At 70.7% G+C, this 110,257-nt stretch carries 103 protein-coding genes, 2 tRNA genes and 1 riboswitch; of the genes, 58 read left to right on the plus strand and 47 right to left on the minus strand.

Annotated features, from left to right (window positions below; all coding sequences use genetic code 11):
• Positions 1-58: 58 nt before the first annotated feature.
• The 4 genes from chvE to ACW9TB_RS28880 all read left to right on the plus strand — a co-directional run bounded on the left by chvE (position 59) and on the right by ACW9TB_RS28880 (position 5,404).
• Positions 59-1,195, plus strand: coding sequence for a multiple monosaccharide ABC transporter substrate-binding protein (gene chvE, locus ACW9TB_RS28865; protein WP_472751222.1), 1,137 nt, complete (start codon positions 59-61; stop codon positions 1,193-1,195).
• A 77-nt stretch (positions 1,196-1,272) separates the two neighbouring features.
• A complete protein-coding gene (gene mmsA / locus ACW9TB_RS28870) occupies positions 1,273-2,802 on the plus strand; it encodes a multiple monosaccharide ABC transporter ATP-binding protein (RefSeq protein WP_472751321.1) in 1,530 nt (509 codons plus the stop codon).
• Positions 2,803-3,005: 203 nt separating this feature from the next.
• Positions 3,006-4,202: a multiple monosaccharide ABC transporter permease gene (gene mmsB / locus ACW9TB_RS28875; RefSeq protein ID WP_472751223.1), complete on the plus strand. Its 1,197-nt coding sequence runs from the start codon at positions 3,006-3,008 to the stop codon at positions 4,200-4,202.
• A 134-nt stretch (positions 4,203-4,336) separates the two neighbouring features.
• Positions 4,337-5,404, plus strand: a complete 1,068-nt coding sequence (locus ACW9TB_RS28880) for a TerC family protein (protein WP_472751224.1) — start codon at positions 4,337-4,339, stop codon at positions 5,402-5,404.
• A 216-nt stretch (positions 5,405-5,620) separates the two neighbouring features.
• Here ACW9TB_RS28880 and ACW9TB_RS28885 read toward each other — a convergent pair whose 3' ends face one another.
• Positions 5,621-6,337 carry a maleylpyruvate isomerase family mycothiol-dependent enzyme gene (locus tag ACW9TB_RS28885; RefSeq protein ID WP_472751225.1) on the minus strand — a complete coding sequence of 239 codons (717 nt, stop codon included), beginning with the start codon at positions 6,335-6,337 and terminating at the stop codon, positions 5,621-5,623.
• Positions 6,338-6,609: 272 nt separating this feature from the next.
• Between ACW9TB_RS28885 and ACW9TB_RS28890 the strand changes: the two genes are divergently transcribed.
• Complete coding sequence (locus tag ACW9TB_RS28890) at positions 6,610-7,047, plus strand: SRPBCC family protein (RefSeq protein WP_472751226.1); 438 nt, start codon at positions 6,610-6,612, stop codon at positions 7,045-7,047.
• A complete protein-coding gene (locus tag ACW9TB_RS28895; RefSeq protein WP_472751227.1) occupies positions 7,034-7,363 on the plus strand; it encodes an ArsR/SmtB family transcription factor in 330 nt (109 codons plus the stop codon). The genes ACW9TB_RS28890 and ACW9TB_RS28895 overlap by 14 nt, the downstream gene beginning before the upstream one ends.
• A gap of 67 nt (positions 7,364-7,430) precedes the next feature.
• Here ACW9TB_RS28895 and ACW9TB_RS28900 read toward each other — a convergent pair whose 3' ends face one another.
• The 3 genes from ACW9TB_RS28900 to ACW9TB_RS28910 all read right to left on the minus strand — a co-directional run bounded on the left by ACW9TB_RS28900 (position 7,431) and on the right by ACW9TB_RS28910 (position 10,536).
• Entirely contained in the window at positions 7,431-8,972 is a 1,542-nt protein-coding gene (locus ACW9TB_RS28900) for a serine/threonine-protein kinase (RefSeq protein WP_472751228.1), read from the minus strand.
• A 356-nt stretch (positions 8,973-9,328) separates the two neighbouring features.
• Entirely contained in the window at positions 9,329-9,898 is a 570-nt protein-coding gene (locus ACW9TB_RS28905) for a dihydrofolate reductase family protein (RefSeq protein ID WP_472751229.1), read from the minus strand.
• Positions 9,899-9,939: 41 nt separating this feature from the next.
• Positions 9,940-10,536, minus strand: a complete 597-nt coding sequence (locus ACW9TB_RS28910; protein ID WP_472751230.1) for an NADPH-dependent FMN reductase — start codon at positions 10,534-10,536, stop codon at positions 9,940-9,942.
• A 150-nt stretch (positions 10,537-10,686) separates the two neighbouring features.
• On the opposite strand from ACW9TB_RS28910, the gene ACW9TB_RS28915 reads away from it, so the two are divergent.
• The 3 genes from ACW9TB_RS28915 (at position 10,687) to ACW9TB_RS28925 (ending at position 17,165) form a co-directional block, all read left to right on the plus strand.
• Positions 10,687-14,064: an AfsR/SARP family transcriptional regulator gene (locus ACW9TB_RS28915; protein ID WP_472751231.1), complete on the plus strand. Its 3,378-nt coding sequence runs from the start codon at positions 10,687-10,689 to the stop codon at positions 14,062-14,064.
• Positions 14,065-14,139: 75 nt separating this feature from the next.
• Entirely contained in the window at positions 14,140-14,862 is a 723-nt protein-coding gene (locus tag ACW9TB_RS28920) for a TetR/AcrR family transcriptional regulator (RefSeq protein ID WP_472751232.1), read from the plus strand.
• Positions 14,863-14,948: 86 nt separating this feature from the next.
• Positions 14,949-17,165: an SDR family NAD(P)-dependent oxidoreductase gene (locus ACW9TB_RS28925; protein WP_472751233.1), complete on the plus strand. Its 2,217-nt coding sequence runs from the start codon at positions 14,949-14,951 to the stop codon at positions 17,163-17,165.
• Positions 17,166-17,424: 259 nt separating this feature from the next.
• Here ACW9TB_RS28925 and ACW9TB_RS28930 read toward each other — a convergent pair whose 3' ends face one another.
• The 4 genes from ACW9TB_RS28930 to ACW9TB_RS28945 form a co-directional block, all read right to left on the minus strand.
• Positions 17,425-18,312: a hypothetical protein gene (locus tag ACW9TB_RS28930; protein ID WP_472751234.1), complete on the minus strand. Its 888-nt coding sequence runs from the start codon at positions 18,310-18,312 to the stop codon at positions 17,425-17,427.
• A complete protein-coding gene (locus ACW9TB_RS28935) occupies positions 18,309-20,900 on the minus strand; it encodes a DUF7824 domain-containing protein (RefSeq protein ID WP_472751235.1) in 2,592 nt (863 codons plus the stop codon). The genes ACW9TB_RS28930 and ACW9TB_RS28935 overlap by 4 nt, the downstream gene beginning before the upstream one ends.
• Before the next feature lie 283 nt (positions 20,901-21,183).
• Positions 21,184-21,867, minus strand: coding sequence for an ArsR/SmtB family transcription factor (locus tag ACW9TB_RS28940; protein WP_472751236.1), 684 nt, complete (start codon positions 21,865-21,867; stop codon positions 21,184-21,186).
• Between the two features lie 5 nt (positions 21,868-21,872).
• A complete protein-coding gene (locus ACW9TB_RS28945; RefSeq protein WP_472751237.1) occupies positions 21,873-22,361 on the minus strand; it encodes a cupin domain-containing protein in 489 nt (162 codons plus the stop codon).
• 260 nt (positions 22,362-22,621) lie between these two features.
• Between ACW9TB_RS28945 and ACW9TB_RS28950 the strand changes: the two genes are divergently transcribed.
• Positions 22,622-24,934, plus strand: a complete 2,313-nt coding sequence (locus ACW9TB_RS28950; protein ID WP_472751238.1) for a M64 family metallopeptidase — start codon at positions 22,622-22,624, stop codon at positions 24,932-24,934.
• A gap of 141 nt (positions 24,935-25,075) precedes the next feature.
• On the opposite strand, the gene ACW9TB_RS28955 is transcribed toward ACW9TB_RS28950, so the two are convergent.
• The 4 genes from ACW9TB_RS28955 to ACW9TB_RS28970 form a co-directional block, all read right to left on the minus strand.
• On the minus strand, positions 25,076-26,047 hold the full coding sequence (locus tag ACW9TB_RS28955; protein WP_472751239.1) for a GNAT family N-acetyltransferase: 972 nt from the start codon (positions 26,045-26,047) through the stop codon (positions 25,076-25,078).
• Positions 26,048-26,134: 87 nt separating this feature from the next.
• Entirely contained in the window at positions 26,135-26,698 is a 564-nt protein-coding gene (locus ACW9TB_RS28960; RefSeq protein WP_472751240.1) for a TetR/AcrR family transcriptional regulator, read from the minus strand.
• The gene (locus tag ACW9TB_RS28965) at positions 26,691-27,527 is read right to left on the minus strand and encodes an alpha/beta fold hydrolase (protein WP_472751241.1); all 837 of its coding nucleotides are present in this window, start codon (positions 27,525-27,527) and stop codon (positions 26,691-26,693) included. The genes ACW9TB_RS28960 and ACW9TB_RS28965 overlap by 8 nt, the downstream gene beginning before the upstream one ends.
• A 583-nt stretch (positions 27,528-28,110) precedes the next feature.
• Positions 28,111-28,410, minus strand: a complete 300-nt coding sequence (locus tag ACW9TB_RS28970; protein ID WP_472751242.1) for a nucleoside triphosphate pyrophosphohydrolase — start codon at positions 28,408-28,410, stop codon at positions 28,111-28,113.
• Between the two features lie 138 nt (positions 28,411-28,548).
• On the opposite strand from ACW9TB_RS28970, the gene ACW9TB_RS28975 reads away from it, so the two are divergent.
• Positions 28,549-29,562, plus strand: a complete 1,014-nt coding sequence (locus ACW9TB_RS28975; protein WP_472751243.1) for an HNH endonuclease family protein — start codon at positions 28,549-28,551, stop codon at positions 29,560-29,562.
• A gap of 108 nt (positions 29,563-29,670) precedes the next feature.
• Here the strand turns inward: ACW9TB_RS28975 and ACW9TB_RS28980 are convergent, their stop codons facing one another.
• The 3 genes from ACW9TB_RS28980 to ACW9TB_RS28990 all read right to left on the minus strand — a co-directional run bounded on the left by ACW9TB_RS28980 (position 29,671) and on the right by ACW9TB_RS28990 (position 33,840).
• Entirely contained in the window at positions 29,671-30,813 is a 1,143-nt protein-coding gene (locus tag ACW9TB_RS28980) for an HNH endonuclease (RefSeq protein WP_472751244.1), read from the minus strand.
• Positions 30,814-31,013: 200 nt separating this feature from the next.
• Positions 31,014-31,298 (minus strand): putative quinol monooxygenase, encoded by a 285-nt coding sequence (locus ACW9TB_RS28985; RefSeq protein WP_472751245.1) that lies wholly within the window; start codon positions 31,296-31,298, stop codon positions 31,014-31,016.
• A 118-nt stretch (positions 31,299-31,416) separates the two neighbouring features.
• On the minus strand, positions 31,417-33,840 hold the full coding sequence (locus ACW9TB_RS28990; RefSeq protein ID WP_472751246.1) for a lamin tail domain-containing protein: 2,424 nt from the start codon (positions 33,838-33,840) through the stop codon (positions 31,417-31,419).
• 536 nt (positions 33,841-34,376) lie between these two features.
• Between ACW9TB_RS28990 and ACW9TB_RS28995 the strand changes: the two genes are divergently transcribed.
• Together ACW9TB_RS28995 and ACW9TB_RS29000 are read left to right on the plus strand one after the other, a co-directional pair.
• Positions 34,377-34,754, plus strand: coding sequence for a hypothetical protein (locus tag ACW9TB_RS28995; RefSeq protein ID WP_472751247.1), 378 nt, complete (start codon positions 34,377-34,379; stop codon positions 34,752-34,754).
• Between the two features lie 95 nt (positions 34,755-34,849).
• On the plus strand, positions 34,850-36,034 hold the full coding sequence (locus tag ACW9TB_RS29000; protein WP_472751248.1) for a serine hydrolase domain-containing protein: 1,185 nt from the start codon (positions 34,850-34,852) through the stop codon (positions 36,032-36,034).
• Positions 36,035-36,080: 46 nt separating this feature from the next.
• On the opposite strand, the gene ACW9TB_RS29005 is transcribed toward ACW9TB_RS29000, so the two are convergent.
• Complete coding sequence (locus tag ACW9TB_RS29005) at positions 36,081-36,491, minus strand: DUF6069 family protein (RefSeq protein WP_472751249.1); 411 nt, start codon at positions 36,489-36,491, stop codon at positions 36,081-36,083.
• 10 nt (positions 36,492-36,501) lie between these two features.
• Positions 36,502-37,407 (minus strand): NADP-dependent oxidoreductase, encoded by a 906-nt coding sequence (locus ACW9TB_RS29010; protein ID WP_472751322.1) that lies wholly within the window; start codon positions 37,405-37,407, stop codon positions 36,502-36,504.
• Positions 37,408-37,506: 99 nt separating this feature from the next.
• Between ACW9TB_RS29010 and ACW9TB_RS29015 the strand changes: the two genes are divergently transcribed.
• The gene (locus ACW9TB_RS29015; RefSeq protein WP_472751250.1) at positions 37,507-38,442 is read left to right on the plus strand and encodes an AraC family transcriptional regulator; all 936 of its coding nucleotides are present in this window, start codon (positions 37,507-37,509) and stop codon (positions 38,440-38,442) included.
• Positions 38,443-38,490: 48 nt separating this feature from the next.
• Here the strand turns inward: ACW9TB_RS29015 and ACW9TB_RS29020 are convergent, their stop codons facing one another.
• Entirely contained in the window at positions 38,491-41,895 is a 3,405-nt protein-coding gene (locus ACW9TB_RS29020; RefSeq protein ID WP_472751251.1) for a BTAD domain-containing putative transcriptional regulator, read from the minus strand.
• A 207-nt stretch (positions 41,896-42,102) separates the two neighbouring features.
• On the opposite strand from ACW9TB_RS29020, the gene ACW9TB_RS29025 reads away from it, so the two are divergent.
• Positions 42,103-44,253, plus strand: a complete 2,151-nt coding sequence (locus ACW9TB_RS29025) for a hypothetical protein (protein ID WP_472751252.1) — start codon at positions 42,103-42,105, stop codon at positions 44,251-44,253.
• Positions 44,254-44,436: 183 nt separating this feature from the next.
• On the plus strand, positions 44,437-44,742 hold the full coding sequence (locus tag ACW9TB_RS29030; protein ID WP_472751253.1) for a hypothetical protein: 306 nt from the start codon (positions 44,437-44,439) through the stop codon (positions 44,740-44,742).
• A gap of 127 nt (positions 44,743-44,869) precedes the next feature.
• On the opposite strand, the gene ACW9TB_RS29035 is transcribed toward ACW9TB_RS29030, so the two are convergent.
• From ACW9TB_RS29035 to ACW9TB_RS29045, 3 genes are all read right to left on the minus strand, one after another.
• Positions 44,870-45,304, minus strand: a complete 435-nt coding sequence (locus tag ACW9TB_RS29035) for a GNAT family N-acetyltransferase (protein ID WP_472751254.1) — start codon at positions 45,302-45,304, stop codon at positions 44,870-44,872.
• Positions 45,305-45,407: 103 nt separating this feature from the next.
• A complete protein-coding gene (locus tag ACW9TB_RS29040; protein ID WP_472751323.1) occupies positions 45,408-46,310 on the minus strand; it encodes a phosphotransferase enzyme family protein in 903 nt (300 codons plus the stop codon).
• A 2-nt stretch (positions 46,311-46,312) separates the two neighbouring features.
• Positions 46,313-47,620, minus strand: a complete 1,308-nt coding sequence (locus ACW9TB_RS29045) for a helix-turn-helix domain-containing protein (protein WP_472751255.1) — start codon at positions 47,618-47,620, stop codon at positions 46,313-46,315.
• Positions 47,621-47,866: 246 nt separating this feature from the next.
• Here ACW9TB_RS29045 and ACW9TB_RS29050 point away from each other — a divergent pair, with 246 nt between their 5' ends.
• On the plus strand, positions 47,867-48,445 hold the full coding sequence (locus ACW9TB_RS29050) for an ATP-binding protein (protein WP_472751256.1): 579 nt from the start codon (positions 47,867-47,869) through the stop codon (positions 48,443-48,445).
• A gap of 31 nt (positions 48,446-48,476) precedes the next feature.
• On the opposite strand, the gene ACW9TB_RS29055 is transcribed toward ACW9TB_RS29050, so the two are convergent.
• Together ACW9TB_RS29055 and ACW9TB_RS29060 are read right to left on the minus strand one after the other, a co-directional pair.
• The gene (locus ACW9TB_RS29055) at positions 48,477-49,538 is read right to left on the minus strand and encodes a PLP-dependent cysteine synthase family protein (protein ID WP_472751257.1); all 1,062 of its coding nucleotides are present in this window, start codon (positions 49,536-49,538) and stop codon (positions 48,477-48,479) included.
• A gap of 112 nt (positions 49,539-49,650) precedes the next feature.
• Positions 49,651-50,481, minus strand: coding sequence for an SDR family NAD(P)-dependent oxidoreductase (locus ACW9TB_RS29060; protein ID WP_472751258.1), 831 nt, complete (start codon positions 50,479-50,481; stop codon positions 49,651-49,653).
• Between the two features lie 145 nt (positions 50,482-50,626).
• Between ACW9TB_RS29060 and ACW9TB_RS29065 the strand changes: the two genes are divergently transcribed.
• From ACW9TB_RS29065 to ACW9TB_RS29075, 3 genes are all read left to right on the plus strand, one after another.
• On the plus strand, positions 50,627-51,100 hold the full coding sequence (locus tag ACW9TB_RS29065; protein WP_472751259.1) for a MarR family winged helix-turn-helix transcriptional regulator: 474 nt from the start codon (positions 50,627-50,629) through the stop codon (positions 51,098-51,100).
• Between the two features lie 433 nt (positions 51,101-51,533).
• Positions 51,534-52,316, plus strand: coding sequence for an SAM-dependent methyltransferase (locus ACW9TB_RS29070; protein WP_472751260.1), 783 nt, complete (start codon positions 51,534-51,536; stop codon positions 52,314-52,316).
• A gap of 328 nt (positions 52,317-52,644) precedes the next feature.
• Positions 52,645-53,163 (plus strand): O-acetyl-ADP-ribose deacetylase, encoded by a 519-nt coding sequence (locus ACW9TB_RS29075; RefSeq protein ID WP_472751261.1) that lies wholly within the window; start codon positions 52,645-52,647, stop codon positions 53,161-53,163.
• 103 nt (positions 53,164-53,266) lie between these two features.
• Here the strand turns inward: ACW9TB_RS29075 and ACW9TB_RS29080 are convergent, their stop codons facing one another.
• The 5 genes from ACW9TB_RS29080 to ACW9TB_RS29100 all read right to left on the minus strand — a co-directional run bounded on the left by ACW9TB_RS29080 (position 53,267) and on the right by ACW9TB_RS29100 (position 57,578).
• Entirely contained in the window at positions 53,267-54,019 is a 753-nt protein-coding gene (locus ACW9TB_RS29080) for a restriction endonuclease (protein WP_472751262.1), read from the minus strand.
• Between the two features lie 262 nt (positions 54,020-54,281).
• Complete coding sequence (locus tag ACW9TB_RS29085; RefSeq protein WP_472751263.1) at positions 54,282-55,097, minus strand: thioesterase II family protein; 816 nt, start codon at positions 55,095-55,097, stop codon at positions 54,282-54,284.
• Entirely contained in the window at positions 55,094-55,780 is a 687-nt protein-coding gene (locus tag ACW9TB_RS29090) for a hypothetical protein (protein WP_472751264.1), read from the minus strand. Before ACW9TB_RS29090 ends, ACW9TB_RS29085 begins: the two co-directional genes overlap by 4 nt.
• Positions 55,781-55,846: 66 nt before the next feature.
• The gene (locus ACW9TB_RS29095; protein WP_472751265.1) at positions 55,847-56,731 is read right to left on the minus strand and encodes an NAD(P)-dependent oxidoreductase; all 885 of its coding nucleotides are present in this window, start codon (positions 56,729-56,731) and stop codon (positions 55,847-55,849) included.
• Position 56,732: 1 nt separating this feature from the next.
• Complete coding sequence (locus tag ACW9TB_RS29100; protein WP_472751266.1) at positions 56,733-57,578, minus strand: methyltransferase domain-containing protein; 846 nt, start codon at positions 57,576-57,578, stop codon at positions 56,733-56,735.
• Positions 57,579-58,167: 589 nt separating this feature from the next.
• On the opposite strand from ACW9TB_RS29100, the gene ACW9TB_RS29105 reads away from it, so the two are divergent.
• The gene (locus ACW9TB_RS29105; protein WP_472751267.1) at positions 58,168-58,431 is read left to right on the plus strand and encodes an SAV_915 family protein; all 264 of its coding nucleotides are present in this window, start codon (positions 58,168-58,170) and stop codon (positions 58,429-58,431) included.
• Between the two features lie 169 nt (positions 58,432-58,600).
• Here the strand turns inward: ACW9TB_RS29105 and ACW9TB_RS29110 are convergent, their stop codons facing one another.
• Both ACW9TB_RS29110 and ACW9TB_RS29115 read right to left on the minus strand, forming a co-directional pair.
• Positions 58,601-59,470, minus strand: a complete 870-nt coding sequence (locus tag ACW9TB_RS29110; protein WP_472751268.1) for a class II glutamine amidotransferase — start codon at positions 59,468-59,470, stop codon at positions 58,601-58,603.
• A 254-nt stretch (positions 59,471-59,724) separates the two neighbouring features.
• Positions 59,725-60,591, minus strand: a complete 867-nt coding sequence (locus ACW9TB_RS29115) for a DUF4184 family protein (RefSeq protein ID WP_472751269.1) — start codon at positions 60,589-60,591, stop codon at positions 59,725-59,727.
• A gap of 116 nt (positions 60,592-60,707) precedes the next feature.
• Between ACW9TB_RS29115 and ACW9TB_RS29120 the strand changes: the two genes are divergently transcribed.
• The 9 genes from ACW9TB_RS29120 to ACW9TB_RS29160 all read left to right on the plus strand — a co-directional run bounded on the left by ACW9TB_RS29120 (position 60,708) and on the right by ACW9TB_RS29160 (position 72,291).
• Complete coding sequence (locus ACW9TB_RS29120) at positions 60,708-63,617, plus strand: hypothetical protein (protein ID WP_472751270.1); 2,910 nt, start codon at positions 60,708-60,710, stop codon at positions 63,615-63,617.
• 132 nt (positions 63,618-63,749) lie between these two features.
• Complete coding sequence (locus ACW9TB_RS29125; protein WP_472751271.1) at positions 63,750-64,343, plus strand: RNA polymerase sigma factor; 594 nt, start codon at positions 63,750-63,752, stop codon at positions 64,341-64,343.
• Complete coding sequence (locus ACW9TB_RS29130; protein ID WP_472751272.1) at positions 64,336-65,400, plus strand: CU044_5270 family protein; 1,065 nt, start codon at positions 64,336-64,338, stop codon at positions 65,398-65,400. Before ACW9TB_RS29125 ends, ACW9TB_RS29130 begins: the two co-directional genes overlap by 8 nt.
• Positions 65,401-65,455: 55 nt before the next feature.
• The gene (locus ACW9TB_RS29135) at positions 65,456-67,111 is read left to right on the plus strand and encodes a heparinase II/III family protein (protein ID WP_472751273.1); all 1,656 of its coding nucleotides are present in this window, start codon (positions 65,456-65,458) and stop codon (positions 67,109-67,111) included.
• Between the two features lie 74 nt (positions 67,112-67,185).
• Entirely contained in the window at positions 67,186-67,758 is a 573-nt protein-coding gene (locus ACW9TB_RS29140) for an NADAR family protein (protein ID WP_472751274.1), read from the plus strand.
• A 127-nt stretch (positions 67,759-67,885) separates the two neighbouring features.
• A complete protein-coding gene (locus ACW9TB_RS29145; protein ID WP_472751275.1) occupies positions 67,886-68,650 on the plus strand; it encodes a hypothetical protein in 765 nt (254 codons plus the stop codon).
• Between the two features lie 731 nt (positions 68,651-69,381).
• Positions 69,382-70,146 (plus strand): sulfite exporter TauE/SafE family protein, encoded by a 765-nt coding sequence (locus ACW9TB_RS29150; RefSeq protein ID WP_472751324.1) that lies wholly within the window; start codon positions 69,382-69,384, stop codon positions 70,144-70,146.
• Between the two features lie 508 nt (positions 70,147-70,654).
• On the plus strand, positions 70,655-71,386 hold the full coding sequence (locus ACW9TB_RS29155) for a GntR family transcriptional regulator (RefSeq protein ID WP_472751276.1): 732 nt from the start codon (positions 70,655-70,657) through the stop codon (positions 71,384-71,386).
• Entirely contained in the window at positions 71,383-72,291 is a 909-nt protein-coding gene (locus ACW9TB_RS29160; protein WP_472751277.1) for a phosphotransferase family protein, read from the plus strand. The genes ACW9TB_RS29155 and ACW9TB_RS29160 overlap by 4 nt, the downstream gene beginning before the upstream one ends.
• Here ACW9TB_RS29160 and ACW9TB_RS29165 read toward each other — a convergent pair.
• Positions 72,288-73,535: a hypothetical protein gene (locus ACW9TB_RS29165; protein WP_472751278.1), complete on the minus strand. Its 1,248-nt coding sequence runs from the start codon at positions 73,533-73,535 to the stop codon at positions 72,288-72,290. The genes ACW9TB_RS29160 and ACW9TB_RS29165 overlap by 4 nt on opposite strands.
• Positions 73,536-73,983: 448 nt before the next feature.
• Here ACW9TB_RS29165 and ACW9TB_RS29170 point away from each other — a divergent pair, with 448 nt between their 5' ends.
• The 23 genes from ACW9TB_RS29170 to ACW9TB_RS29280 all read left to right on the plus strand — a co-directional run bounded on the left by ACW9TB_RS29170 (position 73,984) and on the right by ACW9TB_RS29280 (position 88,176).
• On the plus strand, positions 73,984-74,154 hold the full coding sequence (locus tag ACW9TB_RS29170) for a hypothetical protein (protein WP_472751279.1): 171 nt from the start codon (positions 73,984-73,986) through the stop codon (positions 74,152-74,154).
• An 82-nt stretch (positions 74,155-74,236) separates the two neighbouring features.
• A complete protein-coding gene (locus ACW9TB_RS29175; RefSeq protein ID WP_472751280.1) occupies positions 74,237-74,377 on the plus strand; it encodes a hypothetical protein in 141 nt (46 codons plus the stop codon).
• A 154-nt stretch (positions 74,378-74,531) separates the two neighbouring features.
• Positions 74,532-74,768 (plus strand): hypothetical protein, encoded by a 237-nt coding sequence (locus tag ACW9TB_RS29180; protein ID WP_472751281.1) that lies wholly within the window; start codon positions 74,532-74,534, stop codon positions 74,766-74,768.
• Positions 74,753-74,920, plus strand: coding sequence for a hypothetical protein (locus ACW9TB_RS29185; RefSeq protein WP_472751282.1), 168 nt, complete (start codon positions 74,753-74,755; stop codon positions 74,918-74,920). The genes ACW9TB_RS29180 and ACW9TB_RS29185 overlap by 16 nt, the downstream gene beginning before the upstream one ends.
• Positions 74,921-75,029: 109 nt before the next feature.
• Positions 75,030-75,617, plus strand: a complete 588-nt coding sequence (locus ACW9TB_RS29190; RefSeq protein WP_472751283.1) for a WhiB family transcriptional regulator — start codon at positions 75,030-75,032, stop codon at positions 75,615-75,617.
• On the plus strand, positions 75,617-75,748 hold the full coding sequence (locus ACW9TB_RS29195) for a hypothetical protein (protein ID WP_472751284.1): 132 nt from the start codon (positions 75,617-75,619) through the stop codon (positions 75,746-75,748). The genes ACW9TB_RS29190 and ACW9TB_RS29195 overlap by 1 nt, the downstream gene beginning before the upstream one ends.
• A 335-nt stretch (positions 75,749-76,083) precedes the next feature.
• Positions 76,084-76,536, plus strand: coding sequence for a DUF3307 domain-containing protein (locus tag ACW9TB_RS29200; protein ID WP_472751285.1), 453 nt, complete (start codon positions 76,084-76,086; stop codon positions 76,534-76,536).
• A gap of 16 nt (positions 76,537-76,552) precedes the next feature.
• Entirely contained in the window at positions 76,553-76,693 is a 141-nt protein-coding gene (locus ACW9TB_RS29205) for a hypothetical protein (protein WP_472751286.1), read from the plus strand.
• Positions 76,690-77,085, plus strand: coding sequence for an RRQRL motif-containing zinc-binding protein (locus ACW9TB_RS29210; protein WP_472751287.1), 396 nt, complete (start codon positions 76,690-76,692; stop codon positions 77,083-77,085). Before ACW9TB_RS29205 ends, ACW9TB_RS29210 begins: the two co-directional genes overlap by 4 nt.
• Entirely contained in the window at positions 77,082-77,309 is a 228-nt protein-coding gene (locus ACW9TB_RS29215) for a hypothetical protein (protein WP_472751288.1), read from the plus strand. The genes ACW9TB_RS29210 and ACW9TB_RS29215 overlap by 4 nt, the downstream gene beginning before the upstream one ends.
• Positions 77,306-77,452, plus strand: coding sequence for a hypothetical protein (locus ACW9TB_RS29220; RefSeq protein WP_472751289.1), 147 nt, complete (start codon positions 77,306-77,308; stop codon positions 77,450-77,452). Before ACW9TB_RS29215 ends, ACW9TB_RS29220 begins: the two co-directional genes overlap by 4 nt.
• A complete protein-coding gene (locus tag ACW9TB_RS29225; protein WP_472751290.1) occupies positions 77,449-78,441 on the plus strand; it encodes a hypothetical protein in 993 nt (330 codons plus the stop codon). Before ACW9TB_RS29220 ends, ACW9TB_RS29225 begins: the two co-directional genes overlap by 4 nt.
• Positions 78,438-78,851, plus strand: coding sequence for a hypothetical protein (locus ACW9TB_RS29230; RefSeq protein WP_472751291.1), 414 nt, complete (start codon positions 78,438-78,440; stop codon positions 78,849-78,851). The genes ACW9TB_RS29225 and ACW9TB_RS29230 overlap by 4 nt, the downstream gene beginning before the upstream one ends.
• Positions 78,848-81,064 carry a hypothetical protein gene (locus tag ACW9TB_RS29235; protein WP_472751292.1) on the plus strand — a complete coding sequence of 739 codons (2,217 nt, stop codon included), beginning with the start codon at positions 78,848-78,850 and terminating at the stop codon, positions 81,062-81,064. The genes ACW9TB_RS29230 and ACW9TB_RS29235 overlap by 4 nt, the downstream gene beginning before the upstream one ends.
• A 275-nt stretch (positions 81,065-81,339) precedes the next feature.
• Positions 81,340-81,636 (plus strand): hypothetical protein, encoded by a 297-nt coding sequence (locus ACW9TB_RS29240; RefSeq protein WP_472751293.1) that lies wholly within the window; start codon positions 81,340-81,342, stop codon positions 81,634-81,636.
• 36 nt (positions 81,637-81,672) lie between these two features.
• Positions 81,673-81,897 carry a hypothetical protein gene (locus ACW9TB_RS29245; RefSeq protein ID WP_472751294.1) on the plus strand — a complete coding sequence of 75 codons (225 nt, stop codon included), beginning with the start codon at positions 81,673-81,675 and terminating at the stop codon, positions 81,895-81,897.
• 45 nt (positions 81,898-81,942) lie between these two features.
• Positions 81,943-82,668 carry a hypothetical protein gene (locus tag ACW9TB_RS29250; RefSeq protein WP_472751295.1) on the plus strand — a complete coding sequence of 242 codons (726 nt, stop codon included), beginning with the start codon at positions 81,943-81,945 and terminating at the stop codon, positions 82,666-82,668.
• Between the two features lie 13 nt (positions 82,669-82,681).
• Positions 82,682-83,386, plus strand: a complete 705-nt coding sequence (locus ACW9TB_RS29255) for a PP2C family protein-serine/threonine phosphatase (protein WP_472751296.1) — start codon at positions 82,682-82,684, stop codon at positions 83,384-83,386.
• Between the two features lie 123 nt (positions 83,387-83,509).
• Entirely contained in the window at positions 83,510-83,950 is a 441-nt protein-coding gene (locus ACW9TB_RS29260) for a hypothetical protein (RefSeq protein ID WP_472751297.1), read from the plus strand.
• Entirely contained in the window at positions 83,947-85,248 is a 1,302-nt protein-coding gene (locus ACW9TB_RS29265; protein WP_472751298.1) for a bifunctional DNA primase/polymerase, read from the plus strand. Before ACW9TB_RS29260 ends, ACW9TB_RS29265 begins: the two co-directional genes overlap by 4 nt.
• A gap of 32 nt (positions 85,249-85,280) precedes the next feature.
• Positions 85,281-86,468: a DUF3631 domain-containing protein gene (locus ACW9TB_RS29270; RefSeq protein ID WP_472751299.1), complete on the plus strand. Its 1,188-nt coding sequence runs from the start codon at positions 85,281-85,283 to the stop codon at positions 86,466-86,468.
• Between the two features lie 116 nt (positions 86,469-86,584).
• Positions 86,585-86,770 carry a helix-turn-helix transcriptional regulator gene (locus ACW9TB_RS29275; protein ID WP_472751300.1) on the plus strand — a complete coding sequence of 62 codons (186 nt, stop codon included), beginning with the start codon at positions 86,585-86,587 and terminating at the stop codon, positions 86,768-86,770.
• Positions 86,770-88,176 carry a tyrosine-type recombinase/integrase gene (locus tag ACW9TB_RS29280; protein ID WP_472751301.1) on the plus strand — a complete coding sequence of 469 codons (1,407 nt, stop codon included), beginning with the start codon at positions 86,770-86,772 and terminating at the stop codon, positions 88,174-88,176. Before ACW9TB_RS29275 ends, ACW9TB_RS29280 begins: the two co-directional genes overlap by 1 nt.
• Before the next feature lie 128 nt (positions 88,177-88,304).
• On the opposite strand, the gene ACW9TB_RS29285 is transcribed toward ACW9TB_RS29280, so the two are convergent.
• Positions 88,305-88,922: a hypothetical protein gene (locus ACW9TB_RS29285; RefSeq protein ID WP_472751302.1), complete on the minus strand. Its 618-nt coding sequence runs from the start codon at positions 88,920-88,922 to the stop codon at positions 88,305-88,307.
• A 600-nt stretch (positions 88,923-89,522) separates the two neighbouring features.
• A tRNA-Ile gene (locus ACW9TB_RS29290) sits at positions 89,523-89,596 on the minus strand.
• 162 nt (positions 89,597-89,758) lie between these two features.
• On the opposite strand from ACW9TB_RS29290, the gene galK reads away from it, so the two are divergent.
• Positions 89,759-90,931 carry a galactokinase gene (galK, locus tag ACW9TB_RS29295; RefSeq protein WP_472751303.1) on the plus strand — a complete coding sequence of 391 codons (1,173 nt, stop codon included), beginning with the start codon at positions 89,759-89,761 and terminating at the stop codon, positions 90,929-90,931.
• A 421-nt stretch (positions 90,932-91,352) separates the two neighbouring features.
• Here galK and ACW9TB_RS29300 read toward each other — a convergent pair whose 3' ends face one another.
• Positions 91,353-91,928, minus strand: coding sequence for a MarR family winged helix-turn-helix transcriptional regulator (locus tag ACW9TB_RS29300; protein ID WP_472751304.1), 576 nt, complete (start codon positions 91,926-91,928; stop codon positions 91,353-91,355).
• A 201-nt stretch (positions 91,929-92,129) separates the two neighbouring features.
• Here ACW9TB_RS29300 and ACW9TB_RS29305 point away from each other — a divergent pair, with 201 nt between their 5' ends.
• Positions 92,130-93,386 (plus strand): MFS transporter, encoded by a 1,257-nt coding sequence (locus ACW9TB_RS29305; protein ID WP_472751305.1) that lies wholly within the window; start codon positions 92,130-92,132, stop codon positions 93,384-93,386.
• On the opposite strand, the gene ACW9TB_RS29310 is transcribed toward ACW9TB_RS29305, so the two are convergent.
• From ACW9TB_RS29310 to ACW9TB_RS29335, 6 genes are all read right to left on the minus strand, one after another.
• Positions 93,332-94,945, minus strand: a complete 1,614-nt coding sequence (locus tag ACW9TB_RS29310; RefSeq protein ID WP_472751306.1) for a dipeptide ABC transporter ATP-binding protein — start codon at positions 94,943-94,945, stop codon at positions 93,332-93,334. The genes ACW9TB_RS29305 and ACW9TB_RS29310 overlap by 55 nt on opposite strands.
• Positions 94,942-95,811, minus strand: a complete 870-nt coding sequence (locus tag ACW9TB_RS29315) for an ABC transporter permease (RefSeq protein ID WP_472751307.1) — start codon at positions 95,809-95,811, stop codon at positions 94,942-94,944. Before ACW9TB_RS29315 ends, ACW9TB_RS29310 begins: the two co-directional genes overlap by 4 nt.
• 133 nt (positions 95,812-95,944) lie before the next feature.
• Positions 95,945-96,919 (minus strand): ABC transporter permease, encoded by a 975-nt coding sequence (locus ACW9TB_RS29320; protein ID WP_472751308.1) that lies wholly within the window; start codon positions 96,917-96,919, stop codon positions 95,945-95,947.
• Between the two features lie 4 nt (positions 96,920-96,923).
• The gene (locus tag ACW9TB_RS29325; RefSeq protein WP_472751309.1) at positions 96,924-98,564 is read right to left on the minus strand and encodes an ABC transporter substrate-binding protein; all 1,641 of its coding nucleotides are present in this window, start codon (positions 98,562-98,564) and stop codon (positions 96,924-96,926) included.
• 59 nt (positions 98,565-98,623) lie between these two features.
• Positions 98,624-100,381, minus strand: a complete 1,758-nt coding sequence (locus ACW9TB_RS29330) for an FAD/NAD(P)-binding protein (protein ID WP_472751310.1) — start codon at positions 100,379-100,381, stop codon at positions 98,624-98,626.
• The gene (locus ACW9TB_RS29335) at positions 100,378-101,313 is read right to left on the minus strand and encodes a glutathione S-transferase C-terminal domain-containing protein (RefSeq protein ID WP_472751311.1); all 936 of its coding nucleotides are present in this window, start codon (positions 101,311-101,313) and stop codon (positions 100,378-100,380) included. The genes ACW9TB_RS29330 and ACW9TB_RS29335 overlap by 4 nt, the downstream gene beginning before the upstream one ends.
• Before the next feature lie 41 nt (positions 101,314-101,354).
• A riboswitch (SAM riboswitch) is annotated at positions 101,355-101,467 on the minus strand.
• A 52-nt stretch (positions 101,468-101,519) separates the two neighbouring features.
• On the opposite strand from ACW9TB_RS29335, the gene ACW9TB_RS29340 reads away from it, so the two are divergent.
• The gene (locus ACW9TB_RS29340; protein ID WP_472751312.1) at positions 101,520-102,041 is read left to right on the plus strand and encodes a DUF402 domain-containing protein; all 522 of its coding nucleotides are present in this window, start codon (positions 101,520-101,522) and stop codon (positions 102,039-102,041) included.
• 103 nt (positions 102,042-102,144) lie between these two features.
• On the opposite strand, the gene ACW9TB_RS29345 is transcribed toward ACW9TB_RS29340, so the two are convergent.
• Positions 102,145-102,897 carry an ABC transporter permease gene (locus ACW9TB_RS29345; RefSeq protein WP_472751313.1) on the minus strand — a complete coding sequence of 251 codons (753 nt, stop codon included), beginning with the start codon at positions 102,895-102,897 and terminating at the stop codon, positions 102,145-102,147.
• Positions 102,890-103,828, minus strand: a complete 939-nt coding sequence (locus ACW9TB_RS29350; protein ID WP_472751314.1) for an ATP-binding cassette domain-containing protein — start codon at positions 103,826-103,828, stop codon at positions 102,890-102,892. The genes ACW9TB_RS29345 and ACW9TB_RS29350 overlap by 8 nt, the downstream gene beginning before the upstream one ends.
• A gap of 100 nt (positions 103,829-103,928) precedes the next feature.
• On the opposite strand from ACW9TB_RS29350, the gene ACW9TB_RS29355 reads away from it, so the two are divergent.
• The gene (locus ACW9TB_RS29355) at positions 103,929-104,666 is read left to right on the plus strand and encodes a TetR/AcrR family transcriptional regulator (RefSeq protein WP_472751315.1); all 738 of its coding nucleotides are present in this window, start codon (positions 103,929-103,931) and stop codon (positions 104,664-104,666) included.
• 24 nt (positions 104,667-104,690) lie between these two features.
• Here ACW9TB_RS29355 and ACW9TB_RS29360 read toward each other — a convergent pair whose 3' ends face one another.
• From ACW9TB_RS29360 to ACW9TB_RS29370, 3 genes are all read right to left on the minus strand, one after another.
• The gene (locus ACW9TB_RS29360) at positions 104,691-105,464 is read right to left on the minus strand and encodes an enoyl-CoA hydratase-related protein (RefSeq protein ID WP_472751316.1); all 774 of its coding nucleotides are present in this window, start codon (positions 105,462-105,464) and stop codon (positions 104,691-104,693) included.
• A gap of 214 nt (positions 105,465-105,678) precedes the next feature.
• Positions 105,679-106,899, minus strand: coding sequence for a nitric oxide synthase oxygenase (locus ACW9TB_RS29365; RefSeq protein WP_472751317.1), 1,221 nt, complete (start codon positions 106,897-106,899; stop codon positions 105,679-105,681).
• A 272-nt stretch (positions 106,900-107,171) separates the two neighbouring features.
• Positions 107,172-107,247, minus strand: a tRNA-Asn gene (locus ACW9TB_RS29370).
• Positions 107,248-107,416: 169 nt separating this feature from the next.
• Here ACW9TB_RS29370 and ACW9TB_RS29375 point away from each other — a divergent pair.
• Positions 107,417-107,728 (plus strand): YtxH domain-containing protein, encoded by a 312-nt coding sequence (locus ACW9TB_RS29375; protein WP_472751318.1) that lies wholly within the window; start codon positions 107,417-107,419, stop codon positions 107,726-107,728.
• A gap of 251 nt (positions 107,729-107,979) precedes the next feature.
• On the opposite strand, the gene ACW9TB_RS29380 is transcribed toward ACW9TB_RS29375, so the two are convergent.
• Both ACW9TB_RS29380 and ACW9TB_RS29385 read right to left on the minus strand, forming a co-directional pair.
• Complete coding sequence (locus tag ACW9TB_RS29380) at positions 107,980-108,441, minus strand: hypothetical protein (RefSeq protein ID WP_472751319.1); 462 nt, start codon at positions 108,439-108,441, stop codon at positions 107,980-107,982.
• Positions 108,438-109,739, minus strand: coding sequence for an MGH1-like glycoside hydrolase domain-containing protein (locus ACW9TB_RS29385; protein ID WP_472751320.1), 1,302 nt, complete (start codon positions 109,737-109,739; stop codon positions 108,438-108,440). The genes ACW9TB_RS29380 and ACW9TB_RS29385 overlap by 4 nt, the downstream gene beginning before the upstream one ends.
• Between the last annotated feature and the right edge of the window lie 518 nt (positions 109,740-110,257).

A 110,257-nucleotide genomic window follows, 5' to 3' on the forward strand; every position in this document is an offset into this window, starting at 1 on the left:
CCCCCCTCCCGCCCCGCCCCCGGGCCGGGACCCCGGGCCCCCACACTGGAGGTATTCGATGAAGTTCGCGAAGCTGGCCACCGCCGCGGTGAGCCTGGCTCTCGCCATGGGAGTGACGGCCTGTGGCTCCAGCGTCAAGACCGTCGACCAGGGCGCGTCGGGGGCGGCCTCCGCGGCGCCCGCCGACACCCTCGTCGGCGTCACCATGCCCACCAAGTCCTCCGAGCGCTGGATCCACGACGGCGACAACGTCAAGAGCGCCCTGGAGAAGCTGGGCTACAAGGTCGACCTGCAGTACGCGGAGAACGACATCCCCACGCAGGTCAACCAGATCGAGAACCAGATCACCAGGGGCGCCAAGCTGCTGATCGTCGCCTCGATCGACGGCACCGCCATCACCACGCAGCTCCAGCAGGCGGCCGACAAGAAGATCCCGGTGATCGCCTACGACCGGCTCATCCGCAACTCGCCGAACGTCGACTACTACGCCACCTTCGACAACTACAAGGTGGGCGTGCAGCAGGCGACCTCGCTGCTGGTCGGCCTGAAGCTGAAGAAGGAGGACGGCTCCGACGGCGACGCCAAGGGCCCGTTCAACATCGAGATCTTCGCCGGATCCCCGGACGACAACAACGCCACCTTCTTCTACAACGGCGCGATGGACACCCTGAAGCCGTACATCGACAAGGGCACCCTGGTCGTCAAGAGCGGCCAGACCGACTTCAAGACCGTCGCGATCCTGCGCTGGGACCCGGCCACCGCGCAGAAGCGCATGGAGGATCTGATCACCAAGTCCTACTCCGGCGGCACCGAGGTCCAGGGCGTGCTCTCCCCGTACGACGGCCTGTCCATCGGCATCCTGTCGGCGCTGAAGAGCAGCGGCTACGGCACCGCCGACCAGCCGTACCCGGTCGTGACCGGCCAGGACGGCGAGGTCGCCTCGGTGAAGTCGATCATCGCGGGCGAGCAGTACGCGACGATCTACAAGGACACCCGCGAGCTGGCCGCGATCACCGTCCAGATGGCCGACGCCGTGCTCAAGGGCGGCAAGCCCGAGGTGAACAACACCAAGGACTACGACAACGGCAACAAGGTCGTCCCGTCGAACCTGCTTGACCCCGTGATCGTCTACAAGGACAACTACAGGAAGGTCCTCGTCGACTCCGGCTACTACACCGAGGACCAGCTCAAGTAGGCGGCCGTATCGGTGCCATGACGACGGCACCCGGCCGGGTGCCCGCGGAGCGGGAAGGCAGTGCGGAGGCGGACGGCATGACCGACGACATACTTCGGATGCGCGGGATCACCAAGTCGTTCCCGGGCGTCAAAGCCCTGCGGGACGTCAACCTGGTGGTACGCAGGGGTGAGATACACGCGATCTGCGGGGAGAACGGCGCCGGGAAGTCGACGCTGATGAAGGTCCTGTCCGGCGTGTACCCCCACGGCTCGTACGACGGCGAGATCCTCTTCGACGGCGCGCCGTGCCGCTTCTCCGACATCAGGGACAGCGAGAAGCGCGGCATCGTGATCATTCACCAGGAGCTGGCGCTCAGCCCCCACCTGTCGATCGCCGAGAACATCTTCCTGGGCAACGAGCGGACCAGCCGTGGCCTGATCGACTGGAACCGGACGAACGCCGAGGCCGCCGAGCTGCTGGAGCGGGTCGGGCTGCGGGAGAACCCGGTGACGCTCTCGATGGACATCGGGGTGGGCAAGCAGCAGCTGGTGGAGATCGCGAAGGCGCTGTCCAAGCGGGTCAGGCTGCTCATCCTCGACGAGCCGACCGCGTCGCTCAACGACGAGGACTCGGCGCACCTGCTCGACCTGCTGCGCGGCCTGCGCGAGGAGGGCATCACCTCGGTGATCATCTCGCACAAGCTGAACGAGATCCAGGCCGTCGCCGACTCGACCACCATCCTGCGCGACGGCCGGACGATCGAGACCCTGGACATGAGGAACGACGAGGTCACCGAGGACCGCATCATCTCGGGCATGGTCGGCCGCGACCTCGAACACCGCTTCCCGCCACACGAGCCGAAGATCGGTGAGGAGGCGCTGCGGATCGAGGACTGGACCGTGCACAGTCCCACCCAGCACGGCCGCGTCGTCGTCTCCGGCGCCAACCTGACGCTGCGCCGAGGCGAGATCGTCGGCCTGGCCGGGCTGATGGGCGCCGGGCGTACCGAGCTGGCGATGAGCGTGTTCGGCCGCAGCTACGGGGTCGGCGTCTCGGGCCGCGTCTACAAGGACGGGCGGGAGATCCAGCTCCGCACGGTCGGCGAGGCGATCGGCCACGGGCTCGCGTACGCCACCGAGGACCGCAAGCGGTACGGGCTCAACCTGATCGAGGACATCAAGCGGAACGTCTCGGCGGCGGCGCTGACGAAGCTGGCCAGGCGGGGCTGGGTCGACGACAACAAGGAGTACCAGGTCGCCGACGGCTTCCGCGAGAGCATGAACATCAAGGCTCCCAGCGTGCTGTCGGTCACCGGGAAGCTCAGCGGCGGCAACCAGCAGAAGGTGGTGCTGTCGAAATGGATCTTCACCGACGCGGACGTGCTGATCCTCGACGAGCCCACCCGGGGCATCGACGTGGGCGCCAAGTACGAGATCTACTCGATCATCAACCGGCTCGCCGACCAGGGCAGGGCCATCCTGGTCATCTCCTCGGAGCTTCCCGAGCTGCTCGGCGTCTGCGACCGCATCTACGCCATGTCGGCCGGTCGCATCACCGGTGAGGTCTCCCGGGCGGAGGCCACCCCGGAGCGGCTCATGCAGTTCATGACCAAGGAAAAGGAGTAGGGAGCACGATGAGCAGCGGCCAGATCCCGGCACGTGAAGCCGCCGACCCCCCGGGAAACGCCGGAGCCCCGGAAAACACCGGAACTCCGGAAAACGCCGAACCCGAGGGAAAAACTGGGGTGCCGGGAAACACCGAACCCGGGGGAAAGCCTGGAGCACCGGGAAAGACCGGAGCACCGCCGCCGGACGGCGACCTCCTGGCGGTGCCCGCGACGTCGCCCGGCGGCCGTTTCTCCGTGAACCTGCGGCAGAGCGGCATCTACATCGCCTTCGCGCTGATCATCGTGCTGTTCTCCATCCTGACCGACGGTGAGCTGCTCAGCCCGCAGAACATCTCGAACATCATGGTGCAGAACTCCTACGTCCTGATCCTGGCGATCGGCATGATCCTGATCATCATCGCCGGGCACATCGACCTCTCGGTGGGCTCGGTGGTGGGGCTCACCGGAGCCATCGCGGCCGTACTGATGGTCGACATGGACGTGGCGTGGCCGCTGGCGATCCTCGTCACGCTGGTCACCGGCGCGCTGATCGGGGCCTGGCAGGGGTACTGGATCGCCTACTTCGGCATCCCGGCGTTCATCGTGACCCTGGCCGGAATGCTGATCTTCAGGGCGCTGACCCTGACCGTACTCGGCAACCAGGGCATCGGCCCCTTCCCCGACGAGGTGCGAACCCTCGCCAACGGCTTCGTGCCCGGCTTCCTCGGCAACATCGGCCTCGGCCCGCTCGGCGGTGCCGACCTTCTCACGCTGCTCGTCGGCCTCGCCACGGTGGCCGGGATCGCCGGTACGCAGTGGCGGGCCCGCCAGGCGCGGCTGGGTTACCGGCAGAAGGTCGACGCGCTGCCCCTGTTCCTCCTGAAGATCGGTGCCGCCTCCGCGGTGGTGATGGTCGTCGTCGTGCAGCTGGCCAGGTTCAAGAACCTGCCCTGGGTGCTGGTGCTCCTCGCGCTCCTCGTCCTGGGCTACACGCTCCTGACCAACCGCGCCGTCTTCGGCCGCCACATCTACGCCATCGGCGGCAACCTGAACGCGGCGAGCCTGTCGGGCATCAAGGTCAAGTCCGTCACGTTCTGGATCTTCGTCAACATGGGGGTGCTCGCCGCGCTCGCCGGGATCATCTTCGCCGGACGGCTGAACCAGGCGGGCCCGACGGCGGGCAACGGCTTCGAGCTGGACGCCATCGCGGCCGCGTTCATCGGCGGGGCCGCCGTCCAGGGCGGCGTGGGCAAGGTGGTCGGCGCGCTCACCGGCGGTCTCATCATGGCCGTGATCAACAACGGCATGTCCCTGATCGGCGCGCCCAGCGAGCGGGTGATGCTCTTCAAGGGCCTGGTCCTGCTCGCCGCCGTGGCCCTCGACGTATGGACCAAACGCCGCGCGGGCGCGACCCGCTGACCCGCCCTGTCGTTTCCTCCGCCCCCGTCCTGTTCCTCTCACCCTTGAGCGGGGCGGACCGGCTGGTGGTCACGGGTGTGGAGGTTCCCACCCGGGGTAAAGCGAGTGACCTCGACCGGTAAGAGGGGACACGGATGGCGATCGACTCGGTGGGCATGTGGATCGCGGTCATCGCGTTGGTGGTGGTGCTGCTCACCCTCGACTTCGTGGTGGCGGCACGCCGCCCGCACGCCGTGGGCATGCGCGAGGCCACCGCCTGGACGGTCTTCTACATCGGCGTGGCCATAGCCTTCGGCCTGGTCCTGTGGTGGCTGGCCGGGTCGGGGCTCGCGACGGAGTACTTCGCCGGATGGATGGTGGAGAAGAGCCTCTCCGTCGACAACCTCTTCGTCTTCGTCATCATCATGGCGCGCTTCTCGGTGCCCGAGGAGCACCAGCAGAAGGTGCTGCTCTTCGGCATCGCCACCGCCCTGGTACTGCGTGCCATCCTCATCGCGGTCGGCGCGGCGGCCATCGCCCTCTTCTCCTTCACGTTCCTGATCTTCGGCCTGCTCCTGATCTGGACGGCGATCCAGCTCGTACGGCACCGGAACCAGGACCCCGACGTCGAGAACAACCCCCTGATCCGCCGCGCGGGCAAGGTGCTGCCGGTCAGCGACGACATGCACGGCGGCAAGCTCGTCGCCCGCGAGGACGGCAAGCGGGTGGTCACGCCGCTGTTCGTGGTCTTCCTCGCCATCGGAAGCACCGACCTGCTGTTCGCCCTCGACTCCATTCCCGCGGTCTTCGGCGTCACCAAGCACCCGCTCATCGTCTTCGCGGCCAACGCCTTCGCGCTGCTGGGGCTGCGTGCCCTGTACTTCCTGATCGAGGGCCTGCTCGAACGCCTGGTCTACCTGTCGATCGGCCTGGCGGTCATCCTCGGCTTCATCGGCCTCAAGCTCATCCTGTCGTTCCTGCACGAGGACATCTCGAAGTCCTTCCCCGAGGTCCCCACCCCCGTCTCCCTGGGGGTGATCTTCCTGGTACTGCTGGTCACCGTCATCGCCAGCCTGCGGAGGGTACGCGCGCACCCGGAGGAGCGCGCGCACGCGGGCACCCTGCACCGGATGCGCCGCAAGGACGGCAAGAAGGGCCGGGACGGAAACGAAAGCCGTGGCCAGGAAGACCTCTCCGGCCACCGGGAATCCACCGACGACTGAGAGGCCCCCGGCGAACGGACACCCCGCCGACGAATCGCCGACAAGCGAACGCCTGACGAACGAATCCCCGGCAGACGGATCCCCGACGAGCCGATATCCCGCGAGCGGATGTCTGGTCGGCGAATCCCCGTCGAGCCGACGCCCGGCAGACGGGTCCCCGCGAAGCACCGCGCGGGTGGGGCGGCGGGGAGACGCGAGCAGCGGGCGGGCCGCCGATCAGGCCAGGCAGCGCAGCGCGGCCTTCAGCCTGCGGTCGAGGGGATGGTCGTCCGGCAGGCGGCCGACCGTCGCGTCCACGAACACCGGGACCGGCAGCAATTCGCTCACCCCGTCCGCGTCCACCCGGACCCCGTCGTCGAACAGCTCGACCCGAGCCTTCGAGTCCTGCTCGGCGAGCACGAACACTCCCACCCGCGCCCGCCACCGGGCCCGCTCCTCAGCCTCCCCCTCCGCGACGGGCACGCCGACGTCGTCGGCGTGGGTGGCGTACTCGGAGTCGTAGTGGAAGGTCTGCGGTCCCACCGGGTACGGCCCGGCGAAGGTCGATAGCGGGGCCTCGTAGCCGAGCGCGCGCATCCGTTCGCGCGTGTCCCCGTTCTCGCGCCGCCACTCCTGGAGCACCTCCTCGACCGGAAGGCCACGCCGTCTCTCCACGCACCACTCGTTGAAACCGTCGAAACCGCCGCCCACGCCCTCGCGCCGGAGCATCGCGCTGAAACCGCCGATGTCGTCGTCCAGGCAGGCGTGGTTGTACAGCTCCTCCCCCGCCAGGTGCCCGAGCACGTCCCGGACCGACCAACCGGCCGCCCGGGAGGGACGGTTCCAGCCCTCCGCGTCGAGTCCCGAGAAATAGCGGTCCAGGCGTTCCGCCTCGGCGTCGAAGATGTCGAACGGGTCGAGCCCCACCAGGGGATCCTTCGATTCGTTGGTCATGCCTCAGCCGTACCCGGAGAACGGCGGACCTCCCCTGCCGACCCCGCGCGTCGTCTCCCTGGTCCGGGCGCGGGCGAGATGGCATCGATCGGTTCGCTCTCTTGTCTCGTGCGCGGAGGCGGAGACGGGCGCGGACACGGAGGCGGAGACGGGTGAGGCCGCACCGGCCGTCCCCGAGCCGTGTGCCCACCGCGACGGACACCCGGGTTGACGCAACCATTTGATTGCCATATGTTGAGTAGCAACCAAACAGTTGCTACACGGAGGCGGACATGACATTCCCCGACCGGATCGAGCGCACACTCCAGCTGGCCCACCCCCCGGAGCGGGTCTGGGCGGCACTGACCACCGCCGAGGGCCTGGGCACCTGGTTCGGAAACCGCGCCGAGGTCGACCTGCGCGTCGGCGGCCAGGCCACGCTCAGCTGGGACAGCGGCGACACCGCCACCCTCACCATCGAGCGCCTCGAACCGCCGCGCGTCTTCGGCTACACCTGGCCGGTCTACGGCCTTCCCAGCGGGGATCCGCGACGCACCTACGTGGAGTTCACGCTGGAGCCCACCGGCACCGGCACCACGCTGACCATGGTCGAGAGCGGGTTCGCGCAGCTGCCGGACACCGGAGAGCACAAGGTGGCCTACTCGGGCAACACCGAGGGCTGGACGAACGAGCTGGACGAGCTGGGCGCGTACCTCGATGGACACGCCTGACCTGGAGGCGGTGGCGCAGGAGGTCTTCGCCGCCCTGGCCGACCCGAGCCGGCGAGAGATCCTCGCCGCGCTCGCGGCCCGGGGACCGGCCACCGCGACGGACCTCGCCGCCCAGCTGCCCATCACCCGGCAGGCCATCGCCAAGCACCTCGCCCTGCTGGCCGAGGCGGGGCTGGTGGTGGCCGAGCCGGGAGAACGGCGCCGGGTCCGCTACCGCCTGGACTCCGCACCCATGAAGGTGGCACAGCAGTTCCTCGCCGCACTCGCCCGCGACTGGGACGGCCCACTGGCCGCCCTGCGCGACCGGCTGAAGTAAGGACCGACACGACGCGACCGATTGAGGAAGAACCAGCGCGACCGGCTGAGGCAAGGAACCAGCGTAACTAGTCCTCGTTCTCGTCGTCGTTCTCGTCGTCCTCGTCGTCGTTCCCCCTGGAGTCGTGACGACGGGGTCCCGCGTCCCGGCCGTCCGGCTGGAAGACGAACCCGGAGTCGCGCAGGAAGTCGATGAGCGGCCCGTCGGAGGCGAGCCTGCCCCTGCGTCGCGCCTCGGACAGGTCCCGGCCGAGCCTGCGCAGTTCGTCGTTCGCCCTCTCGCCCTCGCCCCGCTGCAGGGCCTGGGCCGCCCTGGCGATCCTCTTGCGGATCTCGCGGGCCGCCCTGGAGTCGATCTTTCCCTGGCGTTCCTGGTCGGTGACCGCCCGGTGGAAGGCCGGTAGCAGTGTCTGCCATCCGGTCGCCGCCGGTGGCGACCGGATCGGTATCGGGGACGGTGCCACGGACGCGCTCCGCGAGACGGCCGGTGTGGGGGACGGCGACGCGGGCCGCTCCGGAGACCGCGTCTCGGACGGCGCCGCCTCCGCGATCGCGGACGGCACCCCCGTGGTGACCCGCCCGGCCGGGCCCGATGACACCAGCGCCCAGAGAACCGCCGCCACCACCAGGACGGCCACCGCGCCCAGCGCGACCGCGACGGGCCTCCCAAGCGCGGAGAGGACACCGGACCCGGGCGTGGAGGCCGCCCCCGGCGTGCCCACCGGCGGCACGGCACCGTACGTGGACGTGGACGTAAATGTGGACGTGGGCGCGGGCGCCTGCGCCGCGACGTCGCGAGCGGGCGGCGTGGGGCGGGCCGTCATACCGACCTGGCGGACCACCTCTCCCCCGGTCGGCCGCGCGGCGGGATCCTTCTCCAGCAGGGCGAGGACCAGTGCCTCCAGCTCCACCGGGACATCGGGCCGGTACCGCCGGAGCGGGTCCGGCCGGTCGCGGACGTGCCGGGAGATCACCTCCGTGGCCGGGCCGACGAACGGGGGCCGCCCGCACAGCAGCTCGTAGCAGACGCAGCCGAGCGCGTACAGGTCGGAGGCCGTGTCTCCCGGCTCGCCGAGGATCTGCTCGGGAGACAGGTAGGCGGCCGTGCCGATGACGCTTCCCGCCGAGGTCAGCCGCATCGCGGCCTCGGTCGCGACCCTCGCGGTACCGAAGTCGACGACCTTGAGCACGCCCCCCGCGCCCAGGTGCAGGTTCGCGGGCTTGACGTCGCGGTGCACGACCCCGGCCCGGTGCGCGGCGTCCAGCCCGAGCGCGGCCTGCCCGACCAGGTGGCACGTCTCGGACACGCTCAGCGGCCCCCGCCCGGCCAGCTCGGCGGCAAGGTCCCGGCCGGTCAGCAGCTCCATCACCAGGTACGGCCGATCCTCGTGCTCGCCCGTGTCGAGCACCGTCACCACGTTGGGATGAACGACGCGAGCGGCGGTCCTGGCCTCCCGGGCGAACCTCTCACGCGTCGCGGCGTCGGCCATCTCCGGTGACAGGATCTTGACCGCCACCGCCCAGCCCGGCCGCAGGTCGTAGGCGCGCCAGACCTCGCCCGTGCCGCCACGGCCGATCAGCTCGTCCAGCCGGTACCGGCCCGCGATCACGGCCGCTTTCCCCTCCCAAACGCCCACGATCCCCGCCATCAATTACGAGCCCGACAATTGGCACTCAACTATATGAGGGGACTTTCCGGCCGGTGGATATACGCCCCAAGTCCTCTCCCGGCCTTTCCCGTCCCGCCGATCCCACCGAGCCGCGCGTGCCTTCCGGCGAGGATTCTCGCTGATCAGGAGCGGCACGGGACCTCCCAGAAAAACAGGCCGTACACCGCGGTTCGCCCGAGGTGGTCCACGGGGAAGGCGGCTTCACCAGCCGGAAACCCTGGTCGGCATGACCGGGCAACCGGGAAAACACGGAGTCCCGGAGACGGGGTGCGCCTCCGGGACTTCGGTCGTGTCGCTCAGCCGGCGGTCGGCTGGCCGCCCGCCGCGTTCACCGGGCGGTAGGCGAGGGCGACGAGGCCGGTGTCGAACGTCGTGCTGTCGACGAGTTCCAGGCTCGCCGTGACGTTCTCCCCCCGGAACAGCCGCTGCCCCTGCCCGACGATGACGGGCGAGACCAGGAGCCGATACTCGTCGAGCAGGCCGTGCTCCATGAGCGTGTCGGTGAGCTGACCGCAGCCCCAGATCATGATGTTCCCGCCGGGCCGCTTCTTCAGCTCGGTCACCGTGGCGACGAGGTCGTCACCGTGGATGATGGTCGAGGGCTCCCACTCGGCCTTCTCCAGGGTGGAGGAGACCACGTACTTCTCGATGCTGTTCACGTGGTCGGCGTAGGGGTTGCTCCTGCCGGGCCAGGCCTGGGACATGCCCACGTAGGTGACCCGTCCCAGCAGCAGGGTGTCGCTGGTGAGCACGAGGTCCATGGAGTACTTCTGCACCTCCTCGTTCGCGTACGGCATGGACCACAGGTGGGGGTTGTCGATGAAGCCGTCGAGGCTGACGTGGGTCTTGGCGATGATCTTCCGCATGATTTCCTCCGTGTCGTTCACGTTAGACAGATTCAGATGGTTCAGGTGACGTACGGGCTCCTGGTCCGGGCGTCGCGCAGGGCGCGGGCCCACCAGGCCAGCCGGTCGAGCGTGGTCTTCACCGCGGTGTTGCACTCCGCGGTGGCCTTGGGCCAGGTGCCGTCGGTGGCGAACAGGTCCCAGTAGCGGGGAAGGGTGACGGCGTCGCGGATGGCCACGGCGTGCAGTTCGGTGAAGACCTGGCGGAGCTGGTCGACCGCGTGCAGGCCACCGGAGTCCCTGCCGTAGGCGACGAAGGCGACGGGCTTGGCCTGCCACTCCTCGTAGTACCAGTCGATGGCGGTCTTCAGCGGGGCGGGGAAGCTCCGGTTGTACTCGGGGGTGACCACGACGAAGGCGTCGGCCGCCGCCAGTCTCGGCGCCAGGGCCGCCACCTCGGCGGGGACGGGCCCGTCCTGGTCGTTGAGGGTCTGCGGCAGGCAGGTCTCGGCCAGGTCGATCAGGTCGACGTCCAGATCGCCGCGCCTGCGGGCCCTGGCGGTGAACCAGCCCGCCACGGTGGGCCCGAACCGGCCGTCGCGGGTGCTCCCGATGATGACCGCCAGCCGCAGCCGACCGTCCTCCGGCGTCTCCGTCATCCCCGTACCTCCCTCGTGTCCCGCTCCGTTCGGCGTGTCCTCAGCATGTCGCACCCCCTTTACGGAAAAGCTCCCGCCGTTTTACGGCCGGGCCGGGGAGCGCGAAAATCCGTCGAAAGACAGTTGGTACGCGGGACTATCGTGGCCTTCATGCGTTTTGGGGTGCTTGGGCCGCTGGCCGTGTGGACGACCGGTGGCGAGCCGGTGGCGATCCCCGGGCTGAAGGTCCGTACCCTGCTGGCCGACCTCCTGGCACACGAGGGACGCCCGGTGCCCGCCGACCGGCTGATCGACGACCTGTGGGGCGACGACCCGCCCGGCAACCCGGCCGGAGCCCTGTCGGCGAAGGTGTCGCAGCTGCGCAGGGTGCTGGAGGACGCCGAACCCGGCTGCCGGGACCTGGTCGTCCGCCATCCCGCGGGCTACGCGGTGCGGGCCGAGACCGACGCGGCCGGTTTCCTGCGGCTGCTCGGCGAGGCGGGCCTCGCCGCGGATCCACCGGCCAGGGCGGCGTTGCTGGCCGACGCGCTGGCGTCGTGGCGCGGTCCCGCGTTCGCCGACTTCGGCGACGAGCCGTTCGCGCGCCCCGCGATCACGCGGCTGGAGGAGCGGTGGCTGACCGCGCAGGAGGACCGCGCGGAGGTACGGCTGGAGCTGGGCGAGCACGTCCGGCTCGCGGGAGAGCTGGGCGACCTGCTCACCGCGCACCCCCTCAGGGAGCGGCTGCGCGCCGCGCACATGCTGGCCCTGTACCGGTCAGGGCGGCAGAGCGAGGCGCTGGACAGCTACGAGGAGCTGCGCGTCCTGCTCGCCGACGAGCTGGGCCTGGATCCGGGCGCCGACCTGGTCGCCCTGCACCGGGCCGTCCTCACCCAGGACCCGGCACTGGCCGCGCCCGGGTTTCCGCCGGACCGGCCCGGCACCAACCTTCCCGCGCCCCTCACCGACCTGATCGGCAGGGAGGAGGCCGTCACCGGGATCCGCGCCCTGCTGCGGGCGGAACGGCTGGTGACGCTCACCGGTCCCGGCGGCGTGGGCAAGACCCGCCTGGCGATCGAGACCGCCAGGCACCTGACCGGCGCGGAGGGGAGCCCCCCGGACCCCTCCGGCCTCGTACGCGACGGGGTGTGGCTGGTCGAGCTGGCCGCTCTCGACCGCCCAGGCGACGCGGACGCGGTCCACCGGCTGGCCGAGACGATCATGGCGGTGCTGGACGTCCAGGACACCGCGGGCGCCTCGGGACCGGTGACCGCCGCCGACCGGCTCACCGAGGCGCTGCGCCCCCGGCGGCTGCTGCTGGTGCTGGACAACTGCGAGCACGTCGTCGAACCGGTCGCCGAGCTGGCCGGGCCGCTGCTGCGCGCCGCCCCGGGACTGCGGATCCTCGCGACCAGCCAGGAGCCGCTCGCCCTGCCCGGCGAGGTGGTCTGGAGCGTCCCGCCGCTGGAGGTGCCCGGCCGGACCGCCGACGACATCCCCACGCTGGAGCGGACGGGTTCCGTACGGCTGTTCGTGGCACGCGCGTCCGCGGCGACCCGGGGTGCCCAGAGGTTCGTCCTCGACGCGGACACCGCCCCGGCGGTCGCGGCGCTGTGCCGCAGGCTGGACGGCATCCCGCTGGCGCTGGAGCTGGCCGCGACGCGGGTCCCCGCCCTCGGGGTGCACGGCCTCGTCGCCCGTCTCGACGACCGGTTCAGGCTGCTGGCCACCGGGCACCGAGGCGTCCCGCCGCGCCAGCAGACCCTGACGGCGATGATCGACTGGAGCTGGGAGCTGCTGACCGGTGCCGAGCGCGCCGTCCTGCGCCGCCTCGCCGTACACGCCGACGGCTGCTCCTTGGAGGCCGCCGAGGCCGTCTGCGCGGCGGACGACCTCCCGTCCGAGGACGTGCTCGACCTGGTGGCACGGCTGGTGAACCGGTCGCTGGTGGTGATGGTGGACGGCCCCGACGGGCCGAGGTACCGGTTGCTGGAGTCGGTGGCCGCGTACTGCGTCGAGCGCCTCCAGCGGTCCGGGGAGTACGAGCGGGTGCGGCGGCGGCACCTGCGCCACTACACCGGCCTCGCCGAGCGGGCCGAGCCCCACCTCTACGAGGCGGACCAGCGGCGCTGGCTGCGGCGCCTCGACTCCGACGCCGCGAACCTCCGCGCCGCGCTGAACGCGGCCGTCAGGGACGGCGACGCGGACGGCGCGCTGCGCCTCGTCGGCGCGATGGCCTGGTACTGGTTCCTGCGCGGCCGGTTGACCGAGGCCCACCGATCCCTGACCGCGGCACTGGCCGTCCCCTACGAATCCTCCGATGCCGTCTTCTCATCCGACGAATCCCCCGGCGCTGTCTCTCCGGTCGGCGGGTCCGGGGGCGTCCCGTTCGCGGCGCTCCGGGCCAAGGCTCTCACCTGGAGGGCCGCCATCGGGTTCCTCCGCGGTGACGTCGCCGTCGCCGACCGGGAGCGACTCCGCCGGGCCGCCCTGGAGGCGTACGAGGACGCGGGCGATCCCGGCGGGCGGGCCAGGGCCTGGTGGATCCTCGCCTACGCGGGAATCGACCTCGGCGACCTGTCCGCCGCCGGGGAGCTGCTGGACCGGGCGCTCCCCGCCTTCGAGGCACTCGGCGACCGGTGGGGAACGGCCGCGGCCCTCGCCCTCCGGGCCAAGCTCGCGCACGTACGCGGTGACCTGGACGGGCTCGCACGCGACGGCGAGCGCAGCGCGCGGATCTTCGGCGAGCTCGGCGAGCGCTGGGGGCAGCTGGAGTCCGGCGGCTGGCTCGGCGCGCTGGCCGAGATGACCGGCGACCTCGACCGGGCCGAACGGCTGCAGCGCGACGGCATGCGCCTGGCCGAGGAGCTCGGGCTGTGGACGGAGTTCGCCGGGCGGCTGGGCTGGCTGGGCTGGATCGCGCTGCAGCGCGGCGACTACGCGCGGGCGGCGGAGTCGAGCGAGAGGTCGCTGCGGCTCGCCGTGGAACAGGGCCACCAGGCCGGGCAGACCTTCGCCCGGATGGGGCTCGCCTTCGCCGCGCGCAGGGACGGCCGCCTCGACGTCGCGGAGACCCACCTGCGCGACGTGCTGGACCGTACCCCTCCCGACGCCGGGGAGCCGCCGCCGTACCTCCCGATGATCATGACCGAGCTGGGCTTCGTCGCCGAGCAGCGCGGTGACGCGGCGGCGGCCCTCGGCCTGCACCTCTCGGCCCTCGATCTCGTGGCCAGGCTCGACGGGACCCGGGAGATGACGGTCGCCGTGTACGGCCTGGCCGGGGCCCTGGCCGTCGCCGGGCACCACGACCGCGCCGCCCGCCTCCTGGGCGCGGGCGCCGTGGCCCTCGCGTCGGGCTCCCTGCCCCCGACCCCCATCGAGAGCGGCGACGTCGGCCGGATCACCGCGCGGGTCCGCGACGCGCTGGGCGAGGAGCGCTTCACCGCCGAGTCCGGGCGCGGCGCCGCGCTCACCCCCGAGCAGATCAGGTCCCTGGCCGTCCTGCCGGAGGCGGACCGGCGGTCACCGGAACCGAGGGCGGTCTCCTGAGGCGTTCCCGCCTTGGCGAATAAATCAACTTCGCGATGGATTACGGGGCCGGGCGGTCCTGGCAGACTGTCCGGCATGAGGAAGAGCACGGAAAACGAGGAGGGCGAGGAGGACGTCTCCGCACCCCGGACGCGCCGCAGGGGACGCCCGCCCAGGGACCGTTCGGCGCCGTCCACGCCCGACCGCATCCTCGACGAGGCGACCGGGCTCTTCGCCCGGCACGGGGCCGACGGCGTCTCGATGCGCGACATCGCCGCCCGGGTCGGGATCGACGTCTCCAGCGTGCACCACCACTTCCCGTCGAAGACGTCCCTGTACGACGCCTGCTTCGCCCGCGTCTTCGAGCTGGAGCAGGCGACGCTGACACCGCCGGTGCGCGCCTTCCTCGCCGCCGTACGCTCCGAGCCCGCGGGTGACGTCGTGGGCGCCATGCACGACCTGGTGGACGCGTTCGTCGACTTCCTCGACGAGCACCCCCAGACCACGTTCCTGTGGCTGCGGCGGTGGCTGGACCCCACCCTCCACCTGTCCCTGGACGAGGCGTACTCGCTGCCGATCTACGGCGAGATCGAGCGCGCCCTGCTGGAGGCGGCCACCCGCGGCCTCGTCGTCGAGCCGACACCGCACATCACCGTACGCAGCCTGGTCTGGGCGGCCCACGGCCACGTGACCGCCCTGAGCGCCCGGGGTGGCGACGCCGTGACCGCCGACCGCGAAAAGCGCGAGTTCCGCGCCTACGCCCACCGCTTCGTCGACCGGCTCTACGCGACCCCTGGCGCGGGCGGCTCCGGCGGCTAATATTCCATCATCCGATGGAATATGGGAGGCAACGGATGGACACAGGGCAGCCGGGCCGGGAAGCGACCACCGACCATAAACCGGAGGTGACCATCGACCATGAAGACGTACCGGGCAGGGACGTGACCACCGGTCGCGAAGACGCACCGAGCCGGAGGGGAACCGCCGGTCGTGAAGACGCGCCGGGCCCGGGGGTGACCGCCGTCGTCGGTGGCGGTGCGGCGGGCATAGCGGCGGCCAAGGCCCTCGTCGAAGCCGGTCTGCCCGTCCTCGGCGTCGAGCGCGCCGCGTCCCTCGGCGGCCTGTGGCGGCTGGACCGCGACACCGCGTCCTACGAGGGCCTCCGCCTCAACACGAGCAAGCCGCGCACGGAGTTCTCCGACTTCCCGATGCCCATCGGGTGGCCTGACTACCCGACCCGCGCCCAGATGCTCGAATACCTGCGGTCGTACGCCGACCGCTTCGGGGTCGGCGAGCACTTCCGGTTCGGCACGACGCTCGAATCGGCCCGGCGTACCGGGGACGGCTGGGAACTGGAGCTGACCGGTCCCGGCGGGCCGTACCGCGAGACGGTGGAGCACCTGGTGGTGGCGAACGGCCACAACCACGAGCCCCGGTTCCCCGAGCCTCCGTACCCGGGGACGTTCACCGGCACCGAGTCGCACGCGCACGACTACGTCGCCCCCGCCGGGCTGGCCGGGAGGCGCGTGCTCGTCGTGGGCACCGGCAACTCCGCGATGGACATCGCCGCCGAGCTGTCCGGACACGCGTCCGCCGTGCTGCTGTCGGCCAGGCGAGGCGTCTGGGTGCTGCCCAAGCGGCTGCTGGGCCGCCCCTCCGACCAGCTCAACGGCGCCCTCGCGGCCCTGCTCCCCTGGCGGGTGCGGCAGGTGGTCTCCCAGGCGGTGCTCAGGGTCGCCGACCGGAAACCCGCCGGGCCGCGCCTCCCCGCTCCCAGCGGAGGCGTGCTCCAGGACCACCCCACGCTGAGCGACTCCGTTCCCCGGCTGGTCGCGGAGGGAAAGGTGCTCGCGCGCCAGGGCATCGCGCGGCTGGACGGCCTGCGGGTCCATTTCACCGACGGCCGGGTGGACGAGGTCGACCACATCGTCTGGTGCACCGGCTACCGGGCCGTGACGCCGTTCCTGGACGCCGCCACGGTGCCCGACCCGGCGAGCATGCTGCTCTACCGCCACGTCTTCCCCATCGGCGACGACACGATCAGCTACGTCGGGCTGATGCAGTCGACCGGCTCGGCGCTGCCCGTCGTCGAGGCGCAGGGCCGCCTCGTCGCCGCCGTACGCGCGGGAACCCACCGGCTGCCCGACCCCGCGACCGCGCGGAGGATCGCCTCCGCCGAACTCGACGCCGCCCGCGACCGCTGGGGGCAGCGCAGGCCCCACATGCGGATCGACGTCGACCGGTACCTCCGCGTCATGAACCGCGAGCTGCGTCCCTCCCCGGCCCGTGCGCTGGCCGGGCACAGGATCCTGGTCACCGGAGCGGCGGGCACCTTCGGCAGGGCGATGAGCGCGCGGTTCACCGCCCAGGGCGCGCGCGTGGTCGGCCTGGACATCACCCGCCCCGGCGACTCCGACATCCCGATCATCGCGTGCGACATCACCTCACAGGAGTCCGTCGACGCCGCGGTGACCGAGGCCGTGGCCCTGCTCGGCGGCATCGACCTGCTGGTCAACAACGCGGGACGCGGCGGCCCCGCCCCGGCCGAGCTCGCCCCCGGTGAGGAGGTCGAGGCGCAGCTGCGGCTGAACCTCCTCGGCGCCTGGCGCGTGACGGCGACGGTCATGCCCCACCTGGTACGTACGCGCGGGCGGGTGGTCTTCATCGCCTCGCGGATGGCGGTCCTGCCGCTGCCGCTGGCGGCGGCGTACGGCGTCTCCAAGCGCGCGCTCGCGGCCTACGCCGACGCGCTCCGGCTGGAGGTCGGCACGCACGTCGGCGTGACGACGGTCTACCCGAGCATGGTCCGCAGCCCGATCCACGACAGTACGCGGCGGGCCGGGCTGTCCCTGGACGCGGTGTCGAGACCGGAACCCGTCGAGGGCGTGGTCGACGCGATCGTCCGTGCCGTCACCGCCCGCCGCGCCCCGCGCGACGTGGCGACCACCGTCAGGGGACGCGTCGAGATGACGGTCGGCAGGCACGCCCCCTCCCTGGCCGACCGCCTCGTCCGCCGCACCATCGCCGCCCGCGTGGCGGCCGGTGACTTCGCGAACGCCCCCCTCGCGGCGGGGATGGTGAGCAGGCACCGGAGCCAGGGGAGCGCGAGCGGCGAACAGTAGGCGGCGGCCGGTAGGCGGTGGGCGGGGACACGTTCAAAGCCAGCAGGCAACGGACGATGGATACGCCCGAAGGCGGTAAGCCGGTAGGCAGCGGACGGCGGGCGCGTCCCGGCAGGCAGCGGGCTGTGACACGTTCAAGGGCGGTAAGCAGCGGACGGTAGACACGTCCGAGGACGGTAAGCGGCGGACGCGTCCGAGGGCGCCTCGCTCGGCCCGTTCCTTCCGCCGGTCGCGACCGGCTCCCCGCCCGGCCCGCGCGTCAGAATCCGGTGAGCGTGGGCATCCGATCGGACGCCCCACCTCGGAAGACCCGGCTGAGAACGGTCCGCAGCTGCTCCATCTCGACCGGCGTCAGGTTCAGGTCGACGGTCAGGACGGTCTCGGTCTCCATGTCGTCCGCCGCCTTCGCGGTGAGGTGCAGGACGAGGCGCCGATCGTCGAGCACGCAGGCGGTGATGCCGCTCCCGGTGCCCCGCATGCCTCCGCGGGCCACCCAGTAGAGCTGCTTCCCGCCCTCTTTCGCGGCGGCGAAGAGGAGGTGGTCGCCACCGCCACCGGCCTCCTCGTACAGGAGGACGAGGGGTTCCGCGCCCCTTTCGCCGAGCCCGAGTCTGTGAACGGCCAGGTGCCCGACCGGCGCGTAGGCCAGCTCCCCGGAGACGACCGGCTCGGGATCCGGCGGCTCGCCGAAGTGGTGCCGGGGGGCCTCGGGATCGCGGATCCTCCCCACCGGGAGCGCCGTCGGGAGGGCGTCCAGCAGCCAGCCGGGGGCCGTGTCGCGGGGAAACACCGCCAGTTCCTCCAGCGAGGCGATGTCAGGGATGTCCGTACCGTCAGGAAAGGGAAACTCGTCGGCGTCCACCCGTCCCCGGTACGACCTGCTCCCCGGCGTGAAGCGCAGCTCGCAGGAGAACCACGTGCCCTCGCCGTCGCGACAGGCCAGTTCGCGAAGCCGCCGGACCCGCTCCTCCAGCCCCTGCACGCCGACCTCCACCCCGTCGCGGTCCACGACGACGCGGGTGAATCCTCCGACCTGGGCGCAGCGGACCGTGGCGTCGCTCCAGCCGGGAGGCGCGGCGGCACGGACCAGGTCGCCGATCGCCAGCCGGAGGCGGCGCTCCTCGTCGTACTTCGAGCGCATGGTCATCCTTCCTTCGCCGTCAACAGCCCGTGCAGGCGACGCGCCTCACGGAGCAGGCCGCTCGATCCCTTGCGCGCCGCCATGGCCTCGATCTCGGGAATCGCCCCGCGGGCGCGGCACCACGCCGCCGTGGTGGCGGCCAGCTCCACGAACCCGGTCAGCCCATGGCGCGGCCGGCCACCGGCCCGGGGCACGAGCGACGGCAACGCCGAGGCGACCGCCGTCCACACCTCCTCGTGGGCACCCTGGCGGGAGGCCGACTCCAGAGCCGCCGTCAGGTGGACGAGCTTGATCTGCTCGTACTCGACCAGCTCCACCGCCTGCCTGCCGAGTTCGGCGGCGGGCAGGTCGCCGCGCCCCGCCATCGTCAGCAGGATGTCGACGGCCTCCGGCGTGTCCGGGTTTCCCAGCAGGCAGGCGAGGACGAGCGCCACGGCGGCTCCCGGCGGCCCGTCGAGCCGGGAGAGCTCACGCAGATGGCTCGACCGTACCGCCAGGTAGTGCCACTGCTCGTGCGGGAGCCGACGTGACAGGTAGGCGGCGGCCACCTCGCGGTGGGACGGGAACATCGACGGCCACCAGCTCGGCTGGATTCCGTCGCCAGGCCGCGGGGATTCGGTGAACATCTGGTCGACAAGGGGCAGCCCGGTGGCCACCGCGCGCAGCACCGGGACGGGCCTCACCTCCGTGGAGTGGTTCCACTCGCCGTCGTCGTGCCCGCGCCTCGGGTGGGACCAGCCCAGCTCCACCACCGGCTCCGCGAGCCGGTCCCCGGCCAGCCATCGGGCGACCAGGCGACCCGCCTTCGAGGAGAACCGGCCGGCGCGTTCGGCCGCCTCCCGATCCCGCTCTCTCGGCAACCGCAGGAGTGCCTGCTGCAGGTCCGCGGCGAGGGGCTTCGCCCCGGCGGCCTCGATGGTCTCCAGCCTCGTCACCAGCTCGGCCGCCTCCACGTGCCCGGTCGTGAGGGTGGGGGTGGCCAGCAGCAGGGGCGGGACGAGGTCCTGCTCCACGGCCATCTGGATCTCGGCCACCCGGTGCAGCAGGAGGAGGTGCGGGGGGCAGAGACGGTGGACGCCGGGAAGCCTGCTCTTCCAGGAGCCGCGCTCCGGCGCGATGCCGGTGAGGGAGCACGCGGCGCCGATCAGCCAGTGGTCGACCCGGTCCCAGCGATCGCCCCGGCCCCGGTACTCACCTTCGTACAGGCGCTCGTACCTGCTGGGCAGGATGGGCTTGAACGCGGCGGCCGTGCCCTCCCGGTCGCGATGCACGAGGATGACGAAACCGGCCAGCAGCCGCTCCCACTCCTGCCAGTTGTCGGGGTCGTTCAGCAGGGACACCATCTCCGCCACGGAGTCGATCGGCCCGGGCATCCGCCCCGGGGTCTCGGGCCGCGGGAGCGCGGGCGGAGCGAACCCGTCCCCCGGCTCGGTCTCCGCGGGCTCCTCGCCGCCGAAGACCGCGAAGGCACGCCGTCCGAGGTCGGGCGGGAGCGCGCCGAGCGCGTCACGGATGACGGTACGGCCCTCGTCGTCCATCAGGCCCGCGTACTTGATCGCGACGGTCAGCGCCTTCTCCTGCAGTTCGGCGGAGTCGGCGGCGAGCACCGGTGCCAGCGGTCCCGCGATCGAGGCCGCCAGGCCGGGCGAGAGCCGTACCCGCTGGTCCAGCCAGGTGAGCCCGGCACGGACGAGCTTGCGCTCGGGCCGGAAGAGCACCGACTCCCACCCCTCCAGCAGGTCGAGGGGGTCGAGCCCGTCGAGCCCGCGCAGGTGCCGCAGCGCCAGCTCGGCGACCGGTCCCGGGGCCGAGGGCAGCAGCCGCAGGTAGTCACGGGCCTGCGGCTCGATCTCGTGCGGCGCGGGGTCCAGGGCCTCGTGCAGGCGGACGAAGAACCGCAGCTCCGTCACCGAACCCCCCAGCAGGAACCTCCTGACGCACCCCTGGAGCAGCTCCTGCCGTTTTGTCCCGTCGCGGGCGGCCAGGCCGCGCAGGGAGCCCAGCAACAGGTACTTCGGGTCGCTCTGCCACTGCAGGGCCCGCCCCACTCCCTGGGCCTCGAAGAGGCGGGGAAGCATGGCGTCGAAGAGCGCGTCCTTGTGCGGAGCGGGCAGGGCGCCGACGGTGCTCACCCATCCGACGACCACCGGATCGTGGGCGGGCACCTCGATCCCGGTCTCGCGGAGCAGGGCGAGGGCCAGCTCCAGGCCACGGTCCTCCCCCGTACGGAGCCGCAGCACGAGCCGCCTCGCCAGGTCGGCCCGCCACTCCGCCGGCCGGGTCGCGAGAATCGTCATGATCCGCCTGGTGTCTCCGTACGGCGGGCTCCAGCGGGAGTTGAAGTCCCGGCGGTTCAGCCAGGTCGCCACGGCGGCCGCCCCGGGCAGGACCCCGGCCCCGGCGGCGCGGAGCGCCTCGGCGTAGTCGTCGAGCCCCTCCCAGGACTCGCGCCGGCCGCGCAGCGTCTTCAGGTATTCCGGAAGGAGGGCGGCGACCTCCTTGCGCGCCGCCTCGCTCAGCAGGACGACGCGGGCCGCGACGGAACCGGCGTCCCGGCGGTCGATGGGTTCGCGGATCCTCTCCCAGACGGTCATGCGGCGGCCTCTTCTCGGCGGGCCGTCCTGGGGAGTTCGCCGAGCGACGGGACCTTCGTCCCGGCCGGCGGGGCAGCGTGCTGGTGGGGAGTGGACATGCCGCGAACAGTAGTGATCCACTCCGACAATTCAGCGGCGGTCCCGTCGCGAAACCAAGCCCCTGTCACAGGACCACGACCCCGCACGGCACCACGCCCGCCACAGGACCACGGCCCCGCCACGGCACGGCACTACGGGGCCTGTCACAACTCCTCGGCCCCGTCACGCCGCGGCGGACGACCCGTCACAGGCCCAAGGAGGTGGAGCCGACCTGCGTCCGGTTGCCCGTACGCCGCCAGCGGGCGAGTCCGCCGTCCAGCGGGCGGGCGTGGAAACCCCGCTCGCGCAACAGCCGCACGGCCTCCGGGGAGACCGCGCAGTAGGGGCCGCCGCAGTAGGCCACGATCTCGGCGTCCCTGGGAAGCTCGTCGAGACGGTCGCGCAGCTCGGCCAGGGGCACCGAGACCGCCCCCGGCACGTGGCCGCGGGCGTGGTCGGCCGCGGAGCGGACGTCGACGATCACGATGCCCGAACCGGGGTCGGCGAGACGCGCGGCGAGCTCACCGGCGGTCACCGGCTCCAGCACCGAGGGGTCGCCGAGGTGTTCGGACACCGCCTCCCGCAGGTCGGCGAGCCTTTCCCCGGCGAAGTCCTGCAGCTCGCCCAGGAACCGCGAGACCCGCTCGTCGGCGAGCCGGTAGTAGACCCGCGTACCGTCCCTGCGGCTCGTCACCAGGTGGGCGGCGCGGAGCTGTTGCAGCTGGGCCGAGGTGTTCTTCAGCGGGATGTCCGCCTCGTCGGACAGCTGCTCGACGGTGCGTTCCCCCTGGTCGAGCACGTCGAGCAGCCTGAGCCGTACGGGACTGGCCAGTGTCTTCCCGATCCGCGCCAGCTGCCGGTAGATCGGTTCCTCGCGAAACTCCGCCATGACCGTCAGACCATGTACTGGTCGTGGCGAAGATAGAGGTCCGTCCACTCCTCGTCGCTGAGCCGGCGCCCCTCGGCCGCGATCTCGGCGAGTTCCCCGAAGTACGCCTCGCGCGGTGCTCCGGGCGCGAAGAGCAGGAGCATCGAGGCCGGTTCGCCGGACTCGTTGCGGAAGCTGTGTATCCCGCCCGCCGGGACGTACAGGAAGTCTCCCGCCGTCGCGTCGGTCCAGCCCTTCCCGTCGTACAGCCGGACCGTCCCGGACAGGACGAAGAAGGACTCGGAGATCGTCCGGTGGAAGTGGGGCGACGGGCCGGACGGTTTCCGGCCCATGTCCCAGCGGTACAGGCCGAACTGCCCGTCCGTCGAGGCGCCGGTGCCCAGGTGGTGCACCGCCGTGCCGCCGATCATCAGGTCCGGCCCCGCGCTCGCCGGGCGGAAGATCCCGCCGCTCTCGCCCGCCTCGCCCAGGTAACGAGCCTCCGGGTACGACATCTCGTTCTCCATCCCTTTGAACCAGCATTCCAAAGAACTATAGAACATGGCGACAGTGAGATGGAACCCTCGCCCACCGGGCGTCTCCACGGGTTCCGGCACGTTCCCGTGGGATCGCCCGGGATTCACCCCGGCCCCAGGCGACTCTCGCCCCTTAAGCCCATAAGTCCAGATTTATCGCTATTTGGGATGGACGTCCGAAGCGGCGACGCACGATAGTGCAGGGAGATCTTGACTGGCCCGTGGAGGTTCCCCCCGCTATGCGTATCACCAGGCCGCTCACCGCCCTGGCGGCCGTCTCGCTGACCGCCGCCCTGCTCACCGTTCCCACGGCACCCGCCAGCGCCGACGTAGCCGCTGGCAGTGCCACCGTGGTGCCGCTCCAGGTCACCGGAGCCCCGGACAAACGGTTCAATCTGATCATCATGGGCGACGGCTACACCGAGGGCGAGCAGTCCGCGTTCGCCGCCGACACCGACCAGCAGCTCAACGTGATGTGGTCCATCGAGCCGTACAAGTCCTACCGCAACTACTTCAACGTCTACCGGGTGGACATCGTCTCCGGCGAGTCCGGCATCGGCTGTGACCCCGACCTCGCCTCCGGGAGGAAGAACACCCCGCTGGGCATGGCCTTCTGGGGCGGCTGCAACCCCGCCAGCGTCCAGCGGCTGATCACCATGAGCAACTCGGCGGCCAACTCGTACGCCAACCTGGTGACCGGGACCAGCGGCGCCAACCGGCAGATCCTCGCCCTGGGCAACAGCGGGACCTACGGCGGGGCGGGTGGCGCCTACGCCACCTCCTCGGGCCACAACTCGATGTCGGCCCTCATCGCGCCGCACGAGATCGGCCACTCGCTGGGCGGGCTGCAGGACGAGTACACCTACTACACACGCGGTGTGGAGGGCGGCACCTACACGGGAGGCGAACCCACCTCCGTACACCACACCCTGCTGACCGAGCAGCAGATCAAAGACCAGCGGAAGAAGTGGTGGCGCTGGCTGGGCGAGCCGAGCGAGGCGGGCGGCGTCATCGGCCGTTACGAGGGCGGCCTGTACTTCGGCAGGGGAGTCTGGCGGCCCAGCGAGCACTCGATCATGCGAACACTGGGCTACTACTACGACCAGGTCAGCCGTGAGGTGATGACCCAGAAGATCTCCGCCAAGGTCGGTCTCATCCAGGACGGCACGCCCGCCGCGTCACCGGTCGGCGCCGACCGGGTGCTCTGGGTGGAGCCGCTGCACCCCAACAGCCACTCGCTGACCACCACCTGGAGCGTCGACGGCACCGACCTCCCCGGCGACCGCACCGCGCTCGACCTCCGTACGCTGGACCTGCCGACCGGCACGCACACGGTGAAGGCGACCGTCGTCGACCCGGGTGACTTCGTGCGGGATCCCGCCATCCGCTCCGGCGCCCTCACCGCGACCCGCACCTGGACGGTGGACACGGCCGTGACCACCGCCCCCGCCCCGGTCGACGCGGGCCTGCTCTCCTCCACGCCCACCGACCAGGCCGTCGGCCGCGACGAGGTCGTCTACGTCGAGACCACCCACCCCGGCGACGGCGTCCCCGCCGTCACCTGGACGCTGGACGGCAAGCGGCTCGACGACGGTGACGGGGACCTGGACCTGGGAGGGCTCACGCTCGCCCCCGGCAACCACACCCTCACCGCCACCTCCGGCGGCGACACCCGGTCCTGGACCGTCGACAACACGCTGCCCACGACCGGTTACGAGCTCTCCGAGCCGCTGGTCGCCTCCGGTGACGCCCACGTCTACAACGGCCCCTTCACCATGAGGCTCACCGGCGGCGACGACCAGGACGGGTACGTCGTACACGAGTCCCGGGTGGACGGCGACGGCTGGTTCAACTACTTCGGCTGGCCGACCTCCGCCGACCTGCCGTGGACGTTCAGCGAGAGCGGCACCGTCATCGACAGCCTCACGTTCGGCAAACTGTCCCGGGGCAGGCACACCGTCGAGTACCGCTCGATCGACCCCAGCGGCAACCACGGCGCGGCCGGGAACTTCACGGTCACCACCCTCGCGGCGCCGCCCGCCTGCACCACCACGATCACCGGTACGAGGAACGGGACGATCGCAGTCCGTTCCGGCGTCACCTGCCTGAACGGCGCCCGGATCAACGGCGGGGTGACCGTCGGCTCCGGCGCCTCCCTGGTGGTGAACGGCGGCAGCGTGAACGGAGCGATCACCTCGTCCGCCGCCGCCGAGGTGCACCTGCTCAGGACCCAGGTCAACGGCGCGGTCGTCGTCTCCGGCACCACCCGCCAGCTGGTCGTCGCGGGCTCCGACCTCAGGGGCGCGGCGGTGCTGACCGGCAACGCCACCGTCGACGCCCTGGTGATGACGGGCAGCACGGTCCGCGGCGCGCTCTCCTGCACCGGCAACACGCCCGCCCCGTCCAACGCCGGGGTGCCCAACCGGATCACCGGCAGCGGCCAGTGCGCCGGTCTCGTCGACGACCCGCGCCCCAAGGCCAGGGACAGGTCCTACGAGGCCGTCATCTCCAGCGACGTCCCCGAGAAGGGCCGGGACCAGCACCACCACTGACACACATGACGACGGGACGCCCCTCCCGGGGGCGTCCCGTCCGGCGGTCGAGCTTCCCACGCGGAGCACCTTGGCTCGGATATCGTTCCCGCCGGGACGCTCCTCGGCGGCGGCCGTCATCCACCGCGGGGATGTGTCAGGTCATTCCGCGGGAACCAGCGAGAGCCCATGGTCGGCCGTACGGCGGACGATCTCGAACCCGGCGCGGGTGTAGATGCCGAGGGCCCCGGTCGGATTGTCCGCGTCCACGCCCAGCCCCGCCGTGTCGTACCCCTGCGCGCGGAACTCGCCCAGCGCGTGCGCGAGCAGCGCGCTCGCCACCCCGCGCCCGCGCCACTCGCGCGGGGTGCCGATGATCTGGATCCACGCCTCGCGGACCCCGGTCGCCTCGGTGTCGGCCTCGAAATAGTGGGTGAGCAGGACGCCCGCGCACTCCCCCGACGCGTCCAGCGCGACGAAGGACCCCTCCGGCCGGAACGCCCGCACCCCCACGATGTTGCTCCGCCAGGACTCCGGGGTGTGCTGGACACTCCCCCAGTGGTCGACGAACGAGCGGTTACGCACCTCCCGGACGGCATCCTCCAGATCGTCCCGGTAGGTGACAATCTCCAGCCCCTCCGGTGGCGAGACCTTCGGCAGCTCGCCGCCCAGGTCGAGGCTCATCCCGTAGAACCACCGGACCGGCCTCATCTCCGCCCCGATGACCAGCGCCAGCAACCCCTCGTTGCGGCTGTCCACCTCGACGTGGAGTTCGAGCGGCTGCCCGGGAAAGCGGCGCTCGTGCAGCACCGGGGCGTTGCCGATCGCCCACCCCAGCAGGCGGCCCCCCAGCCCCCTGCGCCGGTACGCCGGATGCACCCCGCCCCACAGGCTCATCCGATGGACCGGCTCGGCCGCGGCCCGGCTCATCGTCATCCCGTACGCGACCAGCCGTCCGGACTCCCACACCCCCAGCGTGCCCTCGACGGGATCGAGCAGCGGGTTGGCGAGATCCTCGGCGAGGGCCTCCGTAGTCTCCAGCCCCCCGACCTGATCTACCTCGTCGATCGCCGCCAGCAGCTCCGCCCACGCCCCGACGTCGTCCTTGGTCAGCGGAACCCACTCGAAGCTCATGGCTACCGAGCGTAGGAGCAGGCCACTCACCTGGCGACCGATTTTCCGCACCCGGCCGACGACGGCAACCTCTCAGGTGCGGCGCTCTCAAATGGCGCGCAGGCCCCGGTCCACAAAGGCGATCAGCCACTCGAAGCTCTCGTCGATGTCGGCGCTCCACTGGAAGCCGTTGCCCGCCTGCAACGTGGCGAAGCCGTGGCAGAGGCTGCGGAGCATGCGCAGGACGTGGTCCACGTCGGCCTCCCCGACCTCGTAGCCGCGCAGGACCGCCGCGAACGCGCCTATCGCCCGCTCGCCCTCCACGGCCAGCGGATCGTCCGGGCCGGACGGCTCCACGCCGATCGTCGCGGCGTACCGGCCGGGGTGCTCCAGAACGAAGGTACGGAAGGCGCGCACCGCGGCGGCCAGGGCGTCGCGGCCGGCGTATCCCTGGATCGCGCCGCCCATGGCGTCGGCGGCCTCGCCCAGCGCCAGGACCGCGATGCGCCGGGTGAGGTCTTCCTGGCCGTCCACGTGCTTGTACAGGGACGGGGTGCGCACGCCCAGCCGCTCGGCGAGCATGCCCATCGTCAGGTTGGCGAGGCCCACCTCGTCGGCGAGGGCGGCCCCGGCCGCGACCACGGCCGCCGGGCCCAGTCCCGCCCTAGGCACGAGCGGCGTCCGGCCGGAGGAAGTCGAGCATGAGCGCGATCACCTGGTCAGGGTACTGGTCGTGCGGGTAGTGCCCGGCGCCCTCGATCATCTCAAGGCGGCCGAGGCCGGACGGCAGGGCGTCGACGATCGCCGAACCCTCGGCGTGCGGGTCGGCCCAGTCGGGGTCGAGCGTGCCCATCACGACCAGGACCGGGCAGCGGACGTCGCCGAGCCGCGCACCGGCGTCGACCGGGGCGCTGCGGCCCATGCCCTGCAGGGCCTTCATCCGGCCCGGCTCGCGCATCAGGGTGTCGACGCGGCCGAGCCGCCCGGCCCATCCGGCCGGTTTCACACCGGGGTAGGCCACGTCGAGGTACGAGCGCCAGAGTGGCACGCTGCCCAACACGCCCGCGCCGAGCAGCCGCAGCATGCCCTGTCTGAAGCGCTTCACCCGCAGGTCGCCGAGGCGGATCGACTGCTTGCGGGTGAACGGCGCCAGCTCGACGACGGCGGTGACCAGCGAAGGTTCCTGAGCCGCGGCGATGGTGGCGGCGCCGCCGGAGATCGAGTGGCCGACGAGCACGGCCGGGCCGCCCAGGTGGCGGATCACGGCGAGCAGGTCTCCGGCGATGGCGGTACGGCTCCAGTCCGGCCAGCCGACGCTGGACTCCCCGCAGCCGCGCAGGTCGACCGCGGCGACCCGGTAGCCCGCCGCCACCAGCGACGGGATCACCGCGTGGTACGCGGCGCGGCTGTCGCCCATGCCGTGCGCGAGAACGACCAGCGGGCCGGCCCCCGCCACCTCGTAAGCGATCGTGCCACCGTCGACGGCGAGGTACTCGGTCATGACACCCTCCAGATTTGGCTAACAGCTTTAGCTAAAAGCTAACTTCATTAGCCAAACCTGTCAACGCCAAGACCCCCGGCCCGGCCCAAAAGGATGACAAAGCACCCAAAGCACAGAGCAGAGACAACGCAGTCGGGGATCCCCCGCCGCCGGGAACCTGTCACCGAGCGCGATGACCCGTTGAGGGACGCACAGGTCGATCCCCACGACCTCCAGGCGCCCGCCCCAGTCACCGGCCTCCGCGAACCTTCTGACCGCGTCGGCCGGAAACCGGGTGGTCACCGTGACATGGGCGTCGTCGCGGAGCATCGTCAGCGCGAGCCGGTGACCTATCCTCGTCCGCCCCCGGTGACCAGCGCCCGCCGCCCCGACAGGTCGGCGCGGGCCGCACGACGGCCGGATCGTCCAGCGGGAGCCGTCTGGCCTCGCCAAGCGCCCGCAGGACCGTCCGGACGGTCTCGGAGTCCGCGCGTCATCCTCCCAGGGACCGGGATTTCGAACCGGCGTCCTCTTCCCCTGTCGAGAAAAGCGCCACGGCACCCGCATTCGCCGGAGTCCGAGGATCAGCGCGCGGTGCCCACACTCACCCGAGATGGAACCGTTCGAGGAACGCCCCCCGCTCGGCGCGCTTGACCTCCGCGATCTTCTCGACGTCCCACCACTCGTACCCGTGGACATGCGCGACGGCCCGCAACACTTCGAGCACGTCGGCGATCTCCTCCCCCACCTCGGCCGCCGGAGCCTCACGCAACTCCGCCGCCTCCTCGAACAGCTTCTCCAGCAGCGCCTCGCGATAGTCGCTGTCCCCGAGCACGGTCACCACCGGCTCCCCGCCCCCTTCCCGAATGATCTCCGGAATCCTGTCCCGCACAAGTTTCCCCACGTCAGACCGCTCCTTCCCACCCGCGCAGCTTCCTTCGGAGGCCCCAGAGACTACCGGCCCCCTCCGCCGTACGCGCTCCCCGACACGAGCGGTGAAAATAGCCTGTATTTCGGCAAATACTCACCAAGGTGGCAACGTATGGATTTCCCTCACTGGGAGCGAAGCCCACGGTCCTCGTGGCGGATGGCCGTGCTGATAGGGGCGAACACCCGTACCTACAAGTTCGCCCTCGGCACCGCGCTCCTGGACGCCGCCGCCGAGGACCGGCCGGAGATCCCGCTCCGGGACCTGGCGGTGCCGTACGCGATGGAGCTGGTACGACACCTCGGCCAGGCACCGCAGGCATCCCGGAGGAGCGAGCGGGGAGGGACGGACTTCCTCTCGGTGGCCGAGCGAGAGGCCCCGGAGTCACTCAGGCTCGGACACCCCACCGAAGAACTCCTGGCGGCGGCCATGCCGTCCATGACCGGGATGGTGATGCGGAAGTTCCACAACCTGCCCAGCGGAGGAGTGGAGGTGCCGCACCGCTTCTACGAGGTGACGGGCCGCTCCCACGAACAGGTCGTCCGGCTGAGCGGGGAGCTCCGCGACATCGCCCGGTCGGAGCAGGCCGCGACCCTGCGCGGCGAGCTGTCGGCCCGCTGGAACATCGTGGAGACGTCCTTCGCCGTCGGGATCGGCCAGAGCCTGATCGACGAGGGTGTCGTCGTGGACATGACCACCATGCGGATCACCGACAAACAGCGCCGCCGATCGGTCACGGGCGTCACGGACGCTGTCATCGGCTTCCAGCAGGGACTCTGCCTGACCTGCGCGGAACCCATCATCCTGGGCGTCGACAGCATCGCCGTCGACCACGTGTTCCCTCTCTCGTTCGGGAGGCTCCTTCCCTCCGGCGGCAGGGGGACGGCACTCGACCTGGACGCGATCTGGAACCTGGCTCCCGCGCACGCGGGATGCAACGGCCAGAAGAGCAACCGGCCACCCACCCCGGAGGAGATGACCGGACTGGCGCGACGAAACGAGGCCATCATGCACTCCAGGGTCCCCCTCAGGCGGACCCTGGAACTGACCCTGAAGCGCAACAGGCACAGCGGCACCCGGCCAGGTGAGTGGTTCGCGTTCGTCCGGCACGTACGCGACCTCCTGTGACGCGCCCGGTCATGCCGACACGGCGAACGCCCGGCGGGGTGATCGGCGGGCCCTCCTCCGTACCGGGCAGCGAGGGCGCGGAACGTGTCACGGGATCCGGTGACTCCCCTAGACGATGAACGTCCGGTGGTACTCCAGGTGGTCCTGGCTGATCTCGTGGTTCTCGGTGACCCGGAGACGGCCGAGTGAGGCGCCGGACGCCGTGTCCGTCGTCGTGAGGTCGGCCTGGATGGTGATCATCCCCCGGTCGAACAGGACATGGTGGTTGGGGCAGAGACAGAGCAGGTTGCCGGGCTCGTCGGGGCCGTTGTGCGGCTTCCCGAGCGGGCGGATGTGGGCCCCCTCGGCGTAGAAGCCCTGGCGAAGGGCGAGACGGTCGCCGCAGATCTGGCAGTGGAAGTCGTACGCGCGCTTGATCTGGTCGGCGAGCAGGGAGTCGCGGATGACGCGCTCCACGACGGCCTCGCGACGACTGGTCGGAGGGGACATCGCGTCCAGCCCGACCCTGGTGAGAAGCCTGTTGTGGTCGACGCCGTGGAAGTACGTGCCGAGCAGCCTCACGACGATCCGGGCCCGGACGTCCTCGTGGTCGGTGACGATCTCGTACGCCCACGGCCGCAGGCCGCTGTCCGGCTCGTGCTCCCTCATCCACTGCTGCGCGGGACGGCCACTGGCGGCCGGCACGTCGGCGTGACCGGGCAGGTCCCAGAGGCCGTGATGGTGGAGCCACAGCACGGGGAACTCCGGGTTGGGCCGGTCCTCCTCAAGACCGAACTCCTCGATGAGCCGTCCGAGCTCGCGGTAGGTGCTCTCCCACCGCCGAAGACGCGGTTTGCCCCGGGCCGCGCGGCCGATCGCCCAGAGCAGGGTCAACGGCTGGTGCCGTTTCTGCGCGCCGGTCGCGGGAGACACGGCGGGCTTGAGCGACTCGACCTTCCGCAGGAGCTCTTCGACAGAGGACACTTCGGCAGTCTGCCCCGGTTTCGTCACCTCGAAGCCCAGATCTCCGAGCACCCGGGCGACGGTGGCGTTCCCACCGGAGAACTCGCCGGGACGCAGGGGCCTGCCGTCGACTCCCCGGTGGGCGACCCCGGCGATCGCCTTGGAGTCGTACCGCCTGCCGTCGTGGACGAGGAAGTAGCCGATGGCGGGGCGGTAGCCGTAAAGCTTGAGAAAGGCGTCACGGCCCAGCTGGTCGAACTCGGCGATGGCGGCGAGCACCATCTCACGTCGAAGCCCGGAGAGCACCACTATGCGAGCTTATATGTGGATATCGCGTGAATCACTGCCAATTCCAGAAGGGCTCGTACGCCTCTGTCCCATAGCAGCCGGTAGAGAGTCGGCACCACCTCGAACCAGGCGGTAAAGCCGGCCGGAACCTTCCGGATCGGAAATCGCGAGGGGCTGACCACACGGGAAGCGGCACCCCGCTCGCGCCGTCACCCGCCTGGTCAGGCGGGGCCGGAGCTGGAGATCTGGTAGCGGGTTACCTCGGCGTCGCGGATCATCGCTGTCTGGTCGTCGCTCGGACCTGAGGTCCGGAAGGCGTCGAGGCTTTCCTCGGACTCCCAGCGCTCGTAGACGTTGATCCGACCGGCTTCGAGGAGGTCGGCGCCGAGTGCGAAGTCGAGGCAGCCGGGCGCGGTGCGTGCCTGCTCGACCACGCTGACGCAGCCCCGCAGGTAGGAGTCACGGGCGTCGGGATCGACGCTGAGCCAACCGGAGATGATGATCACGCCGTCACTGTACGGGCCGCCACCGACAGAATCGCCGCGTGAATTCGTCCACCGTGCGCTCAGGGTGGAACGGGAAAAGCGCCCGTCCCCAGAGGGACGGGCGCTTTTCAAGGAGTTGTTACTCGTCCACGACGGGGCTGCCGGGGAGGCAGCGGGTGGGGAGGGGGTCGACGTTGCAGCCGGTGAGGATGCGGACGATCTGGGGGTCGTGGTCGCTGGCCTGGTCGGAGAACTCGGCGTTGATGTGGACGACGCCGTAGGAGTAGCCCTTGATGGCCGGGCTGATGAGGATGTGGTCGAGGACCTGGGAGTTGCCGTCGAAGATGTAGCTGTAGCGCTGGTCGGCGGGGAGGGTGTCGATCAGCGTCTTGAGGAGGGTGCCGTTCTCGGTGAGGGTCTGGAGCGTGGGGCTGAACTGGTAGTCGTTGATGTCGCCCAGGACGACGACGGCGGCACGGCCGGCGCTCTTGACGGAGAGGTCCTTGACGAAGTCGCGGACCTCGGTGGCCTGCTTGACGCGCTGGACCTCGGAGCTCCGGACGGGAGGCTGCACGGCCGCGCTCAGCGGGGCGTCGCCGCCCTTGGAGTTGAAGTGGTTGGCGACGACGAACAGCTGCTTGTTGCCGTCGTAGAGGAACTCGCCGACGAGCGGCTTGCGGCTGGAGGCCCAGGCGTCGCTGGTCGGGTTGATCCGGCCGGGCGAGACCGACAGGGAGACCTGGTTGCTGGTCGGCCGCTCGCGGACGACGGAGACGGCCGTGTTCGCGTCGCCGCCGGGACGGTCGACGAACGTCACGCGCGCGGGGTTGAACAGGAACACCTGGCGGATGTTGCCGCCCGGCTCGCCGCCGTCGGTGCCGTCGTTCGGGTTGACGGAGCGCCAGTCGTACGCGGGGCCGCCCGCGGCCTGGATCGCCGCGATGAACTTCGCGACGGTCTCGTTGGCCGCGACGACACCGTTGTCGGTGGCGCCGTTGTTGTCCTGGATCTCCTCAAGGGCGAGGATGTCGGGCTTGCCGAGGTTCGTGACGACCGCCTCGGCCAGCCGCGCGAACTTGGCGGCCGGGTTGGTGGCGGCGAGGTTCTCGACGTTGTACGTCACGACGGACAGGTCGCCCTGCTTCTTCGGCGGGAGCACCTTCTGGCGCTTGAGGCCGCCCTCGGTGATCGTGCCGAGCTGGGTGGCCAGCAGGACGTAGCCGCCGAACGACTGGTAGTCGAGCGGTCCGGTGGTTCCGGCGGCCAGCGTGGAGCCGACGTTGGCGGCGGGGGCGCCGCCGTTCAGCGAGAGGATCAGCAGCCGGCCGCTGCTCAGGGCGTCGTAGCCGCCGTAGATGTTACCGCCGCGCGGGGTCGGGTTCTGGCCCGGCTTGAGCGTCACCCACAGCTCGGAGAACGCCGTGTTGACCGGGCTGATCAGGCGGGTGTCCTGGGCGACGGTGATCCGCATGCCCTCGTGGATCTCCAGCCAGTCCAGCACGTACGAGGACGGCTCCAGGGGCTGGGCCTCCAGGCTGCCGCTCTTGGTGAAGGCGTCGGGGAAGGCGACGGGGACGGCCGCGGGCAGCGCGTTGCCGCCGGAGAGCCTGATGGTGCTGATCGTGCCGCCGAGCTCGGTGAGGGTCTGCGCGCCGGTGGCCGGGCGGTACTCGGTGACGCGGCCGGAGACCAGGACGGAGTCCCCGATGACGACCGTCGGCGACGTCGAGCCGGTGAAGACGAACAGGCCCTCGCTGGTCAGGGGGTCGGCGTCGGCTGACGGGTCCTGGAACCAGAAGCCGCGCGAGTTGCCCGTCACCCGGACGGCGGTGACGATGCCCGGGACGTTCGTGACGTTCTGCCCGACGATCGGGGAGATCCGGCCCGAGCCCTGGATGTCGTGGATGCGCCTGGTGCCGGGGGTCGGGTCGCCGGGGTCACCGGGACCGCCCGGGTCGCCCGCGGTGACCGTGGTACCCGCGGAGTTGGTCGCCTTCGGCACGCCGGAGACGAAGTCGGCGGCGTTGTTGTCGGTGTCGGTCAGCGCTCCGGTGCGGGCGACGGCCGTGGTGTTGGTGAGCGCGGGGGCGGCGAGCGTCTCGACGTTCGCGGTCGCGCCGTAACCGACCAGGTCCTTGACGTTCGGGGCGGTCGAGCAGGAGATGCCGCAGCCCACGAGCGGGATCTGGGTCGTGACCAGGGCGACGACGCCGGAGGTGCCCGACATGGGGATCGTGCCGATGTCGTCGGGGGTGGGCAGCGCGAGGGAGCCGGCGGCGCCCGCGGCCTGCTGGACGAGGTACTTGCCGTTCGCGGGGATGCTGCCGGTCAGCCTGGTGAGCTGGAAGACGGCACCCGCGGCCGAGGCGTACTGGACACTCCAGCCCGAGACGTCGACGGGGCTGCCGGTGGTGTTGGCCAGTTCGATGTAGTCGTTCTTGAAAATCGCGCCGGAGTTGCCGCCGCCGCCGTACACGGCGGAGATGACGACGTCGGTCGAGAGGGCGTTCGCGGTGCTGGGAAGTGCTGTCATCGTCGCCGCGACCACCAGCGGCAGACTCATGGCCGTGATCAGCCGACGTACTCGGGGGGGTGCCACAGGAGTTTGCTCCTAGTAGATCGATAGGGTCTCCGGAGAAGCATGGTGCTCCTTACTATCGTTCCAAAAGTGGCGTTATCGTTTATTTGCCTATTCGACGGAAATGTTCATCGACTCTTTCCGCGAGGCACCATCGCGACCCGGCCCCGGAGGAATGCCCTCCCGACCTGCCCGCGGTGCTCGCGTACGGGCTGACCAGCACCGAAGCGCTCCGGCAGGCCAAAAAGCCGTCCCGGCGGCCTGTGGAGGCCGACGCCCCCCGGCCGGCTCGCCACCGAACCTCGGGCTCACCCGCACCGGGGTGGAACGGTCACAGCACGACCACCCCGGGGCCCCGCGAGAGAAAACCTTGTCTTTGTTGTTGACGATGTTTCCGCGCTCGCCCTAATGTTGTCTCTGCCAGAGACGATGTTCGGCGTATCCTGTGGACGCGGGACCCCGCCTCGGGCGTGGTAGGAATGGGACCCACGGAGGAGGCCGGACAGACAAGTTGGTGCACCATGACCGAGCACTTCCTCGGCGTTCTCGGCATCGGCGAGGCGCTGGGGGTGAGCCGTCACGCGGTGCACAAGTGGCGCTCCCGCTATCCCGGCGATTCGAGCCACCCCTTCCCCGAACCCGACGTCGAGGTCGACGGAGCCCCCGGCTGGCGGGCCGACCGGCTGCAGGAGATCGCGCGGTGGCGCGACGGCCTGCCGGGTCGCGGCGCGGGCGGAGGCCGCCCCTCCGCCGCACGCCAGGACTACCTGAGGGCGGCGGCGGTACGCGGCCTGGACCGGGACGAGGCGATGCGCGCGCTCGTCACGTTCACCGAGGAGTTCCCCGAGATGACCGAGCCGGAGGTCTGCGCCTGGCTCATCGAGAAATGGCGCGGGTAACACCTTCCGGCGTCAACCCATAGCACCTCCCGGCGACACACCACAGCAGCACCTCCCGGCGACAACACCCCGAACGAAACGAAAGGCGATGACGCATGCCCGAAATCGGTGGGAGCACCGCACCAGGATTCGAAGGAGTACGAGAGGCGTTCGCGGCCAACCTGGCCGGTGAGCAGGAGGTGGGCGCCGCGGTCGGCGTCTACCTGCACGGCCGGAAGGTCGTCGACCTGTGGGGCGGAGTCGCCGATCCCGGGACCGGCCGCCGCTGGGAGCGCGACACGCTGCAGGTCGTGTTCTCCGCCACCAAGGGCGTCACCGCCGCCTGCGCGCACCTGCTGGCCCAGCGGGGCGAACTGGACCTGGACGCGCCCGTCGCCGAGTACTGGCCGGAGTTCGCGGCGAACGGGAAGGAGCGCGTCCCGGTCCGCTGGCTGCTCACCCACCAGGCCGGGCTGCCCGCGATCGACCACCCGATCACCCCGGCGGAGGCGATCGCCTGGGACCCGATGGTGACCGCCCTGGCCGCCCAGCGCCCCTTCTGGGAGCCGGGTACCGAGCACGGCTACCACGCGCACACCTACGGCTGGCTGGTCGGAGAGGTCGTCCGCCGGGTGACCGGCCGCGGCCTCGGCACGTTCCTCGCCGAGGAGATCGCCGCACCGCTCGGCCTGGACCTGTGGATCGGGCTGCCGGAGACCGAGCGGCACCGGGTCAGCCGGATCGTCGCCGCCCCGGTCGACCTGGACGCACTCGCCCGGATCGACCTGGACGCCCTTCCCGAGCCCGCGCGCGAGGTGATGAGGGCGTACGCCGATCCCACCTCGCTGACCGTCCGGGCGATGACCGTCGTCACGCCGATGCTGAACCACGACGACCCCGCCGAGCAGGCCGCCGAGATGCCCTCGACCAACGGCATCTGCACGGCCCGCGCGCTGGCCCGTTTCTACGCCGCGCTCATCGGCGAGGTCGACGGGCATCGCGTCCTCGCGCCCGGCACGCTGGCCTCGGCGACCGCGGAACAGGTCAGTGGCGTCGACAGCGTCCTGCGGGTGCCCGTCCGGATCGGCACCGGTTTCGGCCTGCCGACACCCGACGCCTTCTGGTACAGCCCGACCGCCTTCGGGTTTCCCGGCTACGGCGGATCGCTCGGCTTCGCCGACCCGGCGAACGGCCTCGCCTTCGGCTACGTCATGAACCACATCCAGGAGGGCGTGCCGGACCGGAGAGCCGCCACGCTCCTGGACGCGGTCCACGACGCGATCGGGGCCCGGGCCCGGTAGACCCGCCGCTCACCGGGTCCGGCGAACGACGCGGCGATCGCGGCGATCACGTCGTTCGGCGGCCGAAGACCGGGATCAGCACCGCGCCGACGGCGAGGTGCGCCAGTGCCAAAACAGCCTTGGTCCCGCCGGTCGCCCCGACCGCGAACAGGGGCAGGAACGACACCGCCAGCACGAGGACGGCGATCACCGTCCAGATGACCGGCGCCCTGCGGGTCAGCCGGTCCAGCAGCGCACGCGTACCCCAGCCGAGCAGGGAGACGACGAGGGTGAGGACGGCGGCGAACGGAAGGTCGATGACCCCGGGTGGCTGGCCGTTGCGGGGGTCGACGCGCAGCTCGATGCCCAGGATCCAGGCGAGGGCCCACAGCAGCACCGTGGCGAGGACGGCACCCCCGACCGCGAGGGCGGCGGTGCGTGGCCGCGTGGTCGCCGGGGAGGCGGACGTGGTGTTCATGAGGACTCCTTCAGGGAACAAGAATGATCTTGCCGCGCGTACGGGCGGACTCGGCGTCGCGGTGTACCGAGGCCAGGTCGGCGAGCGGGCGGGACGCGGAGACGTCGAGGTGGACGGCACCGGCGTCGACGAGCTTGACCAGCGCGGCGAGGTGGCCCGTGTCGTTGGTGACCACGAAGTGCGTCGCGGTCACCGGGGAACCGGCGGGGGTCGTGACCGGGACGGTGACGGACACGAGGACGCCGCCCGGCCGGACCAGCGGTGTCAGGGTCTCGGCGTCGGTCACGACCAGGTTGAGGAGCACGTCCACCGGTTCGCCCAGCGCGTCGGCGAGGGGCGTGGTCGTGTAGTCGACGATCCGGTCCGCGCCGAGCCGCAGGACCGTCTCGGCGCTGCGCGGACCGGCCGTGGCGATGACGTGCGCACCGGCGTACCTGGCGAGCTGGACGGCGAAGCCTCCGACGCCGCCGCCCGCGCCGTTGACGAACACCCGCTGCCCGGACGTGACGCCCGCGTGCTCGAACACCGCCTGCCACGCGGTGAGCCCGGCGATGGGGATGGCGGCGGCGTGGGCGAGCGGAACGGCGGCCGGTGCCGTGACGAGGGTGTCCTCGGCGGCGACGACGTACTCGGCCGCGGCGCCGCCGCCGTCGAGCCGTCCGACGACCCGGTCGCCGACGGCGAGGGTACGCACGCCGCCGCCGACCTCGGCGACCGTACCGGCGACCTCCCCGCCGAGCGTGTACGGCAGGTCGAGCGGGAAGACGGAACGCAGGAGCCCTCGGCGCAGGCCGATGTCCGACGGATTGAACGAGGTCGCGGCGACGTCGATCAGCACCTCACCCGGGCCGGGCACCGGCCTGGGGATGTCGTCGAGGCGGATGACGGACGCGTCACCGTACCGGTGGATTCGCATGGCTTTCACGGATCGAACCTATGGCCGGGCGGGAAGACGGGCCATGCTCGGAGATCCCTCGTTTATCATCGATCGTCTCGCCAGGGATATCCTCGCCGGATGGACGTGCTCAGCGACATGATCGCGGTCATGCGGACCGGACAGCCACGCTCGGCGCGGGTGGCCTGGCACGCCCCGTGGGCGCAGCGGTTCGGCACGATACCCGGGGCCGCGGGGCTGCAGGTGATCCTCCAGGGGCCGTGCTGGCTCATCGGGCCGGACGGCGACCCGGTGCAGCTGGTCGCCGGGGACGTGATCTTCCGGCCCCACGGGCGCGGGCACACGCTGGCCGACAGCCCGTCGACGCCACCGGCCGCGCTCGACTGCGACCCGGGGGATCCGCGGTTCCTCCAGCTCTTCGTCACCGACACCGTCGGCGTCCCCACCGGCACCGGGGCTCCGTCCGCCGTGACGCTCTGCGGCGGATACCACCTCGATCCGGCCCGCGCCCATCCGCTGCTGAACGACCTGCCGGAGCTCATCCACCTTCCCGCGCACCTCGGACGGCACCCCGAGCTGCGTTCCACCGTGGACCTGCTCGCCAGCGAGGTGGAACACCCCCGCCTCGGTACGGACGCCATCGTTCCCGCGTTGCTCGACACGCTGCTGCTGCACATCCTGCGCGCCTGGCTCGACCGGCGCCCGGCGCCCGGAAGCACGGGCTGGGCGGCGGCGCTCAACGACCCGGCCACCACCGCCGCGTTGCAGGCCATGCACCGTGACCCGGCGCGGCCGTGGACCGTCGCGACGCTCGCCGCCGAGGCGGGGCTGTCCCGGGCCCCGTTCGCCCGCCGCTTCACCGCCCTGCTCGGCCAGCCGCCGCTGACCTACCTGACGTGGTGGCGGATGACCACCGCCGCCCGGCTCCTGCGGGAATCCGACGCCCCGCTGCACACCGTCGCGACCAGGGTCGGCTACACGTCGGAGTTCGCCTTCGCCAGCGCGTTCAAGCGCCGGTACGGCACCGCCCCCGGCAGATACCGCCGCGCCGGGTGACGTGCTGGAAAACCTCGGAGACGGACGGACAGGGCCCGGGAGGGCGGCCTAGGGATCGCCGATCTCCGCCTGGGCGGCCAGCACGGCCTGCCGGAGCGGCCGGGCTCCGCACAGGTCGGCGAGCTCCAGCGCCGCCTTCAGGTGAGAGCCCGCGTCCTGGGGGCGGCCGGACCGCCGCAGGGCCTCGCCGAGCCCGTACAGGGAGATGGCGTGTTCGAGGCGGGCGTCGGTCGCTCCGAGCAGCCGGACCGACTCCGTCAGCATTTCAAGCCTCCGCGGTCCGGTCACGGTACCGGACGCCGATCGAAGGGCCCTGCCGACCGCCCTGGACGTCCCCCACCCGGCCGCGGCGGTGAGCAGGCCCTGGGCCACCGCGTGCGCCTCCTCGTGCCGTCCCCGCAGGAGCAGGCATCGTACGAGCGGTGTGCGCCAGTCGAGGATCTCCGGATTGGTGATGCCCATGGTGTGGCAGTGGTCCCTGGTCGCCTGCGCCAGTTCCAGCGCGCGCTGGGTGTGGCCCTGCGCGACGAGCAGATTGATCTCGCCGTCGGCGTAGATGTAGCGGTTGAGCTCGGGGCCGTGGGCGGCCTTGACCTGGTTGAGAATGGACCGTGCCTCTTCGAGGCCGCCGCGCGCCAGCAAGGCCGAGATGAGCGAGTTTCCGACGAATACCAGCCCGAGGTCGAGGCCGCTGTTCTTGGACGCCTCCACGGCCAGCCGCCCGTCGTGGATGGCCTCGTCGAGATCGCCCTTGGCGAGCATGACCATCGACCTGTAGGTGAGCGCGGGGGCGGTCCCGCGTAGTGAGCCGGCCTTGCGGCTGTGCTCAAGCACCGTCTCGATGGACGACAGGAGCCGAGGGTTGTCGCAGGGTCTCAGCGCGTACCACGCGCACGTCAGCAGGGGGAACGCCTGCGGCTGCCCGATCAGGCGATCGCCGGTGATGGCCCGCAGGGCGCGCCGCTCGGCCGACGCGCGCCTGTTCCGCATCGCGTCGTGGAGCGCGAGGCTGCATTCGAGCATGAGGCCGCCGGAGGAGGAGTCGGGTTCCTGCGCGCCGAACTCGTCGAGCGACGCGACGAGGTCGGTGCCGTACGGCGTCCCGTAGGCCACCATGCCGATGCAGGACTGCAGCGCCCTGCTCGCGGTGACGGAGAGACGGCTCTCCCTGTCGAGGGCGGACTGGCACGCCAGCGCCGCCTGCCTGGGCCGGCCGATCGTCCAGGTGGTGCAGGCGAGGATGAAGGCGATCTCGGCGCGCCGCTCGGGGTCGGGCTCCAGGGTGAGCACCTCGGACAGGCTCTCGATGGCCTGGGGCATGTTCACGAGCGCCTCGGCCATGCCGAGCCGGGTCAGTACGTCCAGTCGCTGGTCGGCGCGGGCCTCGTCGAGTTGCCTGCGCAGGAATGCGACCGCGCCGTCGACCGATCCGCGGGCCAGGCTGAGGTCGATGGCCTCGCCGAGTATCGCCGTCGGATCGTGCTCTCCCGTACCGGGGGGAATCCGGAGCAGGTGGGTCGCCGCCCTGATCGGGTCGTGGCCGGCCAGCGCGGCGCCGACGGCGCGCACGTGAAGGTCGACCCGGCTGCTCGCCCTGATTCCGGCGTAGACGGCTGACTGGATCAGCGGGTGACCGAACGAGAATCGCGCGGGCACCCCGTGCGAGGTGACCAGGTCGTTGACGACCAGCGAGGACACCGCGTCGAGCGCCTCCCGCGACGAGAGCCCGGCCACCTCGCCGAGCGCGTGGGCACCGGCGCCGTCGCCCAGCACGGCCAGGGCGTGCGCCACGCTCGTGGCGTCCGGCGGCAGGTGACGGAGCTGCCCGGCGACGAAACGCTCGATGTTCGGCGAGCCCTGGAGCAGGGCGGGTTCGTGGCCTTCCGGCGCGTTCAGCTGGCGGCCGAGCTCGCGTACCAGGAACGGGTTTCCGCGGGTCGAGTCGTAGCATCGCCGGACGAGCTCCTCGTCCGGCGGGGCGGCGATGAGGCCGGCCAGCAGTTCGGCGCAGCCACCGGGGGTCAGCGGGGTCAGCGTGGCCGTGACGGCCAGGGGCAGTCCGGCGATGACCGAGGCGATGTGACCGACGCGTTCGGACCCCGGGCGCAGCCCGGCCACGACCACCGCGGGAAGCCCGTCCAGCCGCGCGGCCAGGTAGGCGAGAAACTGCGCCGACGAGGCGTCGCTCCAGTGCAGGTCGTCCACCACGATCAGGAGCGGGTTACGTGACGCCAGGTCGTGGGCGAGCCAGAAGAGCGAGTTGATGATCGAGTACTCGCCCTGCGGGGTGGCCGGATCGGCGCTCGCCGGTCGCAGGACGGACGGCGCCGGAACCGCGGGATCCCTGACGAACGGCTCGAACAGCTGCCGGACGCAGCCCCAGGCGTAGTCGACCTCAAGGTCGGTGCCGCGAGCGCAGGCGACCGTGAAGCCCAGTTTCTCCCCCCGCACCCGGGCGTGGTCCAGCAGGCTCGTCTTGCCGATCCCGGCCGGTCCCTCCACGAGCAGGAAGCCGCCCTGCCGCCCGGTCATCGCGGTGTTCAGGATCCGGCCGATGAGGCGCGTCTCCGCCGTTCGCTCCACCAGGGCGGGCCCGGGGGGACCGTCCTCCGCCCTCTGGGTCTCGGGGGGACCGTTCCCTGGCTCGGGCTCGGGCACGACCGCCTGGCCCGGGGCGGGCAGGTCGAGGCCGGGGTCCTGCCGGAGGATCGCCGTTTCGAGCTCGCGGAGCGGGAGCCTCGGGTCGATGCCCAGCTCGTCGAGCAGCCGGTCGCGCAACCGGTGATAGACCGCCAGCGCGTCGGTCTGCCGACCGCTGCGGTACAGGGCGACCATCAGCAACCCGTGCAGATCCTCGTCGTACGGGTACGGCTCGGCCAGTCTCTCCAGCTCCGGCACCAGCTCCAGGTGCCTGCCGAGCGCCAGCCTGGCCTCCGCCAGCCCCCGCTCCGCGCCGTGCCGGAGCCGCTCCAGCCTGGCCGTCTGCTCCTTGAACCAGGACAGCCCCGCCACGTCCTCCAGGGGGCGCCCGCGCCACAGTCCCAGGGCGGCCGTGAGCGTGGACGCCCGCGCGGCGGGATCGGTCTCCCGCTTTCCCCGCTCGATGAGGGCCTCGGCCATCCGGACATCCGTGTCCACCGCGTCGAGGATGAGCACGTACCCCGGCGGGCGGGCCACGATCGCCCCGGGCACCGCCAGCAGCCTGCGCAGATAGGACATGTGGCTCTGCAGGGTGTTCGTCGCCGTCGCGGGCGGCCTGCCGTCCCACACCGCGTCGATCAACCGGCCCGCGTCGACCACGCCGCCGGCCCGCAGGGCCAGGACGGACACCACCGCCTTGCGGCGCAGCCCGGAAACCGGTAGGACGCTGTCTCCCGCGACGACGTCCACCGGGCCGAGGAGCCGCACCCGGACGGGGTCGGGGTGGCCGCCGGGACCGCCGGAGACACCCATCGCCACATCACCCTCCGGACCGTGCGCCGTCCGAGCTGAGACGAATTCAGGCTAACCGGCCAGAACAAGGTTGAACACCGGATTAAGCCGCCACGTTCCAGCGCCACGTCAGCCGCGTTTTAGCGCCCGGTGGCGGTGTTCCCGGGTACGACGGGACTCCCTCTCGGGGGTGGCAGTATTCACCAGTGTCCACACGGAGGGGGCGATGTGCGTACCGAGGACCTGTCCGAGGCGGAACGCCGGGTGTGGGAGGCGTTTCCGCGAGGCGAGGAGGTCGACTTCACCACCGGGAAACCGGAGGAGGACGACCCGGCCGGGGGGACCGCCTGGGACGCGGAGCGGACGATCCGGGCCAGGGTGATCGCCGTCCTGCTGATGAGCGACATGGGCGAGGAGTCACCCCGGTCACACCGGATCCCGGCGCTCCGCGTCAAGGGGGCCCGGATCGTCGAACGGGTGAACCTGGCCTACTCCACCCTCCGGCACTCCGCGCGGTTCCTGTCCTGCTTCTTCGAGGAGGACCCCTCCCTGTACTGGGCGCGGTGCCCGCAGCTGAACTTCAAGGGCTCCCACCTGCCTGGCCTGGCCGGTTCCAACGCGCAGATCGACGGGCACCTGCTGCTGGAGGGGTGCGTGTTCACCGGCCGGGTGGAGCTGCACGGGGCCCAGATCGCCGGAAGTCTCATCCTGGACCACGCGCGGACCTCCGCGACCGGTCTGGCGATCGACTGCGACCGGCTCCAGGCCGGGCGGCGCATCTCCGCGACCGGGCTCGACGCCGCGGGCCAGGTCAGGTTCTCCAGGGTCAAGGTGGGCGACACCGTAATCCTGGATCATGCCCGTCTGGCGGCTTCCGGCGAGACGCTGGTGCTGGACGAGCTGATCTCCGACGGGAGTGTCTTCTGCCGGTGGATGACGGTCACCGGGATGGTCAGCCTGCGCAACGCCCGGGTGACCGGGCCGTTCGGCTTCACCGGAACCGTGATCGACCACCCCGGCGAGATGGCCTTCCGAGGTTCCAGGATCACCGCCGAGGGCGGCCTGTACCTGGGCGCCGGGTTCACCGCGACGGGCATCGTACGGCTGGCCAACTCGCGGGTCGACCGGGAGCTCAGCCTGAAGGGCGCCCGCCTGACCCATCCCGGCGGTGACGCGCTCCAGGCCGCGGAGCTGCAGATCGAGGGGACCCTCAACGCGCGCGGGCTCATCGCCGAGGGGCGGGTGGACCTCTCCCAGGCACGCATCGCGGGAGCACTGAACCTGACCGCCGCGAACCTGACTACCGCCTTGCCAGACACGCCCGCGTCCCCAGGCACGCCCGCTTCTCCCGATATGCCCGCGTCTTCCGATATGCCCGGCGACGCCCCCGGCGCGTCAGGCGCGTCCCGCGCGGTCGCCCTCGACGCCGATGGAGTGAACGTCGGGGGCGGGCTGTCGTGTACCGGGGGTTTCGTGGCCGAGGGCGCGGTCCGTCTCGCCGACGCGCGTATCGGCACGTTCGCCGACTTCAACGGCGCCCGGCTGGGCAACCCCGGCGGACAGGCACTCGACCTCGCCGGGGCGAGCGTCGGCGGTGGCCTGGAGTGCGGGCGCGGCTTCGTCGCGGAGGGCGAGCTCAGCCTGATCGGGACCCGTGTCGGCAGGCACCTGTATCTCGACGACACGACGCTGTCCGCGCCGGGCGGCCGGGCCCTGGCCGCCTGGCAGCTGGAGGCCCGCGAGCTGTACCTGCGCCCCAGGCGGGCACCCGAGGGCACCGTCGACCTGCGACATGCCCGGATCGGCGTCATCCGCGACGACCCCGCCACCTGGTCCCCGCGGCGCCAGGACGGCCTCACCTACGAGGCCCTGGATCCGATGTTGCCCGCCGCCCGGCGCCTGGCCTGGCTGAAGGACGACCCGGGCGGGTACGCGCCGCAGCCGTACGAGCAGCTCGCCGCCATCTACCGGCGGCTGGGGCACGACGCCGACGCCCGTACCGTCCTGCTGGTCAAGCAGCGGCGGCAGCGCGCCACGCTCCCGCTGTACGCGCGGGCCTGGGGCCGGCTGCAGGACGTCACCGTCGGGTACGGCTACCGCCCCGTCCGCGCCGCCCTGTGGTTCCTGGCCCTGCTCGTCACCGGCACCGTCGTGTTCGCCCTGAACAACCCGCCCCGCGCGGAACCCGGCAAGGGCCCCGTCTTCAACGCCCTCGTCTACGCGCTGGACCTGCTGTTCCCGCTGATCGACTTCGGGCAGGAGAAGGCGTACCAGCCCGCCGGTGCCACCCAGTGGGTCGCCTACGGTCTCGTGATCGCGGGCTGGGTGCTGGTCACCACCATCGCCACCGGCATCACCCGCGCCCTGTCCCGCCAGTGACCGCGAGGTGGCCCGTCCCGGCCCGTCCCGGCTCGGCACGTGGGAGTCCTGAGCTGTCCGACCATGCGTTTCCTCCCGTCCGGCGTCACCCCCGCCGGGTGAAGACGCCCCGGAGACCGGACGGCCGGATTTTCACCGCGGGCGTCACCCATCACATCCGCACCGGAAGGGTAGGACATCATCATGGCGGCCCGAGACCACGAACTCCTGCACGCTGCCAAACGCGTCGCCGCCGCACTGGGCCTCACCCCCGACGAGGTCATGCGGCGCGTTGTGGAGCTGGGCCGCGGCGACCGCGCCGACTGGTCCAGCAGCGAGCTCCTGCTGGTCGCCCTCGCCCAGCTGACGGCCGAACGGCCGGTCCCTCCCGGAGCGGGCGGGCGTGCCGAGACGGTCGAGACCGTCAAAGCACCACGCCTCGGCGTCATGGAGGAGGAGAACAGCGAAAAGCCACACAGGGCGCGTTCCCAGCGCAATTTCGGCTCCTGAGTTCCGGCTCCTGACAGAAAGGATCGCCAAGAGCCAGAATTACACCGATATTTCCCTCGATCGGGCCTTCCCTCCCCGCCTCCGTCCTCCCAGGTCACACACGACGGTGCTCCCGGCCGTACGGGCGTCAGAGGTTGATCTGGTAGAGGATGAAACCCCGGTTCACGGCGACCTCGTCGTAGAGCCGCCGGGCGACGGTGTTGCTCTCCTGGGTGGACCAGTAGACCCGGCTGCAGTCGCGGGCGCGCGCCCACTCGGTCACCGCCTCGATCAGTGCCCGCCCCGCGCCGTTGCCCCGGGCCCGAGGCGCGGTGAACAGATCCTGCAGGTAGCACACGTCCGGCGCCGTGGTGCTGGCGTGGATGAGGAAGTGCGCGATGCCGACCAGCTCGCCGTCGAGCTTCGCGCCGAGGGCGTGCATCCGGACGTCCTCCCGGAACTCGTCCCAGGCCCTGTCGTACAGCTGGGGCGTGAGGGTGCGCTCGTAGAAGTCGTTGTAGCCGCGGAACAGGGTCTCCCAGTGGGGACGGTCCGCGGAGCGGAGCTTGCCGATCTTGAGCATGCGATGTCCTCCGGGCGAGGGTCGGGAGTTCAGCCCCTATGTCCCCCGTGGGAACCGTCCCGAACTCGGAACGACCCGGTGATCCCGCTCCTTCGGGGACCGGTCACCGGTACGGCTGCCACCTGGCCGTCTGGTCGCGGGTCCTGAAACTGCGCATGCGGTCCTCCCACTGCGGCCGGATGCCCGGGTTGCTGCGCAGGACGGGCACGACGCTGGTGACCAGTTTCAGCTCACGGAGGCGGCGCAGGACCGGGAAGCCCGGCCAGCGGGTGACGTCGAAGCCGTAGCCCTCGGCGAGCGGCGTGTGCTCGTCCCAGGGATAGTCCATCCGCAGGCGTCCGACCGCGACGGGGGCCAGGTCCCACTCGCGCGGGCCGATCGCCGTACTGTCGAAGTCGCACAGCACCGGCCCGCCGGGGCCCGCGATGACGTTGCCCATGAACACGTCGCCGTGGATGACCCCGGCGGGAAGCGCGTAGTCGAGTGCGGCGAGCCGTTCCTCGATCTCGTCGCACTCGTCCAGCAGAAAGGTGTGGTCGCTCGCGGGCAGGTCCTCCGGCTCGTCGAGCCGCTGGCGGACCTCGACCATCGGGGTCCACGCGGGCAGGTCCACCGGCGGGTCAGGAAGCGTGTGGAGCCGCCTGAGCACGGCGGCCAGGTCGCCGCCGCCGGGACGCGGCCCCACCTCGGGGGTCTCCTCCCACAGGGTGACCAGGTGGCCATCCACCTGGAGCGGCTGCTCGCAGCCGGGCAGCAGCCGTACGGCGGGGAAGTCGTGGTCGGCCAGCCAGCGGGCGACCCGCACCACCGTCGGCACGCGGGAGCGGGCGGCCGAGGACCCGGCGACGCGCACCACGACGGGTGCGCTCTTGAGACGGAAGACGGCGTTGTTGGTGAACTTGATCAGCTCGGCGTCGCCGGGCGCGAGCCCCACCCGGGCGCGGACCGACTCCAGCAGGGAGTGGAGCCGGTCCCGGGTGAGCCCGCCGGCGTGGTCGGTGGTCATCGTCACGCGGCGCGCACCACCGAGATGCGCCGGGCGAGGTCCTGCGCGTCACCGCTGTGCGCCCGCATCATCGCGACGGCCTGCAGCGGCGCGAGGCGGTCGATGATCCTCACCGAGCGGATCTCGGTCGCCAGGGTGACGGCCTCGTCGCCGTTGGCGATTCCCGAGGTCATGTCGCCCGCTCTGAGCTGCACCGTCGCGAGGGCCGTCAGCTCGAAGGCCCTGCTCCTGGCCATGCTCGGGTCGCGCTGCCCGAGCGCGTCGGTGAGGAACCGCTCGGCGATGCCGAGGTGGCTGTCGAGGTGGGTCTCGGCGAGGTCGGCGTGGACCATGCCGCTCGTCGCGTCGAGGTCGGCGGTGCCGAAGAAGCTCACCCAGGCGGGCGACTCGCGGTCACGGGCACGGGCCAGCTCGTCGCTCGCCCTGTTGATCGACTTGAGGGCGAGATCGCTGTCGCCCAGCAGCGCGTAGGCCCAGGCCTCGTTGGCGAAGAGCATCGCCACGGTCCGCTCGCAGCTGGCGTCCTGCGCGCAGATCTGCCCGAGCTGGAAGAACCGCAGCGCGTCCAGGATGCGGTCGCAGTGAAGGTGGACGCGTCCCATCCGGTACAGGACGTTGGCGGCGAGCGAGGGGTTCCTCGCGTACTTGGCCTGCTCCAGCGCGCGGGCCAGGTGGCCTCTGGCCGCCCCGTACAGGCCGACGTCGAAGGAGGTCCAGCCCGCGAGGTTGTGCTGGTCGGCCAGCGCCTGGTGCAGCCGCAGGGTGACCGACTCCGGGCAGGTGGCCCGCAGCAGCCGCTGCGACCAGGTCAGCTGGGCCACCACCGCGTCGCGGCAGACACCGCCCCCGTGCCGGTAGTCCAGGGCGCGCAGCGTCCGGGTCACCGTCTCGATCTGCTCGACGTCGGCCATGCCGATGCGGTACGGGACGGGGGTCTCCGTGGGGGTCAGCGGCTCGGCCCACTCCTCGGCGTCCCCGACCACCGCGCCGATGGTCACCTGCGCCGCGTGCGCGAGGAGGCGGCGTACCTGCTCGTCCTCACAGAGGTCGTCGCGGTGGTCGGCCGCCGCCGCCCCGGCCGGCGCGGAGGAGGCGTCGTAGGCCAGCCCCATGTAGCCGCGCGGGATCCCCAGCCCGTCGGCGATCCGGCCGAGCACCTCGTACGCCATCACCTGGCGGCCCTTGAGGATCTCGGAGATCTCCGACTGGGACTGTGCCGTGAGGGCGGCGATGTGACGCTGCGAGACTCCGATCCGCTGGAGTAACCGGTAGACGGTGGCCATGTCGCGGGCGGCCAGAGCCTGACGCATCTGTGGACGTTCCCAGAGCGCCGGGTCGATTTCCTGCGCGTTCCCACTGCTGACGTTCATGCCGACCTTTCCCGGCCGAGTCCCCTTGACGGGCTCCCTTGACGCCAAGGTAACCGCCGACCGGGCGCCACCGGAGCCGTATCGGTGCGACCGATCGTGCAAGGTGATCGGCCCGGCCTATCACCGGGCCGACCTGCGGACAGTATTGGTCCTGCGACTCTCCGTATATCGGTCTTGTCCCGCACCATGGGTAATTCAGACCAGCGAGCGGCCGGGCGTCCCGGCGACCCCGTGCCGCCGATGCCCTACGCGATAGGAGCCACGATGCTCACCGAGCACGCTCTGGTTCTGGAGTCCGGCGTGCACGGCAAGCTCCACGACCGCTTCCGGATCACCGCCTGGTGCCTTCCCCAGCGCGACGCCGCCCGCCGCGCCCGCAGGCTGCTCCACGACCTGCTGTCCCGGCCGCCGTTCGCCGCCTGCGAGGTCGCCGAGCTGGAGGTCGTGGTCACCGAACTGGCCACCAACGCCAGCAGCTACGCCCCGGGCCCGTACGAGCTGCGGGTCCTGCACGACAACGACCTGCCGATCAGGGCCGAGGTCGCCGACGCCGGAGGCGGGGTCCCGCTGATCGAGCGCCTGCTGCACCGCCCGTTCACCGCCCCCGGCCACGTGGACGAGCTGGAGCTCGGCGGGCGGGGCCTGCGGATCGTCGACGAGTTCACCGCCGGGCACTGCGGGGCTCGCTGGACGCGGCTGTGCGGTACCGGGCAGATCGGGACCGGCGTCTGGTTCGACCTGCCCGTACACCGTCCCCGGACGTGACCTCCGCGCGCCACCCGGCCGCCGGGTCCGGTCACTCCGGGGCCGGGTCCGGTTGCCAGGGCCCGCCGTGGTCGAGCAGGCGTTCCAGTCTCTCCGCGTACGGCCGCCAGTCCAGTCCCCTGCCCGCCGCCCAGGTGTCGTCGTGGCAGGTTCGCAGGTGGCGCGGATCGGCGTCGCCGATCACGGTCGCCACGTCACCCCGGACACCCCGGGCGCGCATGCGCGTGATCATCTCCAGCGCGCCCCACAGGTTCGTGCCGGTGGCGGCGCCGACCGGCGGCCCGACGTCCCGGCGGACGCGGCGGGCGGCGGCCACACTCGCGGCGTCGGGTACGGGGACGACCAGGTCGACGAGATCGGGAACGAACCCCGGCTCCAGGCGCGGCCGGCCGATCCCCTCGATCCTGGAGGGCATGCCCGTCCCGTAGTCGGCGGCGCCGCTCGCCCAGCCGGGGAAGTAGGCGGAGTTCTCCGGATCGACCACGGCCAGCCGTCCCGGCAGGTCGTGGTCGCGCAGGTGGCGGCCGACGGCCGCGGACGTGGCGCCGGTGCCCGCGCCGACCACGACCCAGCGCGGGCACTCCTCCAGCTGCCCGAACAGCTCCTCGGCCAGGCTTCCCCCGCGCCAGTCGACGGCCGCCGCCGAGGTGTAGTGGTCCAGGTAGTGGCCGCCCACCCGCCCGGCCAGCTTCGCGGCCTCCGCGTAGATCGCCAGGGGCGGGTCGACGTGCAGGCACCTCCCGCCCAGCCGTTCGACGCCCTCCCCCGACGACTTCTTCGGCATGACCGCGACGTACGGCAGGCCGAGCAGCCGGGCGAAGTACGCCTGTGCGACGGCCATCGCGCCCCCGCTGGCCTCCACCACGGTGGTGCCCTCCGTGATCAGGCCCTCGGCGATCGCCCGCGTGAAGAGTGCCCGTGCCAGCCGGTGCTTGAGGTTGCCCGTCGGCTGCGCGGACTCGTCCTTCAGCCACAGCCGCACCTCCCACCCGGCGGGCAGCGGGAACCGGCGCAGCGGCGTGGGAGGGGTCAGCTCCCTCTCGCTATCCAGCTTCGCGATCGCCTCCGCCGCCCACGCACCGCCGCCGCTCATACCAGCAATCTAGTGCGATCCGCCGATCCTGCGTCGGCCGGGGACACGTCACGACCGGCATGCTCACCGGGGATCGACCGGGGTTACCGGCCGGGTACGCGGGCCGACCGGGTCACGGGCTCTGGGGCTGCATGGACTGGCCCTGGCGGTACATCCGCGGGGGCTTGTTGCCCGCGTACTGACCGCCGTCGATGGGCAGGACCACCCCGGTGATGAAAGACGACTGGTCGGAGCACAGCCACACGACGGCGTCGGCGACCTCCTCGGCCCGGCCGACGCGGCGCATGGGTGTGGCGAGACCGGCCATGCGCTGGGCCTCCTCGCCCGCGGCCCTGAGGTGGTGGGTGAGGATCGGCCCCGGGGCCACGACGTTGACCCGGATCCCCTGGTCGGCGTAGTCGAGCGCGGCGACCTGGGTCAGGCCGATGATGCCCGCCTTGCCGGCCACGTAGGCGGCGAGGTTGGCGGTACCCCGCGTCCCGGCGATGGACGCCATGTTGACGATCGCGCCGCCGCCCGAGCCGAGCATCGCCTGGATCTGGTACTTCATCCCGAGGAACGTGCCACGGACGTTGGTGCGGATCCCCCGGTCGAAGTCGTCGGGGTCGATGTCGGCCAGCGGTGCGGGCAGGGGCCCGTCGGTGGCGTTGTTGAAGGCGGCGTCCAGGCGGCCGAACGCGTCCAGCGCGTGCCGGACAAGCCGCTCGGACGACGTGGCGTCACCGACGTCGGTGGGCACCGCCAGCGCCCGGCCCCCCTCCGCGCGGATGGATTCGGCGACGGACTCCACCGCCCGCTCGTCACGGGCGCCCAGCACGACGGCGGCACCGGCACGGGCGAAGGCCCGCGCGGTGACGGCGCCGATGCCCTTGCTGGCTCCGGCGACGAGCGCGACCCTGCCGTCGAGCGGGCGGTCTCCGGTCGAGTGCGTCGTGGCGGTCATGCTGTGCTCCCCGTGGAGAAGATCATCGTGTGCTCCCTGTGCTGGGCGAGGTGAACGGCCGCGCCCCGGCGGCCCGTGTCACCAGAATGATAGATGTCTAATGATTAGACGTCAAATGGTTAGAGCACGATGTTACCGTGAGCACATGCCGCCACCCTTCGGGCCGCCGATCGGCCTGCGCCTGGCCCGTACCGCCAAGTCCGTCAGCCGCGCCTTCGACGAAACGCTGGCCGAGGCGGGCGGGTCGTTGCCGGTGTGGCTGATCCTCATCTCCCTCAAGACCCACCGGCTGGGCAACCAGCGCGAGCTCGCCGAGGCGGTCGGCATCCAGGGGGCCACGCTGACCCACCACCTCAACGCGATGGAGAGCACGGGCCTGCTCACCCGCCGCCGCGATCCGGCCAACCGGCGCGCCCACATGGTGGAGTTCACCGAGGAGGGGGAGGCCCTGTTCCATCGGCTGCGGGAGGCGGCCATGACCTTCGACCGGCGGCTGCGCGCGGACCTGAACGAAGAGGACATCGCCGCCTTCGAGCGGGTGCTCGCGACGATGGCGCACAACGTGCGGGACACCCCCGGTGCCCCCGACGCCCCGCACGTCCGGGGCGCGGCAGACTGACCGGGGGCGTTCCCGACACCGGGGGCGTTCCCGCGCCCTTCACCGGCCGGAGCGTTCCCCTCATTACCGACGTTCCGCGTCGTTCACCGGTCAGGGCGTCCCCGTCACCGTCGGCGCCCCGCGTCCTTCACCGGCTGGGGCTCCGGGAGTTTCCGCACCGCACCCTCGGGAGCCCTCGCGTACGCGGCGGAAAACCCGGCGGCGCGAGGCCGCCCCTCTCTGTTACCGTCGATGGAGTTCCGCCGGACGAGGCCCGGCGGCAAGTGTGGAGGAAGCCATGGCTGCCCGGGATCTGACACCGGGCCACCGCATCGCACCGGCCGTTCCGGCGCGGTGACGACCGAGGTCGACGCCCAAGTGGTGGTCGGCCCTCTCCTGTGGTGCCCGGTGACGTCGCGATCATGTTGACGCACGACACCGTTGGAGCTTTCCCATGTCACACGACATCTCATCCACCTGGTACGCGAACTTCTTCACCGAACTTCCCAACGAGTTCTGGCGGCGCGCGGCGACGCCGGAACTCACCGAGGCGGACGTCGACTTCATCGAACGCCACCTCGGCCTGCCCCCCGGAGCCCGCGTCCTCGACGTGCCCTGCGGCAGCGGCAGGCACACGCTGGCACTCGCCGCGCGTGGCCACCGTCTGACCGGTGTGGACATCTCGGCCGAGGCCATCGGGTACGCCCGGCGGGCCGCGGCCGACGCCGGGCTCGACGTCGATCTCGGCATCGCCGACATGCGGGACATCCCGCGTGACGGCTCGTTCGACGCCGCCGTCTGCATGGGCAACAGCTTCGGCTACCTCGAACCCGAGGGAACCCGCGAGTTCGTCGCCGCGCTGGCCGACGCGGTCCGGCCGGGCGGAGGGCTGGTGGTCGACTTCAACGCGACGGCCGAGTCCGTCCTGCCCGGCTATCCGGGTGAGCCGCGCCAGATGCGTACGGGCGACATCACCGTCACGGCGACGACGGGGTACGACGTCACCCGCAGCCGCCTGATCAGCGGATACCGTTTCACCCGGGGCGGCGAGGAGCTTGAGGTCACCGCGATCCACCACGTCTACACCAGCGCCCATCTGGGCCAGATCCTCACCGACGGCGGTTTCACCAGCGTCGAAAGGTTCGGCGGGCCTGACGGCTCGCCCTTCGAGATCGGCGCCGGACGGTTGCTGCTCACCGCGCGCCGGGCGGAGGAACCGCACCCGGCGGGAACGTGAGCACCGGCCCCGCCGGGCTCCCGGCAAGAACCGTCTCCTAGGCGCCACGCCCTGACCCGCGCCCTGGACCACGCCTGAGACGGCCCCACCGCCTGCCCTCCGGAAATGATCGGGGGCGGGCGGTGTGCTCCCGGCGCACGCCGGACCGGTGAAGCGGCCCGTCACATGGCGCGGCGGCGGTTTTCCGAGAGCGGCGAACGTCGGGATCACGGCACTTCAGGGACGGGAAAACAGGGGAAACGGGGGAAACGGGGGAACACGTCAGAGCACGGGAAACCGGGGAAGGACCCGATACGAGAGGACGAACCGCCGAGGAAGGCCGTAACTCATGAGGATCACGCTGGTCCAGGGGGACATCACCACGCAGGACGTCGACGCCGTCGTCAACGCCGCCAACTCCTCGCTCCTGGGCGGCGGCGGAGTCGACGGGGCCATCCACCGGCGCGGTGGTCCCGCCATCCTCGCCGAGTGCCGCGACCTGCGCGCCTCCCACTACGGCAAGGGGCTGCCCACCGGCCAGGCCGTGGCCACCACGGCGGGAGACCTCCCGGCTCGCTGGGTCATCCACACCGTCGGCCCCGTCCACTCCCCCACCGAAGACCGCGCGCACCTCCTGGCCTCCTGCTACCGCGAATCCCTGCGCGTCGCCGACGAACTCGGCGCCACCGGCGTCGCCTTTCCCGCCGTGTCGGCCGGGATCTACGGCTGGCCGATGGACGACGCCGCCCGCATCGCCGTCGACACCGTACGGGCCACCCCGACACGGGTGACGGACCTGCGGTTCGTCCTGTTCACCCCGGACGCCTACGCCGCCTTCGAAAAGGCCCTCGGCACCACGGGGTCGTGAACCGGCCCGGCCGGACAGACCCGGAAGGCTCCCCGGACATCGCCGCCGCCTTCCAGCGCTCGCCGGTCCGTCACGCGGGCGGACAACACGGGCGGCGCGGGCGTCAGGCGGGCTCGTCGCCGAGTGCTCCCTCCAAACCCAGGTCCCCATCCGGGTAGGGCGTCGCGGGACGGCGTCCCGGCAGGGGCCACCGGCCGCCCCCGCGGTGTTCCCGCGGAGCGAGGGTGAAGGACCCGGTGAACCAGGCGGCGAGCAGCGCGCGGTCGACCAGCGTCAGGCCGGTGCCCGCCGCGCACTCCCTGGCCGGAGCCGTGAAGGTCGCCGAGGTGACGAGCACGCCGTGGTGGCCGGGATAGGCGTGGAGCGCGCCGAGAAGGTCGCGGATCTGGGGTGAGCCCACCGAGGTGCCCCAGCGCTTGCACTGGATGACGAAGCGGTCGCCACCGGGCGCGGTCGCGACGACGTCGACGCCGCCGTCACCGCTGCCGCCGATCCTGCGCACCCCGCGGAAGCCCTCTCGCCGTAGCAGGGCCTCGACGAGGGCCTCGAACCGGTCGCCGGTCATGCGGTCGACGCGTTCGAGGCGCGCGTTGTCCTCCAGCCACTCCCGCTCCCTGGCCTCGATCACCCGGTGACGGAGCAGGAGCGCCCCTGCCAGGACCGCGATCAGCGCGATCGTGCCGCCGATCACCAGCGGCCAGTTGGCGACGACGACGTCGACGAGCCACATGGCGACCACGACGAAGGCCACGGCCGCGACCGCCCACAGGAGCCCATCGCCCTCTCTCCGGCGCGCTCTTCGCCCGCCGGACGCCCGCCGTCGCACCTTCTTGGCGGGGGTCCGTCGCCGTGCCATCGCGCACCTCCGGGGGACGAGGTTGGAACGTTGCCGCTGACCCTGTCGACTTTGACAACGGGCACCGACAATTTCCAGGGCGACGTGTTTTGGGGCGACCGGTGAACGCGGATTCGTACCGGCCGCATCGAACATGCCCGCCCACGCTCCCTGACCTCACCCTGGGACGGCCACCGTCAAGCCCCGGCCCGGCCGGGTCACCCGAACGGCCGGGGTGCCGTCGATCACCATCGTGACGCCTCTTCCCGATATGCCGGGAACCTCACGCGTGCTGGGAGGAAGCGGGCAAATCCTCCAGGGGCGTCTCGTCGACACCTTCGCCGCCTTCGATGTCGGCGAGGCGCTCCGCGATGTCGGCGACGAGTGCCGCCTCCGCGTCCACCGGGTAGAAGTGGTCTCCCGGGAAGGTCCGCAGCTCGAACCCGAGGGCCGCGACGCGGCTCCAGGCACGCATCTCCCCCTGGCTCACACGCGGGTCGTCCGTCCCCAGGTATCCGGTGATCGGGGCGGTGACCAGCGGGGTGGACGCGGGCCGGTAGGCGTGCAGGAGGTCGTGGTCGGCCCGCAACGCGATCATCGCCAGGTCCATCAGCTCGGGGAAGCGCAGGAGCGTCGGATCCGCGGCGGCGGCCTGCTCGGCGAGCTGACGGTCACCGATGGGGATCCTCCGCGCGTCGTCCGCGCACAGGTGCGGCGCCGCGTGCGCCGACACCAGCAGCGCCACCGGAGAGATCCGGTGGTGTCCGGCGAGCCTGACCGCGACCTCGTACGCGACCACGGCGCCCATGCTGTGCCCGAACAGGGCGAGCGGCCGGTCCGCCAGGGTGACCAGGGCCCGGCAGACGTGGTCGACGAGGGGTTCCATGCGGTCGATCGGCCGCTCGTTGACGCGGTTCTGCCTGCCGGGGTAACACACGGCGGAGAGCTCGACGTCGGCGGGCAGCCGGTCCTGCCACCCCCGGTAGGACGCCGGGGCTCCCCCGGCGTGGGGGAAGCAGACGAGGCGCAGGCGAGGCTCGGTGAGCGGGCGCCGCCTGCGCAGCCACATGCTGGAGTCGGCCGGGATCGTCTCGGTCATGGAAGGTCGTTCCTTTCGAGGACCGCGTACGGGCCGACCGTCTCCGGTCCTTCCCCGCCACCGGCCCGAGGGGTGCCGTCTTCGCTCGCGGGGGGCTCCGCGCCCGCCGCCGGGCACCTCCCGAGGGCCGCGATCCCCTCCCCGGGACTCGGCCCTCCGGGGAGGCTCTCCCCGGTGAGCCCGCGGTGGCGGCGTTCCGTGTCACGGGTCGTCCCCACGTCGTTCCGCCGATCCCGGCTGGTCGACGGCACCGGCGCGTCCCCGGTGTCGCGCCGTGCGCCGGGGGCGAACGTGTCGAGGAGGGCGCTGGCCCCGTAGCGGGTGGGCCCGAGGATCCCGGAACCCGGGATCCCGAGATCGGGAGCGCCCGGCCCGGGGGTGCCGGGACTTCGGGGACCGGGGCCGGGGATGCCGGGACCGGGAGTGCCGGGGCTCCGGGGACCCGGATCTGGGCTGCCAGGACCGGGGATTCCAGGACCGGGAGTGCCCGGACCGGGGATTCCAGGACCGGGGACGGCCGGGTCGGGAAGGCCGGGGCCGGGAGTGCCCGGTCCTGGGAAGCCGCGTCTCGCCGTCCCGGCGACCGAGGTGCCACGGTCGCGGGCGCCGTGGGCGCCATCCGTATCGTCGGCGCCGCCACCTCTGCGGGTCATGTCGGCGCCGTCCGCGTGCGTCGCGTTCACCTCTGTCGTCCTTTCCGGCGGCACCGGCCGCGCCGCCAACCGCTTCGAACCCGTGCCCGCTTCCCCTCAGCGGTGGTGGATGGCCGCCCGGCGGCTGCGGAACTGTTCGGTGAGCACCGCCACGTGCTCACGCCGGTAGCCCTGGTCCATCGCCCTCAGCACGCGCTCGCGCATCACCCCGAGGTAGGACTGGTCGATCCCCGCCCGCTCCGCGATGCCCGCCAGGTTGTTGAGGACGTCCAGGTGCGAGGTGAGCGGAGCCTGCTCGAAGGTGTAGTCGCGGCGCGCGATGAGGCCGAGGCCGATGCCGATCGTGTTCTGGAAGCCGGGGTCGTAGAGCGGCACGGACTCCGCGAAGTCGTTGAGGGGGACGCCCATGCTCTCCGCGATGGCCGAGCATTCGAGGAAGCCGTTGACGAACGCGTAGTAGAAGGCGCTGGAGACGACCTGGTAGGCCTTGGCGTAGGCGGGGTCGGGGCCCAGGCGCACCTGCTTGCCGGACAGCGCCTCGGTCACGCCCGCCAGCTCCTTGAAGTCCTCGGCCGCCCCGCCGTAGACGGTGAAGCAGTCTTCGGTGCCGATGGCGTCCGGGTAGTTGAGGATCGCGGCCTCCAGATATCTGCCTCCCGAGGCCTCCACCCGGTTTCGCAGGGGCGCGACGTCGTCGGGGATGCCGCTGGCGTTCTGGACGACGAGCCTGCCGGAGAGGTCGGCCGCGGCCTCGTCGAGGACCGCGTGGGTGATCTCGTAGTTGAGCAGGCACATCAGCACGATCGGGGAGGCCTCGATCGCCTCGGCCGCCGTCGTGCGGAGGTGGACGTCCCTGCCCGCGAGCCTCGCCGGGCGCTCGGGCGTGCGGTTCCAGACCGAGACCTCCAGGCCGGAGTCGGCGCAGGCCCGCACGATCGCGGAACCGATCACGCCGGTCCCGATGACCGTCACATCCGTCATGTCACTGCTCCATCCTGGTGAAGGTCATGACGACTCCGCCGACCTCGGCGGCGTCCGCCCACGCGGCGAAGGTGTCGAGCAGCCGCGCGGTGCCGGACGCGCCGTCCCCTGCCTCCGGCCGCGCCCGGTGCTCTCGCAGCCCGCGCGTGAGCCGGGAGAGGGAGTCACGCACGTTCTCGGTGATGTCGACGAGTTCCGTGGCTGCCATCCCGGCCCGCCGCGCGGCCGACAGGTGGTCTTCCGGCGCGTCGAGCGACACGGCGTTCAGCATGGCCAGGTAGGGGCCGACGCGCTCGCGGATCTCCTCGGTCAGCGGGACCCGCGGGTAGGGGGTCTCGACCACCAGGCGGCCCCCCGGCCGCAGGACCCTGGCGATGCTCCGGTAGAGGGACTCGACGTCGAAGTGCGGGGTGACCTCGAAGGCCAGCACCGCGTCGAACGAGGCGTCGGCGAACGGCAGGTCCAGAGCGTCGACGCGCTGGAACCGCACCATCTCGGCCATGCCCTGCGCCGCGGCGTGCTCGGCCCCGTTGCGCAGCGCCTCGCGGTCGATGTCGATCGCCACGACCCGCGCGCCCAGGGTCCGGGCCAGGCGCACCGCCGGGCGGCCGTTGCCGCAGCCCACGTCCAGCACCCGGGAGCCCCGGCCCACGCCCAGCCTGGCCACCACGAAGTCGGTCATCCGCTCCGTGGCCTTCAGGATCGACGTGTCGTCGTGGGGATCCGCCCAGAAGCCGTGGTGCCGGTCGGGCCCGACGGTCTCACCCACCAGCGCCGCGAGCTCTTTGTAGATCGACTCGATCTCCGAGGACGGCGAGGGGCCGGTCCTGACGTTTCCCGCGTCCATCCGGAGTCCGGAGTCGTCACCATCCAGACCAGAAATGAGAGACCTCCCTAACCAGAAAAACGCGATTTACCCCGATCATCATAAATCGCCGGTCGCGCCAATCCGTCGGCCGCTCAAAACATTAGCAGCGGGCGCCGACACAGTCGATGACCCCGGATATTGGTTTCTCACCAGACAAGGTCAACATTTTCACGGATATCAGCGCTGACGTCCTACCCTTTCACCACAAAACCATTCTTGAGCAAAGGGCACCCAAAACCAGCGACCCCCTTCTTGGCTTTTTCTTTTCCAGCCTGCGGATATTTCGATCATTCCGTCGAATGGCGAATCAACAGTCATCGGCATGATTTCTCGTGAAATAAGCATTTTTACCGGTAAAGCAGGATGACCGGCAGGCAGGTGGGCCCGCCTCCCGTACGGGCCTCGACCGGGGGCGGCGACCTCCCGCAGGCCCCGACAGCGGCGCACGGAGCGTCAACGTGGCGTCAGCGCTTCCGGCATCCCCGTCTGATTTCCGTAGAGATAGCACCGAAAAGCACCATCAAGGAGATAACGTCACTTTCGTACGAGTTCTCATCAGGAGGAAGTCATGTCGGAAGTCCCGTTATACGTACCGGTCCGTGAAGGCGCGTTCAGCTTGTCGCTGCGCCTGTTCAGGACCGATTCGGGCAGGAGGACGGCAGCCGCGTTCTCCTCGCCGATGCGCCTGACCAAGGTGCTCGGCACCGGCCAGCGCTGGATCAGGCTCACCGAGCCCGCGCTCCGGCACATGATCGAGGAACTGGACGTCACCGGCATCGTGATCGACCCCGCCGGGACGACGGCTCACCGGGCATCCTCCCGGGCCGCGTGATGTGCGTTCTCACACAGGACGTTCTTACGCGGGACGTTCTCACGCAGGACCCGGAATGCCGGGAAACCCCCGCGCTCACACAGGACCGGGAACGTCAGGAAACCTCCGCGACGGAGAGCGTACGGAGACACCGGCCGGTGGGTCGGCCCGGACGTCCCGGGACGTGACGTCAGACGGCCTGCTGCGAGACGGCGGCCTCGGGGCGCAGGTCGGCGAGGCTCAGCCGGTGCGCGGGCTCGTCGGGCAGGACGACACGGCGGGCGGGGCTGAGGCCCGGTCCGATGTGAAGCAGCTCGCCGGGCTCCATCGGGCACCAGTCCGGATGGTCGTCCATACGTTCGCTGGCGACCACGAAGGCGGGGACGTCGGCCAGATCGCTGGAGCGGACGCGGATACGGCCGTCGGTGCCGCTCTGGTCGAGGTGCCGACCACCGTGGCACCCACCGGCGGCACGCTGGAGCACGTACAGATCGTGGGTGTCGGGGTAACGCAGCGCCCACAGCTCCTGCGGGGTGGTGAGGACCAGGTTGAGGGCGTAGACGGGCAGGTTCCCGGCGACCCAGCGGGCGGCGGCCTCGATACCGGCGGCGACGTCGCCGCCGTGCGCCCTGATCTCACGGGTGATCAGCGCGAAGAAGCGCTCGGAGTCGGTCTCCCCCTCGACCAGCCTCCGGTACTCGCCCAGCTCCGCGTCGAGGTCGTCCAGCCCCTCGATCACCCCGTTGTGGGCGAGGAGCCGCCCATCTTGCAGGAAGGGATGTGTGTTGCGTTTCTCCAGGCCACCGGTGGAGGCGAAGCGGACGTGGGCCAGGAAGGTGGCCGACTCCGCCCGCCTGGCCTCCTCCGCGAAGCACCGGTCCTGGTAGGCGGCGAAGGGAACCTTGTGCACCTTCGGGGTGCCGTCGGTGTCGAAGTACCCCAGACCGGTTCCGTCGGGATAGCGGTGGCTCTGCTTGCTGACGCTGTCCGGCGCGTCCAGGAGCCAGAAGGTGGCACAGGTACGCCGAGGCGCGCTGCTCAGGCCAAACAAACGGCACATCCCGACGTCTCCTTCTCCCGTCCCGGCGACGCGCGTCGCCCTCGGGCCCGCCCGGTTCTCGGGAAAGGTCTGGGCGGGCACCGGCCCGCCACGCTCACGCGACGGGACCGGGCCGCCTCAGAGACATCGTCCATGCCCTTCCCGGGTTGACCAAGCACCGTGAGCTGGCGTTTCCCCTTGTACGGGGTATCCCGCCACCGCCCCCGGATACACGAGGCCCTCGCCGCGACCGCCCCCGTACGGGCTCGGGACCGTCAACGAGCGTGGCCCTCGAAGCGGCTTGAGCTCTCGGCACGGCCTGAACCTTCGGCACGGCCTGAACCTTCGACGCGACCCGAGCTTTCGGCATGATCCGATGGGAGCGTGCCCGGCCGGGAGCGCGATGCCGACCACACGTACCACCCGCGCCACACGTGCCAGGTGACCGCGTAGCAGGCCAGGACGGCACCGCATCCGACCGTCCCGCCCAGGATCACGCAGCGCACCAGGTCGTACAGGCTCACCGCGGCACGATCACCGGTCCCCAGGATGACCGCGCCGACCGTCGTGGCGCCCGCTCCGGCGGCCAGGACCCACCCGCGCGCCCGTCCCGTCACGCCGGGCCAGCGTCCCGGCCGTACGGCGGCGCGTCGATACCACAGGGCGAACCAACCCGCCAGGACCACGAGCCCGCCCAGCGAGCTGACGTACATCACCACGTTGAACACCCGGTGCGCCCCGGCGACCGAGACGCGCATCACCGGCCAGTGCACCACGGCGAAGCCCCCCACCTGGGTGAACCCGTCCCACACCAGGTGCGTGGCGACACCGGCCAGCAGCGCGGCCACCACCGCGGTCCAGCGCCAGGACGGCGCCCGGTCGGGCAGCCGTGCGCGCAACCCGTCCGGGGCCAGCGCCGTCAACGGCGCGCGCAGCAGGAGGTGGAAGACGACGAGCACCGCGACTCCCGCGGGCAGGTCCACCAGCAGCGCGCCCGGCCAGCCGTGGGTGGTGTCCGAGGAGAAGGGCGACGGCAGGTAGTACGGCAGGTCGGGCACCATCGCGCCGACCGCCAGCGCCGAGGGGGGCAGCCGGCGCCGCAGCGGCAGGATCGCGACGACGTGGCTCAGCGTGAAGGGCATGCCCCATTGTCGAGGCGGGCGGCGATCACCTCAGACGGCCGAGGCGGTGGAAATGTCGGCGGGCCCTGCCAGGATCTCGCCACCTGACCAAACACCTGATCTTGGAGATCCACGCCATGGAAGCGAAGGACATCCGTCCGTCCGCCTGGGACGCGGTACGCGAGCTCGTCGACACCGGCGACGTGGCCGGGATCGTGAAGACCGTGACGGCGCTCGACGGCGCCGGACGGCGTGAGGTGGCGCGCGAGCTGCCCGGATATGTCACGGTGCTCCAGCAGAGGGACCAGCGGTTTCTCGCGGAGTACGAGGCCGGGCAGGAGCGGGCGCGGCAGGCCCGGCACGCGGAGCTGCTGAGACAGCGTGACGCCGGGGAGATCTCCGAGCACCATTACCAGCAGGGATGGTTCATGGCCTGGAACAACGACGACTGGGAGGGGAGAGAGGACGCCCCCGGGGGAGACGGCTGGCGCGAGCCGATGCGGGTCGCGGGCGCGGGCACGATCGGCGGCGCCGCGGCCGTGGTGACGTGGATCAACCGCAGGGAGTTCGAGCGCTGGGACCCCGCCGGTGCCCCGGTGGACGGCGAGATCGAGCCGCTGCTCGAGGTGATCGCCTCGCGACCCGCCGCGTGGCAGGCCGACCTGGCCGTACGGATCGCGCTCCGGCTCCGTCCCCGGCGTCGCCGCGCCCTTCGTGACCGGAACCTGCCGTTGGCGCTCGCCCTGCTCCGCCGCACCGGCGCCACCCCGCCCGCGCACGACCCGCTCGTGGTGGGGTGGGTGTCCCGGGAGGCCAGGCTCGGCGAGCTGCGGGACGATCCGCTGTTCGATCATCTGCTGCCTCGGCTCTTCGAGGCCGAGGGCGTCGGCCGGGCGCTGCGGGACGAGCGATCCGGCCCCGGCGACAACACCTCCTGGCTCGGCTCGCTCCACGCCCTCGCGGCCGAGGGCCGGGTGCCGCGCAAACTGCTGCTCCACGGCTGCCGGAGTCGCTTCCTGCGCGGTGGCGAAGGTCCCGACCTGCGGTTCTTCGCGCGCCTGCACGAGCTGCTCGACCCCACTCCGGCCGAGATCGAGCCGCACGCCGTCGACTACCTGCGGCTCCTGCCCACCGCGCCGGGCCCGGTGGCCGAGCTGTCGCTGAGGCACGTGCGCCGGCTGACCGGCCTCGATCCGGCGGACGTGGTGGAGGCGCTGGAAGGGCTGCTGTTCCGCGCGGAGGGCGGGCTGGTGCGCGCCGGTCTGAGCTGGCTGGAGGAGTCCGTGCGGCGGTCGCCCGGCCGGGCCGACGAGCTGGCTCCCGCCCTGGCCATGGCGTTCGGCCACAAGGCGCGGGCCGTACGGGAAAGGGCCGTGCGCCTCGCGGTCCGGCACGCCGCGCACCTCACCCCGCTCGGCGCCGAGATCCTCCGCGACCGTACGGGCACGCTCGCGCCCGACCTGCACAACCGGCTGGTCGCGGCCATCGGCGGCGAGCGCGTCGAGGAGCCCGCGCCCAAGTCCGCGCCCGCGCCCGAGCTCGAGCCCGAGCCCGAGCCCGAGCCCGCGCCCGAGGAGGTCTTCGTGCCACGGCAGTTGCCCTCCCCGCGCCGTCCCGTCCCGGTCATCGCGCCGCCGAGCACGCCGGACCACCTGGTCGGCATATACCCGCGCGACGGCTGGCAGGCGGCCGAGCGCCGCCTGTCCGCCCTCGTCCGGCTGGCCGCGCGGGACAGGGAGTCACTGCGCGCCGCCCTGGCGCCGCTCGCCGCGCGCGACGAGGAGCTCCTGCGTCCGGACGAGTGGCGGAAGCACGAGAACTGGATGAGCGGCTACGCGGCCGAGGTGGCCGAGCCCGGACGGAGGTACGACCCCGAGGGCTCCCGGGTCGCCAACCAGCTCCGCCGTAAGCGCGGGCTCCCGCCCGTGGTGTACCAGGAGGCCGACCACCTGCCGGAGAGCAGGCGCGTCTCGCCGCTGCACCGCTTCGTCCTGCTCCGCCACGCGGAGATCTTCGACGCGCTGCGAGCCGGGACCCTGCCGCCGCTGCTGCTCGCCACGCCGAGCCTGTCCAACGGCGTACTCGACCCGGCCGAGCTGGTGTCCAGGCTGGAGATCCTGGAGGAGGCCGACGCGACGCCGCTGCCCGCCGACCTCCAGCAGGCGCTGCTGAGGCTGCCCCGCCGCGTCGACCCGGCGATGGTCGTACGGGCGGGGACGCTGAGGTCGGAGGCGGGGCGCCGGGCGGCCCGATGGATGGCCGAGGGCGGGCTGCCCGACCCCGTCGTACGGGTGACCTGGTCGGGGGAGGACGACGGGCTCGGTTCGCGCGTCTGGATGGTCTGCACCGTTCAGGCCGCCCCCACCGGCCTGCCGCTGGTCGACGAGCTGCTCGCCGACCAGCCCCGGCACGTCAACCCCGTGGGGGACGGGCACCTTGGCGGGATGATGGACTGGTGGGCCGCCGTCCTGCCCTCCCACCGGGAGGTCGTCGCCGCCCACCTCGTGCCGCACCACCCGGTGCCCCGCTGGAGCGCGGCGCTGGACTCCCCGCGCCTGGTCGACCTCGCCGCCGCCGAGGGGCCCGCCGGACGGGCCGTCGCCGCCCTGCTCGCCCACCGGATCTTCCCCGAGCCGCCCGTCCACGACGACAGCCTCCTCGCGTTCACGGTCCTCCGGCAGATGGCCGCCGCCGGAGACCTCCCCGCCGAGGAGATCGGCGCGGAGCTCGCCCAGCGGGTGCTCCGAGGGGAGATCACCCCGAAGCTCCTGACGGGCGCCCTGGAGGCCGAGGCCGAGGGCGGAGCCCACCGTGAGATGTGGCGGGTCCTCGCCGCGGCGCTGCCCTCCCTGCTCCCGGCCACCGGCGACCGCCCCACGGCCGCCCACACCGACCTGGTCACCCGAGCGGCCCGCCTCGCCCGCTGGGCACAGGCGCGGGGACGGATCCCCGCCCTGACCGCCCTCGCCGCACGTACGGGCCGCGACCGCGTCCTCCAGCACGCCAGGGTCCTCGACGACCAGCTGGCGTCACCGGCGGCTGACTGACGCACCGTCGTGGGACGCCGGGAGACCCCGTCGTACGTGACCGTGAAAGCACATCGGCGGATCGGGTGATGAAGAGTGACCGCCGATCGCGTCCGAAGGGTTTCACATGACGGGAAGACCATCGTGACCACGATGTCGTGGACCGCTCGTCCGGCGGACGACGCCGAGGTCGTCCGGCTCTCCCTCGTCGAGTCCGAGCGGTTCAGCGCGATCTTCGACCTCCACTTCCACGAGATCCACCGCTATGTCGCCCAGCGGCTCGGCGCCGACAGCGCGGAGGACGTCGTGGCGGAGACGTTTCTCACCGCGTTCCGCAAGCGGGCGCTCTACGACCCGTCGCGTGCCGGCGTACGGGCGTGGTTGTACGGCATCGCGACCAACCTCATCGGCAAGCAACGTCGTGTCGAGGTGCGCACGCTGCGCGCGCTCGGGCGCCACGGCCCGGATCCCGACTTACCCGGGCACGAGGAACGGGTCGCGGCGCGAGTCAGCGCGGAGAGCCTGCGGCCGAGCCTGGCGACGGCCCTGGCCGGACTCCACCGGCGAGACCGCGACGTCCTTCTCCTCGTGGCCCTGGCCGGGCTCAGCCACGAGGAGATCGCCGGCGCCCTCGGCATCCCGTACGGGACCGTCGGGTCACGCCTGAACCGGGCCAGGAAGAAGCTGCGCGCCGCGCTGGGCGGTACCAACCCCATGCTCGAACCCGAGGAGACCGATCGTGGATGAGCTGGAGAGGGTTCGCGAGCTGTACGGCGAGCCGCAGGCCGACCCGTTCCTCAAGGCCAGGGTGTTCGGGCAGTTGGAGGCCGAGCCCCGGCGCCGCCGTCGGCGGTTGCCGTGGACGGTGGCGGTGACCGGCCTCGCCACCGCGGTGGCGGTGGCGGTGGTCGTGGCCGTGGTCGTTCCGGCGCTGGACGAGAGCCGGGTCCCGGAGGTCTCCGGCCGGTCGGTCCTTCTCGCGGCGGCCACCAGGGCGGAGGCGGATCCCGCGACGACGGGCGCGTACTGGCGTGTCAGGAAGTTGCACCGCAGGACGCACCCGGAGCCGCTGGGAAGGGGCGAGAACCGCTACCGGGTGGTGGAGTCGTGGCTCACCGAGCAGTGGGCCGCCGGGGACGGCAGGATCTGGGCCGGTTCCCGGACGCTGGGGGCGCGTCCGGGGAACGAGTCCGACACGGAGGCGTGGCGCCGTGACGGGTCTCCCACCGAGTGGCCGGGCGCGGCTCCGTCATGGAGCCCGTCACAGAATCCTTCGGGAAGCGGGGAAGGAGTGCTGTCCGCGTCGCCGGGCGAGGGCCTGTTGAAGGCCGTCACCGGCAGGGCGGCCTTCAGTGTGGCCGGTCACGATATGACCTTCGAGCAGATCCGGGAGCTCCCGGCTGACCCGGCCGTCCTGAAGGACCGGATCTCCGGGATGGTGCGAGGTGCGCCGGGCGGCCCCGACGGCGGTGTCCTGGCGGACGCGCTCAGCGGTCTGCTGTGGAGCAAACCGTCGTCGCCCGAGGTGCGGGCCGCCGCCTACCGGGCCCTGGCGGAGCTGCCGAACGTCCGCTACCTGGGGACGGCGACGGACGAGCGGGGCAGGGAGGGGGCCGCGTTCTCCTTCACCGTACGAACCTCCGCTCCCGCCCCCGTACAGCGGACGCTGATCATCGACGTCGCCAGCTCCCGGGTGCTGTCCTCGGCCGACACCGGCGGCCCGGGGACCGTGGGGGACGAGGTCGAGGTGCTCCTGGAGGCGGGCTGGACGGACGACACGCCCACCCCGCCCGTACTCCCGTAACCGCCCGCCGTCCTCGGCCCGCGCCGATCCGACCACCACCGTTTGGAGGGACCGCTTGTTTCGGCGCGCCCGCCGGGCCTTCGGCATGCTCGCGAACCGTCCCGCCCCGCTCTCCCCCGCGACCGAGGACGGCCCGGTCGTCTACCCGGCCGACCGGTTCCCGGCGATCAAGGTGGACGAGGTCATGCGGGGCCGGGTCACGTTCGTCGGCCTGCCCCCCGTCGACCTGGGCCCGGACATCGACTGGCGCCTCGACCCGTACCGGAACCGTTCCTGGACGCTGAACCTCCACGCGATGAGATGGATGGGACGGCTGGTCGGGGAGTACGAGCGGACGGGGAGGCGGGAGTACCTCACCCGTGCCGTGGAGATCGCCGGTGACTGGGTCAAAAAGAACCCGCGCGGCGGGACCGGGGTCAGCCCCTGGGCCTGGGCCGAGCATCCGGTCGCGCTGCGCGCACCGGCCCTGGTCTGCCTCAGCGCGTACGTGCGTGCCGCCTGGCTGTCCGACAGCCTGGTCGAGCACGCCGGGATCCTGTCCGACCCCGCGCTCTACCGTCGCGGCCACAACCACGGCCTGGACCAGGACATCGCGCTGCTGGCGATCGGCTGCCGTCTCCGGCGAGAACAGTGGAGGGACCTCGCCATCCGGCGGATGACCGAGTCGGCGGAACTCTCCATCGACTCCCAGGGGGCGCTGCACGAGCAGGCGCCGAGGTACGGCGTCTACGTCCACCGGCGTCTGGGAACGGCCATGGAGGCGATCGGAAGGTGCGGGGCCGAGATCCCCGAGGGCCTCGCCGCGCGGCGGACGTCACTGGAGACGTACGTCAGCCATGCCACCCAGCCCGACGGCCGCCTGGTACCGATCGGTGACAGCCCGGCCGACACGCGCCCCGAGGGTTTCCCGCACGGGGAGGACACGGTGAAGGTGTTCGACGGCGGCTACGTCTTCGGCAGGACGGCGTGGGACGACCCGGGATCGGCCCACTACTCGATCAGGTTCGGCCCCGGGCGCCGCCTGCACGGCCACGAGGACCACCTGGGCGTCACCTATCACGCCCACGGCCGGGACATCCTGGTGGAGGCGGGCTTCCACTCCTACGAGAGGACGGCCTACCGGGAGTGGACGGCCTCCCCCGAGGCGCACAACGTTCCCGTCGTCGTGGGTGCCGCCTTCCGCGAGGGTACGGCGACCCGTCTCGCGAGCTCGTCCATAGGCCGTACCCGCCAGTCCTACACGCTCACCGACGACGCGTACGGTGTCAGCCGCACGCGTACGGTCCTGGTCGGCCACGGCGCCGATCTGATGGCCGTACTGGACACGGTCCCGGCCGGGTCGGCGCTGCGCAACCTGTGGCACCTCGGCCCGTCGCTCAGGGTGGTCTCCAACCGCGACGGCAGGGTGGTACTCGCCGACGGGAGCTGGCGGGCGACGCTGCTGCAACTCGCGGTGCCCTCCCTCCGGCCGATCGGCGGCCAGGAGGTACGGGCCTGCGCGATCTCGACCGGTTACCTCAGGAAAGCGGACACGGCGACGGTGCTCTCCCCTCCGGCCACCTCCCTGCTGACTCTGATCGTCCCGGGCACCGGAGACGCGGAGGTCACCTTCTCGGAGGGACCGGGAGGCTCGGGGGGCTCGGGGGGAAAGGTGACCGTCCACACCCCCGGCGGTCCCATCTCCTTCGCGCCCTCACTCGACCTCCCGTGACGGCCACCGGATCACGGCCCGCCGGACCGGTAACCCGGTGGCCGTCCGACGTCCGCTCATGGCACGGTGTACCGGTGTCCGATCTCATCAGAACGCCCCGCTCGGTCGCCGAGGCCGTCGCCGCCGAGCGGGATGGCGAGCGGTTGCGCTACCTGTTCTTCTGGGGCCACCGGCCGCCGCGTGACGGCGAGGTCGGCGCCGGATGCCTCAGCCAGTGGTGGGAGGCCGCCTTCACCTCGGAGGGGCACGACTTCCGGTCGGCCGAGCACTACATGATGGCGCACAAGGCGTGGCTGTTCGGTGACGGCGAGACCGCCGCGCGGATCCTCGGCGCCGAGCACCCCGGCGAGGCCAAGAAGCTCGGCCGCGAGGTCCGCGGCTTCGACGGGGCCGTGTGGGACGAGCACCGCTACGAGATCGTGGTGCGCGGCAACATCGCCAAGTTCGGCGAGCACGCGGAGCTGAGGGGATTCCTGCTCGGCACCCGTTCCCGCGTCCTGGTCGAGGCCAGCCCCGTCGACCGGATCTGGGGCATCGGGCTCACCGCCGACGACGAGCGCGCCGCCTCCCCCGCCACCTGGCAGGGCCTGAACCTGCTCGGCTTCGCCCTCATGGACGCCCGCGACGCCCTGGACACCACACCGTGAAGGCGACCGCGTCTCCACCCCGCACACGCGAGCACGAAAACGGCGTCACCGCGTCTCCGAACCCGCGCGGTAACGGTCGGATAATGGGCCGCCTCCCGCGTGAGGCCCGCCCCTACGATCATGCTTCATGATGATTCGCACATTAGCGACCACCGCTGGGGTGTTCGTTCTGTTATTTACTGGTACGGCCAATGCGGCCGGTACGGCCACCGCTTCCGCCGGACCCATCGTCGGGGTCGGCGAGCTGACCCACAACCCGCTCTACAAGCAGGGCCGTCTCGCCACCGTCCCCTGCAAGGCGGCCAAGGGCACCACCAAGGCCTCCGCGACGAAATACATCAACAAGATCGTCCGCTGCCTGGACTCCGCCTGGCGCGACACCATCGAGGACTTCAAACCGGTCGAGCTGAGTATCAAGACCAAGGTCGAGGGCGGCCCCTGCCTCACCCGCCTGGAGGTGGCCGAATCCTTCGCCGCCACCTGCATCGGCTTCATCCAGGTGCAGCTCGGCTCCGACTGGATCAAGGCCAAGTCCGACCAGGCCATCCTCGTCGAGATCACGCGTGCGTACGCCGGAGTCGTCCAGAAGCGCGCGGGCATCAGCGAGGCCTGGGGGGCACTGCCCGTCCGCGACGAGCAGGACGGTGGCGTGGAGCAGACGCACCGCTTCTACCTGCAGGCCGACTGCCTGGCCGGGGTGTCCATGAAGGTCCTGGGACGCTCGGCCAAGAACTGGAAACCCCTCCTCACCGCGGAAACGCCGAAGGAATACAGCAGATTCGACTGGTACGGCAAGCCCGCCAACCGTCTCCACTGGTTCGAACAGGGCTATAAATCAAGAGGTCCTGGCGCCTGTAACACCTGGAAGGCCCCCTCCTCGAAGGTCGCCTGACTCCTGTCAGCGCACCCCGGACACGAGCACGGCGGTTCCGGACCACGAACAGCATCGCCGGGCAGGCCGAAACCGTGAAGATCAGCTGACCTCTGTCAGCACACCCCGAACACGAGCACGGCCAGAACGGCCCCGGACCACGGACGACATCGTCAAGCAGACCAAAACCATGAAGATCACCTGACCCTCGTCAGCGCACCCCGGACACGAGCACGGTGGTTCCGGAGCACGGACGGCATCGTCAAGCAGACCGAAACTGTGAAGGTCACCTGACCCTCGTCAGCACACCCCGAACACGAACACGACGGTTCCGGACCACGAACAGCATCGCCGGGCAGGCCGAAACCGTTCTCGGCCGTCTCACCACCGCCGGAAACACTTCGTCGAGCGCCGAAGTGTTTCCGGTCTAGCGTCGGCCGCGTGAGACTCTCGCCGGACACCGGCCGCCAGACGGAATCCCCCACCCCGGCCCAGACAGGCGTCGGCGTCGTGTCGTGGTCCCCGTGGCGTAAGGGGGATGCCGAGCGAGCTTCGAGCCCGGCCCGGACAGGCACCGGCGTCGTGTCGTGGTCCCCGGCTCCACACACAGCCAGCCGGGCCCTGCCGCCGGAACGGCTCCTCACCGGATCACTGGTTTCCGGGGCGCTTGGGCAGGTACGCCGCGAAGCACGGCCCTCGCGCGCCGCCCGGGCGGGCACGGACGCCGATTCCGCGAGGGATGAGACAGCGTGATGCCGTGGGAGATGCTCGCCGTCTTCGCGGCGGGTATCGGCGCCGGAGCCGTCAACACCGTCGTCGGCTCCGGGTCGCTGATCACCTTTCCCGTTCTGCTCGCCACCGGCATGCCGCCTGTCACCGCCGCGGTCTCCAACACGCTCGGTGTGATCCCCGGCTCCATCAGCGGAGCCGTCGGTTATCGCGCCGAACTCGACGGCCAGGGCCGGCGCATCTTGAAGATGAGCGTCGGCGCCCTGCTCGGCGGTCTCGCGGGCGCGACACTTCTGCTGGCCCTGCCCGCCACGTCGTTCGAGAGGATCGTGCCGGTCCTGGTGGGCCTCGCCCTCATCCTGGTGCTCCTCCAGCCCCGGATCGGCGAAAGCGTGCGGCGGCGCCGCGAACGCACCGGCAGTCCCGCCCACCCCGATGGCGGCCCGCTGCTTCTCACCGGACTGACACTCGCCAGCGTCTACGGCGGCTACTTCCCCGCCGCCCAGGGAATCATCTACATGTCCCTGATGGGCGTGCTCCTCGACGAGACCCCGCAACGCCTCAACGCCGTCAAGAACGTCCTCGTCGCCGTCGTCAACACCGTCGCCGCGCTCTTCTTCCTCGTTTCCGCGGATTTCGACTGGACGGCCGTCGTCCTCCTCGCGACCGGTTCCGCCTCCGGCGGCCTGATCGGAGCCAAAATAGGCCGCCGCCTCAGCCCCGCGATGCTACGCGCCCTCATCGTGGCAGTCGGCACCGTCGCCATCGCCCAACTACTGCGCCCCTGACCTCCGCACCACCGGGACGCGGCCTCATAACCAACCCCGACTAAAAGCGGAACCTGGGAAAAGACCGGACTCACACTCCGCCTTACGCCCCGACGTACCCGCGTACAAGCACGCAAAAATCGCCCTGGACAACCGAACACGACGAAAGTGCCCATAGCCGCGAACGCACAGGCCAGGGCGCTTTTCGTGTGGTCACGGAGGGTAGGGCGGGCGGGACTCGAACCCGCGACCCAGGGATTATGAGACAGGTACGCACCGAGCATCACCTAGGCGTTCTAGCTGCGCAAACACCAAACGCACCACTTCCGCACTCCCCACCCGGGAAGGCATTGGGAATGATCAAGATTTTGAACTCCCATGAGGAGGTCCGAGCTGGGTGTCCCGCGCGTGCGGGCCGACGAGACGAATGCGCGGATCTACAGCTCCTGCGCGCAACGTGCACTCGTTGCGCGCAGAAGCTATACAAGTTGCCATAGCCTCGATGAGATGTCCTCTTCGAGGGAGCACGATGAGTCAGGGCCAGGACCTACCCGCCTACATCCGCATAGCAGATGACCTGCACACTCGGATCAGGAGTGGCGAACCTCCGGCTGGGGGCATGCTGCCATCCGAAGCTTCGCTTATGCGCTTCTACAGCGTTGCTCGCGGGACCGTACGGCAAGCCCTCGCCGAGTTGGAGAGCCTCGGACTGGTAGCGAGCGAGATGGGCAAGGGCAGGCGAGTCGTAGGGGAAACAGCTGGCGGGCGTGGCCCCATTGCAGCGCGATACGAGGCCATAGCCCAGTCTCTTCGCGGACAGATAGAAGGTGGATCGCTCGACCAGGGGCAGCGTCTTCCCAGCGAGGAAGCTCTAGCCGAGCAGTTCACCGCCTCGAAGGGCACCGTACGGCAAGCACTCCAGGTGTTGGCGAGCGAAGGAACGGTCACGGCGGTTCACGGAAAAGGATGGTTCGTGGGCAGTGCACAGACACCGCTGACCCGAGCCGATGAGGTTGCCCATCTTATCCGCGAACAGATCGTTTCCGGTGATATCCCGGTGGGCACCCCTCTCCCCGGAGAAAACCAGCTCGCCCAGCGGTATGAGGTTGCGCGCGGCACCGTAAGGCGCGCGATTGCGGCCCTGGAGGCAGAAGGCCACGTTGAGAGTAGACGCGGGCAGGGACGGATCGTTACCAAGCGCACAGCTCAACCAGATGACAGCGAAGCAACCGTAACCCCAGCGAAGAGGCTCCTTACGTGACAACAGCCGACCCGGCCGCCCTCCCCTTCACCGTCATCGAAGCAAGCAAGACACTGAGCGAGGCATGCCGTAGGAGCGGTCTACAGAGCGAAGGGGCACGACTGATTCGCCTTGGCGAAAACGCCATCTTCGATCTCCCCTCCGAGAAGGTGATCGTCCGAATCGCTCGAAGCGCCGAGGTGCTCGCCGACGCGACCAAAGAGGTTGCCGTTGCGAAGTGGCTACGCGATTCGGGACTGCCCGCCGCCGAACCCACCGATCACGAACAACCGATCATAGTTCGCAACCGACCTGTCACCTTCTGGCAATTCATTAATGACAGCGGAGAAAAAGCAACTACAGGCGACCTCGCCCGTATCCTTCGGCAACTTCACCACCTTCCCGTTCCTCCGGACCTCCCCTTGCCTAAGTTTGACATCTTCGGAAGGGTGACAGAGCGCATAGCAAAAGCCGATACACTGCGCGACGAGGATCAAGAATTTCTCATTAAGCGATTGTCCGACTTGCGAGAGCAGTACAAAAATCTTCATTACCCGCTTAAGTTCTGCGCTGTCCATGGTGACGCCCACCAGCAAAACCTAATAAAGTCGACTGACGACGGAATATTCCTCATCGACTTCGAACGGTTCGCTTTCGGCCCCCCCGAATCCGATCTAGCTGTAACCGCAACAGAGCATCTTATCGGCTGGCATACTCCCAATGACTATTCGAGCTTTGCAAAGTCGTACGGGTTCGATGTCATGGAGTGGGAGGGCTTCACGGTTCTACGCTCAATCAACGAACTCAAAATGACAACCTGGCTTATGCAAAACGTCAATGAGAGCGACAAGATCGCTCGCGAATTCCAGATACGCCTGTCATCTCTTCATAATGACGACACACCTCGCGCATGGAGCCCGTTCTAGACCTTGAGGGATGGGTATTTCTGAGAGACCAGCTCACGAAACGCCGTTACTTCACTATCGGTTCGGAATGGTTCAAGCTCTGCACACAGGTCGGAAACGTATCGAAGGTAGCGCCCTGATTTCAGGGAGCCCGCAAGCTCTATCGCCTGCGTAGCCAGTGTGACCGCTTGCCCCGGCTCTCCTTGATGAATGTACGTCGCCGCTTCAACGAACCTGATAAATGCTAAGGTTCTGACGTAGACAGGGTCAGTCAGTTCCAGGCAACGCCCAACGAACTCTTGCGCCACACGGGCGTTTCGCAAGTCACGGAAGCAATGGGCTCCCTCACCCGCTAATTCAGCGTCATCAAAATAGCTGATCCATTCGGGATCATCGAAGATGTTTCGTCCTTCAAAGAGCTTCTCAGCTTCACGCAAAGCCTGCGAGCACGATGGATCGTGACCACTACCCGCGTGCGCCCTGGCTTCCATAGCAAGGAAACTGGCCATTGTGGTGGCGCTCGCGACTCCCTTAGAACCCTCCTGGGCTGCACGCGCCAACTGCACGGCTTGACTGAAGTTTCCCAGGTAATTCGCCTGATGACTCATGTTACCCAAGATTCTCCCGCCCATCATGCGGTCATCGGCAGCTTGAGCGAGACGCAGAGCTTGAATCAAGTATCGCTGAGCGAGACCATGACGGCCTATGTCGTACGCGGTCCAACCAAGGAGCTGGGCGACCTCAGCAGCAGCGGAGAACAGCATCCGACCAACCGGCTCCGTGAACCTTCCTTCCAGAAGAGGGCCGACCTCCCGAACGTAATATTGAGCTAAAGACGCGCGAGCATGACCACCCCCGTACTGAAAATCCAGCTTCATGAACAGTTGGGTAGTCGTACGGATTGCGACTACGTCGGACTCCCCTACCGACATCTGCGCGCCAGCTCTTACGGGCAAAGGTTCTGCCCTGGACAGCAACCATGTAAGAAGCGGCTGAACCCAGGCCGTAGGAACAATGGAAGCTTCTAAAGCAAGTGGATCGTCTGCCAGATCTCTCCGGGTGATGCCAAGGAGCCGCGAAACGGCATCCGGAACGTCATCTGAGTACTCAAGTCCTCTCTCAAGCGTTGCAGGCGTGACAACACCCGCCATCTCAATGTCTTCGAGCGAGAACCGAACCGCGGCCTTACGACTGAGCGCCTCTGCAATGAACCTGGCGGTCGACGGGCGAGGTTGGACACCATCAAGCCACCGCTTGACGTCCACATGCGTGCATCGGAGTATGACGCCTTCTTCTTGGGCGACGAGCCGAACGCGCTCCGCGAGCCTCTTATTTGAGCAATCGGCCCTGCGCATGGCATCAGCCAAGCCGAGATTAGGCACGCGAGACATTGCTACCTCCGTCATTGCCGACAAAGTCAGCATGACTCAAGCCAAAGCCACTAGACCACCTATTTGCCCAAAATCCTCCGGCCTTATTTTCCCTGGTCAAGCCCGCAATCACCCCCTAAAAGCACCCAGGCACCCCCGCAATCACCCTGCCCACCCCTCTTGAGCATGAGGTTCTCTGGTCTCAGCAAGAGTCGATGAGCCAGCACAGCGGGACCTCTCCAGAAAACAGGACCCTCAAGCCTTGACTCCCGACGACTGTACATGTTCTATATCTTACAGGACCTGTTCAGCAGATCCGTAGACCCGAGAGGGAGTCCGCTCGATGATTCCGACCCCGAAGCCCCGTCGCCTTCTCCCCATCCTGGCCGTGATCTTGGCTCTGTTCTTCATCGTTCGGGAGCCGGTTAACGCTGCGGCATTCGCGATGGGCGCCTTCAACGGCCTGATGACGGTGGCTGGCCAGCTGGCGACTTTTGCTGGCGCTCTCGGCTGATACCCCCACGAAAACGGGGCTGCCCTCCTCATCCGCGAAGACGTAAGGGCAGCCCACTACTCCGCAAGGGAGCACAACCATCATGACCCGTCTGTTCAGCGTGGCCAAGTCCGAGGTGTGTACGTCGGACTGCCGCAACGGTCAGATCCGGAACCCCGGTTCCGGCCCCTACCCCTGCCCCCTCTGCCAGGGCAACAACAGCGCGAACGGCGCCAAGCAGTGATCCGCCTGCCCGGCGCACGGCCCGCCCCGCTGCTCTGCCCGACCTGCGAAGGCGTGGGCCGACGCATCACCCATGATGCCGTGGTCGGCAAGGGCTGGGTGGTCAAGGGCTTGAAGTGCCGGACCTGCAAGGGTCACGGCACCTTGCCGACCCGATGACCGGCCCTGTCCGCTGCCTGGTCGCGCGCTGGATCGCCCAGGCCGATGAGGCCCTGTGCGCCCGAGACGACCGGATCGCCGAGCGGCTGGGCTGGCAGATCACCCGTACCGGGTTCGGCGTCCGCCGCTACCGCGACCCCCGATTCGACTCCCCCCTACACCGCGCCGCTCCCACCGATTCCCGCACCGATTCCCGCACCGCTCAAGGAGAGCAGCAATGGCAAAGCCCGTGAAGTACCGCACCGCAGGCGGCCAGATCGTGAAATGGACGCCCCGCTCCTCCCGCGACAAGTACGGCTCGTGGACCTGCGAGGGCTGCGGAGACACCAGCGCCGGTTTCCGCGACGCCGCCGATAATCACGCTCTGAACTGCCGCGCCCTCTGACCTCGGTCAGCGCCAGTGATTTATGCCGGGGCGGCTCGTATCCGCCAAGACCCGAAGCCGCCCCGGCCCCCTCTCCCACCGTGTAAGTAGTCAAGGAGTTCCCGCCATCATGGCAAACCTCGCCCCCCTCGACACCACACCCCCGCCCACCCCCGGCCGTCGCGTGCCGTCGCGGCACACGGTGAGTGTCGAGCAGGTCGGCGCGCAGCTGCGCCGACAGACCCCCATCACCGGCAGCCCCGCGTGGGCGGTGGTGGAACGCTATGAGGGCCGCATGGTCAAGGTGTGCGCGACCGGCTCGGCCCTGCCCGCCCTGACCGGCTCGGCGCGCTCGTTCGCCGCCGCCTACGGCGCGACCTTCATCGGGCTGCGCCTGCAGACCTTCTCCATCGAGCCCACCCACCCCGCCCGCGGGGTGTTCGGCGAGAACGCCGAATGCGTGTATGACCCTGAGCTGCACACCGGCCCCACCACCCCGGAAACCGGCCCGGAGCAGCTGGCGCGGGAGATGGTGGCGCGGGAGGTCTGCGCGCCGTGCCCGTTCAAGGCGGTGTGCCTGGCCTACGCGCTGGCCGCCCTGCCCGCCTCGGGCGTGTGGGCTGCTCTGACCGCCCCGGAACTCGGCCAGCTGGCCGACACCGCCGCCCCCGCCCTCGCCACCGTTCCCGTCCCGGTGCTGATCGCGGAGGTGGCGTGATGGACGACGGCAAGTGCCCCGAGTGCCCGTGCTGCTGGGACGAGGAGTGTCACAGCGGCTACGACTCCGGCTGCCCCACCAACGGCCTGGGTGAGTTCATCTGCCCGTGTACCGAAAGCGATGTGATCTGAGATGGGCCGCTACCAGTGCCCGCTGTGCTCGGGCCTCCACCGCAGCGAGGACTTGGCGCGCTGCCCGCTGCACACCTTCGGTTATGACCCGGCTTGCGAGAGCTGCCGGGACGCCGTCGATTTGATCCCGTGCGGGGGTGGCCGGTGATGGGCCGCTTCCAGTGCATCGACTGCGAGCACGAGCACCACGCCGCTACCACGTGCCCGCGCTGCCGTACGCAGTGTGGGCAGGTGGAGCTGTGCCGCTCCCACGGCGCCCGGCACGTCTCCCGGTGTGGCACCTGCCGCGCCCTGGCCCGCTCCCACTCCGGTTTCTAACCCCTCAGGTGGACCTCATGACCAGCAATCTCGCGACCTTCGCCGCGGTGTTCGCGGCCTTGTTCGCCGCGCACTCGGTGGGGGATCACTGGGTGCAGACCCACGGCCAGGCGTGCACCAAGGGGGCGCCCACCGCCGCCGGACGGCTGGCCTGCCTGCGGCACGTGGTCACCCTCACCGCGACCAAGAGTGCCGCGCTGGCCGCGCTCGCCCTGGTGACCGGCCTGACGCTGCACCCGATTGCCGTCCTTGCCGGGCTGGGGGTGGATGCCCTCTCGCACTACTGGGCTGATCGGCGCGTCACCCTCGCCCGCCTGGCCGAGCGCTTCGGCAAGGGCGACTTCTACCGGATGGGCGCCCCGCGCCCTGGCACCGCCGACGCCCCGCACCTGGGCACCGGCGCCTACGCCCTCGACCAGTCCTGGCACATCGGCTTCCTGTTCATCGCCGCCCTCATCATCGCCGCCTGAAAGGCAGGTGAGACCCATGCCCGTCTACAACCACCACGGCCCGGTCAAGATCACCAAGAACGGCCGGATCATCATCGACGGCCAGCAGGTCGGCATCACCGCCCTCCCCTTCACCATCACCGACAGGACCGACGACGACACCGAGGAGGAGCAGTGAGCCGTATCCGCGCCGCCTTCTGGGACCCGGCCGGTACCCGGTACAGCATCCCCACCTACCCCTGGCGGATGTCGCCGCCGCACCTGCTGACCCGCCGCCAGCTAACGGCCGAAGGGCTGCGACCCGGCGGGCAGGGCGTGCAGGCACAGGTGTTGTGGCGCTCGAAGCGCCACGGCGCCCCCGGCATCCGCGCCGCCTACCTCTACGACGTGCGATTCGCGCTGCCCAAGCGCACCGCCACCCCCGCCCAGCTCGAAGCGCTGGCCAAGGCCAACGCCGCCCGCCGCACCTGCCCCGACTGCGGCCAGGACGCCGGTTACGTGCTGCCCCGTCACCTGGGCACCTGCCTGGACTGCGCCGACGCTGCCGACGCTATGGAGGCCGCGGCATGAGCGCCGTCTACGACTACGACATCGAACTCACCTTCCCCGAAGACCTGCACCCCATCTACGACACCCCGCGGCGCATATCGGCATCCGGCCGCGTCGAGGTGGCCCGCCCCGGCCCGGTGGAAGCCCTGAGCGCGTACCTGATTTACCACCTCACCGCCGACCGCATCGGCCAGCGGATCGAGATCACCCACTGCCGGATCACCCACCGGAAGGACATGCCGTGACCGGCCGGAAAATCCAGCGGGTTCTCGGCGCGAACGGGCGAACCGTCCTGTTCTGCGGCACCCTCGCCGAGGCCGACGCCTACGTGCGGATGCTGGCCACCCACCCCGACCTCGACACCTGCGACGAGCAGGAGGACCCGTGAGCATCACGATCCCCACCCCCGACCCGACCCCGGAACCGACCCCCGGCGACGTCTCACGCGGCCTGGCCGACCTGGAACGCCTCGCCAACCAGGCCCCCACCCGCCCCGACACCCCGAACACCTCCAACGCCTCGGTGGCGCGGCTGGTCGAGCCCACCGGGGAAACCAAACGCGTAATCCGGCTGCGCGCCGAGGTCGCCGAGGCCAACCAGCTCGCCCTCTTGCAGGACGACGCCGCGCCGCTGCTGGTGGACACCGCCAAGGTACGCAAACGCCGCAAGCAGGCACACGAAGCAGCCCGGCTGCATGAGCTGGGCCAGGATCCGGCGATGCGTGCCTGGCAGGCCGCCCGGATGCGCCGCATGCTGGTGGCCGCGGCTATGGTGTCGCTCACATTGGCGCTGGCGTGGTCGACGGCCGGTGTGCAGACCTTCGCCGCTGACGGCGCCCCGGCCTGGTCGCCCTCGTGGGTGTTCGCCTGGCTGGTCGAGCCGTTCATGTCCCTGGCCCTGCTCGTGGTCGTCGGCGCCCGCGCCTACCTCGCCACCCGCGGACAGCCCATCGAGTCACCGACCCTGGTCCGGATCGAGTGGCTGTTCCTGGCCCTGACGCTCGGCATGAACGCCTGGCCCTACCTGCCCTGGTCCCTTCCCGTAGGGGAGATGTTCTCCTTCTCCCGGCTGGTCCTGCACATCCTCGGGCCGGTGGTCGCGGTCGCCATCGTCACCGCGCTGCCGATCATCCTGGCCGCCTTCACCCGCCTGAACCACGGCGGCCCTACCAGTGCCCCTACTGGCCCTACGTACAGGGCGAACACCACCCCTCTGGGGGAGGACATCACGGCTTTGGCCGACCGGGTGCGCCTGCTCATTGACGGTGGAGAACTGCCCCCTGCCCCCAGCGCGACCCGGATTCAGCGCACCCTGCGGTGCGGCATGGACACCGCCCGCGCGGTGCGTGACGCACTGGCTGAAGGAGAGGCCCGATGACCAAGAAGATCCCGCCAACCCACCCCGTCACCGCCAGAAGCATCTGGCGCGACCGCCGCGACCTCTTCGGCACGCGCACGCTGCGAGTGGAACGCATCGAGGGCAACCGCGCCGTCTGCACCACGCTGACCAACTCCTACGAGGTACAGCGGGAACTCACCCTGGCCGCCAAACGCCCCGAGGGCAGCCCACTCAGCAACACCCGCGACATGCGCGGCTCCACCACGCGCATTCTGCTGGACCGGTTCCGCCCTACCGCCAGCGGTTTCGACTTCGTCACCGCCGAGTCCCTCGACCGCACGTCGTCCCCGATCCGTCCCGTACGGGGCACGGCCCCCACTCCGCCAAGAACAGTGGCCGCGCCCCGCAACCCCGCCCGCTCGAACACGTACGAGGTGACCTCATCATGACCGACATCCCGGCCACCACCAACAGCCACCACCCCCCGATGCCCCCGGACCTGGCCCCGCTGCCCGAGCAGCCGACCGGCCAGACACTGCCCCCGACCGTCCTCAGCTACCCCGCTTGGGGCGTCGAATCGATGACCGGACCGGCCGCCGACCGCGCCGCGTCCGAGACCTCCTATGAGATCACCCTCGACGAGGAGCCGTCCGCCCCCGCCGCGCCGACGCCGGTGGACCTGCCCGGCGATGGCATCGTGCCCGGAAGCGTGCCGACCGAGGGGCGTCGGCCGATCATCCCGACCGGCCTGCACCGCGGTAACCGGTCGGCCAGCGCGCAGGCCGCCGCGCACCGCGCCGGGTACGTGGCCGCCTTCCACACCGTGCGCCTGCCCTGGTACGGGGTCCAAGCCGTGCGGTGGTCGGTGGTCGGCATGGTCCGGCTGATCAGCCGTCAGTTGCGCTGGTGGTGGGTCAGCGAGCAGTACACCTTGCAGCAGCAGGCCGCCACCGACAACGATGCCGCGATGTGGCTCAAGCTGCACCGCGAGGGCAAGTCCACCCGCCGCTGGCGCGGCATCATCCTCGCCCTCCAGGTCATCGCGCTAACCATCGCCGCCCTGATCGTGGCAGGGCTGCCGCTGTGGGTGCAGCTGCTCACCATCGCCGCCCTGATCCCGCTGCTCGCCCACCGCGGACACCCCGCCGGGCAGCCGATCATCGCCCCAGCGGTGGTGACCCGCCGCTACCGCAAACTCAACGCCGATGTGGTGCTGCGCGCCTACTACGCCGCCGGGCTCGGCCACCCCGACCGCGCCGATCAGCAGATCGAGTTCGGCGCGCAGATGGCCCGCGACGGCAACGGCTCCAAGGTCCTGATCAACCTGCCCTACGGCCGGACCTTCGCCGAAGCCGTCAAAGCCCGCGAAAAGATCGCCTCCGGCCTGGACGTCTCCATCGCACAGGTGACCCTGAGCCGGGATCCGGCCAGCAACCGCAGCCACTGGCTGTGGGTGGCCGACGCCGACCCGCTCGCCGCTCCCGCGGGCCGAACCCCGCTGCTGGCATGCAAGGAAACCGACATCTGGCAGCCCGCGCCGCTCGGTATCGACGAGCGTGGACGGCAGGTCTGTCTGCTCATGCTGTGGGTGTCCATCCTGGTCGGCGCCCAGCCCCGGCGCGGTAAGTCCTTCACCGCCCGGCTGCTGGCCCTGTACGCCGCCCTCGACCCCTACGTGCGCCTGGATGTGTTCGACGGCAAGGGCTCACCGGACTGGCGCAAGTTCGCGCTGGTGGCGCATTCGTGCTCGTTCGGGTTCGCGATGACCCGCGACGGCGACCCGCTGGAGATCTTCGTGCAGATGCTCCGCGACCTCAAAACCGACGTCCAGCACCGCTACCAGAAGCTGAGCGAACTGCCGGTGGAGGTCTGCCCCGAGGGCAAGCTGACCCGCGACATCGCCCGCGACCCGAAGTACGGGATGCCGGTGCGGCTGGTGGTCATCGACGAGTGCCAGGAGTACTTCGACACCGGCGACAAGGAGTTGAACAAGGAGATTTCCAACCTGCTGGTCTACCTGGTCAAGGTCGCCCCGGCCGCCGGGGTGATCGTGCTGGACGCCACCCAAAAGCCCGGCGGGGTTGGCACTGGTGACGTCGCGACCGCCTTCACCAGCTTCCGCGACAACCACCAGGTGCGCTTCGCGCTGCGCACCGGCTCCTACACCGTCTCGGACATGGTGCTGGGCGCGGGCAGCTACGCCGAAGGCTTCGACTCCTCCGTGCTGCTCCCCAGCTACAAGGGGGTTGGCATCTTGCGCGGCGCCTCTGATGAGACGCCCACCGTGCGCTGCCACCTGGCCGATGCCGAGGACGCCGAGAAGATCCTGACCGCCGCCCGCGCCCTGCGTCAGCGGGCCGGAACCCTGTCCGGGCATGCCGCCGGACAGACCATGCTCCGCGAAACCCGCGACGTCCTCGCCGACGCTGCGAGCGTCTTCCAGTCCGGGGAAACCGGCATGGACTGGGCGCAGATGGCCGCCCGGCTGGCCGAGCGGATCCCTGAGCACTACACCGACCTGACCGCAGAGACCATTTCCGCGCAGCTGCGCGCCCTCGGGGTGGCCAGCGTCAACATCAAGCGCGACGGCCAGGTCCTCAAGGGCGCCAAGCATGCCGCCATCACCGCCGCCCTGGCTCAGCGCCAAACCCCCGCCGCCTAACCACGGCGAACCCGCGGCACGCCCCGCCCCTGCGCCGCGCGGGAACTCTGCCGACCGATCGGCAACCGGCCTGCAAACGGTCGGCAGAACTCCCGCCCCGCCCCTCTTCGCCCCGGCCCGGTGCGGTCAGCAGGTAGCGCGAGCCCGGCTACCGGTAGCGGGCAGGCTACCGCTCCCGCTACCCCCCACATGCGCTCTGATCAGCCCGGATACCCGCAGGTAGCGGGTAGCGGGCACCCCCTCCCACGCCCTGAACGCCCTCCGGAGGCCCTGCCGTGCCCTTCCTGGCCGCTACCGCTACCCACCCCGCCGCTACCCCCCTCGCCTCCCATGCCGCGCTGATCGGCTGGCTGATTCTCGCCGCCCTGGCATGGTCCGCCTTCTACCTTCTGCGCTGCCTACTGGCCCCGTTCGGCCCCTGCAGCCGCTGCGACGGCGAAGGCAAACACGCCCCGCGCCTCGGTTCCAAGCGCCGCTATTGCCGCCGCTGCGACGGCACCGGTCTCCAGCTACGCACCGGCCGCCGCGCCTGGAACTACAGCCGACGCCTCTACCGCGACATCACCCACTAACCCCCCTCGCCGCTTCCGAATCGGAGACCCGCCGCCATGACCACCCCGACCGCCATCACCCGCCGCACTACCCCTGTCCTGCTGGCCCTCGCCGCGGCTTTCACCCTCACCGCATGCCTGCCCGCCAAATCCGCGTGCGCCGCCGTCACGGTGGCGGTTACCCCGCCCGAGCCGATCGAGGACGGCAGCTACCGCGACGGCAGCGAGCAGGAGCCCGAGCAGGGCGAGCACCAAAACGAGGACGACGCGAGCAGCTGCTGACCCCGAACCGATCCACTGCCTCACTCACCGACAGGAGATCCCGTCATGTCCACCCCGGACACCATCACCGGCCGCCCGGCCTTCACCACCACCATCTGCTTCCTGGCCCGCTGCTGCGACTGCCGCAGCGAGTACGACCATGACAGCGAAAACCACTTCTCCGCCCTCACCGTCGCCCGCGCCACGATCGAGGAATGCGGGTGGAGCCGCGCCCGCGACATCGAGCCCGCCCCCGCCCCCGGATGCGACGACGTCCCGGCCAAGGCCGAGCGGTGGCGCTGCGAGTCCTGCGCAGCCAAACGCGACTGCGCAGCCACCGGACACCAGCCCCGCACCACGGAGGGCTGGACCGACCCGAGCACCGGCACCCGGCACCAGCCCCAGCAGGTCTGCGCGCGCTGCACCACCCTGCTGGGCAAGTGGGTACAGCCCCTGCCCCCGCCCCACGGCTACCCCACCCCGCACCACGACGCCAGGACGTTGCGCTGGGATGCCACCGCCCTGCCCGAGGGCGCCGACCTCGCTCAGGCCACCGCCCAGCTGATCAGCCAGGCCAACGCAATCGGCCAGCTGAACCGGTGGGACGCCTACCTCACCGCCCACCCCGACGCCCACACCCCCGCTGGAATCGCCTACCTGCTCGACCTGCCCGGCGGGATCGCCGCCGCCGACCAGTTGATCAGCCTGGCCACCGCGCTGCGCGACCGCTTGACCGACGCCACCGTGCCCGCCACCACCACCCACCTGGTCACCACGAACACCGACCACTGAAAGGACACCCGTCATGACCACTACACCCGATGACCGGATGATCGCCGTTGCAACCCGGCGAGGTACCCGCCCCCACAACTGCGACGCCACCCGGATCTGGGCCACCGACGACCGGACCATCGCCGTGGTCGTGGACGGCATCGGCAACTCACCCGAGATCGCCGCGAACTCACAGCTGCTGGCCGATGTCGCCGCCCGAGTCGCCGCCCACCGGGGCGGCATGGCCGGACTGCTCGCCGCCAGCGACCTGCTCAACGCCCCGGCCATCGACGGCGATGACCCGGACGCGGTCGCAGTCCTCGCGGCCCTCTACGACGACGTCACGATGATCCACTGGATCGGGGACTGCCGGGCGTACGGCTGGAGCGACACCGAGCTGCGCCAGTTCACCACCGACCACACCGTGGGCGAGCAGCTGCGCCAAAACGGTGTCCCCGTCGAGCTGGCTGCGGAGCACGACAACTGGGTCAGAACCACAGTGAGTCGTGCGGTGATGGCGGCGATCTACCAGGTGGAGATCCCCGCCGACCAGCTGGTCTTGCTGGTCTCCGATGGCGTCCCGGACGGGGTGCCCTACGACGAACTGGTGGCGCTGGTGCGCGCGCACCAGCACGAGCCGCAGGCCCTCGCGGACGCCATCGTGGCCGCCGCCCGTGCCGATGAAGGCGGGTACCGGGACGACGCGACCGTGGTGATCCTGGCCCGCTCGACAGCGTAGGACCGCACACCAACCCCGCGAGCACGCCCGGCATGGCCAAACCACCAAGTCAACCCACGCCGGGCGTGCCCGCTCACCTCACCGATCACCGACCCGAAGGCCAGAGAAAGAGGCCCATCCATCATGACCCGCCCCATCACCGATGCGAAACTCCCACCCGACGTCGCCACGCCCGGTCTCTACCCGCTGCGCCCGGTGAAGCCGACGACCGCCGAGCAGATGCTGACCTACCAGGGCAAGCGCTACCGGCTGCATGAGGGCCGCATCCTGCTCAACTGGCACACCCCGCCCCGGCCCGTCCGCCACCACCGCACCGGCTGCGTCCTGTGCTGCTTGATCCGCGTCACCACCGGCCCCGGCTCGCCGCCCCGCCACCCCAAGAACTGCACCAACTGCATGACCTGGACCGGTCCGCGCCCCGACCCCTGCTGGTCGTGCGGCAAGACCGCGCACTACCTCGATGATGACGACCGCCCCACCCACAAGACCTGTCTGGAGATCGCCATCACCGCCGCCCTGCTCACCCAGAGCGGTCCGGCCACGATCGAGGGGCACGCCGCATGAACACCCCCGATGACCAAGCCGTGCGCCGCATCCTGCTTACCGGCTCGCGCACCTGGACCGACACCGCCACCATCCGCGCCGCGCTGGCCGAACAGTGGGGCGACGGCACCGCCGTCCTGGTCTCCGGCGCCTGCCCGCGCGGCGCCGACGCCATCGCCGAAACCCTCTGGGCCGAGCAGGGCGGACGCGTCGAGCGCCACCCCGCTGACTGGGATACCCGCGGCAAGCGCGCCGGGCTGCTGCGCAACGCCGACATGGTCGCTCTCGGCGCCGATGTCTGCCTGGCCTTCATCCGCGACAACAGTCCCGGCGCCACCCACGCCGCCGCCCTGGCCGAACGCGCCAGCATTCCCGTTCACCGCTACCCGCACCCGGAAGGCCCCGCCATGGCCACCGCCGCGCCGAGCGCTGGTCGGCTGCGCTACGCGCTGGCCGCTGCTGCCCGCGGCTGGTACGTCTTTCCCGTCTCCATCGGTGACAAGCCCCCGCTCAAGGGCTTCACCGACTGGGAGACCAACGCCACCACCGACCCCGGCCTGATCCGGCGCTGCTGGTCGCGCGCTCCCTACAACATCGGCATCGCCTGCGGACCCTCCAACCTGGTCGTGATCGACCTCGACACCCGAAAGGACGGGCAGAGCCCGCCGCCTTCCTGGGACCTGCCGGGCGTCAACGAGGGCGCCGACGTGCTCGCCGTACTGTGCGAGCGCGCCGGGCAATCCCTGCCGTTCGAGACCTTCACCGTTCGCACCCGCCGCGGGGGCATGCACCTGTACTTCACCGCCCCGGACGGGGTGGAGCTGCGCAACACCGAAGGTGCCTGGGGCGGACTGGGATGGCTGATCGACACCCGCGCGAACGGCGGCTACGTCCTGGGACCCGGCAGCTACGTAGACCTGCCGGACGGCACCGGCACCTACGAGGTACTGCACAACACGACCCCGGCCCCGCTGCCCCCCTGGTTGTTTCAGCAGCTTGTCCCCCCGCCCCGGCCCACGCCGCAACCGGCACACCTGGCCCTGCCCGCCACCCGACATGGCGCCTACTTGCACGCGGCCATTACCCGTGAGCTGGACCGCGTCGCCTCCGCCCCGCACGGCCAGCGCAACGGCTCGCTCTACCTGGCCGCCGTTGCCCTGGGTCAACTCGTTGCCGGGGGCGCGCTCGCCGAGATCGAGGTGATAACCCTGCTGGAACAACAGGGGGGCGATGCCGGGCTGAGCCCCGCCGAGACCATCCACACCATCGCCTCCGGTCTCAAAGCCGGTGCCAAGCGTCCCCGGAAACTCGCCGCGTGACCACCTCGCCTCACCACCTCGGAGCTGAGTCCATGTCCGAACCCGTTAGCCACGGTGCGATGTTGCTGGACGCGCTGCTGGCCGCCCTGACCCGCTACGTCATCCTGCCCACTCCCGAAGCCGCGGACGCGGTGGTGTTGTGGATCTCTGCCAGCCACGCCCAACCCGCGTGGGCGCACGCCCCGCGGCTGGTGATCCGCGCCCCGGAAAAGCGGTGCGGCAAGTCCCGGCTGCTGGACGTGGTCGAGGCGTGCTGTCATGACCCGTTCATCACCGTCAACTCCTCATCCGCTGCGGTCTACCGCTCGATCAGCGAGGACCCGCCCACGATGTTGGTCGATGAGGCCGACACAATCTTTGGGCCGAAGGCAGACGGGAACGAGGACCTGCGCGGGCTGCTGAACGCCGGACACCAGCGCAACCGCCCGGCCAAGCGCTACGACGCCAACACCGGCCGCGTCGAGTCCATCCCGACCTTCGCCATGGCCGCCCTCGCCGGAATCGGCGCCATGCCCGACACCATCGAAGACCGCGCCGTCGTCGTCCGCATGCGCCGACGCGCCCCCGGCGAAAGCGTCGCCCCCTACCGCCACCGCCGGGACCGTCCCCTGCTGCGCCAGCTGGCCGAAGACCTCTCCGCGTGGCTGCGCGCCGACCTGCCCACCCTGGAGCAGGCCGAACCGGCGATGCCGGTAGAAGACCGCGCCGCCGACACCTGGGAACCACTGGTCGCCGTCGCCGACTACGCCGGGGGCCACTGGCCCGAGCGCGCCCGCGCCGCGGTGCTCGCTCTCACCGCCGAGGCCGACGACAACGGCGAGACCTCGACCCGGGTCAGGCTGCTGGCCGACTGCCGCACCGCGTTCGGCACCGACCCTGCCCTGCCCACCGCGACCCTGCTGGAGCGGCTCAAGAGCGACACTGAAGCGCCGTGGGCCGACTATGGCCCGGCCGGTCTGAGCGCGATGAAGCTGGGCGTGATCCTGCGGGAGTACGAGATCCGCTCGGCCAACATCCGCTTCCTCGACGGCACCCAGGCCAAGGGCTACCAGCGCGCCGACTTCCTCGACGCCTGGGCGCGCTACTGCCCCCTGCCACACCCGCCCGACACCCCGCAGGACAGCGAGATCCCCCTGTTCGAGGGGGGTAGCCGTCCCAGCCGTCCCAGCCTCGTCATCGCAGGTCAACGCGGGACGGCTTCCATCCGTGGGACGGCTTAGCCGTCCCAGCAAAACAAGCCGTCCCAGCCTGACCAGCACAAATGAGGCTGGGACGGCTGGGACGGCTCCCCCCTCCCAACTGCTCCGACCTGCCGCGGACCTGCCAGGAGACACCCATGCCCAAGGGCGAAAAGCTCACCATCGCCGACATCTGCGAAGACCTCGACATCAGCCGATCCACCTTCTACGACTGGCGCCAGAAAGGCCGCGCCCCCAAGTGCATGAAGCTTCCCAACGGAGACCTCCGTGTCCGCCGTGCTGACTATGACCGCTGGCTGACCAGCCTGGAGGGCGCCGCCTGATGAAAAACACGACCTACAACGTTCGCGTCTACAAGACCGAGACCCGCAAGAACAAGGACGGCAAGGTGACGTCCTACCGAGTGTTGTGGCAGACCGCAGGGAAGCCCTGGAAGAAGCCATTTCCGAAGGAAGCTCAGGCGGACACCTACCGAAGCGCCCTGATCACCGCCGCACGCAGCGGTGAGGCATTCAGCCTCATCACCGGTGAACCCGTCTCGTGGAACCGCGCCGAACGGCCGGACATGAGTTGGTACGACTTCGCCACCGCCTACGTGGACATGAAGTGGAAGCGCGCTTCTGCCGGATACAGGCGTGACATCGCGCGAGCCCTCACAGCGGCATCCCCAGCCATGCTCACCGCCGACCGTGACAAACCGTCCGATAAGGAGATCCGAAAGGCGCTCATACGCTGGGCCTTCAACACCAAGGACAGAGACAGCAGTTCGACCGAGGACTCCGTTCTCGAATGGTTGAAGCGAAGCACCTGCATGGTTTCGACGCTTGAAGATGCCGCGACCATGCGCAAGGTTCTGGATATCGCAACGTCCAAACTCGACGGCAAGGCTGTCGCGGCGAGCACTGCGCGCCGGAACCGGGCAATTCTCTTCAACGCCCTGGACTACGCGGTTGAACTGAAGTTGCTCACCGCGAACCCGATACGGGGACTGAAGTGGCAAGCTCCGAAGAGTTCACACGAGGTCAACCGTGACTGCGTCGTCAACCCTGCCCAGGCCCGGAAGCTCTTGACCGCCGTGGCAGCACAGCAACGGAGCGGCCCGAGATTGGTGGCCTTCTTCGCGGTTCTCTACTTCGCTGGCCTACGGCCCGAGGAGGCGATGGACCTCCGTGCGGCGAACGTGATCCTGCCCGCTCTGGAATGGAACGAGGAAATGGAGGAGTGGGAGGAGTCGCCGGACGCGTGGGGAGAGCTGCGGTTCCGTACGGCAGCGCCCGATGTAGGCAAAGAATGGACCGATGGGGGCACTCAGCGGGAAGAACGCCAGCTTAAACATCGCGCTAAAGGCGATAGCCGTACCGTTCCCTGCACGCCAGAACTGGTTAAGTTCCTCCGTTCTCATTTGGCCGCTTTCCCGCCTGGCGAGAGTGGCCACCTGTTCACCGGCGTCAACGGCGGCAGCCTCCCAACTATTACCTACCGGCGCGCGTGGGACAAGGCCCGCGCCAGAGTACTAACTGAAGCTGAATACGCCACCCCGCTCGGAAAGCGTATTTATGACCTTCGACATGCCTGCCTATCCACCTGGCTCAATGCTGGAGTGCCTCCTACCCAAGTTGCCATGTGGGCAGGACACAGCGTAGATGTACTACTGAAGATCTACGCCAAATGTCTCGCCGGTCAGGACGAACTCTCCAAGCAGCGCATCGCTACAGCCCTGAGTAACTGATTCTCCACTAACGGCTAATTCGTCGATCCAGCCTCTACCTACAGCGGAAGCAGGATCAGCCATCTCCCCACCTGCAGCCATAATCCCAATATGCGAGACCATCCCTCGACCGACGGATTCCCAAAGCACTAACCAGCCCAAAAAAGAAGTACAACAAACAATAGGGTTGGCAATACGGCAAAAGAGATAGGGACAACAACTGCGCGCAAGGTAACTCCATCCTTACGAGCCGCATCCCTTAAGAGGATATGCCACTCTAACATTGGAGAAATGACAATGACAATTAAGGCTGACAGAATGGCGGTTTGAGCTAACAGCCACGTCCACTGCGGAGAACCATGTTGCGACCTTGCCGCAAAAATACTCGCCATCTCCGCAACGCCCAATTGAAGGAGAGTGATGCCCTGATAGACCGTCCACCCGGTATAAGTCCGAGTCACCCCACGGCTAATTTCTTGACCCTGCCTACTTGCGCGATCAACCTCTTCGCCCATGGCTCGAACTTTTTCCATCCGAACCGCGGCTTCGGCAACCTCATCGACATCGCCGTTCTTCTTAGCAGAGTCGAGCGCATCTGATGCAGATTCAGCTATACGAGAATGACTTTCACTTAATCGGCTAGCACTACTTTTGACATCACTAGAGCGACGGATAGCTTGTCGTAATGACTGACTGATCTGAAGAATTAGAGCAAGCAACACGACAGGAATGACTTGCGCTAACAAAGCTCCAAGCTCTTTTGTCATCGAGTTATTATGACGCATCGAGATGCCTACGTCAGCAGATCGGCTACGCTTCCGCCTCTGGGCAAGCATGCGGACTCGCACATTCCCGATCTTCGCCCGCTGTCGATCCACCCCGAAGGGCAGCAAATCGAGAACAGAAGGGCAAGCTCAACTTCGCATGTATCTACTCTCGGTGACCTTCCTCACCCGCTAGTTGCCCTACGTGCACAGACGGGCTTACCTCAGAGGCGCTGGTCTGCTGAGCTTGCCTGGGTCGATCGCAGGCAGAAAGAACGTGGCCATTTCAGCCACCTGCAGCCTCAGCCCGTGAAACGGCGATCACCCTAGAGCCAGAACGCGTCTTTGCCGGAGGCATCAAGGCCCCCGCCCGCTACAGCCAATGACTCCATCCTGTGGCTCCACTCCCCTCCTCCTCACCCTGCTCTCGCTTCAGCGTCTGCCGTATGCCCTCATGGCCAATGATCTTCACCAACTCTGGGAAGGCATTGGGAACGATCAACCGCAAACACCCATCGACAACCGTAGACGGCCGGACATGACAAAAGCGCCCCCGGCCACGAACACGCAGGTCGGGGACGCTCTTCAGGTGGCCATGAGGGGTAGGGCGGGCGGGACTCGAACCCGCGACCCAGGGATTATGAGTCCCCTGCTCTAACCGGCTGAGCTACCGCCCCTCGCGCACGCCGTACGCGGCATTCAACCAAACGTAGGCGCTGTTCGCACACCTGCCGGGCGGGACGGGTTCAAGATGTGACCTTCGGCGGAACCGGGCGCGGGACCGGGCTTCGGGGGGAGTCGCTACCCTACCGGTGGACCTTGTTGAGGAGTGTTGGATCATGCGCGTTGTTGGAGCTTTCAGGGACTCGTACGGTGCGGAGCCTGCCGGGGTGTGGCACGCTCCGGGGCGGGTCAACCTGATCGGGGAGCATACCGACTACAACGACGGATTCGTCCTGCCGTTCGCCCTGCCGTGGGGGGTCACCGCCGCAGTGTCGCCGCGCGAGGACGGGGTGATCAGGCTGCGGTCGCTGCAGGCGGGTGAGCCGGTGACGCTGACGACGCTCGACGAGGCCGAGGGCTGGGCCCGTTACGTGGCCGGAGTGTTCTGGGCCCTCCGCGAAGCGGAGCGGAAGGAGGGCGGGGAAGAGGGCCGGGGAGAGAGACAGGTACAGGGCCGGGGGCGCCCGGTCGGCGGGGCGGATGTGGTGATCGACGGGGACGTGCCGCAGGGGGCGGGGCTGTCGTCGAGCGCGGCACTGGAGGTGGTCGTCGGTACGGCGCTGAACGAGTTGTACGGGCTCGGCCTGACCAAGATGGAGATCGCCCTCGCCGCTCAGAAGGCTGAGAACGACTTCGTGGGCATGCCGTGCGGGATCATGGACCAGGCGGCCTCCGCGCTCGGCGAGGAGGGGAAGGCGCTGTTCCTCGACTGCCGGAGCCTCGGGAGCAGGAACATCCCGTTCGACCTGGCGAGTCACGGCATGCAGCTGCTGATCATCAACACCGGGGTGCACCACGAGCTCGCCGACGGGCAGTACGCCCGCCGCCGCGAGGACTGCGAGAACGCCGCCAGGCGCCTGGGGGTCGACGCGCTGCGCGACGTCACGGACCTGGCGGGCGCCCTCGCGAAGCTGAGCGGCGACGAGCGCAAACGCACCCAGCACGTGGTGACGGAGAACCACCGGGTCGAGGCGGTGATCGGGCTGCTGCGGGCCGGAGCAGTACGGGAGATCGGGGCGTTGCTGAACGCCTCCCACCTGTCGCTGCGCGACCAGTTCGAGGTGTCCTGCGCCGAGCTGGACGTGGCCGTCGAGTCGGCGATCAGGGGCGGGGCGCGAGGGGCACGGATGACCGGAGGCGGATTCGGCGGGTCGGCGATCGCGCTGGTCGCCGACGACCGGGTGGAGTCCGTACGGGAGTCGGTGGCCGGAGCCTACGCCGAGCGCGGCTGGGCCGCACCGGAGGTCTACCCGGCGACCCCGGCCGGGGGAGCCCGCCGACTGCTGTGAGCGGCCCGGTCCACTTTGGTAGGCCGGACCACCTGACCTACCCGGTCCGCTCCGGTAGGCCGGGTCACCTGACCCACCCGGTCCACTTCGGTGCGCCGGGTCACCTGACTCGCCCGATACGCCGGGTCACCTAGCCCACCTGGTCCGCTTCGGTACGTCGGGTCACCTGACCGATCCGGTCCGCTTCGGTACGCCGGACCACTCGCCCCGCTCGATACGCCGGGTCACCTAGCCCACCCGGTCTGCTTCGGTACGACCTGACCGACCTGGTCCCAGGCACACCGGCCACCTGTCCCGATCCTGAGATCGCCCGTCCGTCGGTCTCGGTGCCGGTTCCCAACCTGTGATTTCAGGGGCGGGGCCGCGGGGACGGTGGCGGGGGAAAGAGGGGCATCGGGTCCGGAGCCGGGTACGGGCCTGATCACGCATCCGGACTCGGGTCCGGGTCCGAGACCGCGCCCAGGTTCGACTTCGACGGCCAGTCGGGCATCAGGGGTGGGCCGTCCCGTTCCGCGGCGTGGACCATCCGGCGCAGGAGGCCGTCGAGGACCTCGCGTTCGCCGGGGTCGAGCGGGCCGAGCAGGGCCCGTTCCGAGAGGTCGCCCTGGTCCATGCGCTCCTGCCAGACGGCGCGTCCGGCGGGGGTCAGCGCGACGAGCAGGCGGCGGCGGTCTCCGGGGTCGTGCACGCGGTCGACGTACCCGGCCTGCTCCAGCCGGTCGAGCCGGTTGGTGAGCGTGGCCGGGTGGGTGTCGAGCCACCCGGCCAGCAGCGAGGGGGTCGCCCGGTAGGGCGGCCCGGCCGCGACCAGGTGGTGGAGAACCTCGAACTCCCATGCCTTGAGCCCTCCGGCGGTCATCCAGGCGTCCCGGCTCCGCTTGAGCAGCCGCACGAGCGCCTGCATGCGCGTGACGATCCCCTCGGTCTGCGGGTCGAGGTCGGACAGCTCGCGGGACCAGTGCGCGATGTGCCGGTCGATGGAGTCAGGCTCTGGCATGCCCACAGGGTAACGCCGCCCTCCGATGGGCCATCTTCAAATGGAGTCGGGTTCTGGCGTGCCCACAGGGTAACGCCGCTCTCCAGCAGGCCAGCTTCAAATGAAGTCAGGCTCCGGCGTGCCCACAGAGTAACGCCGCCCTCCAGCGGGCCAGCTTTAATACGGATGCATACATTATGATTTCGTAGTACTTTTCCGTACATGCCTCCTTCATCCGGCCCGTGGGCCCCCTTGCGAGACCGCCGCTTCCGTCTGCTGTGGACCGGTCAGGCCCTGTCGTACATCGGCGACTCCATCACCTCCGTGGCCCTGGCGCTGGCGATCGTCACCGCGACGGGCTCGGCCACCGACCTCGGGGTGGTCCTGGCCGCCCAGTCGGTCGCCATGGTGGCGCTGATGCTGCCCGGCGGTGTCTGGGCCGACCGCCTCCCGCGCCGTCGCGTGATGATGGGCGCGGACGTGGTGCGCGGGCTCGCCCACGCCGCCATGGGCGTCGAGCTGATCACCGGAACGGTCGACGTCGTCCACCTGGCGGCGCTGGCCGCCGTCTCGGGGGCCGGTTCGGCGTTCTTCCTGCCCGCCGCGACCGGTCTGGTGCCCGCCACCGTGGCGGCGGAGCACCTCCCCCGGGCCAACGCGCTCATGGCGATCGCCCAGCGCGGGTCCGTGCTGCTCGGCCCGGGGGTCGCCACCGCCCTCGCGCTGACCGCCGGTCCCGGCTGGGCGCTGCTCCTGGACGCCGTGACGTTCGCGGCCAGCGCGGTGCTGCTGGGCAGGCTCCGGCTCGCGCCGATCCCGCCCACGCCACGCGAGCGGTTCGGCAGGCAGCTGGCCGAGGGCTGGTCGCAGCTGCGCCGCCATCGGTGGTACTGGACGAACCTCGTCGGCCACTCCGTGTGGAACCTCAGCCGCTGCGCCCTGATCACGATCGGGCCCGTGATCGCCGTCACGAGCCTCGGCGGCGAGCTCACCTGGGGCACGATCGTGCAGGGCGGCACGGTCGGCGCCCTGTGCGGCGCGCTGCTGGCGCTCCGGGTGAGGCCGCGAAAGCCCCTGGTCGCGGCGAACCTCGCGCTCGCGCTCGGCGCGCTGCCCCTGGTCCTGCTCGCCGCCGGGGCGTCCGCGCTGATCGTGGCGGCGGCCTACGGGCTGATGACCGGCGGCCTGGCGTTCATGGCCCCCCTGTGGGAGACCGCCGTGCAGGAGCACATCCCGGCCGAGGCGATCTCACGGGTGTCCGCGTACGACTGGCTGCTCTCTCTCGGGCTGACCCCTCTCGGCATGGCCCTGGCCGGGCCGCTGGCCGGCGCGGTGGGCACGGCTTCCACCCTGTACGGGGCGGCGGCGCTGCTGGCCCTCTCCTGCCTCGGGGTGCTGGTCCTGCCCGACATCCGCGGCCTCCGTCAGGGTTCGGCCGACACCAGCTTGGGCACCGCGCCGAGCAGCTCGCGGGTGTAGTCGTGCCGGGGCAGGAAGAACACCTCGTCCACGTGTCCCTCCTCCACGACCCGCCCCCCGCGCATGACCAGCACGCGGTCGGCGATGTGGTGGACCACCCCGAGGTCGTGGGAGATGAAGATCAGCGCGGTCCCGTCGGCGGCCTGGATCTCCGCGAGCAGGTCGAGCACCTGGGCCTGGATCGACACGTCCAGCGCGGAGACCGGCTCGTCGCAGACGAGCACGTCGGGGCGGGTGGCGAGGGCCCTGGCGATGGCCACCCGCTGACGCTGGCCGCCGGACAGGCGCCGGGGGTGCCGGTCGGCGACGTCCGCCGGGAGGCCGACCCGGCCCAGCAGCTCGGCCACCCGCTCCTTTCTCCGCGAACCCGGGACCTCGCGGAGGGGTTCCCCGACCAGGCGGCCCACCGTGTAGCGGGGGTCGAAGGAGTCGAGCGGGTTCTGGGAGATCACCTGGATGCGGGACCTGCGGGAACGCCGTGCGCGCTCGCGGATCCCCGACCAGGGCTCGCCGCCCAGCAGGACCCGCCCCGAGGCGGGTTCGAGCAGGCCGAGGACGAGCCGGGCGACCGTGGTCTTCCCCGAGCCCGACTCTCCCACGATGCCGAGCGTCTCACCGGGATGGACCTCGAAGGACACGTCGTCGACCACCGTGCGCGAGCCGTACGCGGCCGACAGTCCAGAGACCTCCAGGATCGGCGCGGCGTGGTCGACGGTCCGCTCCGGCAGCGGGGTGCGCAGCGCGACTCCCCCGGCGGCGATGGCGGACAGGCGGGTGCCGCGCGAGGCGGCGGAGGGGACGGCGGCGAGCAGCAGCCTGGTGTAGTCGTGCCGGGGCGCGGACAGCACGCGTCCCGTCGGCCCCTCCTCGACGACCACCCCGTCCTTCATCACCAGTACGCGGTCGGCGACGGCGGAGACCACGGCGAGGTCGTGGCTGATCATGAGCAGTGCGGTGCCCTCGGCCTTGCGGGCGGCGAGCAGGCGCAGGATCTGGGCCTGTACGGTGACGTCGAGCGCGGTCGTCGGCTCGTCGGCGATGATCAGCGGCGGCCCCGCGGCGATGGCGGAGGCGATCAGGGCGCGCTGGCGCAGTCCCCCGGACAGCTGGTGGGCGTACTGCCGGGCCCGCACCTCCGGTTCCGGCACCCCGACCGCCTCCAGCAGCTCGATCACCCTCTCCTTCCTGGCGGCGCGGGGTACGACGTCGTGGGTGGCGAGCACCTCGGCGATCTCGTCGCCGACGGTACGGAGCGGGTCGAGCGAGGTCAGCGCGTCCTGGAGCACCAGCCCCGCGAACCGGCCGCGCAGCCGCCGCCAGTCGCGGGCGCCGAACCGGAGCGCGTCCCCTCCGTTCACCGCGAACCGGGAGGCCGTGACCTCGGCGCCGGGACCGGTCAGCCCGACCAGGGTTCTGGCCGTGACGCTCTTGCCGGAGCCGGACTCCCCGACGATCGCCACGCACTCGCCCGCCTCGATCGACAGGCTCACTCCCCGTACGGCCCGCACCCCGGCGCGGGGGAAGCCGACCCGCAGGTCCTCGACGTCGATGAGGCTCATCGGTTTCTCCCCTCGAAACGACGCTGCAGGCGGCGCCCGACGAGCGTCAGGCTGATGACGGTCAGGGTGACGGAGAGGCCGGGGAAGAGCACGCTCCACCAGGCGACGCGCAGGTAGTTACGGGCCTCCGACAGCATCGAGCCCCACTCGGGGCTGGGCGGCTGCGGGCCCATGCCGAGGAAGCTGAGCCCGGAGGTGGCGATGATGGCGGTGCCCATGCCGATCGTGGCGAGCACCGGCAGGGGGCCCAGCACGTTGGGCAGCACGTGGCGGACGATCAGCACCGGCCTGGCCAGGCCGAAGGTGACCGCCTGCTCGACGTAGCCGGAGCGGCGCACCACGAACGTCTGGGCGCGGATCACGCGGGCGTAGTTGGGGATCTGCGCGATGCCGATCGCGAGGATCACGTTGCCGGTGCCGGGACCGGTGATGGCGATGACCAGCAGGGCGAGCAGCAGTTCCGGGAAGGTCGCCACGACGTCGAACAGGCGGCTGAGCAGCTCGTCGAGGTAGCGGGGGGCCAGCCCGGCCAGGACGCCCAGCAGGGTACCGGCCCCGGCGGCGAGCAGGATGGCGGCGGCGCCGATGCTCAGCGAGTGGCCGGCGCCGTACACGACGCGCGACAGCACGTCGCGGCCGAGGTGGTCGGTGCCGAACCAGTGCTCGGCACTCGGCCCGGCGAGCGCGTGCAGCGGGTCGGCGGCCAGCGGGTCGACACCGGTCAGCAGGCCGGGCGCCACGGCGGCGACCGCGGCGACCACCAGGAACAGCAGCGGCGCGACGAGCTGCGCGCTGAGGCCGTACCCGCGCCCGGCCGGAGCGGGGGCGGCGGACGCGACACCGGGAACCTCCGTGATCGTCGTCACCGCCCCCTCCCCGGACGACGCGACGACTCCAAGCGACGCGGCGCCCCCAGGCGGTACGACGACCCCAGACAGTACGGCGACCTCAGGCAGTACGACGGCCGTGACGCCACCGGTTCCTCTTCCAGCGGGACCGTCATCGGCTCCTCCTCAGGCGGGGGTCGATCGCGAGGTAGGCGAGGTCGACGATCGTGCTGACCGTCACGTAGGCGAGGGCGGAGATCAGCACGACCGCCATCACCAGGGGCATGTCCTTGCTGTTCACCGCGCTGACGGTGATCTGGCCGAGCCCGGGGCGGCCGAAGACGGCCTCCACGATGATCGCGCCGCCGAGCAGGTAGCCGACGAACCAGCCGGTGAGGGTGACGGCGGGGAGCAGCGCGTGGCGCAGGGCGTGCCGGGCGACGAGGCGCCACTCGGTGATGCCGCGCGAACGGGCGGTCACCGCGAACGGCTCCTCCAGCGCCCGTTCCAGGCCGTCGCGGAGCACCTGGCCGAGCACCCCGGCGACCTGCAGCCCGAGCGCCAGCCCCGGCAGGACGAGGGAGACGAGTCCCCTGTCCCCGGAGACGGGGAACCAGCCGAGGGTGAAGGAGAAGACGGCGAGCAACAGGATGCCGACGAGGAACGGCGGGACCGAGACGGTGACCAGTTCCGACAGCCCGACCAGGCCGCCGAACCAGGAGCGGCGCCCGGCGGTGCTCAGGGCGAGTACCAGGGCCAGGACGACCCCGAAGAGCGCGGCGGTGAGCGCGAGCTGGACGGTCGGCAGGATCTGGGAGGCCAGGATGTCGCCGACGCCGCGCTGCAGCACGTAGGAGTGGCCCAGGTCTCCCTGGAGCAGGCGGAGCAGATAGTCGCCGTACTGCTGGAGCGGGGAGCGGTCCAGCCCCCACTCGGCGATGATCTGCGCCCGCCGCTCGGGGGTGTCGAGGCCGCCGTCGCCGATCAGCACGTCGATCGTGTCGCCGGGGGCGAGCAGCAGGGCGAGGTAGGCCCCGGTGGCGGCGGCCCAGAGCACGGCGACGCCCGCTCCGAGCCGCCGGACCACCGGGCCGAGCCACCCGGCGGCGGCCAGCCCCCGCCGCCGGGTGAGTGTGAGAGTGCTCACGTGTTCACGTCCCTATCCGGACGTCGTAAGCACTGTTGGGGGTGCCGGAGACCGGCTCGAAGGTGATCCCGGTGACCCCGGCGCCGTAGGCGACCTGGTCGGCGGGAACGTAGATCGGGAGCAGGATCGCCTCGTCGGTGACGACGGTCTTCTGCACCTTCGCGTAGAGCTCCTTGCGCTCGGCGAGGTCGGAGGTGGCCGACGCGTCGGTGAGCAGCTTGTCCAGCTCCGCGGTCCCGAACCTGGTGCGGTTGATCGCGGCGTCCTTCGCCAGGATCAGGTTGAGCGCCGCCCCGGCGTCGCTGTCGCCGCGCGAGTTCTCGAAGATCTCGTACTCGTTCTCGTCGACGGCCTTCTGCGCGGTGCCCTGGTCCACGATCTTGACCTGGAAGTCGATCCCCGCGCTCTGCTTGACGGCCGCCTGGACGGCCTGGGCGAGGATGTCGCGGCGGTCGCGGACGAACGGCGCGGCGTTGACGGTCCGCACGGTCAGCCTCCTGCCGTCCTTGACCCGGAAGCCCTCGGCGTCACGTTCCTTCCAGCCCGCCTCGTCGAGCAGCTGGTTGGCCCGCGCGGGGTTGCCGCCGAAGGTCTTCTCCAGTGAGGGGTCGTAGAACTGCGGGCTGCCCTGGCCGATGACGCTCCAGGCCCGCTTGGCGGTGCCCTGGTAGACGGAGTCGAGCACGGCGTCCACGTCGACGGCGTCGCGGAACGCCTCACGGACCCGCTTGTCGTCGAACGGGGGGCGGGAGGTGTTGAAGTAGTAGGAGAACGCGCTCCCCGAGTTGAGGCTGGTCTCCAGCTTCAGCGCGGGGTCGCTCCTGATGAGGCCGATCTCGGTGGCGGGCACGCCCTCGATCACCTGCACCTGCCCGGAGGTGAGCGCGCCGACCCGGACCGCCGCCTCGGACAGGAAGCGGTACGTGATCTCGGCCAGGTGCGCCGGTCCCTGGTGGGCGGCGCCGGTGGGCGGCCAGTTGTAGTTCGGGTTGCGCTTGTAGTGGACCTCCTGGCCGGGGGTGAACCGGTCGAGGACGAACGGCCCGGTGCCGACCACGTCGACGCCGCCCGCCTTGAGATCCTTGGCGTTCTTCAGCGACTTCGGGGAGACCTGGCCCGCGTACGGGGAGGAGAGGAAGTCCAGGAACAGCCCGTCGGGGGCCTTCAGCGTGACCTTCAGGGTGTACGGCGCGGTCGCCTCCGCCTTCTCGAAGTTGCGCAGCTGGATGGCGCTGACCGCGGCGTTGTAGCCGGGCGAGACGAGCTGGTCGAGGTTGGCCTTCACCGAGGCGGCGTCGAACTTCTCACCGTCGTGGAAGGTGACGTCGTCGCGGAATTCGAAGGTGTAGGTCAGCCCGTCCTCGGAGACCTTCCAGGACGTGGCCAGCCACGGCAGGAACTCGCCGTTCCTGCCGCGGGCGATCAGCGCGTCGAACTGGTTGTGGACCAGGAGGCGGGCCTTGTTCTGGCCCCACTGGTGCGGGTTGAAGGTGATCGGCTGCGTCTCCACCGCCCACACGAGCGACCCTCCGTCGCCACCGCCGCCCTCGGCACCGGCCGCCGCGCCCGGGGCCCCGTTCCCGGCCCCGCACGCCGTGAGCGCCAGCACCCCGGCGAGCGTCAGGGCGCCCCATCGCAACTTCACGTTCTTCTCCTCGCGCTTTCTCACTACTTGGTTCCGTACGACGTGCCGGTCGGAGCGCTTCATGCGACGTGCCGTCTTGTCTGGGTTCCGGCGGCCTCGGACAGCACGATCCGGGCGAGGGCGTCGGCGTGGCGGAAGAGCGGGGCGTCGAGGCGGGGCCTGGCGAAGCCGCCGGTGGCCCGGCCGCCGACGACCCAGGGGCCGAAGGCGAACCTGCGGGGATGCGGGGTGCCCGACCTGTCGAGCAGGCGGCGGTCGGCGGGCCGTACGTTCACCAGGCCGGACTCCTCGTCGAGCTCGCCGCGGTCGCGGAGCGCGGCGATGAGCGGGTCGACGGCCCGGCTCACGCTGGGCGCGGGCAGCCGGGCCTCGACGAGGGTCGTGGCCGTCACGCCGCCGGGCACGGTGGGGCTCTGGGCCCGCCAGTGCCCGTCGTGGTGGTCGACCTTGAGGTTCGCGCCGAGGAAGGTGACCACCCCGGCCCTGGCCAGGGCGCGCAGTTCCTCCAGCCGGGGTCCCGGCGGGCCGCTGGCGACGTAGCTGAAGAACCCGCCGAACCACGGGTCGGAGACGCCCAGCTCGGCGAGGACGCCGTAGACGGAGATCAGCCCGAGGATCATGGCGTGGTCGGCGCTGTGCGCGGGGTCGGAGCGGCGCTCCAGGTCGGCGGCGAGGTAGCCGTGCATCCACTTCTGCAGACCGGCCTGGTCGCCGAACCGGATGCCGTCCAGCGGCCGGTCGAACCGGTCGAGGTCGAGCCGGTCCAGGTGCCGGGGCACGGTCTCGCGGATCAGCTTGCGCATGCCGAGGCTGCGCCACTCCTCGGCGGCGAAGCCCTCCTCGAACTCCTCCCAGCCCAGCCTGGCGCGCCTGGGGTGGGCGGTGATGAGCTCGCGGTAGTACGCGAAGGCCAGCTCCTTGGCGACGAGCGGCCACACGTCCCGGCGGAAGTGCCACGGCCCCTCGCCCAGCGCCTCGCGGGTGAGGAAGCGCGGCACCGGCGGGCGGGCGCCCGCGAAGGGGTAACCGGTCTTGGAGTGGTACGGCACCCCGCGCCGCGACCCCACCCGCAGGAGCGGCTCGCGCCCGCTGGGCAGGTAGACCAGCTCCCCGTCGTACTCGCGGACGAACCGGCCGCCCCTGCCCGAGGTGAGCAGCACCATCAGGTCTATGAAGGCCAGCCCCATCCCCCGCATGATCACCGGTTCCCCGGCGGGGATGTCGTCCAGGTCGAGGTCCGCCGCGTAGCCGGTGGGCAGGTAGCGCAGCCCCTCGCTCGCGGCCAGACCGGCGAGCGCGTTCTCCTCTCGCGTCGGGGTCACGTCGCCGTGTCCCTGGGCCAGGATCACCGCGTCGGCCTCGATGGTCCGGCCGCCCTCCAGGGTCACCGCCTGGCCGCCGGGGACGTCGGCGAGGTCGACGGCGCGGGCGGCGTGCACGTGCACCCGGACACCGCGCGGCGCGGTCGCCACCGCGTGCCGGAAGACGTGGGAGAGGTAGCCGTTCTGCGCCGGGCGGGAGGCGAACCTGCCGGGGTCGCCGCCGAGCCAGTCGGCCAGCGTGGGCCCGGGGCGGATCGGCCCCTCGCACCGTACCGACTCGTCGGTGAAGAGCGTCACGTCGGCCGCGGCGGAGTTCATCCAGAGCAGGTCCGGCTGGTCGCGCCGCCAGACGCGCCCGCCCCCCGGCGGGTGGGGGTCGATCACGTGGACGTCCAGCGACGGCCAGCCGAGCAGGTCGGTGGCGTTGGCGCAGATGCGCTCCACCAGGCAGGTGCCCGTCGGGCCCGCGCCGACGACGGCGATCGAGGCGCTCATACGGCGGCTCTGCGATGCGGCTGGTCCCAGTCGGCGTGCAGCGGCTCGACCGGGATCCGCCAGGCGTCCGTCTCGCTCCGCCGGTGGGAGATGACGGTGAAGTCGGTGTTCTCGCGGAAGGCGGGGTGGGCGTACAGGTCCCTGGCGTAGGCCCACAGGTTGGGGAAGGCGGTCAGCGGGCGCTCGCTGATCCTGGCCGCCGGGTTGTCGCTCAGGTCGAAGCGGAGCAGGGTCGGCCAGAGCCGCACGTCCGCCTCGGTGATCCCCGAGCCGAACAGGAACCTGCGGTCGGCCAGCCGGGCGTCCAGCTCGTCCAGGAAGGCGACCACGGTCCCGCGCGCCTCGGTGTACGCGGCCTCGGTGGTGGCCGACGCCACCCGGCCCGCCGCCGTGTTGACGATGTCGTAGATCCTCGTGTTGAGCTCGTCGATCTCCGGCCGGAGCTCCTCGGGGTAGAGGTCGGCCTCGGGGTCGCCGCCGAACCGGGTGGCCAGGTCGATCGTGATGTCGGGGAAGTTGTTGCTGACAATGCGGCCGGTCGTCCTGTCCCACAGGACCGGCACCGAGACGTGCCCGTCGAAGCCGGGCTCGGTCGCCTCGTACGCCTGCCGCAGGATGGTGAACCCGTTGACCGGGTCGGCGCCGCGCCGCTCGCGGAACGCCCACCCGCGCCCGTCGCGCTCGTCGTCGACGTAGGAGAGCGAGACCACGTCCTGGAGTCCCTTGAGGGAGCGCACGATGGCCGCGCGCTGCGCGTACGGACAGACGGCCGCGACGTAGAGGTGGTAGCGCCCCGGCTCGGCGGGGAAGGCGGATGTGCCGATCCGTCCCTGGAAGGGGTAGCGCGGGCCGGGCCTGCCACCGGGCCGGTAGTGGCCGTGGGTGTCGAGGTCGACGGGGCTCGCGTGGTTCAGTGTGCTGGTCTTCGGCATCTGACGCTCCCGGGCATGTCTCGGTGACCCCCGTGAAGGGGTCCGCGCGCTTGCGGCACGCCCACCGTGCCGCCTGGTCTCCCCCGGGGGCACCCCGCCGCGGTGCGAGGGTTGCCGGTCAGTCAGCCGGGGCTTCGCACTGACACTCTTAACCTATTTAGAAGGTAGGAAATACATAGATCTCTGTCAAGCCTTAATGTCGGGGAATGTCCTATGAGAGCGTGAACGTGGTCTACCGCAAGTACGACGGCTCGCTGCACTGGCACCACCGCGGCCTGTTGCTCGGGGAGGACGAGCACGGGGTGTGGACGGGGTGCGTGGCCAACTCCAGCGGCCACAAGGGGGACGGTCCCGCGGTCGCCTGGCCGCACCCGTTCGTGATGCTCTTCCCCCGCGACGCCTGGTGGACGGCCGCGTTCAACACCGCCCCGCACAAGCACGAGATCTACTGCGACATCTCCACGGTGCCGGAGTGGAGCGACGGCGAGGTCACCATGGTCGACCTGGACCTCGACGTGATCCGGACCCGCCGCAACCTGCTGAAGGGCCGTCCGGGCCGGGTCTTCCTGGACGACGAGGACGAGTTCGAGGAGCACCGGGTCACGTACGCCTACCCGCCCGACGTGGTGGAGAGCGCCCGCGCCTCGGCCGCCTGGCTGATGGAGGCCGTCACCGCCCGCACCGCCCCCTTCGGGGACGCGCCGCACTGGCTCACCCTGGTCAGCTGAGCCCGGGCCCCTCGAAGCGAATCCACCGCGCCCCGGTCTCCGGGGCACGGTGGGGTCCATCCCGTACGGACCGCCGCGCCGCGCCGAGGGCGGTCCCGCGACCTCAGCGGGTACGGCGGCGGAACAGCCCTCCGGAGAGGACCGCCGAGACCAGCAGGAAACCCGCGCACCAGGCCAGCGCCTTCCACGGGTCGCCGCCCACGGGCCGGTCGAGCAGCAGGCCGCGTACGGACTCGATGATCGGCGTGGCCGGCTGGTTCTCCGCGAACCCGTGCAACCACGTGGGCATGGTGTGCACCGGGACGAAGGCGCTGCTCGGGTAGGGCAGGAACATCACGAGGAAGGTGAAACCGCCCGCCGCCTCCGGCGTCCTGGACAGCAGGCCGACCACGGCCGAGACCGCGGAGATGGCCAGGACGAACACCACCAGGATCCCCACCGTCGCGGCCCAGCCCGCCAGTCCCGCCTCCGGCCGGAAACCGAGCAGGAACGCGACGGCGAACACGACGGCGAGCGAGGCGAGGTTGCGCACGGTGCTGGCGGCCACGTGCCCGCCCAGGAACGCCCCGCCGCCGACGTCCATCGACCTGAACCTGTCGACGATCCCCCGGCTCATGTCCTGGCTGACGGCGACCGCGGTGAGCGAGGCGCCGTAGGAGGCGCACATGACGAGGATGCCGGGGACGGCGTAGGTGACGTAGTCGACGCCGGTCTGGATCGCGCCGCCGAGCAGATAGACGAACAGCAGCATGACCAGGACGGGCATCAGGAACGAGGTGAGCAGCGCGTCGAGGTTGCGCAGCGACAGGCGGACGGCACGGCCGGTCATGACCGGCCAGGCGACGAGGTCAGACACCGGCCCGCTCCCTGTTCGTCAGGGCGAGGAACGCGTCGTCGAGCGTGGCTCCTCGCACGGTGAACCTCTCGACCGCCGAACGCCCCGGGTCCACCTCGTCCAGCAGGGCACGGATCTCCGCGGCACTCCCGCCGGTGGCCGCCCCGACGGTCAGCCTGGCGAGATCGGCGTGGACGGCACGGGCCCCGAGAAGGCGCGTCACCTCGGCGAACGACCGCGCGTCGGCCAGGACGAGATCCAGCCGCCAGGCGGCGACCCTCGCCTTGAGCTCGTCGGCGGTCCCCTCCGCCACCACCCGCCCTCCGTCGAGCAGCGCGATCCTGTCGGCCAGGCTGTCGGCCTCCTCCAGATACTGGGTGGTCAGGAAGACGGTGGTGCCCGAGCCGGTGAGCTGGGTGATCACCTCCCACATCGCCTGCCTGCTGCGCACGTCGAGCCCCGTGGTCGGCTCGTCGAGAAAGATCACCGACGGCGCGCCGACCAGCCCCGCGGCCAGGTCCAGGCGTCGCCACATGCCCCCCGAGTACGTGCCGACCCGTCGTTTTCCCGCCTCGACCAGGTCGAACCGCTCCAGTAGCTCGGCCGCCCTGCGGCGGGCCCCTCCGCGCGACAGGCCGGACAGGCGGCCCATCATCCTCAGGTTCTCCTCGCCGGTCAGCAGCTCGTCGACCGCCGCGTGCTGGCCGGTCAGGCTGATGGCACGGCGGACGCGGCGGCGGTCGCGGACGACGTCGAACCCGGCGACCGTGGCGCGTCCCGCGTCCGGCGTGACCAGCGTCGCCAGGGTGCGCACGGTCGTCGTCTTGCCCGCGCCGTTGGAACCGAGCAGCGCGTACACGCTGCCCTTGGCGACGCGCAGGTCGACGCCGGTCAGGACGGTGACCGGGCCGTAGGACTTGGTGAGGCCGACCACCTCTATCGCTGGTTCCACTACCCCTCCTGTGTATGGCGTACGCTCTACTGTTTATGTCATACGCGATATTGCGTAAGGTATACACTCACAGAAAAGGACGGTCAAGCCCGGGAGCGCGATGGAAGTGCCGGAGAGCGTGGAGATCGCCTGGGGTCTGCGAGAGCGGCCGGGCAAGGGTCCCAAACGCACCCTGAGCCTGGAGCACATCGTGGAGGCGGCCCTGCGGGTGGGCTCGGCGGAGGGGCTCGCCGCGGTCTCGATGAGCAAGATCGCCGCCGAGCTCGACGTCTCCACGATGGCGCTCTACCGCTACGTCTCCTCCAAGGGCGACCTGCTCATGCTCATCACCGACGCGGTGCTCGGCCCGCTGCCCCAGCTCCCGGAGCCGGGCGACGACTGGCGTCAGGGCGTCTACCGGTGGGCCGGTGCCATGCGCGCCGCCCTGCAGCGGCACCCCTGGTCGTTGCGCATCCCCATCACCGGCCCGGGGCTCATGCCGAACCACGTCGCCTGGATGGAGGCCGGGCTGCGCGGCCTGCGCGGCACCGGGCTCGACCCGGCCACGAAGACCGCGGCGCTGCTGCTGGTCAACGGCTTCGTCAGGACCGAGGTGGCGCTCCTGGCCGACCTCCAGGACGCCTTCGACGCCTCCCAGGTCACCGACGAGGAGGCGCTGTCCGGCTACGGCCGGGCACTCGCCAAGCTCACCGACGCCGAGCGCTTCCCCGAGATCCACGAGCTTCTCGAAGCCCGGGTCTTCGACATGTCCAGCGGCCCCGAGGACGAGTTCGTCTTCGGCATGGAGCGCATCCTCGACGGCCTCGCGGTGCTCGTGACCGGAAAACCGCCCACCTGAGATCCTGGAAGGATCTACAGGGATCTACAGGGGAGGGAAGCCGGGGGCGCGGTGCTCGACGAAGCTGGCGACGCCCTCGGCGAAGTCCGGCCGGGCGAAGGACTCGGCCATCAGGTGCGTCGCGGCCCGCTCCGACGCCTCCAGGCTCCGCTGCCAGTCACCCCAGACCTGACGCTTGATCACGGCCATCGAGGCCGGGGAACTGTGCGTCGCCAGCTCGCGGGCGTAGGCCAGCGTCTCCTCCATCAGCCTCTCCCCCGGCACAGAGCGACCGGCCAGGCCCAGCTCGTACGCCTCGGCGCCGGTGAAGGTACGGCCCGACAGCAGCAGGTCCATGGCCCTGGCCTGACCGGCCAGGCGGGGCAGGATCCACGACATGCCGTACTCGGCGATCAGGCCGCGCCGGGCGAAGGCGGTGGTCCACTTGGCCTCGGCGGCCGTGAAGACCAGGTCGCAGAGCAGGGCGTGGACCATGCCGAGCCCGGCGCAGGCGCCGTTGACGGCGGCGATGACCGGTTTGCGGATCGTGGTCGGGAAGGTGGTGGGACGCGGGTCGGGCCGCCCCGTGTAGGAGCCGTCCTGGAGGGCGGTGAGCGTCCGGAAGTCCGCACCGGCGCAGAATCCCCGCCCCGCGCCGGTGACCACGATCACCCGGACCTCGGGGTCCTTCTCGGCCTCGGCCAGCCCGTCGAAGTAGCGGCGGCCCATCTCGTCGGTCCAGGCGTTGAGCCGGTCCGGGCGGTTGAACGTCAGCGTCAGCACGCCCCGCTCGATCGACGACAGCACCGGATCGGCCATTCCGCATCCCCTTCGAAAGCCCGGAGAGCCACAGAATATCGTTCTACACCTTTTCCCTCTCCGGCGTCAGCATGTGCGAGCGGGCGAGATCCTCGACCGGGGCGAGACGCGCTTGGCGGTGGGAGCCCGGCAGGCGGCCACCTCGGCGGCGCGCCCGCCGGGGACGACAGCGGGACCTCGGCGGAACCCCGGGAGCGTCCCGCCACGAACCGGATCAAGCTCCCGTCGCGGTCCGGTGACCGAGCGCGCGGTCCAGGGAGTCCTGGTGGTGGACGAAGTTCGGCGACAGCAGCCGGTCCTCGTAGTAGCGGTGGAAGACCGGCGTGGCCGAGGACGACATGGGAGGCACGATCCAGGTCCAGTCGGCCGGGCAGACCCGCCCCTCCTTCTCCTCACGTTCCAGGTGCGTCAGGAAGTGCCTGGACTCGGTGTGGTGGTCCGTCATCGTCACCCCCGCCCGCTCGAAGGAGTGCAGGACCGCCACGTTCAGCTCCACCAGCGCGTAGTCCCGCCAGAGCGAGCGGTCGCTTTCCGTGTCCAGTCCCATGCGCCGGGCGATCAGCGGCATCAGGTCGTAGCGGTCGGCGTCGGCCAGGTTGCGGGCGCCGATCTCGGTGCCCATGTACCAGCCGTTGAACGGGGCCGCCCGGTAGCAGATCCCGCCGATCTCCAGGCACATGTTCGAGATGACCGGCACCGCGTGCCAGCGCAGCCCCAGCTGCTCGAACCACGGGTGGACGGGGTGCGAGAGCGCGACCTCCAGCACGGCGTCGCCGGGGATCGCGGCCAGCAGCGGCGGCCCCTCCCCCACCGAGATCGCCAGCGGGAGGACGTCGAAGGGGCTTCCGGGACCGCCGGGCCAGCCGAACCCGCGCAGCATCGCGGTGAAGTCGGTGTAGCGGGGGTCCCCGACGACCGAACCGTCCTGCACCGCGTACCCGGCGTAGCGGATGAGCTGCTCGTTCCAGATCCGCGGCCCCGGAGCCCCCGGCCGGTCCTGGGGGAACACGGTGATCGTCGGACGGATCCGGCGGCTCGGCGCCGCGGCCCGCAGGTGGTTCACGCACTCGACGGCGACCCCCTCGGCCGTGGTGACGTGCCGCCGGTCGCGCACCCGCAGCGAGCGCCAGTACAGGCGCCCGATGCACCTGCCGCTGTTGCGCCAGGCCACCCTGGCACCGAAGATCAGCTCGCCGGGGGTGTGCGTGTACGTCCCGGTCCTGGCGATCTCCTGCCGGACCTCACGCAGGCGTTCCCGCAGGCCCCCCGCGCCGGGGTTCTCCGCGTGGAACAGCCCGAGGTAGTCCTCGGCCGCCGCCACGTCGACCGGGGGCACCTCGGGGACACCGCCGGAAACCCTCAGAACCTCAAGGAGGCCGGGGACGTCGCGGACCGGATCCGGCGCACGCCGCCGGGACCTTCGCCAGGTCAGCACAGAAAAACCACCAATTGTGGCTCACGGGCACGACGACCGTTCCGGGCGGCGCGGTGCCCTCGACGCTGCGGCCCTTCCCCGCTGCGATCACTGTTGTCCGCGGCAGCCACGCACCGGTTCGCTCGCCGGAATCACGACGGCGCCGGGCGCGGCGTCCCCTATTTTCTGTGATTCACCGTGGTTTGTCCGCCGAATCAGCGCGCGAGAGGCTGGCTGAATCGGGACAGGAGACGGCGAAGGCCCCGGAAGCTGGGCTTCCGGGGCCTTTCAACTGGCTCCCGCGATAGGACTCGAACCTATAACCTGCCGGTTAACAGCCGGCTGCTCTGCCGATTGAGCTACACGGGATTGCGTTTTGCGCTGGTCGGGCCGGGTGTTCCCCGTTCCTTGCGGCGCAGGAATAGATTAGCGCACTCCATGGGTGTGTGTCGCATCGATACTCCGGGGTAGGTGCGACACGAGGCGATCCGCGAGTGATCACAGGACAGGGTCCGCGGACATGCTTGTGGAGGTGGACATGCGTTATCGACTGATGCTCGGGGTGGGGTTCGCGGTTGGCTACATTTTGGGGAGCCGCGCCGGCCGGGAACGATACGAGCAGATCAAGCGGCTGGCCCAGCGGGTCTCCGACAACCCCGCCGTACAGGAGACGGCCGGTCTGGTGGGAGCCCAGGTCTCCAAGGCCACGGACGTGGCGAGGACCAAGGTGAGCGACGTGGCCAGGAACCGGCTGCCGTTCCTGCGCTCGGCCAACGGCTGGCACGGCGAGGAGCACGACGACACGGGCACCGGCTGGCCGGAGAACCAGAGGACCGACGCGCCCTACTGATCTTCCTGCCGCCCCGTCGGCACCCACGGGCCGGGAAGGCCCGCCGGTGTGAAAGGCCCCTACGGGGGCCTTTCGCGTCTCCGGAGCCCGAATCCCTCACGCTCCCGACCCGTACGAGACCGCGCGAGGAGGGCCCGTACGGGACCACGAGGAGCCCGACCCCTGCGGGACCCAGGTCCCGCAGGCCCCGCACGAGGAGCCCGGTTCGCACGGAAACGGGTGGCTTCGTCCGGAGGCCCGGTCCCGGGATCTCAGACGCCGAAGCTTCGGCGTGTCTCCTCAAGCGCCTGCTCCGCGAGGGCGCGCAGGCCGGGATCCTCCGGGTCGAGGCCGGAGTCGAAGACGAACTCCCAGATCAGCCGGTCGTCGTCGGCCTTCCTCGCCACCAGCCGCACTCCCCCTCGCGCGTCCAGCGGGACGTAGTGGTTGACCACGATCGAGGCGGTCACCCGCTCCCGCACGGCCTCGGGGATCCGGCCGGGCTCGGGCAGCAGCGCCCGGTGCGACCGCCCGTCGGTGGTGCCGACCGTCAGCCCCTCCTCGTCCCACACCCCGCGATCCACCCGGAACCAGGGCAGGCGCTCACCGCCCAGGTATAGGGCCTTGTCCGCGGCGATCACGTAGCCGTCGGGGCCCTCGGCGTAGGCGAGCACCCGGTCGCCCGGGGCGACGGCCGCGCGGACCTCGGAGGGCGTGCGATTGAAGAGCTTCACCGTTCCACGGTATCCGCCAGCAGGTCGAGGGTGAGCGCCGCGGACCAGGAGAAGTCTCGGCTGCCCCGCCCGCTGCCGTCGAAGGGGTCGAAACACTCGCGAAAACCCGCGTGCCGTACGAGGCGCAGGGTGCCCGCGCCGAGCACCCGCACCAGCCCCGCCAGGCCGTGCACGGCCGCCGCCCGGCGCAGCAGCCAGTTGGTGTTCACCCAGGAGGGCCCGCGCCAGTAGCAGGACCGGTCGAACTGCTGGGCGCGGATCTCACAGCTCGGCACCGGGTATCCGGCGGCCCCCATGAAACGGGCCGACTCCAGCACCCTCACCAGCTCCGCGACCCGCTCCCCGGGCATCTCCTGGTCGAGCATCGGCCCGAAGCAGCCGACCGTGCACACGGGGCTGAGCCGCCCGCCGCGCAGGTCGCGGGCGCGGAAGACACCGTCGTCCCAGAGGCGGTCCAGCAGCGCCGCGCGGATCCGCTCCACGGCCTCCCGGTACGGGCCCGCGTCCGCGCCCACCAGCGGGGCCAGCTCGGCGAGGGCCTGGCAGGAGGCGAGCCAGATCCCGTTGAACATCGGGTCCTCGATCGCGAACGGGTGCTCGTCCCGCAGGTAGGCCGGATCGTAACCGGAGTCCCGGTACCCCAGGACGAGCGCCATGTAGCGGTCGTGGCGGCTGTCGGAATGCCGCTCTGGGGGCTCCTCGCGCCGGTGGTAGGCGTGGCGGACCGGCGGCAGCGCCTCCAGCGGCGCGTCCCAGGCGGGGCTGTCGTCCATCCCTGACTCCCACGGGTGCACGATCGCGGCCAGCCCTCCCCCGCCGAGGTCCCTGGAGGCGGCGAGGTAGCCGTGCTGGGCGACCAGCATCGGGTAGAGCCGCCGCACCAGGGCCACGGCCGTGTCGCGGTCGGCCGCGTGCCGCCATATCCACCACAGGGCCAGCGCGTGCAGCGGCGGCTGCGTCAGCCCGGAGGTGCACACGGCGCGGGGAGAGGCCGGGTGGTCCCGGGAGCGCCAGACCGAGGGGCCGGGGAAATAGCCCTCCGCGCGGACGGGGTGGAAGACGATGTGCGGCACCATCCCGTTGCCCCACTGCCCCGCCAGCAGGCTGATCAGCTCGGTTCCCGCCCTGCGGGTGTCCCAGCGGGCGAGGCCGATCGCGACGAAGGTGGAGTCCCAGTTCCACTGGTGGGGGTGAAGGCCGGGCGCGGGAACGGTCGCGGACCCCGTCCAGTTCGCGTCGAGCACTGACCACGCCTCGCGCCCGAGCGCGGCGTCGTCGACCGCCGCTCGCGACTCCATCCGCCCAGTCTGCGCCTGTATCGGCCAGGAAAACAGTCCAGCCCACCCCGAATGCACCAAACAGGGGTAACGTACGGCCCCCAGAACGGGCGCGAGCCCGGAAACAAGGCCCTTCGGGCGACCGGCCGGAACAGCGCGGACCCGGGAGGCAAAGGACCGGATGATCGGCGCGTACCCGGAAAAGCGGGAAACGAGGACTCCCCGGTGACCGGCGCGGGCCCGGAAAAGGGACTCCCCCGACGATCACGGCAGGGACGCCACCAAACAACGAGACTCCCCCGACGATCACAGCGAGAACACCGCCGAACAACGAGACTCGCCCGACGATCACGGCGGGGACACCGCCGAACGACGCGGGCCCGGAAAGAGGCTCCCCCGACGGCCACAGCGCCGACGCCGCCGAACAGCGCGGCCCCGGTCTGCGGCGACGCCACCGGGGTCTGGAACGGCTAGCGGGACCCTCGCGTCAGACAGCAGGCGGTGAACGTGTCCGATACCGCCACCCGAGTTTCCCGACA

The sequence above is a fragment of the Streptosporangium sp. H13245 genome, assembly GCF_055690525.1.

Excerpts from the sequence above, each read along its gene's own strand:
- chvE (WP_472751222.1), top strand. The coding sequence starts at position 59 with ATGAAGTTCGCGAAGCTGGCCACCGCCGCGGTGAGCCTGGCTCTCGCC.
- mmsA (WP_472751321.1), top strand. The coding sequence starts at position 1,273 with ATGACCGACGACATACTTCGGATGCGCGGGATCACCAAGTCGTTCCCG.
- ACW9TB_RS28880 (WP_472751224.1), top strand. The coding sequence starts at position 4,337 with ATGGCGATCGACTCGGTGGGCATGTGGATCGCGGTCATCGCGTTGGTG.
- ACW9TB_RS28885 (WP_472751225.1), bottom strand. The coding sequence starts at position 6,337 with ATGACCAACGAATCGAAGGATCCCCTGGTGGGGCTCGACCCGTTCGAC.
- ACW9TB_RS28890 (WP_472751226.1), top strand. The coding sequence starts at position 6,610 with ATGACATTCCCCGACCGGATCGAGCGCACACTCCAGCTGGCCCACCCC.
- ACW9TB_RS28895 (WP_472751227.1), top strand. The coding sequence starts at position 7,034 with ATGGACACGCCTGACCTGGAGGCGGTGGCGCAGGAGGTCTTCGCCGCC.
- ACW9TB_RS28905 (WP_472751229.1), bottom strand. The coding sequence starts at position 9,898 with ATGCGGAAGATCATCGCCAAGACCCACGTCAGCCTCGACGGCTTCATC.
- ACW9TB_RS28910 (WP_472751230.1), bottom strand. The coding sequence starts at position 10,536 with ATGACGGAGACGCCGGAGGACGGTCGGCTGCGGCTGGCGGTCATCATC.
- ACW9TB_RS28915 (WP_472751231.1), top strand. The coding sequence starts at position 10,687 with ATGCGTTTTGGGGTGCTTGGGCCGCTGGCCGTGTGGACGACCGGTGGC.
- ACW9TB_RS28920 (WP_472751232.1), top strand. The coding sequence starts at position 14,140 with ATGAGGAAGAGCACGGAAAACGAGGAGGGCGAGGAGGACGTCTCCGCA.
- ACW9TB_RS28930 (WP_472751234.1), bottom strand. The coding sequence starts at position 18,312 with ATGACCATGCGCTCGAAGTACGACGAGGAGCGCCGCCTCCGGCTGGCG.
- ACW9TB_RS28935 (WP_472751235.1), bottom strand. The coding sequence starts at position 20,900 with ATGACCGTCTGGGAGAGGATCCGCGAACCCATCGACCGCCGGGACGCC.
- ACW9TB_RS28940 (WP_472751236.1), bottom strand. The coding sequence starts at position 21,867 with ATGGCGGAGTTTCGCGAGGAACCGATCTACCGGCAGCTGGCGCGGATC.
- ACW9TB_RS28945 (WP_472751237.1), bottom strand. The coding sequence starts at position 22,361 with ATGTCGTACCCGGAGGCTCGTTACCTGGGCGAGGCGGGCGAGAGCGGC.
- ACW9TB_RS28950 (WP_472751238.1), top strand. The coding sequence starts at position 22,622 with ATGCGTATCACCAGGCCGCTCACCGCCCTGGCGGCCGTCTCGCTGACC.
- ACW9TB_RS28955 (WP_472751239.1), bottom strand. The coding sequence starts at position 26,047 with ATGAGCTTCGAGTGGGTTCCGCTGACCAAGGACGACGTCGGGGCGTGG.
- ACW9TB_RS28965 (WP_472751241.1), bottom strand. The coding sequence starts at position 27,527 with ATGACCGAGTACCTCGCCGTCGACGGTGGCACGATCGCTTACGAGGTG.
- ACW9TB_RS28975 (WP_472751243.1), top strand. The coding sequence starts at position 28,549 with ATGGATTTCCCTCACTGGGAGCGAAGCCCACGGTCCTCGTGGCGGATG.
- ACW9TB_RS28990 (WP_472751246.1), bottom strand. The coding sequence starts at position 33,840 with ATGAGTCTGCCGCTGGTGGTCGCGGCGACGATGACAGCACTTCCCAGC.
- ACW9TB_RS28995 (WP_472751247.1), top strand. The coding sequence starts at position 34,377 with ATGACCGAGCACTTCCTCGGCGTTCTCGGCATCGGCGAGGCGCTGGGG.
- ACW9TB_RS29000 (WP_472751248.1), top strand. The coding sequence starts at position 34,850 with ATGCCCGAAATCGGTGGGAGCACCGCACCAGGATTCGAAGGAGTACGA.
- ACW9TB_RS29005 (WP_472751249.1), bottom strand. The coding sequence starts at position 36,491 with ATGAACACCACGTCCGCCTCCCCGGCGACCACGCGGCCACGCACCGCC.
- ACW9TB_RS29010 (WP_472751322.1), bottom strand. The coding sequence starts at position 37,407 with ATGCGAATCCACCGGTACGGTGACGCGTCCGTCATCCGCCTCGACGAC.
- ACW9TB_RS29015 (WP_472751250.1), top strand. The coding sequence starts at position 37,507 with ATGGACGTGCTCAGCGACATGATCGCGGTCATGCGGACCGGACAGCCA.
- ACW9TB_RS29020 (WP_472751251.1), bottom strand. The coding sequence starts at position 41,895 with ATGGGTGTCTCCGGCGGTCCCGGCGGCCACCCCGACCCCGTCCGGGTG.
- ACW9TB_RS29030 (WP_472751253.1), top strand. The coding sequence starts at position 44,437 with ATGGCGGCCCGAGACCACGAACTCCTGCACGCTGCCAAACGCGTCGCC.
- ACW9TB_RS29035 (WP_472751254.1), bottom strand. The coding sequence starts at position 45,304 with ATGCTCAAGATCGGCAAGCTCCGCTCCGCGGACCGTCCCCACTGGGAG.
- ACW9TB_RS29040 (WP_472751323.1), bottom strand. The coding sequence starts at position 46,310 with ATGACCACCGACCACGCCGGCGGGCTCACCCGGGACCGGCTCCACTCC.
- ACW9TB_RS29045 (WP_472751255.1), bottom strand. The coding sequence starts at position 47,620 with ATGCGTCAGGCTCTGGCCGCCCGCGACATGGCCACCGTCTACCGGTTA.
- ACW9TB_RS29050 (WP_472751256.1), top strand. The coding sequence starts at position 47,867 with ATGGGTAATTCAGACCAGCGAGCGGCCGGGCGTCCCGGCGACCCCGTG.
- ACW9TB_RS29055 (WP_472751257.1), bottom strand. The coding sequence starts at position 49,538 with ATGAGCGGCGGCGGTGCGTGGGCGGCGGAGGCGATCGCGAAGCTGGAT.
- ACW9TB_RS29060 (WP_472751258.1), bottom strand. The coding sequence starts at position 50,481 with ATGACCGCCACGACGCACTCGACCGGAGACCGCCCGCTCGACGGCAGG.
- ACW9TB_RS29065 (WP_472751259.1), top strand. The coding sequence starts at position 50,627 with ATGCCGCCACCCTTCGGGCCGCCGATCGGCCTGCGCCTGGCCCGTACC.
- ACW9TB_RS29070 (WP_472751260.1), top strand. The coding sequence starts at position 51,534 with ATGTCACACGACATCTCATCCACCTGGTACGCGAACTTCTTCACCGAA.
- ACW9TB_RS29075 (WP_472751261.1), top strand. The coding sequence starts at position 52,645 with ATGAGGATCACGCTGGTCCAGGGGGACATCACCACGCAGGACGTCGAC.
- ACW9TB_RS29080 (WP_472751262.1), bottom strand. The coding sequence starts at position 54,019 with ATGGCACGGCGACGGACCCCCGCCAAGAAGGTGCGACGGCGGGCGTCC.
- ACW9TB_RS29085 (WP_472751263.1), bottom strand. The coding sequence starts at position 55,097 with ATGACCGAGACGATCCCGGCCGACTCCAGCATGTGGCTGCGCAGGCGG.
- ACW9TB_RS29095 (WP_472751265.1), bottom strand. The coding sequence starts at position 56,731 with ATGACGGATGTGACGGTCATCGGGACCGGCGTGATCGGTTCCGCGATC.
- ACW9TB_RS29100 (WP_472751266.1), bottom strand. The coding sequence starts at position 57,578 with ATGGACGCGGGAAACGTCAGGACCGGCCCCTCGCCGTCCTCGGAGATC.
- ACW9TB_RS29105 (WP_472751267.1), top strand. The coding sequence starts at position 58,168 with ATGTCGGAAGTCCCGTTATACGTACCGGTCCGTGAAGGCGCGTTCAGC.
- ACW9TB_RS29110 (WP_472751268.1), bottom strand. The coding sequence starts at position 59,470 with ATGTGCCGTTTGTTTGGCCTGAGCAGCGCGCCTCGGCGTACCTGTGCC.
- ACW9TB_RS29115 (WP_472751269.1), bottom strand. The coding sequence starts at position 60,591 with ATGCCCTTCACGCTGAGCCACGTCGTCGCGATCCTGCCGCTGCGGCGC.
- ACW9TB_RS29120 (WP_472751270.1), top strand. The coding sequence starts at position 60,708 with ATGGAAGCGAAGGACATCCGTCCGTCCGCCTGGGACGCGGTACGCGAG.
- ACW9TB_RS29125 (WP_472751271.1), top strand. The coding sequence starts at position 63,750 with ATGTCGTGGACCGCTCGTCCGGCGGACGACGCCGAGGTCGTCCGGCTC.
- ACW9TB_RS29145 (WP_472751275.1), top strand. The coding sequence starts at position 67,886 with ATGATGATTCGCACATTAGCGACCACCGCTGGGGTGTTCGTTCTGTTA.
- ACW9TB_RS29150 (WP_472751324.1), top strand. The coding sequence starts at position 69,382 with ATGCCGTGGGAGATGCTCGCCGTCTTCGCGGCGGGTATCGGCGCCGGA.
- ACW9TB_RS29155 (WP_472751276.1), top strand. The coding sequence starts at position 70,655 with ATGAGTCAGGGCCAGGACCTACCCGCCTACATCCGCATAGCAGATGAC.
- ACW9TB_RS29170 (WP_472751279.1), top strand. The coding sequence starts at position 73,984 with ATGATTCCGACCCCGAAGCCCCGTCGCCTTCTCCCCATCCTGGCCGTG.
- ACW9TB_RS29175 (WP_472751280.1), top strand. The coding sequence starts at position 74,237 with ATGACCCGTCTGTTCAGCGTGGCCAAGTCCGAGGTGTGTACGTCGGAC.
- ACW9TB_RS29180 (WP_472751281.1), top strand. The coding sequence starts at position 74,532 with ATGACCGGCCCTGTCCGCTGCCTGGTCGCGCGCTGGATCGCCCAGGCC.
- ACW9TB_RS29185 (WP_472751282.1), top strand. The coding sequence starts at position 74,753 with ATGGCAAAGCCCGTGAAGTACCGCACCGCAGGCGGCCAGATCGTGAAA.
- ACW9TB_RS29190 (WP_472751283.1), top strand. The coding sequence starts at position 75,030 with ATGGCAAACCTCGCCCCCCTCGACACCACACCCCCGCCCACCCCCGGC.
- ACW9TB_RS29195 (WP_472751284.1), top strand. The coding sequence starts at position 75,617 with ATGGACGACGGCAAGTGCCCCGAGTGCCCGTGCTGCTGGGACGAGGAG.
- ACW9TB_RS29200 (WP_472751285.1), top strand. The coding sequence starts at position 76,084 with ATGACCAGCAATCTCGCGACCTTCGCCGCGGTGTTCGCGGCCTTGTTC.
- ACW9TB_RS29205 (WP_472751286.1), top strand. The coding sequence starts at position 76,553 with ATGCCCGTCTACAACCACCACGGCCCGGTCAAGATCACCAAGAACGGC.
- ACW9TB_RS29215 (WP_472751288.1), top strand. The coding sequence starts at position 77,082 with ATGAGCGCCGTCTACGACTACGACATCGAACTCACCTTCCCCGAAGAC.
- ACW9TB_RS29230 (WP_472751291.1), top strand. The coding sequence starts at position 78,438 with ATGACCAAGAAGATCCCGCCAACCCACCCCGTCACCGCCAGAAGCATC.
- ACW9TB_RS29235 (WP_472751292.1), top strand. The coding sequence starts at position 78,848 with ATGACCGACATCCCGGCCACCACCAACAGCCACCACCCCCCGATGCCC.
- ACW9TB_RS29245 (WP_472751294.1), top strand. The coding sequence starts at position 81,673 with ATGACCACCCCGACCGCCATCACCCGCCGCACTACCCCTGTCCTGCTG.
- ACW9TB_RS29250 (WP_472751295.1), top strand. The coding sequence starts at position 81,943 with ATGTCCACCCCGGACACCATCACCGGCCGCCCGGCCTTCACCACCACC.
- ACW9TB_RS29255 (WP_472751296.1), top strand. The coding sequence starts at position 82,682 with ATGACCACTACACCCGATGACCGGATGATCGCCGTTGCAACCCGGCGA.
- ACW9TB_RS29260 (WP_472751297.1), top strand. The coding sequence starts at position 83,510 with ATGACCCGCCCCATCACCGATGCGAAACTCCCACCCGACGTCGCCACG.
- ACW9TB_RS29265 (WP_472751298.1), top strand. The coding sequence starts at position 83,947 with ATGAACACCCCCGATGACCAAGCCGTGCGCCGCATCCTGCTTACCGGC.
- ACW9TB_RS29270 (WP_472751299.1), top strand. The coding sequence starts at position 85,281 with ATGTCCGAACCCGTTAGCCACGGTGCGATGTTGCTGGACGCGCTGCTG.
- ACW9TB_RS29275 (WP_472751300.1), top strand. The coding sequence starts at position 86,585 with ATGCCCAAGGGCGAAAAGCTCACCATCGCCGACATCTGCGAAGACCTC.
- ACW9TB_RS29280 (WP_472751301.1), top strand. The coding sequence starts at position 86,770 with ATGAAAAACACGACCTACAACGTTCGCGTCTACAAGACCGAGACCCGC.
- ACW9TB_RS29285 (WP_472751302.1), bottom strand. The coding sequence starts at position 88,922 with ATGACAAAAGAGCTTGGAGCTTTGTTAGCGCAAGTCATTCCTGTCGTG.
- galK (WP_472751303.1), top strand. The coding sequence starts at position 89,759 with ATGCGCGTTGTTGGAGCTTTCAGGGACTCGTACGGTGCGGAGCCTGCC.
- ACW9TB_RS29300 (WP_472751304.1), bottom strand. The coding sequence starts at position 91,928 with ATGCCAGAGCCTGACTCCATCGACCGGCACATCGCGCACTGGTCCCGC.
- ACW9TB_RS29305 (WP_472751305.1), top strand. The coding sequence starts at position 92,130 with ATGCCTCCTTCATCCGGCCCGTGGGCCCCCTTGCGAGACCGCCGCTTC.
- ACW9TB_RS29310 (WP_472751306.1), bottom strand. The coding sequence starts at position 94,945 with ATGAGCCTCATCGACGTCGAGGACCTGCGGGTCGGCTTCCCCCGCGCC.
- ACW9TB_RS29330 (WP_472751310.1), bottom strand. The coding sequence starts at position 100,381 with ATGAGCGCCTCGATCGCCGTCGTCGGCGCGGGCCCGACGGGCACCTGC.
- ACW9TB_RS29335 (WP_472751311.1), bottom strand. The coding sequence starts at position 101,313 with ATGCCGAAGACCAGCACACTGAACCACGCGAGCCCCGTCGACCTCGAC.
- ACW9TB_RS29340 (WP_472751312.1), top strand. The coding sequence starts at position 101,520 with ATGTCCTATGAGAGCGTGAACGTGGTCTACCGCAAGTACGACGGCTCG.
- ACW9TB_RS29355 (WP_472751315.1), top strand. The coding sequence starts at position 103,929 with ATGGAAGTGCCGGAGAGCGTGGAGATCGCCTGGGGTCTGCGAGAGCGG.
- ACW9TB_RS29360 (WP_472751316.1), bottom strand. The coding sequence starts at position 105,464 with ATGGCCGATCCGGTGCTGTCGTCGATCGAGCGGGGCGTGCTGACGCTG.
- ACW9TB_RS29375 (WP_472751318.1), top strand. The coding sequence starts at position 107,417 with ATGCGTTATCGACTGATGCTCGGGGTGGGGTTCGCGGTTGGCTACATT.
- ACW9TB_RS29385 (WP_472751320.1), bottom strand. The coding sequence starts at position 109,739 with ATGGAGTCGCGAGCGGCGGTCGACGACGCCGCGCTCGGGCGCGAGGCG.